General features: G+C 71.1%; 107 protein-coding genes and 2 tRNA genes (1 of these 109 cut by a window edge). 55 read left to right on the forward strand and 54 right to left on the reverse strand.

The annotated features are described in order from the left end of the window. The first annotated feature begins 116 nt into the window (after positions 1 to 116). The 3 genes from LWC35_RS10340 (at position 117) to LWC35_RS10350 (ending at position 3,913) form a co-directional block, all read left to right on the forward strand. Positions 117 to 995, forward strand: coding sequence for a fumarylacetoacetate hydrolase family protein (locus tag LWC35_RS10340; protein ID WP_232869835.1), 879 nt, complete (start codon positions 117 to 119; stop codon positions 993 to 995). A gap of 412 nt (positions 996 to 1,407) precedes the next feature. Continuing rightward, on the forward strand, positions 1,408 to 2,445 hold the full coding sequence (locus LWC35_RS10345; protein WP_232869836.1) for a zinc-dependent alcohol dehydrogenase family protein: 1,038 nt from the start codon (positions 1,408 to 1,410) through the stop codon (positions 2,443 to 2,445). Between the two features lie 280 nt (positions 2,446 to 2,725). Next, the gene (locus LWC35_RS10350) at positions 2,726 to 3,913 is read left to right on the forward strand and encodes a cytochrome P450 (protein ID WP_232869837.1); all 1,188 of its coding nucleotides are present in this window, start codon (positions 2,726 to 2,728) and stop codon (positions 3,911 to 3,913) included. A gap of 494 nt (positions 3,914 to 4,407) precedes the next feature. Here LWC35_RS10350 and LWC35_RS10355 read toward each other — a convergent pair whose 3' ends face one another. Then, the gene (locus tag LWC35_RS10355) at positions 4,408 to 4,881 is read right to left on the reverse strand and encodes a MarR family winged helix-turn-helix transcriptional regulator (protein WP_232869838.1); all 474 of its coding nucleotides are present in this window, start codon (positions 4,879 to 4,881) and stop codon (positions 4,408 to 4,410) included. Between the two features lie 85 nt (positions 4,882 to 4,966). Between LWC35_RS10355 and LWC35_RS10360 the strand changes: the two genes are divergently transcribed. The 4 genes from LWC35_RS10360 (at position 4,967) to LWC35_RS10375 (ending at position 8,090) form a co-directional block, all read left to right on the forward strand. After that, positions 4,967 to 5,656 carry an FMN-dependent NADH-azoreductase gene (locus tag LWC35_RS10360; protein ID WP_232869839.1) on the forward strand — a complete coding sequence of 230 codons (690 nt, stop codon included), beginning with the start codon at positions 4,967 to 4,969 and terminating at the stop codon, positions 5,654 to 5,656. Continuing rightward, positions 5,653 to 6,714: an LLM class flavin-dependent oxidoreductase gene (locus LWC35_RS10365; RefSeq protein WP_232869840.1), complete on the forward strand. Its 1,062-nt coding sequence runs from the start codon at positions 5,653 to 5,655 to the stop codon at positions 6,712 to 6,714. Before LWC35_RS10360 ends, LWC35_RS10365 begins: the two co-directional genes overlap by 4 nt. Beyond that, positions 6,711 to 7,319 (forward strand): NAD(P)H-dependent oxidoreductase, encoded by a 609-nt coding sequence (locus LWC35_RS10370; protein WP_232869841.1) that lies wholly within the window; start codon positions 6,711 to 6,713, stop codon positions 7,317 to 7,319. Before LWC35_RS10365 ends, LWC35_RS10370 begins: the two co-directional genes overlap by 4 nt. A gap of 363 nt (positions 7,320 to 7,682) precedes the next feature. Then, positions 7,683 to 8,090, forward strand: coding sequence for a nuclear transport factor 2 family protein (locus tag LWC35_RS10375; RefSeq protein ID WP_232869842.1), 408 nt, complete (start codon positions 7,683 to 7,685; stop codon positions 8,088 to 8,090). A 117-nt stretch (positions 8,091 to 8,207) separates the two neighbouring features. Here LWC35_RS10375 and LWC35_RS10380 read toward each other — a convergent pair whose 3' ends face one another. Next, positions 8,208 to 9,167, reverse strand: a complete 960-nt coding sequence (locus LWC35_RS10380; protein ID WP_232869843.1) for an alcohol dehydrogenase catalytic domain-containing protein — start codon at positions 9,165 to 9,167, stop codon at positions 8,208 to 8,210. A gap of 103 nt (positions 9,168 to 9,270) precedes the next feature. On the opposite strand from LWC35_RS10380, the gene LWC35_RS10385 reads away from it, so the two are divergent. Continuing rightward, complete coding sequence (locus LWC35_RS10385; protein ID WP_232869844.1) at positions 9,271 to 9,825, forward strand: TetR/AcrR family transcriptional regulator; 555 nt, start codon at positions 9,271 to 9,273, stop codon at positions 9,823 to 9,825. 48 nt (positions 9,826 to 9,873) lie between these two features. Here LWC35_RS10385 and LWC35_RS10390 read toward each other — a convergent pair whose 3' ends face one another. Then, positions 9,874 to 10,326 carry a MarR family winged helix-turn-helix transcriptional regulator gene (locus tag LWC35_RS10390; RefSeq protein WP_232869845.1) on the reverse strand — a complete coding sequence of 151 codons (453 nt, stop codon included), beginning with the start codon at positions 10,324 to 10,326 and terminating at the stop codon, positions 9,874 to 9,876. 83 nt (positions 10,327 to 10,409) lie between these two features. Here LWC35_RS10390 and LWC35_RS10395 point away from each other — a divergent pair, with 83 nt between their 5' ends. After that, entirely contained in the window at positions 10,410 to 11,288 is an 879-nt protein-coding gene (locus tag LWC35_RS10395) for an alpha/beta fold hydrolase (RefSeq protein WP_232869846.1), read from the forward strand. 92 nt (positions 11,289 to 11,380) lie between these two features. Here LWC35_RS10395 and LWC35_RS10400 read toward each other — a convergent pair whose 3' ends face one another. The 10 genes from LWC35_RS10400 to LWC35_RS10445 all read right to left on the reverse strand — a co-directional run bounded on the left by LWC35_RS10400 (position 11,381) and on the right by LWC35_RS10445 (position 21,731). After that, a complete protein-coding gene (locus tag LWC35_RS10400) occupies positions 11,381 to 12,103 on the reverse strand; it encodes an alpha/beta fold hydrolase (RefSeq protein WP_232869847.1) in 723 nt (240 codons plus the stop codon). Positions 12,104 to 12,236: 133 nt separating this feature from the next. Beyond that, positions 12,237 to 13,109 (reverse strand): alpha/beta hydrolase family protein, encoded by an 873-nt coding sequence (locus tag LWC35_RS10405; protein WP_232869848.1) that lies wholly within the window; start codon positions 13,107 to 13,109, stop codon positions 12,237 to 12,239. Between the two features lie 115 nt (positions 13,110 to 13,224). Next, positions 13,225 to 14,427 carry a flavin reductase gene (locus LWC35_RS10410; protein WP_232869849.1) on the reverse strand — a complete coding sequence of 401 codons (1,203 nt, stop codon included), beginning with the start codon at positions 14,425 to 14,427 and terminating at the stop codon, positions 13,225 to 13,227. Beyond that, positions 14,427 to 15,722 (reverse strand): acyl-CoA dehydrogenase family protein, encoded by a 1,296-nt coding sequence (locus tag LWC35_RS10415; RefSeq protein ID WP_232869850.1) that lies wholly within the window; start codon positions 15,720 to 15,722, stop codon positions 14,427 to 14,429. Before LWC35_RS10415 ends, LWC35_RS10410 begins: the two co-directional genes overlap by 1 nt. Before the next feature lie 60 nt (positions 15,723 to 15,782). After that, positions 15,783 to 16,706, reverse strand: coding sequence for a VOC family protein (locus tag LWC35_RS10420; RefSeq protein ID WP_232869851.1), 924 nt, complete (start codon positions 16,704 to 16,706; stop codon positions 15,783 to 15,785). 1 nt (position 16,707) lies between these two features. Next, positions 16,708 to 17,568 carry a fumarylacetoacetate hydrolase family protein gene (locus LWC35_RS10425; RefSeq protein ID WP_232869852.1) on the reverse strand — a complete coding sequence of 287 codons (861 nt, stop codon included), beginning with the start codon at positions 17,566 to 17,568 and terminating at the stop codon, positions 16,708 to 16,710. Next, positions 17,565 to 18,458, reverse strand: coding sequence for a fumarylacetoacetate hydrolase family protein (locus LWC35_RS10430; protein WP_232869853.1), 894 nt, complete (start codon positions 18,456 to 18,458; stop codon positions 17,565 to 17,567). The genes LWC35_RS10425 and LWC35_RS10430 overlap by 4 nt, the downstream gene beginning before the upstream one ends. Then, positions 18,455 to 19,564 (reverse strand): cupin domain-containing protein, encoded by a 1,110-nt coding sequence (locus tag LWC35_RS10435; protein ID WP_232869854.1) that lies wholly within the window; start codon positions 19,562 to 19,564, stop codon positions 18,455 to 18,457. Before LWC35_RS10435 ends, LWC35_RS10430 begins: the two co-directional genes overlap by 4 nt. Continuing rightward, positions 19,561 to 20,955, reverse strand: coding sequence for an MFS transporter (locus tag LWC35_RS10440; protein ID WP_232869855.1), 1,395 nt, complete (start codon positions 20,953 to 20,955; stop codon positions 19,561 to 19,563). The genes LWC35_RS10435 and LWC35_RS10440 overlap by 4 nt, the downstream gene beginning before the upstream one ends. Before the next feature lie 212 nt (positions 20,956 to 21,167). Continuing rightward, positions 21,168 to 21,731, reverse strand: coding sequence for a TetR/AcrR family transcriptional regulator (locus tag LWC35_RS10445; RefSeq protein ID WP_232869856.1), 564 nt, complete (start codon positions 21,729 to 21,731; stop codon positions 21,168 to 21,170). 143 nt (positions 21,732 to 21,874) lie between these two features. Between LWC35_RS10445 and LWC35_RS10450 the strand changes: the two genes are divergently transcribed. Then, complete coding sequence (locus LWC35_RS10450) at positions 21,875 to 22,729, forward strand: alpha/beta fold hydrolase (protein WP_232869857.1); 855 nt, start codon at positions 21,875 to 21,877, stop codon at positions 22,727 to 22,729. Next, positions 22,726 to 23,787 carry an amidohydrolase family protein gene (locus LWC35_RS10455; protein WP_232869858.1) on the forward strand — a complete coding sequence of 354 codons (1,062 nt, stop codon included), beginning with the start codon at positions 22,726 to 22,728 and terminating at the stop codon, positions 23,785 to 23,787. The genes LWC35_RS10450 and LWC35_RS10455 overlap by 4 nt, the downstream gene beginning before the upstream one ends. Here LWC35_RS10455 and LWC35_RS10460 read toward each other — a convergent pair. The 4 genes from LWC35_RS10460 to LWC35_RS10475 are packed head-to-tail and all read right to left on the reverse strand — an operon-like array spanning position 23,768 to position 27,092. Next, positions 23,768 to 24,949, reverse strand: a complete 1,182-nt coding sequence (locus LWC35_RS10460; protein ID WP_232869859.1) for a cytochrome P450 — start codon at positions 24,947 to 24,949, stop codon at positions 23,768 to 23,770. The genes LWC35_RS10455 and LWC35_RS10460 overlap by 20 nt on opposite strands. Before the next feature lie 15 nt (positions 24,950 to 24,964). Then, positions 24,965 to 26,140, reverse strand: coding sequence for an NAD(P)/FAD-dependent oxidoreductase (locus tag LWC35_RS10465; RefSeq protein WP_232869860.1), 1,176 nt, complete (start codon positions 26,138 to 26,140; stop codon positions 24,965 to 24,967). Then, positions 26,140 to 26,328, reverse strand: a complete 189-nt coding sequence (locus tag LWC35_RS10470) for a ferredoxin (protein ID WP_232869861.1) — start codon at positions 26,326 to 26,328, stop codon at positions 26,140 to 26,142. Before LWC35_RS10470 ends, LWC35_RS10465 begins: the two co-directional genes overlap by 1 nt. A 59-nt stretch (positions 26,329 to 26,387) precedes the next feature. After that, entirely contained in the window at positions 26,388 to 27,092 is a 705-nt protein-coding gene (locus LWC35_RS10475) for a GntR family transcriptional regulator (protein WP_232869862.1), read from the reverse strand. A gap of 146 nt (positions 27,093 to 27,238) precedes the next feature. Here LWC35_RS10475 and LWC35_RS10480 point away from each other — a divergent pair, with 146 nt between their 5' ends. The 6 genes from LWC35_RS10480 to LWC35_RS10505 are packed head-to-tail and all read left to right on the forward strand — an operon-like array spanning position 27,239 to position 33,814. Continuing rightward, positions 27,239 to 28,084, forward strand: a complete 846-nt coding sequence (locus tag LWC35_RS10480; protein WP_232869863.1) for an SMP-30/gluconolactonase/LRE family protein — start codon at positions 27,239 to 27,241, stop codon at positions 28,082 to 28,084. Between the two features lie 31 nt (positions 28,085 to 28,115). Continuing rightward, on the forward strand, positions 28,116 to 29,648 hold the full coding sequence (locus LWC35_RS10485) for a bifunctional 3-(3-hydroxy-phenyl)propionate/3-hydroxycinnamic acid hydroxylase (protein ID WP_232869864.1): 1,533 nt from the start codon (positions 28,116 to 28,118) through the stop codon (positions 29,646 to 29,648). 50 nt (positions 29,649 to 29,698) lie between these two features. Next, positions 29,699 to 30,580, forward strand: coding sequence for a fumarylacetoacetate hydrolase family protein (locus LWC35_RS10490; protein WP_232869865.1), 882 nt, complete (start codon positions 29,699 to 29,701; stop codon positions 30,578 to 30,580). Beyond that, a complete protein-coding gene (locus tag LWC35_RS10495) occupies positions 30,580 to 32,082 on the forward strand; it encodes a class I adenylate-forming enzyme family protein (RefSeq protein WP_232869866.1) in 1,503 nt (500 codons plus the stop codon). Before LWC35_RS10490 ends, LWC35_RS10495 begins: the two co-directional genes overlap by 1 nt. Next, entirely contained in the window at positions 32,082 to 32,933 is an 852-nt protein-coding gene (locus tag LWC35_RS10500) for a fumarylacetoacetate hydrolase family protein (RefSeq protein ID WP_232869867.1), read from the forward strand. Before LWC35_RS10495 ends, LWC35_RS10500 begins: the two co-directional genes overlap by 1 nt. Next, positions 32,933 to 33,814 (forward strand): VOC family protein, encoded by an 882-nt coding sequence (locus LWC35_RS10505; protein ID WP_232869868.1) that lies wholly within the window; start codon positions 32,933 to 32,935, stop codon positions 33,812 to 33,814. The genes LWC35_RS10500 and LWC35_RS10505 overlap by 1 nt, the downstream gene beginning before the upstream one ends. A 237-nt stretch (positions 33,815 to 34,051) precedes the next feature. Here LWC35_RS10505 and LWC35_RS10510 read toward each other — a convergent pair whose 3' ends face one another. Continuing rightward, complete coding sequence (locus tag LWC35_RS10510; RefSeq protein ID WP_232869869.1) at positions 34,052 to 34,633, reverse strand: TetR/AcrR family transcriptional regulator; 582 nt, start codon at positions 34,631 to 34,633, stop codon at positions 34,052 to 34,054. 81 nt (positions 34,634 to 34,714) lie between these two features. Here LWC35_RS10510 and LWC35_RS10515 point away from each other — a divergent pair, with 81 nt between their 5' ends. From LWC35_RS10515 to LWC35_RS10530, 3 genes are all read left to right on the forward strand, one after another. Beyond that, positions 34,715 to 35,539, forward strand: coding sequence for an alpha/beta fold hydrolase (locus LWC35_RS10515; RefSeq protein ID WP_232869870.1), 825 nt, complete (start codon positions 34,715 to 34,717; stop codon positions 35,537 to 35,539). A gap of 888 nt (positions 35,540 to 36,427) precedes the next feature. Next, positions 36,428 to 36,739 carry a phenylacetate--CoA ligase family protein gene (locus LWC35_RS10525; protein WP_232869871.1) on the forward strand — a complete coding sequence of 104 codons (312 nt, stop codon included), beginning with the start codon at positions 36,428 to 36,430 and terminating at the stop codon, positions 36,737 to 36,739. Further along, positions 36,736 to 36,885 (forward strand): hypothetical protein, encoded by a 150-nt coding sequence (locus LWC35_RS10530; RefSeq protein ID WP_232869872.1) that lies wholly within the window; start codon positions 36,736 to 36,738, stop codon positions 36,883 to 36,885. Before LWC35_RS10525 ends, LWC35_RS10530 begins: the two co-directional genes overlap by 4 nt. 316 nt (positions 36,886 to 37,201) lie before the next feature. Here LWC35_RS10530 and LWC35_RS10535 read toward each other — a convergent pair whose 3' ends face one another. Genes LWC35_RS10535 through LWC35_RS10565 form a run of 7 tightly spaced genes read right to left on the reverse strand, consistent with a single transcriptional unit; the run spans position 37,202 to position 43,487 of the window. After that, positions 37,202 to 38,413 carry a CaiB/BaiF CoA transferase family protein gene (locus LWC35_RS10535; protein ID WP_232869873.1) on the reverse strand — a complete coding sequence of 404 codons (1,212 nt, stop codon included), beginning with the start codon at positions 38,411 to 38,413 and terminating at the stop codon, positions 37,202 to 37,204. Further along, on the reverse strand, positions 38,406 to 39,527 hold the full coding sequence (locus tag LWC35_RS10540; RefSeq protein WP_232869874.1) for a DUF3500 domain-containing protein: 1,122 nt from the start codon (positions 39,525 to 39,527) through the stop codon (positions 38,406 to 38,408). The genes LWC35_RS10535 and LWC35_RS10540 overlap by 8 nt, the downstream gene beginning before the upstream one ends. Beyond that, the gene (locus tag LWC35_RS10545) at positions 39,524 to 39,859 is read right to left on the reverse strand and encodes a cupin domain-containing protein (RefSeq protein ID WP_232869875.1); all 336 of its coding nucleotides are present in this window, start codon (positions 39,857 to 39,859) and stop codon (positions 39,524 to 39,526) included. The genes LWC35_RS10540 and LWC35_RS10545 overlap by 4 nt, the downstream gene beginning before the upstream one ends. 16 nt (positions 39,860 to 39,875) lie before the next feature. Further along, positions 39,876 to 40,700 carry a fumarylacetoacetate hydrolase family protein gene (locus LWC35_RS10550; protein WP_232869876.1) on the reverse strand — a complete coding sequence of 275 codons (825 nt, stop codon included), beginning with the start codon at positions 40,698 to 40,700 and terminating at the stop codon, positions 39,876 to 39,878. 2 nt (positions 40,701 to 40,702) lie between these two features. Next, positions 40,703 to 41,143, reverse strand: coding sequence for a nuclear transport factor 2 family protein (locus LWC35_RS10555; RefSeq protein ID WP_232869877.1), 441 nt, complete (start codon positions 41,141 to 41,143; stop codon positions 40,703 to 40,705). Positions 41,144 to 41,154: 11 nt separating this feature from the next. Further along, on the reverse strand, positions 41,155 to 41,928 hold the full coding sequence (locus LWC35_RS10560) for an alpha/beta hydrolase (RefSeq protein WP_232869878.1): 774 nt from the start codon (positions 41,926 to 41,928) through the stop codon (positions 41,155 to 41,157). Next, positions 41,925 to 43,487, reverse strand: a complete 1,563-nt coding sequence (locus LWC35_RS10565) for an FAD-dependent monooxygenase (RefSeq protein WP_232869879.1) — start codon at positions 43,485 to 43,487, stop codon at positions 41,925 to 41,927. The genes LWC35_RS10560 and LWC35_RS10565 overlap by 4 nt, the downstream gene beginning before the upstream one ends. Positions 43,488 to 43,606: 119 nt before the next feature. Here LWC35_RS10565 and LWC35_RS10570 point away from each other — a divergent pair, with 119 nt between their 5' ends. Next, positions 43,607 to 44,308 carry a FadR/GntR family transcriptional regulator gene (locus LWC35_RS10570; RefSeq protein WP_232869880.1) on the forward strand — a complete coding sequence of 234 codons (702 nt, stop codon included), beginning with the start codon at positions 43,607 to 43,609 and terminating at the stop codon, positions 44,306 to 44,308. A 140-nt stretch (positions 44,309 to 44,448) separates the two neighbouring features. On the opposite strand, the gene LWC35_RS10575 is transcribed toward LWC35_RS10570, so the two are convergent. Genes LWC35_RS10575 through LWC35_RS40205 form a run of 3 tightly spaced genes read right to left on the reverse strand, consistent with a single transcriptional unit; the run spans position 44,449 to position 47,209 of the window. Continuing rightward, positions 44,449 to 45,681, reverse strand: coding sequence for an NAD(P)/FAD-dependent oxidoreductase (locus LWC35_RS10575; RefSeq protein ID WP_232869881.1), 1,233 nt, complete (start codon positions 45,679 to 45,681; stop codon positions 44,449 to 44,451). Further along, positions 45,678 to 46,001: a 2Fe-2S iron-sulfur cluster-binding protein gene (locus tag LWC35_RS10580; RefSeq protein WP_232869882.1), complete on the reverse strand. Its 324-nt coding sequence runs from the start codon at positions 45,999 to 46,001 to the stop codon at positions 45,678 to 45,680. The genes LWC35_RS10575 and LWC35_RS10580 overlap by 4 nt, the downstream gene beginning before the upstream one ends. 5 nt (positions 46,002 to 46,006) lie before the next feature. Beyond that, entirely contained in the window at positions 46,007 to 47,209 is a 1,203-nt protein-coding gene (locus LWC35_RS40205; protein WP_232869883.1) for a cytochrome P450, read from the reverse strand. 347 nt (positions 47,210 to 47,556) lie between these two features. Between LWC35_RS40205 and LWC35_RS40880 the strand changes: the two genes are divergently transcribed. After that, entirely contained in the window at positions 47,557 to 48,333 is a 777-nt protein-coding gene (locus LWC35_RS40880; RefSeq protein ID WP_372463030.1) for an LLM class flavin-dependent oxidoreductase, read from the forward strand. 54 nt (positions 48,334 to 48,387) lie between these two features. Further along, the gene (locus tag LWC35_RS10590; protein ID WP_232869884.1) at positions 48,388 to 49,470 is read left to right on the forward strand and encodes an IS110 family RNA-guided transposase; all 1,083 of its coding nucleotides are present in this window, start codon (positions 48,388 to 48,390) and stop codon (positions 49,468 to 49,470) included. 160 nt (positions 49,471 to 49,630) lie between these two features. Here the strand turns inward: LWC35_RS10590 and LWC35_RS10595 are convergent, their stop codons facing one another. The 3 genes from LWC35_RS10595 to LWC35_RS10605 are packed head-to-tail and all read right to left on the reverse strand — an operon-like array spanning position 49,631 to position 52,834. Then, on the reverse strand, positions 49,631 to 50,956 hold the full coding sequence (locus LWC35_RS10595; RefSeq protein ID WP_232869885.1) for an MFS transporter: 1,326 nt from the start codon (positions 50,954 to 50,956) through the stop codon (positions 49,631 to 49,633). Positions 50,957 to 50,975: 19 nt separating this feature from the next. Next, on the reverse strand, positions 50,976 to 51,698 hold the full coding sequence (locus tag LWC35_RS10600) for an SDR family oxidoreductase (RefSeq protein WP_232869886.1): 723 nt from the start codon (positions 51,696 to 51,698) through the stop codon (positions 50,976 to 50,978). Next, positions 51,695 to 52,834: an acyl-CoA dehydrogenase family protein gene (locus tag LWC35_RS10605; RefSeq protein ID WP_232869887.1), complete on the reverse strand. Its 1,140-nt coding sequence runs from the start codon at positions 52,832 to 52,834 to the stop codon at positions 51,695 to 51,697. The genes LWC35_RS10600 and LWC35_RS10605 overlap by 4 nt, the downstream gene beginning before the upstream one ends. Before the next feature lie 816 nt (positions 52,835 to 53,650). On the opposite strand from LWC35_RS10605, the gene LWC35_RS10610 reads away from it, so the two are divergent. The 10 genes from LWC35_RS10610 to LWC35_RS10655 all read left to right on the forward strand — a co-directional run bounded on the left by LWC35_RS10610 (position 53,651) and on the right by LWC35_RS10655 (position 65,892). After that, positions 53,651 to 54,859, forward strand: a complete 1,209-nt coding sequence (locus LWC35_RS10610; protein ID WP_232869888.1) for an acetyl-CoA C-acetyltransferase — start codon at positions 53,651 to 53,653, stop codon at positions 54,857 to 54,859. Between the two features lie 43 nt (positions 54,860 to 54,902). Continuing rightward, positions 54,903 to 56,573 carry a sigma-54-dependent Fis family transcriptional regulator gene (locus LWC35_RS10615; RefSeq protein WP_232869889.1) on the forward strand — a complete coding sequence of 557 codons (1,671 nt, stop codon included), beginning with the start codon at positions 54,903 to 54,905 and terminating at the stop codon, positions 56,571 to 56,573. Between the two features lie 124 nt (positions 56,574 to 56,697). Continuing rightward, positions 56,698 to 58,263, forward strand: a complete 1,566-nt coding sequence (locus LWC35_RS10620) for an aldehyde dehydrogenase family protein (protein ID WP_232869890.1) — start codon at positions 56,698 to 56,700, stop codon at positions 58,261 to 58,263. A gap of 84 nt (positions 58,264 to 58,347) precedes the next feature. After that, complete coding sequence (locus LWC35_RS10625) at positions 58,348 to 59,460, forward strand: NDMA-dependent alcohol dehydrogenase (protein ID WP_232869891.1); 1,113 nt, start codon at positions 58,348 to 58,350, stop codon at positions 59,458 to 59,460. A 62-nt stretch (positions 59,461 to 59,522) separates the two neighbouring features. Further along, positions 59,523 to 60,884 (forward strand): phenylacetate--CoA ligase family protein, encoded by a 1,362-nt coding sequence (locus LWC35_RS10630; protein WP_232869892.1) that lies wholly within the window; start codon positions 59,523 to 59,525, stop codon positions 60,882 to 60,884. Then, positions 60,881 to 61,672, forward strand: coding sequence for an enoyl-CoA hydratase/isomerase family protein (locus LWC35_RS10635; RefSeq protein WP_232869893.1), 792 nt, complete (start codon positions 60,881 to 60,883; stop codon positions 61,670 to 61,672). Before LWC35_RS10630 ends, LWC35_RS10635 begins: the two co-directional genes overlap by 4 nt. Beyond that, complete coding sequence (locus tag LWC35_RS10640) at positions 61,669 to 62,832, forward strand: CaiB/BaiF CoA transferase family protein (protein WP_232869894.1); 1,164 nt, start codon at positions 61,669 to 61,671, stop codon at positions 62,830 to 62,832. Before LWC35_RS10635 ends, LWC35_RS10640 begins: the two co-directional genes overlap by 4 nt. After that, positions 62,822 to 63,064 carry a GntR family transcriptional regulator gene (locus tag LWC35_RS39100; RefSeq protein WP_308194513.1) on the forward strand — a complete coding sequence of 81 codons (243 nt, stop codon included), beginning with the start codon at positions 62,822 to 62,824 and terminating at the stop codon, positions 63,062 to 63,064. The genes LWC35_RS10640 and LWC35_RS39100 overlap by 11 nt, the downstream gene beginning before the upstream one ends. After that, positions 63,057 to 64,142, forward strand: a complete 1,086-nt coding sequence (locus tag LWC35_RS10650) for a CaiB/BaiF CoA transferase family protein (protein WP_232869895.1) — start codon at positions 63,057 to 63,059, stop codon at positions 64,140 to 64,142. Before LWC35_RS39100 ends, LWC35_RS10650 begins: the two co-directional genes overlap by 8 nt. A gap of 1,249 nt (positions 64,143 to 65,391) precedes the next feature. Next, positions 65,392 to 65,892, forward strand: a complete 501-nt coding sequence (locus tag LWC35_RS10655) for an Rv3235 family protein (protein WP_232869896.1) — start codon at positions 65,392 to 65,394, stop codon at positions 65,890 to 65,892. A 53-nt stretch (positions 65,893 to 65,945) separates the two neighbouring features. Here the strand turns inward: LWC35_RS10655 and LWC35_RS10660 are convergent, their stop codons facing one another. Then, positions 65,946 to 66,320, reverse strand: a complete 375-nt coding sequence (locus tag LWC35_RS10660; protein WP_308194514.1) for an NUDIX hydrolase — start codon at positions 66,318 to 66,320, stop codon at positions 65,946 to 65,948. A gap of 161 nt (positions 66,321 to 66,481) precedes the next feature. Between LWC35_RS10660 and LWC35_RS10665 the strand changes: the two genes are divergently transcribed. Together LWC35_RS10665 and LWC35_RS10670 are read left to right on the forward strand one after the other, a co-directional pair. Beyond that, positions 66,482 to 67,918: a helix-turn-helix domain-containing protein gene (locus LWC35_RS10665; RefSeq protein ID WP_232869897.1), complete on the forward strand. Its 1,437-nt coding sequence runs from the start codon at positions 66,482 to 66,484 to the stop codon at positions 67,916 to 67,918. A gap of 113 nt (positions 67,919 to 68,031) precedes the next feature. Then, positions 68,032 to 68,973 (forward strand): NAD-dependent epimerase/dehydratase family protein, encoded by a 942-nt coding sequence (locus tag LWC35_RS10670; protein ID WP_232869898.1) that lies wholly within the window; start codon positions 68,032 to 68,034, stop codon positions 68,971 to 68,973. 162 nt (positions 68,974 to 69,135) lie between these two features. Here the strand turns inward: LWC35_RS10670 and LWC35_RS10675 are convergent, their stop codons facing one another. Beyond that, positions 69,136 to 69,594: an XRE family transcriptional regulator gene (locus LWC35_RS10675; protein ID WP_232869899.1), complete on the reverse strand. Its 459-nt coding sequence runs from the start codon at positions 69,592 to 69,594 to the stop codon at positions 69,136 to 69,138. Between the two features lie 38 nt (positions 69,595 to 69,632). On the opposite strand from LWC35_RS10675, the gene LWC35_RS10680 reads away from it, so the two are divergent. The 9 genes from LWC35_RS10680 (at position 69,633) to mobF (ending at position 79,193) form a co-directional block, all read left to right on the forward strand. After that, entirely contained in the window at positions 69,633 to 69,911 is a 279-nt protein-coding gene (locus tag LWC35_RS10680) for a hypothetical protein (protein WP_232869900.1), read from the forward strand. Further along, entirely contained in the window at positions 69,911 to 70,144 is a 234-nt protein-coding gene (locus LWC35_RS10685) for a hypothetical protein (RefSeq protein WP_232869901.1), read from the forward strand. The genes LWC35_RS10680 and LWC35_RS10685 overlap by 1 nt, the downstream gene beginning before the upstream one ends. Before the next feature lie 116 nt (positions 70,145 to 70,260). Beyond that, on the forward strand, positions 70,261 to 70,683 hold the full coding sequence (locus LWC35_RS40885) for a WhiB family transcriptional regulator (protein WP_372463031.1): 423 nt from the start codon (positions 70,261 to 70,263) through the stop codon (positions 70,681 to 70,683). After that, a complete protein-coding gene (locus LWC35_RS10700; RefSeq protein WP_232869902.1) occupies positions 70,680 to 71,192 on the forward strand; it encodes a hypothetical protein in 513 nt (170 codons plus the stop codon). Before LWC35_RS40885 ends, LWC35_RS10700 begins: the two co-directional genes overlap by 4 nt. Next, a complete protein-coding gene (locus tag LWC35_RS10705; RefSeq protein WP_232869903.1) occupies positions 71,192 to 73,036 on the forward strand; it encodes a type IV secretory system conjugative DNA transfer family protein in 1,845 nt (614 codons plus the stop codon). Before LWC35_RS10700 ends, LWC35_RS10705 begins: the two co-directional genes overlap by 1 nt. A gap of 2 nt (positions 73,037 to 73,038) precedes the next feature. Further along, on the forward strand, positions 73,039 to 73,527 hold the full coding sequence (locus LWC35_RS10710) for a hypothetical protein (protein WP_232869904.1): 489 nt from the start codon (positions 73,039 to 73,041) through the stop codon (positions 73,525 to 73,527). Beyond that, complete coding sequence (locus LWC35_RS10715) at positions 73,524 to 74,168, forward strand: hypothetical protein (RefSeq protein ID WP_232869905.1); 645 nt, start codon at positions 73,524 to 73,526, stop codon at positions 74,166 to 74,168. Before LWC35_RS10710 ends, LWC35_RS10715 begins: the two co-directional genes overlap by 4 nt. Continuing rightward, positions 74,165 to 74,884 carry a hypothetical protein gene (locus LWC35_RS10720; protein WP_232869906.1) on the forward strand — a complete coding sequence of 240 codons (720 nt, stop codon included), beginning with the start codon at positions 74,165 to 74,167 and terminating at the stop codon, positions 74,882 to 74,884. The genes LWC35_RS10715 and LWC35_RS10720 overlap by 4 nt, the downstream gene beginning before the upstream one ends. Before the next feature lie 76 nt (positions 74,885 to 74,960). Continuing rightward, positions 74,961 to 79,193 (forward strand): MobF family relaxase, encoded by a 4,233-nt coding sequence (gene mobF / locus LWC35_RS10725; protein WP_232869907.1) that lies wholly within the window; start codon positions 74,961 to 74,963, stop codon positions 79,191 to 79,193. A gap of 2 nt (positions 79,194 to 79,195) precedes the next feature. On the opposite strand, the gene LWC35_RS10730 is transcribed toward mobF, so the two are convergent. Beyond that, positions 79,196 to 79,615, reverse strand: coding sequence for a hypothetical protein (locus LWC35_RS10730; RefSeq protein WP_232869908.1), 420 nt, complete (start codon positions 79,613 to 79,615; stop codon positions 79,196 to 79,198). 52 nt (positions 79,616 to 79,667) lie between these two features. Here LWC35_RS10730 and LWC35_RS10735 point away from each other — a divergent pair, with 52 nt between their 5' ends. Further along, positions 79,668 to 80,552 (forward strand): bifunctional DNA primase/polymerase, encoded by an 885-nt coding sequence (locus tag LWC35_RS10735; RefSeq protein WP_232869909.1) that lies wholly within the window; start codon positions 79,668 to 79,670, stop codon positions 80,550 to 80,552. Further along, positions 80,549 to 82,141, forward strand: a complete 1,593-nt coding sequence (locus LWC35_RS10740; protein ID WP_232869910.1) for a YfjI family protein — start codon at positions 80,549 to 80,551, stop codon at positions 82,139 to 82,141. Before LWC35_RS10735 ends, LWC35_RS10740 begins: the two co-directional genes overlap by 4 nt. Positions 82,142 to 82,317: 176 nt before the next feature. Here the strand turns inward: LWC35_RS10740 and LWC35_RS10745 are convergent, their stop codons facing one another. From LWC35_RS10745 to orn, 7 genes are all read right to left on the reverse strand, one after another. Next, positions 82,318 to 84,258: a hypothetical protein gene (locus tag LWC35_RS10745; protein WP_232869911.1), complete on the reverse strand. Its 1,941-nt coding sequence runs from the start codon at positions 84,256 to 84,258 to the stop codon at positions 82,318 to 82,320. Continuing rightward, positions 84,255 to 84,683, reverse strand: coding sequence for a hypothetical protein (locus LWC35_RS10750; protein WP_232869912.1), 429 nt, complete (start codon positions 84,681 to 84,683; stop codon positions 84,255 to 84,257). Before LWC35_RS10750 ends, LWC35_RS10745 begins: the two co-directional genes overlap by 4 nt. A gap of 176 nt (positions 84,684 to 84,859) precedes the next feature. Continuing rightward, positions 84,860 to 86,074, reverse strand: coding sequence for a dsDNA nuclease domain-containing protein (locus tag LWC35_RS10755; RefSeq protein ID WP_232869913.1), 1,215 nt, complete (start codon positions 86,072 to 86,074; stop codon positions 84,860 to 84,862). A gap of 350 nt (positions 86,075 to 86,424) precedes the next feature. Beyond that, a complete protein-coding gene (locus tag LWC35_RS10760) occupies positions 86,425 to 87,753 on the reverse strand; it encodes a tyrosine-type recombinase/integrase (RefSeq protein WP_232869914.1) in 1,329 nt (442 codons plus the stop codon). Positions 87,754 to 87,756: 3 nt separating this feature from the next. After that, positions 87,757 to 87,832, reverse strand: a tRNA-Lys gene (locus tag LWC35_RS10765). Positions 87,833 to 87,934: 102 nt separating this feature from the next. Continuing rightward, positions 87,935 to 88,007, reverse strand: a tRNA-His gene (locus LWC35_RS10770). A gap of 63 nt (positions 88,008 to 88,070) precedes the next feature. Next, positions 88,071 to 88,673, reverse strand: coding sequence for an oligoribonuclease (orn, locus tag LWC35_RS10775; protein WP_232869915.1), 603 nt, complete (start codon positions 88,671 to 88,673; stop codon positions 88,071 to 88,073). Positions 88,674 to 88,732: 59 nt separating this feature from the next. Between orn and LWC35_RS10780 the strand changes: the two genes are divergently transcribed. From LWC35_RS10780 to LWC35_RS10795, 4 genes are read left to right on the forward strand one after another with little or no spacing between them, the layout of a single operon-like run. Further along, complete coding sequence (locus LWC35_RS10780) at positions 88,733 to 90,268, forward strand: helicase HerA-like domain-containing protein (protein ID WP_232869916.1); 1,536 nt, start codon at positions 88,733 to 88,735, stop codon at positions 90,266 to 90,268. A 41-nt stretch (positions 90,269 to 90,309) separates the two neighbouring features. Next, positions 90,310 to 90,789 (forward strand): DUF2975 domain-containing protein, encoded by a 480-nt coding sequence (locus LWC35_RS10785; RefSeq protein ID WP_232869960.1) that lies wholly within the window; start codon positions 90,310 to 90,312, stop codon positions 90,787 to 90,789. Beyond that, positions 90,789 to 91,037: a helix-turn-helix domain-containing protein gene (locus LWC35_RS10790; RefSeq protein WP_232869917.1), complete on the forward strand. Its 249-nt coding sequence runs from the start codon at positions 90,789 to 90,791 to the stop codon at positions 91,035 to 91,037. The genes LWC35_RS10785 and LWC35_RS10790 overlap by 1 nt, the downstream gene beginning before the upstream one ends. 9 nt (positions 91,038 to 91,046) lie before the next feature. Then, a complete protein-coding gene (locus LWC35_RS10795) occupies positions 91,047 to 91,418 on the forward strand; it encodes a winged helix-turn-helix transcriptional regulator (RefSeq protein ID WP_232869918.1) in 372 nt (123 codons plus the stop codon). Here the strand turns inward: LWC35_RS10795 and LWC35_RS10800 are convergent. Both LWC35_RS10800 and LWC35_RS10805 read right to left on the reverse strand, forming a co-directional pair. Further along, positions 91,372 to 92,961 (reverse strand): PH domain-containing protein, encoded by a 1,590-nt coding sequence (locus LWC35_RS10800; protein WP_232869919.1) that lies wholly within the window; start codon positions 92,959 to 92,961, stop codon positions 91,372 to 91,374. The genes LWC35_RS10795 and LWC35_RS10800 overlap by 47 nt on opposite strands. Next, the gene (locus LWC35_RS10805) at positions 92,958 to 93,467 is read right to left on the reverse strand and encodes a PH domain-containing protein (RefSeq protein WP_232869920.1); all 510 of its coding nucleotides are present in this window, start codon (positions 93,465 to 93,467) and stop codon (positions 92,958 to 92,960) included. Before LWC35_RS10805 ends, LWC35_RS10800 begins: the two co-directional genes overlap by 4 nt. 94 nt (positions 93,468 to 93,561) lie before the next feature. Between LWC35_RS10805 and LWC35_RS10810 the strand changes: the two genes are divergently transcribed. Further along, positions 93,562 to 94,398, forward strand: coding sequence for an HAD family hydrolase (locus LWC35_RS10810; protein ID WP_232869921.1), 837 nt, complete (start codon positions 93,562 to 93,564; stop codon positions 94,396 to 94,398). A gap of 104 nt (positions 94,399 to 94,502) precedes the next feature. Here the strand turns inward: LWC35_RS10810 and LWC35_RS10815 are convergent, their stop codons facing one another. From LWC35_RS10815 to LWC35_RS10855, 9 genes are all read right to left on the reverse strand, one after another. Further along, positions 94,503 to 95,618, reverse strand: coding sequence for an acyl-CoA dehydrogenase family protein (locus LWC35_RS10815; protein ID WP_232869922.1), 1,116 nt, complete (start codon positions 95,616 to 95,618; stop codon positions 94,503 to 94,505). A 131-nt stretch (positions 95,619 to 95,749) separates the two neighbouring features. Then, positions 95,750 to 96,628, reverse strand: coding sequence for a sucrase ferredoxin (locus tag LWC35_RS10820; RefSeq protein ID WP_232869923.1), 879 nt, complete (start codon positions 96,626 to 96,628; stop codon positions 95,750 to 95,752). 56 nt (positions 96,629 to 96,684) lie between these two features. Next, a complete protein-coding gene (locus LWC35_RS10825; RefSeq protein WP_232869924.1) occupies positions 96,685 to 98,313 on the reverse strand; it encodes an AMP-binding protein in 1,629 nt (542 codons plus the stop codon). Between the two features lie 93 nt (positions 98,314 to 98,406). After that, entirely contained in the window at positions 98,407 to 100,599 is a 2,193-nt protein-coding gene (locus tag LWC35_RS10830; RefSeq protein ID WP_232869925.1) for an ArnT family glycosyltransferase, read from the reverse strand. 29 nt (positions 100,600 to 100,628) lie between these two features. Further along, a complete protein-coding gene (locus LWC35_RS10835; protein WP_232869926.1) occupies positions 100,629 to 101,924 on the reverse strand; it encodes a bifunctional glycosyltransferase family 2/GtrA family protein in 1,296 nt (431 codons plus the stop codon). A 203-nt stretch (positions 101,925 to 102,127) separates the two neighbouring features. Beyond that, on the reverse strand, positions 102,128 to 102,289 hold the full coding sequence (locus tag LWC35_RS10840; protein WP_232869927.1) for a hypothetical protein: 162 nt from the start codon (positions 102,287 to 102,289) through the stop codon (positions 102,128 to 102,130). Between the two features lie 75 nt (positions 102,290 to 102,364). Continuing rightward, the gene (locus LWC35_RS10845; protein ID WP_232869961.1) at positions 102,365 to 104,452 is read right to left on the reverse strand and encodes a glycosyltransferase family 39 protein; all 2,088 of its coding nucleotides are present in this window, start codon (positions 104,450 to 104,452) and stop codon (positions 102,365 to 102,367) included. 502 nt (positions 104,453 to 104,954) lie between these two features. Beyond that, complete coding sequence (locus tag LWC35_RS10850) at positions 104,955 to 106,448, reverse strand: sensor histidine kinase (protein WP_232869928.1); 1,494 nt, start codon at positions 106,446 to 106,448, stop codon at positions 104,955 to 104,957. 9 nt (positions 106,449 to 106,457) lie between these two features. Continuing rightward, positions 106,458 to 107,195: a response regulator transcription factor gene (locus LWC35_RS10855; RefSeq protein ID WP_232869929.1), complete on the reverse strand. Its 738-nt coding sequence runs from the start codon at positions 107,193 to 107,195 to the stop codon at positions 106,458 to 106,460. A gap of 192 nt (positions 107,196 to 107,387) precedes the next feature. Here LWC35_RS10855 and LWC35_RS39105 point away from each other — a divergent pair, with 192 nt between their 5' ends. Next, positions 107,388 to 107,519 (forward strand): hypothetical protein, encoded by a 132-nt coding sequence (locus tag LWC35_RS39105; protein WP_269803911.1) that lies wholly within the window; start codon positions 107,388 to 107,390, stop codon positions 107,517 to 107,519. A gap of 80 nt (positions 107,520 to 107,599) precedes the next feature. Then, the gene (locus LWC35_RS40210) at positions 107,600 to 109,138 is read left to right on the forward strand and encodes a TLP1 C-terminal extension domain-containing protein (protein ID WP_232869930.1); all 1,539 of its coding nucleotides are present in this window, start codon (positions 107,600 to 107,602) and stop codon (positions 109,136 to 109,138) included. Between the two features lie 65 nt (positions 109,139 to 109,203). On the opposite strand, the gene LWC35_RS10865 is transcribed toward LWC35_RS40210, so the two are convergent. Together LWC35_RS10865 and LWC35_RS10870 are read right to left on the reverse strand one after the other, a co-directional pair. Beyond that, positions 109,204 to 109,947 carry a siderophore-interacting protein gene (locus tag LWC35_RS10865; protein WP_232869931.1) on the reverse strand — a complete coding sequence of 248 codons (744 nt, stop codon included), beginning with the start codon at positions 109,945 to 109,947 and terminating at the stop codon, positions 109,204 to 109,206. 170 nt (positions 109,948 to 110,117) lie between these two features. Then, complete coding sequence (locus LWC35_RS10870; protein WP_232869932.1) at positions 110,118 to 110,759, reverse strand: TetR/AcrR family transcriptional regulator; 642 nt, start codon at positions 110,757 to 110,759, stop codon at positions 110,118 to 110,120. Positions 110,760 to 110,833: 74 nt separating this feature from the next. On the opposite strand from LWC35_RS10870, the gene LWC35_RS10875 reads away from it, so the two are divergent. Next, positions 110,834 to 112,291, forward strand: a complete 1,458-nt coding sequence (locus LWC35_RS10875) for a flavin-containing monooxygenase (RefSeq protein WP_232869933.1) — start codon at positions 110,834 to 110,836, stop codon at positions 112,289 to 112,291. A gap of 43 nt (positions 112,292 to 112,334) precedes the next feature. Then, a protein-coding gene (locus LWC35_RS10880; RefSeq protein ID WP_232869934.1) for an o-succinylbenzoate synthase crosses the window boundary here: on the forward strand, positions 112,335 to 112,690 show its beginning. Its footprint extends 592 nt past the window's final position; only the first 356 of its 948 coding nucleotides appear in the window; the start codon lies at positions 112,335 to 112,337; its stop codon lies beyond the right edge, outside the window.

Here is a 112,690-nt window from a genome sequence, read left to right on the forward strand (position 1 = left end):
GGCGTTCGCCTGCCCGGCAGGCTCCGCCGGGCCGACGCCGACATGACCATCGGGGGCCGCGTCGTCCTCGACTTCGCTCCCGACCCAGCCGCGGCTTTGCCCGTGTGGCGGCGCGCGTGAAGGTTCTCTCCGTCGACGGCCGGGTTTGTGTGGATTGCGGGGACGGGCCGGTCGACGTCGCTACCGCGAGCAACGGGCGTTTCGGCTCGGACCCGCAGGCGGTCTACGAGCGATGGTCCGAGTTCCGAGGGTGGGCGGAGGAGCTCGACCCGATCTGGGCGGAACAGCTGGACCCGACAGCTGCCCGGCTTCGGTCGGGTGCTGCGCTCGGCAGCCCCGTCCCGCGTCCGCGGCAGGTCCTCGCCGTCGGCTTCAACTATGTCGATCACTCCGCGGAGCTGGATGCCGAGCCGCCCGAGAAACCTCTGGTCTTCCCGAAGCTGTCCAGTTGCGTGGGCGGTCCGGCAGACGTGGTCGAGCTGCCGGGCGAGCACATCGACTGGGAAGTCGAGCTGGTCGCGGTCATCGGTCGGCACGCCCGCAACGTCGCCGCCGACGCGGGCTGGCGATACGTGGCCGGCGTCACGGTCGGTCAGGACCTCACCGACCGCGCCGCCCAGTTCGACGGCCCGACCCCGCAGTTCAGCCTGAGCAAGTCACGGCCGGGGTTCGGCCTGATCGGGCCTTGGCTGACCACTGTCGACGAGCTCGACGACCCGGACGATCTCGCCATCAGTTGTCTGCTCAACGGCGAGGTCGTCCAGCAGGCCCGTACAAGCAGTCTCGTCTTCGGGGTCGGGGAGCTGGTCGCCCGGATCTCGGCGCAGGTGCCGCTACTGCCGGGTGACCTGATCTTCACGGGAACCCCCGGTGGCGTCGGGTACGGCAGGACCCCGCCGCGCTACCTGACCGAGGACGACGTCCTCGTGAGTCGGATCGAGGGCGTCGGCGAGCTCACAACGAGGTTCGAACGGCCCATGGGGGGTCATGTATGAGGCGTACCACTTCTTGCCGTTCCGCCCGAGCCTGCGGACCTCGTCAGCGGCGGTGCTATGTGGCGAGATGGAGCGTTTCGAGGCTTCCGCAACTACCTGTCCCACGGTTGATTCCTGGGCCAGACGGCCTGCCATCGAACTCGAGGTAGAGAAGCTGTGGTCGCACGGATGCGCGACCCGACGTGCGCCGTCCGGGAGGGCATCGCACCCGTGCCTTTCGCCCATGACGTGTCGACGTGCGGATTTCGTAGTCCTCTCGTCGCCGGACTCGAGGTGCCCGAAACGGCGACGTTCCGCGGAGCATCGTCGCCTTTCGTGACAACGTGGCGGATCGGGCGCGGTGACACAGGTCGCGCGCCGGTCGCAACCGGTGAGCCGACGGCGGACCGGGTACTGCACGATGAGAGGGCGAATGAAGGACAAGATGCGACGCTGGGAGATGGACGGCATTGGGCGCGAGCGACTCCGTCTGAGCGACGTGCCGATCCCGACGCCGGAGCAGGGCGAGGTGGTCGTCGAAGTCAGGGCGGTTTCGCTGAACCATCGCGACAGGTTGGTCGTCGATGACGGTCGCGGTCTCCCGCTCCGCTTCCCGTTCACACCCGGATCGGACCTGAGCGGGGAGGTCGTCGCGCTCGGGAACGACGCAAGCCGGTTCCAGGTCGGGGACCGGGTCATCTCGGCCTTCACCCCGGACTGGATCGACGGTGGCCGAGCGGGTACCGCCCGCACGCCGGCCTACCGGACGCTCGGGGGCTACTACCAGGGCGTGCTCGCCGACTACGTGGCATTCCCTGAGGAGTGGTTGGCGCCTGCGCCGATGACGTTGACCCACGCGCAGGCGAGCACACTCCCGTGTGCCGGATTGACCGCGTGGTTCGCGCTCGTCGAGCGGGGCGGCCTACGGGCAGGGCAGACAGTCCTCATCGAGGGGACAGGGGGGGTGGCCCTATTCGGCATACAGATTGCCTGCGCGCACGGGGCAGAGGTGATCGTGTCCGCTAGTGCGGACAAGCTGGAGCGGGCTCGCTCACTGGGGGCCACGCATGTCGTAGACCGGCGGGTCGATTGGGTCGAGGTGGTCCTCGAGCTCACCGGTGACCGCGGAGCGGATCACGTCCTTGAGATTGTCGGGGGCGCCAACCTCGGGCTGGCAGTGCAGGCCACTGCCGTGGGCGGGCACATCTCCCAGATCGGGGCGCTCGAGGGCTTCGAGGTCAGCGCCCCCGTCATGCCGCTCATGCTCAAGGACATCACGATCCAGGGCATCGGTACTGGTCACCGGCGAGCGCTGGAGGACTTCGTGCGGGCTGTCGACCGGACGGGGATCACGCCTGTGATCGACAGCCGCTTCCCGATGGAAGCGCTCCCGGCAGCGCTCGAGCGGATGGACCGCGGGCCGTTCGGCAAGGTCGTCGTGGAGGTCCAAGACCCAAGCGACCGACATTGAGCCGTGCGCGGCCGGATGGCGTCGCGGCGTTCGTTGCGCGTGCGGAACCGTTCGCGTGCGCGTGATGGGTCTGGTGTTCATGTGAGGGCTGTGGCAAACTGCCTGCGCAGGCAGCTATGCACTGTCTCTGGAGCGGCGAGCGAGGAGGCGGCCATGCGCATCGTCAACGCGAGGTCGGTCGCGGTGCCACGGCGATGCTGGAGAACAACCCCGTTCCTCGCGCTCGAGGACCTTGCAGCCCGCATGGTCGGGGCCCACACATCCTGAACGGGAGAGAGCAATGTCGACGACGCCGTCGGACGCACCTACCTCGGACATCGAGCTGTTCTCGGACGAAGCTCTCGCCGAACCCTACGAACTCTACCGCCAGCTGCGGGACCTCGGGCCGGTCGTCCACCTACCCGCCTACGACATCTACGCCATTCCTCGCTACGCCGCGCTGCGGACAGTCAGCAAGAACTGGGAGACCTTCACCTCCACGGCCGGGGTGACTCTGAACGACCAGATGAACCGCGCCACCGAGGGCATCCTCATCTGCAGCGACCCACCTGAGCACCGGCTGATGCGCAAGGTCCTCGCGCGCCCCCTGCGCGGACAGAGGCTCCACTCCGTACGCCCTTTGCTCGAGCAGGAGGCCAGGGCGGTGGTGGGCAGGCTCGTTCGTCGGGGCTCGTTCGAGGCGGTCACCGAGCTCGCACAACATCTGCCCGTCACCGTCGTCTCCAAGCTGGTCGGCCTGGGCTCGTTCGGTCGCGAGCACATGCTCGAGTGGGCCGCTGCGGCGTTCGACGCGCACGGCCCGGACAACGCGCGGACCCGGGCCGCAATGCCGAAGGTTGCCGAACTCGTGGACTTCGCGATGCACGAGGCCACACCGGAGAACCTCGACCCCGACGGCTGGGCGGCCGCGCTCTACACGGCGGAAGCGCACGGTGAGCTTCAGGCTGGTCGGTGCCCCTTCATGATGGTCGACTACATTGGTCCGTCCCTCGACACCACCATCCACGGCACCAGCAGCGCGATCTGGCTGTTCGCGAGACACCCCGAGCAGTGGGAGCTCATGAGGCAGGACCCGTCCCTGGTGCGGCACGCCATCGACGAAGTTCTCCGATTCGAGTCTCCCATTCCTAGGTTCACCCGCGTCGCGACAAGGGATTACCAGATCGACGGAGTGACTATCCCTGCGGGCTCCCGGGTGATGTTGCTCTACGGTTCGGCCAACCGCGACGAGCGCAGGTACGAGTGTGCGGACCGCTTCGACGTCACTCGCCGTCCCAGTGATCACGTCGCTTTCGGACACGGCGAACATACGTGTGTCGGACTGAACCTGGCCCGGCTGGAGATGCAACTCGTGCTCGATGAGCTGGTAAGAACCGTCGAACGATTCGAGCTCATCAGCTACGAGCGCGCCCTCAACAGCAACCTCCGTGGTCTGGCACGTCTCGAGGTCCGTGTGCACGCAGCGTGAGAGGACGACGGACGACATGCCTCGATCGCGCCGGTCTGGTCCCCGGGGAGATCTCGTGCACCAGTACTCCCTTTGCGGCGATCCCCGTGGATGGCCACCATCGGCGAATCCGATCTCGCGAGGACGACGGTGTGCGCGATCGATGCTCGTGAACCGAGCTCTGCAAACGCGAGGCGGGCGCTGACGTCGGCCTGCGCAATGGCGGTCGAGCCGGCGGTCGCTGGTCCCGGGCCGAGTTCACTTGTCGCGGCGGAGGGCGTCTGGCCGCACATGTGGGATACGTGTACTCGCGGCCGGGTCCGTCAGCGTGACAGCATGCTGCCGGTCGGGAACGGGCCGCTCACGACACGATGCTCATCTTCGTCTCCCGAGCAGTCGGCTCCGGTCTGGTCCTCGACCGTTGAGCAGGTCGCCCCAGCGACCGGGAAGTGCCGCGCCGAGTCCCGGCACCGGGACCGGTAGCCGCAGGATGCGTGAGCGCTGCATGCGCACGATCAACAGGTTCTGTCGTCGCCTTTCAGCGGGTCGCTCGCGGGGTCGAGGGCTGCCCAGATCTCGACGAGGCTGCGTAGCTGACCCTCATCGAGCCTGTCGGAGAACAGGGCGCGGATATCAGCGCCGTGCTGGCGTCGGGCGCGGCGCAGCAGTGTACGACCGGCCGTGGTCATCACTGCCGTTGTACTGCGTCCGTCCGCGGTCGAGCGGCGACGCGCGATGAGGCCACGCTTCTCGAGGCGGTCCGCGAGACGGGTGAAGCCTCCCGTGGTCATCAGACGACGCTGAGCAAGATCTGACATACGTGCCCCGTCCTCACCGGCCGCGTCGACGGCGACCAGGACGTCGTACTCGGCCAGGCTGACCTGCAGGGGTGCGAGACCGGCCTCGAGAGATCGCCACACACGCTCATGGGTGCGCAGGAAGCCCTGCCACGCGTCCTCTTGCAGGTCCGTCAACCGTCGTGTCGCCATGGACGTAAGCCTATGCCCGTGACGAAGCGGCCCCAACGTGCTATTATTGCCTGCGCAGGCAGCTAAATCTACGGAAGGACTCCGCGTGCGTCGCCTCCTGCACATCGACTCCTCGATCCGCGACAATGACTCGGTGAGCCGCGCGCTGAGCGCTCGTGCCCGGGACCGCTGGCGTGTCGCCCATCCCGACGGCGAAGTCATCTACCGCGATCTGGGTAGCGCGCCGGTCCCACACCTCACCTCGGCCTCCGGGTTGGCTCGGCTCATCCCGCCCGAACAGCACACGGCGGACCAGGCCGAGTCCTTCGCCTTGACCTGCGAGTTGGTCGATGAGGTGCGTACCGCCGACGCGGTTGTTCTCGGCCTGCCCCTCTACAACTACGGGGCCCCGAGCGCGGTCAAGGCGTGGGTCGATCACGTTGTCGCCCCCGGGGTGTCGGCGGACCCCGAGACCAACGAGGGGCTACTCGGGGGCACCGAGCTGATCGTGTTGGCCTCCCGCGGTGGCGGGTACGGCCCCGGCGCCCCGAAGGAAGGCTGGGACCACGCCCTGCCCTGGCTCACGCACGCCCTCGCGCCGACCGGCCTCAAGCCTCACGTCATCGTCGCCGAGCTCACCCTCGCCGCCACGAATCCAGCGATGCACGTCCTCATCCCCGACGCCGAACGCAGTCGTGCCGCCGCCGAGCAGCAGATCGACGAGCTGTGGCCGGTGGATCGGCCCGAGCGGTCTGACCATCGAGTCCTCGAGCAGGAAGAAGAGTTGTCGAAATGACCTTCGAGATCGGCGTTCTGACCTTCGCTGAAGTCACCCGGGACATCGTCACCGGCACACTCCCATCGCCTCATCAACGCGTCCGCGACACCATCGAACTCGCCCGGGTGGCCGACCAGGCTGGGCTGGACCTGTTCGGCGTGGGCGAGCACCACCGAAGCGACTTTGTCGGCTCTGCGCCGAGCATCCTGCTCGCCGCCGCAGCCGAGGCGACCGAGCAGATCCGACTTACCAGCGCGGTGACGGTGCTCAGCTCCGAGGATCCGGTGCGGGTCTGGGAGCAGTACGCGACGATCGACCTGATCTCGGGCGGTCGAGCCGAGATCATCGCTGGACGCGGCTCATACACCGAATCGTTCCCCCTGTTCGGCTATGACCTGCGGGACTACGCCGACCTGTTTCGCGAGAAGCTGGACCTCCTGCTGCGTATCCGGGAAAGCAACCCGGTGACCTGGGAGGGCCGTTTCAGGGCTCCCCTCGTCGAGGCCGACGTCGCGCCCCGTGCAAACGGTGACCAGATCCCGATCTGGGTGGCCGTTGGGGGCACGCCCGCTTCGGCCGTCAACGCCGGCAGGCTCGGACTCCCGATGGCCCTCGCGCTATTGCTCGGGCCGCTGACGACGCACACCGAGACCGTCGAGCTCTACCGGCAGGCCGCTACGGCGGCCGGACACGACCCCGGCGCGCTGCCCATCGGCATTAACACCCACGGCTACGTCGGCCGCACGAGTCAGCACGCTCGGGAGACCATGTACCCCTACTTCGCCCAGGGGATGGTGGAGAACCACCATCAACGCGGTCAGGGCGTCATCATGTCCCGCGCCGCGTTCGAGGCCCAGGCCCGACCTGCGTCCTCGCTGCTCGTCGGAAGCTCGCAAGAGGTCATCGACAAGCTGATCGCCTACCACCAGCACTACGGCATCGGCCGCGCCATGATTCAGACCGGCTTCGGCGGCCTGCCACAGAAGGAGCATCTCGAGACGATCGAACGACTCGGCACCGAGGTTGCACCTGTCGTGCGTCGCGAGGTTGCCGCCTTGGCCGCGAGCGCAGCGTGACCACCGTCCCGGATTTCCCCGGCGGCGGAGGTGCGCTGCGGGTCGTCGTGGTGAACGGCAGCCCGCATCGGCCGTCCACGACGATGGGCTTGGTGGACGTCATTCTCGACACCCTGGCCGGGTTGCAGCCGATCGACACGGCCCGGGTGGATGTCTACGGCCTCGGCGCCGCGTTCACCGGGGCGCTCGCGCGGGAGGACATCGTCGCGCATGCACGCGGGATTGAAGAAGTGTTGCGTCAGGTCGAGAACGCGGACCTTCTGATCGCTGCCGCGCCGGTGTACCGCGGCTCCTACCCAGGGATGTTCAAGCACTTCTTCGATCTCATCGACCAGTACGCCCTCGCGAACAAACCGGTCCTGCTCGCCGCCACTGGCGGCGGGGAACATCACGCCCTGGTCCTCGAGCACGCAATGCGCCCGCTGTTCGCCTTCTTCCAGGCCCTCACCGTTCCCGTCGCGATCTTCGCTTCCGCCGGGGCGTTCGACGGCACCGTGCTGCTTGACCCACGTGTCCACGCTCGCATCGAGACCGCGCTGAATGATGTCGTCGATCTCCTGCGACTGCGCTACGCCCCGCGTGACATCTCGTCCGAGGCACGATGAGGCTCTCACTACAGGCCGACCTTGCGGGCCCGCGGGGGATCGCGCTCCTCTGAGCGGGCGTCGGAATCTCCTCCCGGCAACCTGCCGAGTCGCCAGCTCCTGCCCGATCGCACTCGAGCCCGCCGAGGCTCGGCCGGCGAGCATTGACCCGGAGGACCTTGAGTCAGGCAATCGTGCGCGCGGCAGGAGAACGCTCCGGGTCCGCCTTCGGATGGGTACCGAGGTAGACCCTCGACGGTGAATCGTCCTGGGTGGTGGAGAGGCCGGGCGAGGCGATCTGTGCGCCATGCGGCGAGAAGTGCGTCGACGGGCTACGCCAGCTGGAGGGTGACGGCGCTCACTGCACTATTGGAGACTGGGATCATGGCAACGACAGAAGAGAACAGGGAAATCGCCTTCACCTTCTTCGAGCATCTCAATGCCGGCGACCTCGACAAGGCCCTCACCTTTCTGCATGACGATATCGTATGGTGGGTGGTCGGCAAGCCGGAGCAGTTCCCGCTTGCGGGCGACCACAACAAGAAGCAGTTCGTGGAGATGCTCGAGAGCGTCCACACCGCCATGCCCAGTGGTGTGCTCTTGACCCTCACCAGCAGCACAGCCGAGAACGAGCGAGTGATTATTGAGGCCGAGTCTCGCGGCACGTCACCGGCGGGGGAGGCTTACGACAACTCGCTGGTGTACGTACTCGAGTTCCGGGACGGCAAGATCGCCGCCACACGTGCGTACCTCGACACCATGCACGCGAACGACTATCTCGTGAAAAGGTAGTACTGTCCCGCCGGACACCGGAGCCGTCCCGCAAGTCCGGAGGGCTTCGGTGCCCGACCTCGTGGTGCCACCAAGCCACCGCGCTGCACCATCTCGCCGAGTCGGCGGGTCTCGGGGTCAGGCATCCTCACCCGGTAGCAGCACGACCTTGCCGTGCGGTGCCCGGGACAGGCTGAGCTTCGCTGCCTCACGCCAGGCGCCGAGCGGGAATGTGCGGGCGACAGGGAGGCGGAACGTCCCCTTCGAGGCGTGCACCACAAAGTCGGGCACGGGGTCGACGAGCGGGGTCGCCGCTTCCGTCAGCAGGTCGAGGTTGACTCGCGCACCAAGCCGACGGGCCTCGTCGTGGTTGCTGATCGTGACGACGTCCTGTGGCGCACGGACGACCCCGAGCAGCACCGGAACCGTGCCCGGTGTGGGGGGTGCGGCGTCGAGCACGAGGTCCACGGGGCCACTCGCGAGCTCGCGGACACGCTCTGCCATCCCCTCGCCGTAGGACGTGACGACGGCACCGAACTCCTCGAGGTCGGAGGCGTAGGTCGGCCCCGCCGTGGCGATGACGCGTGCACCGAGCCCGATGGCGACCTGCACTGCCCCGTAGCCGACCATCGCGCCCGCCCCGTGCACGAGGAGCGTCGTCCCCGACCCGACGCCCATTCCGGACAGCGTCCACACGGCGGTCTGCACCACCATCGGCAACACCGCCGCCGCGATCGGGTCGAGGCCCTCGGGCACTGGTGTCCAGGAGGACAGGATCGCCACGTCGGCGGCCCCGGCGCTCGGCTGTCCGACGAAATCGGCGGCGCCGACGACCAGGTCGCCGACGACGACGTCCTCGACGCCCGGGCCGAGGGCGTCCACCCTCCCGGCGACGTCGTAGCCGATGCCACGCGGGAGGTTGCCCGGCATGAAGCCGCGGCAGAGCTCCCAGTCCGCGGGGTTCAGCCCTGCCGCGACGACCCGGACCCGGACGCGACCCGCGGTCGGATCGGGGATCTCGGTGCGCTCCTCGACCAGGACGTCGAGCGGCTCGCCGTACTCGCGGAAGCGGATGACCCGGGACGGGGCGGTGCTCATGTGGTTCTCCTCGACTCCCGGAACCCTCGCGCCCGGGTTCCGTCAGTGACTGACACTACCACGGATCTGACAGTCACTGACGTATCCGGGTTAGGATCGGATCATGCCGAGAAGCGGGGCCGAGGCGCGGAGGCGGCTGCGCGAGGCCGCGCTCGAGCTCTATCGCGAGCAGGGGTACGAGGCGACGACGACCGCGCAGATCGCGGCGCGCGCAGGCGTGACGGAGCGGACGTACTTCCGCCACTTCGCCGACAAGCGCGAAGTGCTCTTCGACGGAGAGGACGAGCTGCGCAGGGTGCTGGTGGACGCGGTCGCCACCGCGCCCTCCGAGCTGTCACCCCTGGGGATGCTGGCCAGGGCGTTCACCGCGGCAGTGCCCCTGTTCGTCGCCGGCCGCTCCGTGGCCGAGCGTCGCGAGGAGGTCATCGTCGTCACCGCTGCGCTTCAGGAGCGCGCGCACGCGAAGTCGGCGGCGCTCATCGAGGACATGGCCACGGCATTGGTCGACCGCGGTCTCGCCCGGCCGAGCGCGCTACTGGCCGCACAGATCGGCATGGCGACATTCCGCCGTGCGATCGGCGCCTGGGACGGGAGGTCGGCATCTGAACTGGAGAGCCTCATCGCCGCTGCCGCGGCCGAGGTGCGTGCGCTCAGCTGAATGGGGCTCGCCGCCACCCCGTCGGAGCACACCGCGCGGAACCGGAATTCAGCTGGTCGCGTCGGCCGGAAACGGGTAGTCGGCGGTCAGTCGGCGCAGGTGCTGCTCGATCCGCTCGAGCTCCCGCCGTCCGATGTTCGCGGCCCAACGGTCCCGGATGTCGTCGAGCAGGGCGCCACCCAACGCCATCATCTCGCGGCCACGCGATGTGGTCAGCAGCCGCCTGCGCCGTGCGTCGGCCGGGTCGGGCTCGCGCTCGACGTAGCCGAGCTGTTCGAGGGTTGCGATGCGCTGGGCGGCGGCCTGTTTCGTGATCGACAGTCTGCGCCCGAGCTCGGACGCGGTCTCGGCTCCCTCGGCGATAGCCCGCAAGGCGAACTCGTCCGCCGCCCGCACGCCGGGATGGCCTGCTCGCTCCAGGCCGTTGCTCACGTCGTCCACCAACCCGCGGAAGGCCCGCAACAACATGAGAGCGAGGTCGGCTCCGGGTGATCGATCCACGGCGACGATGCTAGAGGGTAGACAAGGTGCTTGCCTATCCGTAGGGTATAGACAAGCACCTTGTCCATCTAGGAGGAATCGACATGTCTCACGTAGTCACGACCGCCACCATCCCGAATGCCGACCACCACCGGATCGAGGTAAACGGGGGCGAGCTGCACTACGTGTCCGCCGGAACCTCCGGATCGCCGGTACTCCTCGTGCACGGCTTCCCGGAGTCCTGGTGGGTCTTCCACAAGGTGATCCCGCTGCTGAGCGGTCACCACCGGGTCATCGCGGTTGATCTCCGTGGGTTCGGTGACTCGACGGTCGCTCCGACCGGGTTCACTAGCGCGGCGGCCGCCGACGACCTGGCCGAGCTGATCATCCGCCTGGGCCTGGGCCCGGTGCACCTGTCCGGTCAGGACGTCAGCGGTCCCACGACCTATCGGCTGGCCGCCACTCGACCCGAGCTCGTGCGCAGTTACACCGCCATCGAGACCGGGCTGCCGGGATTCGGGGCGGAGATGCTGGGCGACGTCACCCATGGTGGCGCGTGGCACATCGGCGTGCTGGCCGCACCCGGGATCCCGGAGCTGCTCCTGACCGGGCGCGAGCGCGCCTTCCTGACCGACTATGCGATCCCCTCACTCAACGCGACGGCCGGTGCCTTCGTCGACGCCGACGTCGACGAGCTCACCCGGGTCTTCGCCAGGCCGGGTGCGTTCCGCGGAGCGGCAGGGCTGTACCGGTCCCTGCTGACCGAGGGTGAGGAGATCCGGGCGCTCGCCAAGAACGGGATGGCCGTTCCCGTGCTGGCGATCGGTGGGGGATCCGGTGACTTCACCCCGGCGACGCTGCGCCAGGTCGCCGCCGACGTGACCGAGGTCCACATCGACGGCATCGGCCACTACGTCGCGATGGAGGCCCCGGATCGCCTGGTGACGACCATGGAAGCGTTCTACTCCCGAATCGACCAGTGATCGGGGTGACCAGCGCGCATGGCCGTCTACCGTGCCCTCGGCCGTAGAGGTGGCGCCGCAGGTTTCGTTGCTCGCCCCGCAGGACCACAGGGTCAGCTGAGCTCGATCAGGATCGCTGCCAGCTCGCGGGGCATGGTGATCATGCAGTCGTGGCCGGTGGGGAGCTCGCGGACGTCCGCGGGGGAGCCGTTGGGCTGCACGGCAGGGACGGGGCGGCGCTCGAATCCCTCCGGCGCCACGGTGCAGTGGATGTGTGTGCGCGGAATCGTGTCCGCGGCAGGGTTGGTGAGCTTCACCCGCTGCCGCAGGCAGTCGACAGGTTGATCGGTGAGTGTCTTCCTGAGCCACGCGATGTCCGTGGGGTCGGTGACGCCGAAGAGTCCGAAGGGCGCAGGCAACTCCGGGAGTGGGGGAATGCGCCAGCCGTTGGCGGAGGCGAGCGCCGCGTCCACCAGCAGCTGTAGGGCGGGCATGATGTCGATCGCGTTCTCACCGTCCTGCGGGACCATCGCGTCCAGGTAGACGATCCTGCCGATCCGCTCCGGGACACGGTCGGCCACCGCAGTGACGACAAGCCCCGCGTAGCTGTGCCCCACGAGAACGACGTCCCGAAGGTCGTCGGCAACGATCAGGTCGGCGATGTCGGCGATGTGCGTGTCGAGCCCGACATCGGGGCCTGCCAGGTCGATCTTGTCTCCGTAGCCGGTGAGCGACGGGGCGAGCACCCGGTGCCCGGCTTCGGCGAGCAGAGGTGCCACCCGCTTCCAGCTCTCGCCGCTGTGCCACGAGCCGTGCACGAGTAGGTAGGTAGTCATGGTGCAACTCCCTCAGCTGACAGGGATGGGGATGGACAACGGCGCGCCTGGCGCGGCGATGGAGTGGGACACGGCCCGACCGGAGATCACCTGACTCAGATTGCGCCGTGAGGCCGGGAGTTCGACTGCCGGATCACTTGGACTCGACGCGACCGAGTGGGGCGGGATCAGCCCGGAGAGCCGCGACGGCGGCAGGCCACGCCTGGTCGTCCAGGCCGAGAGAGGTCCGCAGGTAGGCCCATGTGAGCTGTTGGACGGCGCCGAGGCGGGCGGGGTTCTCGTCGGTGGTCTCGGCGGCCTCGTAGCCGGGGACGCCGCCGAGCGAGTGCTCGCCGCCGAACACGGTGAGCAGGTGGTCGGGGCCGGGGCCGAGTCGGAACGGGTCCTCGGACCAGTCCGGCCCGCGCACCGTCAGCACCGACCGGTCCTCGTCGCCCGCCACGACGAGGGCCGGTCGCGACAGCGTGCTGAAGTCCGCGTTGAGGTAGGGCAGGTTCTCCCGGGCGAAGTCGGTCAGGTCCGGCCCGCCGGTTCCGGCGGTGGCCAGCAGGACGCCGACCCGCACGCGGGGATCGGACAGGTCCTCGTGGGCTCCGGCGGGCGGTCCGACCCGCTGGCCGAGCAGGATGCCGGTGGTCTGGCCGCCGAAGGAGTGGCCGGCGGCGGCGATCCGGTCGCGGTCGACCCGCTCGGTCAGACCGGGCACGGCGCCCAGCAGGGTGTCCACGTCGTCGAGGACGCGGGTGGCGTCCGCGACCCGGAACCGCCAGAACCCCGCCACCCGCGGGTCCCCGTGCGGGACGCCGATGGTGCGCGAGTCGAGGTAGGTCGGCTGCAGGACGACGAAGCCGTGCGCAGCCCAGTAGTCGACCAGCGGTCCGTAACCGTCCATGGAGGAGCCGTACCCGTGGCTGAACAGAACGATCGGGAGCCGGTCGCCGAGCGCGGGTGCGGAGACGCGCACCTGTAGGTCCGCACCGCGCTGCGCGGTGGCGGGGAGGATCACGGGCTTGGCGGATAGGACCACGTCACCGCGACCCGCGTCGGCGTAGACGGGGGGCGGGCCGGAGGCAGGCAGGTGCTGGCTGAGTGTCATGATCGGGGTTGGCCTCTCTTGGGGATCAGGCTGGTCGTGCGGTGAGTCTCGGTCCTCGACCGGAGATGATTTCCGTCAGCTCCCGTCCGGCCTCGAGGAGCGCCTCGCGGCACTCGTCCAGCCGGTCGGCGTTCAGTTCGGGAAGCCGATGGGCGGTCAGTGTCAGCGCGACCCGGCCGGTGCCGTCGAAGACCGGCGCGGAGATGCCGCGGGGCTGCTCGCCGTGAAGGGAGACGTGGCGTCGGGCGAAGTCCGCGATCTGGAGGTCGAGCTCGCGGACCGAGGCGGGGAGGTGGCCGTCGGTCGCGATCCGGGCGATGCGAGCCTCGATCTCCCGGAGCGAGTTGTGGTCCGGGAGGAGGGCGCATCCCTGTTCACGGGCGCGGGCGAGGTCCTCGAGCAGCGTCCGCCGGACGAGATCGTCGTCCTGGTGGTCCCTCAGCCACTCCTCGCGAACCTCGTCGGTCTCCCAGGCCGCGAAGAGCGTCCCGAACGGGGCGACGAACGGCAGGCGCACACCGCCCAGGTGCGTGCCCGCGTCCGGGCCGACCCAGGCGAGCTGGATCACCTCCCGTCCGACCAGCGCCGCCGCCGCAACGTTCACCCCGAAGCGAGCCGACACCTCCTCCAGTCGCGGTCGGGCCAGATCGGCCAACCTCAGGTGAGTGGCCAGGCCCGCTGCTCGTTCTGTGCCGCTCCCGCCGTTCCCGCCCTCGGCGACCAGGGACAAGCTCGAAAAGCTCCCATAGCCACCCTGGAAGAACATCAGCGGCGCGGTCGGGCGCTCGACGTCCAGGTCCGTGACGGCACCGACCACGAGTGCGTGGTCGCCGATCTCGAGCACCGAGTGGAGCGTGCAGTCGATCCAGGCTGGCGCGTCGATCAGGAGGGGCGAGCCCAGCGGCGACGGGCGCCAGGGAGTCGCGTCGAACCTGTCCCGGTCCCGGGAGGCGAAGCGACGGCACAGCTCGACCTGGTCGCCGCCCAGGAGGTTCACCGCGAACCGGCCGGCCTCGACGATCGTCTCGAGGACCCGGGAGCCCTTCGAGGGCAGGAAGGCGACGAGAGGTGGGTCCAGCGAGACCGAGGTGAAGGAGCCGACGGTCACCCCCACCGGCCGCCCGTCTCGGCCGACTGCGGTGACGACGCACACGCCGGTCGGATGGTGCCCCAGGACGCGACGGAAGTGGCTGCCGTCGAACGTCGGGATCGTGGTCGGCTCGGGCATCACAGCAGCTTCGTGATGTTCTCGTCGAGGGAGAAGCCCAGCAACGACTTCCCGTAGATCTCCCGTGTCGCGGGTGGCACGAGGGTGCCGTGCCGCAGGGCGATGTTCGAGTCCCGCCACATCCGCTGGATGGGACTGGATTCGGCGAAGCTGCCCGCCCCGTGCGCGGTGATCAGCAGATCCAGGGCGTCCTTGACGCAGGTCGCCGCCCGTGCGGCGTCCGACCGCAGGCGGGCGCGCAGCCGGTAGCTCGGGTTCTCCCCGCGGCGGGCGGCCTCGTCGATGTCCCGGGCGGCCCGGTAGACGTGCAGGTGGGCGGCGTCGATCAGGGCCGCCGCGTCCGCGACCTGCAGCTGGAAGCCGACCGAGTCACGCTGGCGGGTGTACACGGTGTTGGCGATGGTGCGGCGGTCGGCGACGTCTATCACGTGCCGGAGCGCCGCGCGACCCATGCCGAGCTGGGCACCGGTGAGCACCAGGGTGAAGGCGGGATGGAAGGCGGACCGGTACAGGGCCTCGTCGGTGAACTCCGTCGGGAAGCGGCCGTCGATCGCCGCGCCGACCGAGAGGATGCGGTGGTCGGGGATGAAGACGTCCTCGGCGACGATGGCGTTGCTGCCCGAGCCGCGCATCCCGACGACGAACCAGGTGTCCCGAACCGTGTAGTCCGTCTTCGGGATCAGCCCGAGCCCGAAGTCCGTCGTCTCGCCGTGCTCGTCGACGATGGGAAAGCCGACCATCACCCAGTCGGCATGGAGCGAGCCGGAGCCGTAGAACCACTCGCCGCTCACCCGGAAGCCGCCCGGCTCGCGGCGGGTGCGCCCGCGCGGGGAGAAGACCCCCGCGACCCGGGCCTTCGGGTCGGCGCCGAACACCTCGTCCTGGGCCCGCTCCGGCAGCATGCCCACCGCGATCCCCACGGTGTTGATCAAGGTGACGACCCAGGCGGTGGACCCGCAGCCCTCAGCCAGCGTCGCCGCGACGTCGATGATCGTGCGGACGTCCGCCTGGTGGCCGCCGTAGCGCTTGGGCACGGTCAGCCGGAAGAGCCCGGCGTCGGCCAGCGCGTCGATCACGTGGTCGGGTACGCGGCGGTCCCGCTCGGCCGCCTCGGCGTTCTCGGCGAGCAGCCCCCGAAGCGAGGCGGCCGTTGCCACCAGCCGGGACCGCTCCTCAGTGTCCCCCTGCGGATCCGGGTAGGCCGACAGGCCGAAGGCGAGGGGATCGGGGTCGAGGGTGGACGGGACGTCGCTCCCGATGGCCATGGACTGGTAGACGTCGCTGACCGTGCTCATCTGTGGTGCTCCTGGGGTCGCGGTGCGGAACGCACCCGGTGGTCTGTCGGTGAGCCGAACTCAACGGCCGGAGGCATGCAGGCCCGTCATCAATGCGGCGAGATCGTCCGGCTCGAGGAACGAGGGCGGCGGTGGCGGTCCCCAGTCGAAGAGGCCCTGCGCCCCTTCGAAGACCTCCGGGGTCCACGTCTCGTCCTCGCCGATGACGTCCATGTCGGCGTAGTACTCGGAGAAGTTGCCTGCCGGGTCCTTCAGGTACCAGAAGAAGTTCGAGCCGGCGTGGTGGCGCCCGAGGCCCCAGACGTGGCGCGCGGGATCGGCCTCCAGCATCGCCTTCGCCCCGCGCCCGACGTCGTCGACGTCGTCGACCTGCCAGCTCGTGTGGTGCAGGAAGTTCACCGGGGCGGCCAGGGCCAGGACGTTGTGGTGGTCGGTCGAGCAGCGCAGGAACGCTCCTCGGGTCCCGATGTGGTCGCTCACCCGGAAGCCGAGCACGTCCACGAAGAAGGCGACCGTCGTCGCGAGGTCCACGGTGCCGACCACCGCGTGCCCGAGCCTCCTCGGCCGGACCGCTGCGGTCCGGAGCACTCCGGGCGCCCGGCCTCGCCGCTCGACGCGGCCGGGTCCGTTGTACGGGGGCGTCGGCGCCGGGGACTGCGCCAGGCGCGGGGCGACCGCCACCGTCACCTCGAACCCGACGACCGGCTCGACGGCGGTGAGGGTGTCATCCCGAACCGTTCGCGGGAGGCCGCGTCGCTCGAGTCGCGCCGCGATCCGCGCGACGTCGTCCCGGTCGTCGCACCCGACGCCCAACTCGACCAGGCGTCGGGTGCGTGCGGGCACGATCCTGAGCTGCTCGCCCCCGTCTCGGCTGGCGAAGGCCCCGCCGCCGAGGTGCTCCAGCCCGAACTCGGTGTAGTAGCCGACGGTCTCCGCCACGGCGGGGACGCCGATTGTGACCCGGGTCAGCCGGTGCAACGCCACCTCACACCTCCGGCTGCTCGGCGACGAAGGTCTGGTGCAGCTCGCCGATGCCCTCGACCCAGCTGACGAGCCGCTCGCCCGGGGCGAGGAACCGCTGCGGGGTCCGCCCGATCCCGACCCCGGATGGGGTGCCGGTGAACACGAGGTCGCCGGGGTACAGGGTCAGGACACGGGACAGCCTCGCGATCAGTGCGGGCACCGGGAAGATCAGGTCACGGGTCCGTCCGTCCTGGACGATCGTGCCGTCGATCCGGCAGCCGAGCGCGAGATCGTCGGGGTCCGGGAACTCGTCCGGGGTGACCAGCCAGGGCCCGACCGGCGCGAAGCCGGTGAAGGACTTCCCCAGGCCGAACTGGGGTGCGGGGCCCGCAGACTGGGTGATCCGCTCGGAGAGGTCCTGACCTACGGTCAGGCCGGCCACGGCGGACCAGGCGTCCGCCTCGGCGACGCGGTGGGTGGTCCGACCCATGACGACGACGAGCTCGACCTCCCAGTCCGTGGTCCCGCCGTCCGGGAGGGCCACGGTCGTGTCGGGGCCGCTCAGGGCGCTGGCGAACTTGGTGAACGTGGGCGGCAGTGTCTCCGGCGCGGCGAAGCCGGACTCCGCGGCGTGCTCGGCGTAGTTCAGCCCGATCGCGAGGATCTGCCGCGGTTCGGGCGAGGGGCTGTCCAGGTCCGCACGGGAGACCGGCACGGTCCGCCGGCGCGGAGCGGTGTCCGCCCACTTGCGGAAGGCCTCCCAGTCCCGGTACACCGCGGCCGGGTCGGGACCGAACGCCCCGTCACTCGCCTCCGCGACGTCGACACCCTCGGTCTCGGACAGCAGCAGGGTGGCCCGACCGGCCACGTTCGCCAGCCTCATCGGACGACCTCCTCGGTGACGGTCACCGTCAGGTTCCCGATCCGGCTGACGGTCATGTCGAGCTTCTCGCCTGCCGCGATCGGCCCGACCCCGGGTGGGGCGCCGGTGAAGATCAGGTCGCCCGGCAGCAGCGTCATGACGGAGGACGCGTAGGCGACGATCCGGGGCACCGAGACGATCAGCTCGTCCGTGGAGACCGCTTGCCGGACCTCCCCGCCGCAGGTCAACCGGATGTCCAGGCCGGAGCCGTCGCCCACCTCGTCCCGGGTGACGATCCACGGCCCGACGGGGCTGAACGAGTCGTAGCTCTTGCGTCGGGAACGGTCTGCGGGGCTGCGCACGGTGATGTCCAGGCCGGCGGTGAACCCGAGGACGTGGTCCAGCGCGGAGTCGGGCGGGATGTCCCGCCCGCCCGCGCCGATCACGACGACGAGCTCCGACTCGTGGTGGACCTCGTGTCCGGCGGCCACGACCGCGGCGGGCAGCACGACTTCGGCACCGGGCCCGACCAGCGAGGACGGCGCCTTGAGGAACACGTCGAACTCCATCATCCACGACTCGACGCGGCCCAGGGTCCGCTCCTGCACGCCGTGCATCTCGGTGACGTGCTCGCGGTAGTTGGACGCGGCCGCGACGATCTTCGACGGGCCGAGCGCGGGAGTGCGGAGGACGACGTCCGCCGCGGGGCGCCGCGGCCCCTGCGCGGCCGCCCGTTCGAGCGCGGGTCGGGCGTGCGCGAAGTCCCGGCACAGGGCCCGCCACCAGCCTGCGGTCAGCGGGTCGGGATCGTGCGCCCACGGGAGCGCCTCGGTGACATCCACGATCTCGTCTCCCGACCCGCCCGAGACGACGATCCCGAGGCGGTTCGCGTCGAACACTGCGAGTCTCACCTCGCTCCTCTCCTTCCAATGGTGTGCGAGAAGTCCTCGACGACCGGCTGCGGCCGGGCCAGGACCTCCCGGCGAGCAAGCCCCAAGGCCCGCAGGACGGGTTCGTCCGACAGCACGAACAGGTCGGCCGCCTCGGCGACGTGCTCCACGGCGGTCCAGGACGGGACCGCGAGCATGTCGCCCGGGCCCCAGGAGAAGCGGCGCCCGTCGATCACGCTCTCGCCGCGGCCGCGGAAGACGACGTGCACCGCGTTCCCTGCCCGCCGCACGGCCGGGCCGTGCCCGCGCACCCGGTGCACCGCGCACGACAGGGTCGGCAGCACGCTCGCCCCCGTGCCGGGGTCGGTGTACTCGACCGTCAGGACCGGGGCGTCGGACGCCAGCCCGAGCCGGGTCAGCTCGGCGTCGGTGTCCGCCCACCGGTAGGTCAGCAGCTCCGCCGGGCGCGGGCTGAGGACCTCGGTGACCCCTCCCGGGGTGTACCGGCGCCCGGCCGGTGCCCGTGACTCGGACACGTTGTGAGCCGGGGGAGCGGGCTGGGACTCACCGGGGCCGGGCCAGTGCTCGAAGAAGACCCCGTCCAGGGCCTCGACGATCGGCAGGTCCAGCCCGTCGAACCAGAACATCTCCGCGTCGCCGGCGTTCGTGTGGTCGTGCCACTGCCCGGACGGGGTGAGGACGAGGTCGCCGGGGCCCATGTCGCAGGCGTCGCCGTCGACGGTGGTCCACACACCCTCGCCCTCCAGCACGAAGCGGACCGCGCCCGGGGTGTGCCGGTGGGCGGGCGCCACCTCGCGTGGGCCCAGGCACTGCAGGGCCCCCCACAGGGTGCCGACCGCGTACGGCCGCCCCCCGAGACCCGGGTTGGCGAGCGCCAGGACCCGCCGCTCGCCACCGCGCTCGACGGGAACGAGGCGGATCGCCTCCCGTGCCAGCGGTTTCATCGTCGCGGCGGGCCAGAGCCACGGCACGGCGCGCGGGCGGGGGGTCGGGGTGAGCAGGTCCTCGGTGATCGTCCAGAGCGGCTGCAGGTCGGCTGCCGCGAGGCCGGCGTAGAGGGCGGTGAGATCCGGCGTCGGGTGCGGGTCGATGTCCTGCGCGGTCATCGCTCGCCCTTCGCGACCGGGGCGATCGGGCCGTCGTTCGGCGCGGTCGCAGCCGCAGACCCCGTGGGGCGCGCCGAACCGCGCAGACCCAACCCGACCGTGGGCACGTGCGCGGTCTCCGGGGCGGTGGCGAGGGCAAGGCCCGCCGCGGTCATGATGCCCACGAAGAGCCAGGCGATCGCGGGCCAGCCGTCGGGGTCGCCCTGGACCATCGACTGCGCGATCGCCGGGATGAACCCGGTCACCACGATCCCGGTGGTGAAGCTGACCGCCATGCCGCTGAACCGGACGTCGGCGGGGAACATCTCCAGGAACGCCACCAACAGCACACCCGAGGTCATCGACACGAAGACCCCCATGAGCACGAGACCGTAGAGATAGATCTGCAGCCAGTCCCCGGCATGGAGGGCGTGCAGCCACAGGGGCACCGTCGCGGCCGACCCGATCGCCCCGACGACGAAGACGGGCCTGCGCCCGATCCGATCGGACACCAGGCCGAACAGCGGCTGGGTCGCGATCATGACCAGGCTCGCGATCGCGACGAGGCCGAGCAGGCCGGACCGCTCCAGGCCGATCGCCGTGGTGCCGTAGGCCAGGCCGAAGATGTAGACCAGACCCGCGGGGGCGATGCAGATCGACGCCACCACGATCCGCAGCACGGCCCCGAGGTGGTGGCGCAGCACCGCCGCGATCGGGACCTTCCGGGCCAGCCCCTCGCGCGCCAGCCGCTGCAGCACCTCGGGTTCGCTGAGCCTGCGGCGCAGGACGAACGTCAGCAGCACGACCAGGGCACTGGCCCAGAACGGGATCCGCCACCCCCAGGCCGCCATCGTGTCGGCGGGCAACAGGGCGGCCAGCGGCACGAACACCACGAAGGCCAGGAAGTTGCCCAGCTGCGAGCCTGCCTGCGTCCAGCTGGTGTAGAACCCGCGGCGGTCGTCGGGGGCGTGTTCGAGGGCGAGCAGCGCGGAGCCCGCCTGCTCCCCACCGGCGGAGATCCCCTGGACCAGGCGCAGCAGGATGAGGAGCACGGGGGCGGCCGGGCCGATCGTCGCGGCACTCGGAATGCAGCCCACCAGGAACGTCGCGACGCCCATCGTCAGCAGGACCGCCAGCAACACGCCCTTGCGGCCGATCCGGTCGCCCAGGTGGCCCCAGACCACCGCCCCGAGGGGGCGGGCGACGTAGGCGACGCCGATGCTCGCGAGGGCGAGCAGCGTGTCGTAGGAGTTCTGCGGGAAGAAGACCGGCCCGAAGTACAGCGCGGCGGCCGTCCCGTAGATCAGGAAGTCGTAGTACTCCAGCGTCGTCCCGAAGAAGCCGGAGACGGCGGCGATGCGCGCTCGGCGGCGCTGTCGTGGCGCCGGAGGTGGTGTGGTCGTGTCGGACATCCGTGTCGGACCCTTCCCAGCCGGTGAGCGGGCGCCCTACGGCCCGCTCCCTCTTAAACACGAGTTAAGTTAGGTCGGCATCCCACCGCTGTCAACCGGTGCGCCGGGTTCGAGCTCGCCGCCACGACGGAGCCGTGCCCCGTGGTCGGGACGCCACGAGCGGGCGGAGGCGCGCGTCGCCGCGCCCACCGGACGGCGGGCAGCGGGGGGCACTAGGACGGGCGACGCGTCGCGGGTTCGTGCAGCAGGTCGAGGATGTAGCGGATCATCTCGCCCGGCGGTCGGCGGTGCTCCATGGGCAGGTGCACCGCCTCGAACACCGCCTCGATCAGGTGCGCCGCCAGCTCGCGGTCGGTGTCGATGCCGCGGTCGTCCAGGACCTGTCCGACCATGTCGCGCAGCCACTCGAGCCACATGTCGTGGGCCTCGCGCACGCCGCTGTGGTGCATCAACCGGTCGTGCATCGCCTGGTGGAGGGACCGATAGGACCGCATGCTCACCAGGCCCCGGGTCAACCTGGCCGCCGGGTCCAGCTCCGAGTGCTCGGCGGCGAGGGCGCGGAAGTCCCGCCCGAGCAGCTGGCGCATGACCGCCGCGAACACCTCGTCCTTGGACTTGAAGTACCAGTAGATGTTCGCCCGGGTGACACCGGCGGCCTTGCTGATGTCCTCCATCGTGGCGCCCTCGTAGCCCCGGGTCAGGAACACCTCGGTCGCCGCGGCGACGAGGTCGGCGCGGCGTTCCTCGAGCGGGATCTGAGCGCGGTTCCTCGGCACCGGATCCCATCCTTCGCTCTCGCGGACGACCCTCGGACCGGAGCGGGCGGGTCGCGGGTGAGTCTACCCAGGCGGCGACCCCGCCGTTGACCCCGACCCGACGCGCGCCTATCTTAAACGTCATTCGAGAACGGAGCTGGATCGTGACACAGCAGTCATCGCCCGCCGGCGTGATGGCCACGACCTCGGGGGCCGTCGAGTCGTCGGACGGCACGCCGATCGAGTACCTGCGGGTCGGCAGCGGGCCGCCGGTCGTCGTCTGCCATGGCTCGTTCGCCGTGGCGGAGGACTGGCTGCCCTTCGCTCGGGAGCTCGGTGCGACCCACACCGTGTGGCTCTACGACCGGCGTGGCCGCGGCCCCGGCCCCCGTACCGAGCCCGCCCCGGCGGTCGACGCCGAGGTCGACGACCTCGCGGCCGTGGTGGCTCGGGCGGGCACCGCGGCCGCGCTGCTCGGCCACAGCTTCGGGGGCGGGTGCGCCCTCGCCTACGCCGGCCGCGACGGCTTCCCGGGTCCGGTCGTCCTCTACGAACCTCGACACTCGATCACCGGTCCGGTCAGTGCGGGGCGGATCCCCGAGATCCGTCGCCTGCTCGCCACGCACGGTCCGGAGGCCGCTGTGCGCGCGATCCTGGCCACGGTCGTCGGCCTCCCCGAGGAGGACATCGCCGCGTTCGCGGGCTCGCCCCTGTGGGGGCGGATGCTGCAGACCGTCCACGCGTTCCCCGACGAGCTGAGACTGCTGGACAGCCTCGCCTGGCGACCCGGGGACCTCGCGGGCGCCCGCGGACCGACCTGGCTGCTCGTCGGGGAGACCAGCCCGGTGCTGCCCGCCGATCGCGAGGGTGCCCTCGGCGGCGTCCTCCCCGGGCTCCGTCGGGTGGTGCTCCCCGGGCAGGGACACTTCGCCTACCTGTCCGCGCCGGCGGCGCTGGCCCAAACGGTCCGCGAGTGTCTCGCCGCGTCCGACGCCCCCCTGCCGAGGGCGGGATCATGACGACGGCCGATGCCGGGTCGATCAGGGTGATCGGCGTGGAGGAGCACGCGTGGACCGCCGAGCTCCGCGACGCGCTGCTGCGCTTCGGCGGGGACGACACGGTGAACCTGCTCAGCAGCCGCCCCCAGACCGACCACCGCCTGCAGGAGGTCGGCGCGGAGCGGATCGCGCGGATGGACGCCGCCGGCGTGGCCGTCGAGGTGCTCTCGATCACCAGTCCGGGCACCCAGCCGCTGCCCGCGGCCGAGGCGGTCCCCCTGGCCCGGGACGCGAACGACTTCCTGGCGGCCGCCGTCCGGGCGCATCCGGACCGGTTCGCCGCCTGGGCCACGCTCCCCACGCCGGACCCGCCGGCCGCGGCTCGCGAGCTGGAGCGCTGCGTGCAGGAGCTCGGCATGGTCGGCGCACAGCTGGTCCCGCTGACCGGGGACCGCTACCTGGACCACGCGTCGTTCCGGCCGGTGTTCGAGGCGGCCGCCGCGCTCGGGGTCCCGCTCTACCTGCATCCCGGTCAGCCCCTCGCCGCGGTGCGCGACGCGCTCTACGGCGGCTTCGACGACTGGACCAGCCTCAACCTGGGCACCGGTGGCTGGGGGTGGCACGTGGACGCCGGCCTGGCCGCCTTGCGCCTGATCCTGGCAGGCACCTTCGACCGGCACCCCGACCTGCAGATCGTCCTCGGTCGATGGGGCGAGCTGCTCGTGCCGTTCGCCGACCGCGTCGACCTGCTCAGCGAGGACAACCGCACGCTCGAGCGGCGGGTCGTCGAGTACCTCACCGGCAACTTCCACGTCACGGCGGGCGGTGTGCTCAGCCACCGGATGCTCGCGTCGGCGATCGCCGTTCTCGGGCCCGACCGCGTGATGTTCGGGGACGACGATCCGTACCGCGGCATGAAGGGTCGGTTCGGCGGCCCGGGCGGGGCACGCGAGTTCGTCGAGACCGCTCCGCTCGGTGCCGAGCAGCGTCAGAGGTTGGGCCACCTCAACGCGGAACGACTACTCGGGCTCTGGCCGCGCACCGCTTACGCCGACCATCTCAGACCTCGAATCCGATGACGGGGAGGGTGGCGAGGCCGCGGACGGTGTTGTTCAGGTGTCGTGTCGGCCTACCGATGTGGATCCGCCGAGCGCGTTTCGCAAGGGCCCTGATGATTGACTGGGCCTCGATGCGGGCCAAGGCTTGCCCGGCGCAGGCGTGCGTGCCATAGCCGAAGCTCAGGTGATCCGAGGGGTTGCGGGTCACGTCGAAACGATCGGGTTCTGGATAGTGCCGCTCGTCGCGGTTGCCGGAGCCGTACAGCACCAGCACCTGGGCGCCGGCCTCGATGGTAATCCCGTCCTCGGTCTCGGCGGCGCGGGTGGTCCTCCGCCCGAACACCTGGACAGGTGACTCGTAGCGGAGGACCTCGTTGAGTGCGCTGGGAACCAGGCCGGGATCGGCGCGGACGAGGTCCCACTGGTCGGGGTGGGTGGCGAACAGGTGAACGGCGTTGGCGATGGTGTTGATCGTGGTGTCGAGGCCCGCGGCGGCGTAGGCGGACAGCAGGGGAATGCACGACTCGTGCCGAATCCGGCCGTCGTCGGCCGCCTGGAAGATGGCACGCCCCATGCTGCCCTCCTTCAGATCCTCGGGGCCGAGGGTGGCGAGCCACTCGAACATCTCGCCGAGCGAGGCCAACCCCTGTGCGGCGCGGGTGTTCATCGGGCCGAGGACGGTGAAGGTCGCGTCGGCCCAACGCAGCATGTGGGGCCGGGCCTCGTCGGGAAGCCCGATGAGGTCGAAGACGACGGAGAAGGGGAACTCCGTGGCGAGGTCGGTGACCGCGTCGAAGCTTCCCTTCTCCAGCAGCCCGTCGACCAGGGCGTCGGCGCGAGTGGCGATGTCCTGCTCCAGGGGGCGCACCGCGCGGGGGCCGAGGCGGTCGGACAGCACCGAGCGCAGCGCGCCGTGCGCGGGCGGATCCGTGGCCAACACCGTGCCCACCAGCATCGGTGCGACGGTGTCGTTGAGGGCGACCCCACTCGCGGAGAAGGTCTCCCAGTCACCGAGCGCGTGGCGCACCGAGTGGTAGCGCGGGAGGGCCCACGCACCGAGCGTGTCGAGAACGACCGCCCCGCCCTGGTCCCGGAGCCTGCGGTAGGTCGGGTAGGGATCGTGGAGGGTCTCGTCGCTGAAGAGGTCGACGTCCGAATGAGGGGTGCGGGCGGTGAGTGTCATCGGTGGTTCCTTCGTCTAGGTGATGGGCGCCGGCTGGGTGAGCGCGCGCAGTCTGGTGATCGGTACCCGTCGGTTGACAGCGGCGGCGGTGCCCGGGTGGCCGGGCCAGCGGAGCAGGAGCCCTTCGTCGCCGACCTCGCCGTCGGACGAGGTTCCCGCGACGACGGTGGGTTCGCCGGGCATCGGCAGTGGTCCGCACACTCGGACCGTCATGCCGAACTGCTCGGTCCAGAAGGTCCGTGACGGGACGAGCGCGGGAGCGGACTCTCCCTCCAGGAGTGCCGCGGCGGCCGTGCGAGCTTGTTCGAACGCATTGGTCCAGAGCGGGGTGCGCCGCGGTCCGAGCGGTGTGGGGAACGCTGCGACGTCGCCTGCGGCCACGATGTCGGAGGTGAACCTGCATCGGGTGTCCACCGCGATGCCGCCGTCGACGGCGAGGCCCGCTGATCGCAGCCACTCCACCTCGGGTACGCACCCGACGGCGCTCAGCACGATGTCGCCCTCGAACCGCCGCCCGTCGGCGAGCTCGACGACCGGGGTGCCGGAGTCGGACGCCCTGAGCCGCACCCCGCCGGGGGAATGGGCGAACCGGACGCCGTGGCGCGCGGCGGCCGCCCAGAGCAGATCGGCGAGCAAGGGGCCGAGCTGAGCACGAAGCGGCGGCTGTCGGTCGACCAGCGTCACGCTCGCTCCGAGCCGGACACAGCCCGAGGCCAGCTCCATGCCCAGGATCCCGGCGCCGACGATCACGACCTCCGATCCCGGTCCGAGTCGCCGGGCCAGGTCTCGGGCGTCGTCGACGTCGCGGAACGTCGTCTCCCGTACGCCGGGATCGGCCGCGCCGAGGTCGCTCAGCCGTCGGGCTCGGGCACCGGTCGTGACCGCGAGCTTGTCGTAGCCGATCCGGTCCCCGTCGGCGAGGACGATCTCGCGCCGGACGGGATCGAGTGCGGTGGCGGCGACGCCGACGATCTCGTCGACCTCGCACGACAACGATGGCAGCGCGATGTCAGAGAGGGCGTCTGTCCCGGCGAGGACGCCCTTGGACAACGCGGGCCGGTTGTACGCCGCCCGCGGCTCGGCTCCGATCAACGTCAGCCGACCGGTGAAACCGTGCCTGCGGACCGTGTCCACGAGGGTGACACCGGCCAGCGAGGCGCCGACGACGACGAGCCGTTCAGCGGGCGGCATCACCGCGCCTTGAGCGCCGCGACCGGACAGACCCGGACCGCCTCCTCGGCGTTCACCGCCGACGAGTCGGGGACCTCCACCTGATCGAGGACGAGCTCGCCCTGGTCGTCGAGGTGCATGAGGTGCGGTGCCGCCTCGGCACAGAGGCCGTAGCCCTCACAACGGTCTCGGTCGATGGTCAACTTCACGGCAACTCCTCGATGAGCTGGGGAAGGAAGATGTGGCGAGGCCGGGGGGACCGGCTCGATCAGGCGGGGGTGGGCGGGACTGCCGGCGGCTCGGTGCCGAGCGGAAAGCCGCACAGCAGCATCTGCGTCGTGAAGGCGATGTGGTCGCGCAGGAGCTCGGCTCCCCGATCCGCGTCTCGGCTGACCGCGGCGTCCGCCAGGGCCTTGTGCTCGGCGGCCGGGTCGCGGTCGTTCTCGGCGATGAGTGGAGCGGCCCACCGGCGGTAGAGCTCGGCCTCGGCCCGCAGACCCTGACTGATCTCGATCAGCCTGCGGTTACCGCAGCCGGCGAGCAGGGCCGCGTGGAAGTCCTCGTGCGCGAGGTACCAGGCGTCGCCGCGCACGCCGTCCTCGACCTCACGCTCCCGGATCACCAGCAAGTGGTGGGCCGCCACCACCTGCGATTCCCAGCGCTCGTCACCGAAGACGATCGCCCGCCGGAACGCCAGGGCCTCGACATCGACCCTGGCCGTCGTCAGGTCGGTCAGCTCGTCCGCGGACAGCGAGGCCACCGCGTAGCCGAGGTGCGGCTGCAGCGTCACGAGCCGCTCCGCGGTGAGCTTGGTGAGCGCTTCTCGCACCGGCCCGACACTCGTGCCGTACCTCGCGCACAGATCCGGGAACTTCAAGCGGGAGCCCGGCTCGAGGCGCGCCATGAAGATGTCCGCACGCAGCTTCTCGTAGAGCTCGTCGCCCCGTGTTCCGGATCCGCCCCGCTTGGCCATGCGCAGACTGTACCCATGAGAAGCAGATCCTGCCAACTTTTCAAAGTTGCCTTGACACGAGAATCTGAGTCGGGCCAGAGTGCAGTTCGCGGCCAGTGCCAACGCTCGAGGAGGAGCGCGATGACGCCACGGTGGGCAGCCACTTCATGAGCACGACGATCAGGACGATCACAACACTGTGCGAGGACACGATCTGGGGAGAGGCACCCCGCCGCCACGGCGGTGCGCTGTGGAGCTCGGACACGCAGGCCGGTCAGCTCCTCACCGTCTCCGAGACCGGCGTGACGCGCACGGCGCTCGCCGAGCCCACCAACGGGATCTGGTTCCTGCCGGACGGTCGCCTCGCCGCTGCCCGCTGGCACGGCAGGCGCATCGACGTCCTGGAGGACGGCGAACCCGCTCCCTACGCCGACCTCGCCGACCTGGTCCGAGGCGCGGTCGGCGACATGTCCGGCACCGCCGACGGGCGGCTGTACCTCGACGACATGGGCGAGAATCCCCACAGTGGTGAGCCGGTCGGCCGAGTCCTCGTGATCGACCCGGACGGGTCGGCTCGGGTCGCGGCCGAGGGCCTGCGTTTCCCCAACGGGATCGCCGTGCTCGGCGACACACTCGTGGTGGCGGAGACCCACGCCACTCGGCTGACGGCGTTCGACATCGAGTCCGACGGGACCCTGACCCACCCCCGCACCTGGGTCGATCTCGCGGGCCTGCTCGGCGAGAACCACCGGCCGGACGGGATCTGGCCCGTCCCCGACGGATCGATCTGGGTCGCCACGACAGCGGGCGAGGAGTTCGTCCGGGTCGACGGCTCGCGGGTCCTCGACCGGATCCGGACGCCAGGGGAGTTCGCCATCGCCTGTTGCCTCGACGGCTCTTCCTTGTACCTCTCGGTGTCGCGGAGCACCGACCCCGCCCTGGACCTGCTGTCCGAGGCCCTGCCGCAGAAGAAGGTCCGCGGGCGGATCGCCCGCGTCGACGTCTCCACGTGAGCGCGTGCTCACCCCAGGAAGGAGGACAGCGATGTCCGAGTCCGTCGGTGTGATCGTCATCGGAGCGGGTCCATCGGGCCTGGCCACCGCAGCACTGCTCGTGGGTAGGGGGGCGCGGGTCGCGCTCGTCGATCCCTATCGCCTCGCGGTCCACCATCCGCGTGCCACCCACGTCGACGACGAGACCGTGCGCATCATGCAGACGCTCGGCGCGGCGCATCTGGAGCCACAGTTCCTTCGGCACGCCGACGGCGGCTACGAGATATACGATGCCCACCATCGACTCGTCCGCTACATGCCCTGGCGGCCGGAGCCCACCGACCAGGGCTGGTACGGGGACTATCAGTTCTTCCAGCCGGATCTCGAGAACGTGCTGCGCGGGCGGCTGCACGCGTCGCCGCACTTCGCCTCCTACCTCGGGTGGCGGGCCACGGCGATCGAGCAGACCGACACACAGGTGACGGTGACGGTGCGCCACGACCGGACCGGCGAGCAGCGCACGCTGACTGCGCGCTACCTGGTGGGCTGCGACGGGGCCCGGTCCACGGTGCGGGGGCTGATCAGCCCGGACGTCGAGGATCTGCGCGGTACCCACCGCTCGCTGATCCTCGACATCGCCCCGTTCACCACGAGTCCGGCTGTCCCGGTCAACGACGCCTTTACCAAGGCGATCCCACCCAACCCGATCACCTGCCTGCCGATCTCGCACGGCATGGTCCGCTTTGAGTGGCTGCTCAACCCGCGCGACGTGACCGAGGACTTCGAGCAACCCGCCCGGTGGTACGAGCTCCTCGCCCCCTTCTACGCCCCCGGGGACTACCGCATCGCCCGAGCGGACGTGTACCGCTGGGAGTCCCTCCTGCCGACCAGATGGCGGCGGGGCAACCTGTTCATCGCCGGCGACGCGGCCCATCAGATGCCCCCACACCTAGGGCAGGGGATGGGCTCCGGGCTGCGGGACGCCATGAACCTGGCCTGGAAGCTCGACGCCTGCCTCGCGGGCGCCGACGAGTCGCTGCTCGACACCTACCAGTCCGAGCGCGAGCCCCACGTGCGCGTCTACGTCCAGGCGGCGGTCGCTGCCGCTAACGGCGTCGAGTGGATGTCGGAGAACCCGGGGGAGCCCGGTGACGCGCCGGCGGTCGCCGAGGCGGCGATGCCCAGTCCGCAGCTCGGCCCGGGTGTGCACGGCACCACTGCAGGGGGGAGCGGAGCCCTGAGCCCGCAGCCACGACTGCTCGGTGGGGAGCGGATGGACGACGTCGTCGGCTACCGGTTCGCCGTGATCGGCGATCCGACCCTGCTCGGTGCTGTCGACCCCGCCACTGCGGCGGCGTGGGAGCGGATCGGTGCGTCGGTGATCGCCGAGACCCCACCGGAACTGCGGCGATGGCTCGACGAGCACGGGGCGGACGCCGCGGTCATCCGTCCAGACCGCTACGTGCTCGGGCTCGCGAGCTGCGCCGATGAGCTCGACACGCTCACTGCTCGCCTCGTCACGGTGCTCGACGCACCGCAGCGGACGCCGGTGAACGGGCGTGTCTCGGTGACAGAGGGCGTCTGACCATGCGGTTCGTCACTTACGCGTCCCCGCACGGCGGAGACCGAGTCGGTGTGGTGCAGGACGGCGAGATCGCGGGCGCCGAGCTGGGCATCACGCTGCTGGACCTTCTCGACTCGGGCGAGCTGATGGCCCGGGGTGCGGAGATCTCTTCGATGCCGGACGAAGTGATCCCCCTGGCGGGAGCCACACTGCGAGCGCCGCTGCAGCCCCGGTCGATCCGGGACTGCGCAGGGTTCCTGCAGCACCTGCGCAATGTCTCGATCGCGGCGGACATGCCCGTCGACGAGCGGCACACCCACTTCCCGCCGTTCTACTTCACCAACCCCGCTGCGGTCATCGGCCCGTACGACGACGTCCCGATCTCCCCGGACAGCGTCATGTTCGACTACGAGCTGGAGGTGGCCGCGGTGATCGGAAAGCCAGGCTCGACCATCCCGCTCGCGGCAGCCGAGGAGCACATCGCTGGCTACATGCTCTTCTGCGACTGGAGTGCCCGAGACCTGCAGATGCACGAGATGCCGCTGCGGCTCGGCCCCGCGAAGGGCAAGGACACCGCGAACACCCTCGGCCCGATGCTCGTCACGCCTGACGAACTCGAACCCTTTCGCGCCGCGCGCGGATTCGACCTCGCCATGAGCGGCCGGGTGAACGGCGACCTCGTCTCGCGGGGGAACTGGAACACCATCGACTGGGGCTTTCCCGACATGGTCACCTATACATCGCGGGGCACGACGCTGCGCAGCGGTGACGTCATCGGGTCGGGCACCGTCGAAACCGGCTGCCTGTTCGAGCACTACTGCACCGACCCGGATGGCTTCCGCGGCTGGCTGAAGCCCGGCGACGAGGTCGTCCTCACGGTCGAGCGACTGGGCGAGATCCGTCACCGGATCGTCGAGGGTGTGCCCGCCGAGCGCCTGAGCAGCGGATTCTGATGGACACGACGCTGCGGTCCCTGCTGGTGCCCGCGCTCGACCGTTTCGGCGGCCGGACGGCCGTTCACGTCGGGCACACTCGGACGAGCTTCGGCGAGCTCGTCGCGAGTGCGAACCGGCTCGCGCACGTCCTCGTCGAGCTGGGCGTCCGGCCGGGCGATCCCGTGGCGCTGATGATGACCAACCGTGTCGAGTGGCTCGTCGCCGACCAGGCCATCCTCCGCGTCGGCGCGGCGAAGGTGCCGGTCAACGCGATGCTTGCGGAACCGGAGATCGTCTTCATCCTGAACGACTGCGGCGCCCGTGTCGCCCTGGCCGATGAGCCCATGGCGACGATCGCCCGGGAGGCCGGGCTCGGCACGGTCCTCGTCCCGGGACCGAGCTGGGACGAGGCGCTGGCCGCCGCTGACCCTTCCCGGCCACCGGACGTGACGGTCGCGGGCACGGACACCGCCCTCATCCTCTACACCGGCGGGACGACCGGCCGGCAGAAGGGCGTGGTCCACACCCAGGCCGGGCTCGCGCTCAATCTGTTGGCCCACGTCGTCGAGATCGGCCTCCAGGACGACGAATGCCTGCTGCTCAGCTCGCCTCTCCCGCACTCGGCCGGGTTCCTCGCCCAGGCCGGTCTGCTCAAAGGCGGATCGCTCGTCGTCGAAGCGCGGTTCGACCCCGGCCGGGTACTCGAGTTGGTCGAGCGTCATCAGGTGACGCTGTTGTTCGGAGTGCCCACGATGATCTACCGGCTGCTCGACGAGGCAGCGGGCAGGGATGCGGACGTCTCGTCGCTGCGCACCATCCTCTACGGCGCGGCTCCGATCACCCCGGAGCGGCTCACGGAGGGACTGCGCCGGTTCGGCCCGGTGTTCATGCAGCTCTACGGACAGTCCGAGGCGCCCAACTTCCTGACCCGGCTGACTCGCGAGGACCACGACCCGGCCCACCCCGAACGACTGCACAGCTGCGGCCGGGCCGCCACGACGGTGACCCTCGCGGTGCTCGACGACTCCGGTGAGCCGGTGCCTGCAGGGGAGGTGGGCGAGGTCTGTGCGCGGGCGCCCTACGTCATGACCGGCTACCACGGCCTGCCCGAGAAGACGGCGGCCACCGTGCGAGACGGGTGGCTGCACACCGGGGACATCGGTGCCCTGGATCACCAGGGTTATCTCCACCTGCTCGACCGGCGCAACGACATGATCATCAGCGGTGGGATGAACGTGTACTCGACCGAGGTGGAGAACGTCGTCGGCGCCTGCCCAGGGGTCGTGCAGGTCGCCGTCGTGGGTGTGCCGCACCCCGACTGGGGGGAGGCCGTGGTCGCCTTCGTCGTCGCGACCGACGACCTGGACATCGCCACTGTCGACCGACGGTGCCGCGCTGAGCTGGCCGCCTACAAGCGGCCCAAGGAGTACCGACGCGTGACGGCCCTGCCGACCACCCCCCTGGGGAAGGTCGACAAGAAGGCGTTGCGAGCAAGCACGACCGAGAGAGTGGAGATCTGATGCAGGTTGCGACAATCAGGACCGAGGCCGGGCTTCGTGCGGTGCGGCGCGACGGGAACGAGCTCGTGGTGCTGCCCTTCGACCACGTCGGCGGGCTCATCGCCTCGGGCGAGGACTGGGCGGCGCGGGCCGCCCATGCCGACGGCGCGCGGGTCCCGCTCGCCGACGCGGACTTCGCGCCACCGATCCCGATGCCGGAGAAGGTGTTCTGCGTCGGCCTCAACTACCGCGACCATGCCGCCGAGGGCGGCCTGCCCGTCCCCGAGTACCCCACACTCTTCGCCAAGTACGGCCGCAGCCTCATCGGCGCCAACGACGACCTTCGCATCCCTGGCGCGTCGAAGCAGGTCGACTGGGAGGTCGAGCTCGGGGTCGTGATCGGCCGGGCCGCCAGGCACGTGAGCGAGGAGGAGGCCGAGGACCACATTGCCGGCTACACGATCGTCAACGACGTCTCCATGCGGGACTGGCAGCTGCGGACCTCGCAGTTCCTCGCGGGCAAGACGTTCGAGGCGTCCACCCCGGTTGGGCCCTACCTGGTCACCCCGGACGAGGTCGACCACGCCCATTCCCTGGCGATGGAACTGTCCGTCGACGGCCAGGTCAAGCAGCGAACCACTACCGACCAGATGATCTTCTCGGTGCGGCAGGTGATCTCCTATATCAGCACGATCATCACTCTCGTGCCTGGCGACCTGATCGCCACCGGCACCCCGGCGGGCGTCGGGCACGTGGCCTCTCCGCCGACCTACCTGACCCCGGGGTCGACGATGACCTGCAGCATCGAGGGCTTGGGCAGCCAGCACACGCGCTGCGTCCCCGCCAGCGAGGGCGCGACGGTGGCCGCCTGATGCCCGGCCACGTCATCAGCGAGGTTGGCCACGTGTCGCTGCGGGTCCGCGACCTGGCTGCCGCGGAGGAGTTCGCCACCAACGTTCTGGGCCTGCTGGTCAGCGAGCGCAGCACGGACACGCTGTGGCTCACCCATGGCGGCCCCCATCACACGCTGAGCTACACGCGCGCCGACGAGGATGCCCTCGACCACGTCGGGCTCGTCGCCCCGGACGCCGAGGCGCTGGCCGAGGTCTACAAGCGCGTCGACTCGGCGGGCTTGCGGATCGTCTCGGACAAGCCGCTGGACCCGGCCGTCTCCGACGGGTTCGCCTTCGCCGACCCCGACGGGTTCGTCTACGCCGTCTACAGCCGGATGGCCCGGTCGAAGGTGGCCTCACCGACGTCAGGCCTGCGGCCGCGGCGTCTCGGGCACTTCAACTTCTTCGTCTCCGACCCGCGGCGCACCGAACGCATGCTGGCCGAGATCGGAGACTTCCGAATCTCCGACCGCATGCTCGACGGCGTGTTCCTCCGTTGCAACGTTGACCATCATGGCATCGGGGTGTTCCCCGGTGCGGGGCGGATCCACCACGTGGCATGGGAGTACCCCAGCATGATCGAGGTCGCCGCGGTCGCCGACCTCGTCGACGCGCGCGGCGAATCCGTCCTCTGGGGACCGCTGCGGCACGGCATGGGCCGCAACATCGCCACCTACGTGCTCGAACCCAGCGGCCTCGTGCAGGAGTTCTACTGCGACATGGAAAGGATCTACGACGACGCCGGACATGTACCCGGCGAGTGGAGCCCGGAAGGCCACAAGTGGGTAAGTCTCTGGGGTCCCCACCTGACCCCCGACGGATTCACCGAGCTGGGCTTGCCCCCCGCGTCTCGCGGCTGAGCGGCGCGGACCGAGCGGTGGCCGTGCCCCGGGGTCGCGGCGGGTTGCCGGGATCCCCACCTCGTCGAGAGTTGCGCCGGCGAGCGTGTGGATCTCCTACCCTCGGCGCTCCGGCGGAATCACGACACCTCCGCCAGCTCGCGGTGGAACGCACGCTCGGTCGGCTGGCGCCTCGGCCCTCGAAGGACGAGCACTGCTCAACTCGCGGCGCCGGGCACGCCCTGCATGGCGCCGCTGTCACAGGGCGCGACAGACCAAGATCTCGGCCGCGGACCGTGCGGTCGAAGCGCTGCTGGTCTGCCCGAGGATCGCGTGGCTCACGATGGCGCCCTCGTGCAGGCAGAGCAGCTGCTCTCCAAGAGTGCCGGGGTCGATGGCGCCGACCTCGACGACAAGGGCGTGGAAGAGGTCGCGCAGCCAAGACTTCTCGGCGACCACGAGCTGGTGTGCGGGGTGGTCCGGATCGGGGAACTCGGCGTAGGCGTTGATGAAGGCGCAGCCACGACCGCCGGCGTCGAGCCACTCCGGCAGCGCGTCGAAAGGAGCCAGCACCCTGGCGACCCGGTCGGCGCCCGCGTCGTCGAGGCGGGACAGGACGACGTCGCGCCACTGTCGGTCCCGGGCAGAGAGGTAGGCCGCCACCAATGCGTCCTTCGACCGGAAGCGATCGTAGAGAGTGCGTTTGGTGACGCCGGACTCTGCGGCGATGGTGTCCACGCCGACGGCGTGGAAGCCGCGCCGGTAGAACAGCTCGGAGGCTACTTCGAGGATCCGCCGAGCCCCCGGCGTCAGACCCTCATCTTCGGGTTCGGTGCTCATCTGATCACCCCTGGACTTCACAGATCAGTAAAGTTACTCTGCGCGTGATTCACAGATCAGTGTAGTGAGGGAGTAGGGCCGATGGCGTGGATGCTCGACCAGGAGTTCGAGACCGACCAGGGTGTGATCCGGTGGGCGACGACGGGCGTTGGAGAGCCGGTCGTCCTCCTGCATGGAACGCCATACTCTTCGTTCCTCTGGCGCGACGTTGTTCCGGCCCTGTCTCGCCACCGACAGGTCTACGTCTTCGACCATCTCGGGTTCGGCCAGTCCGAGCAGCGGGAAGGGCAGGACCTGAGTCTGGTGGCCCACGCCCGACGGTTCGCAGCTCTGCTCTCGCAGTGGGGACTCGAACGACCGAGCGTGGTCGGCCACGACATCGGGGGGGCGATAGCCCTCCGCACGACCCTGCTTGAGACGGTACCCTTCGGCGACCTCGTCCTGGTCGACGCCGTCAGCGGCGGCGCGTGGGAGCGCGGGCTCTTCGCGCTGCTGCTGGAGCACCCCGACGTGTTCAGTCGACTCCCGAGCTACGCCCACGAGGCCCTCGTGTCCAGCCACCTGAGGCAGGGCACGAGCGTGGGGTACCGCCCGGGGGTAATGGAGACGTTTCTGGAGCCGTGGCGTGGCGTGAAAGGTCAAGCGGCCTTCTATCGACAGTACCGCCAGCTTCGGCAGACTGACACCGCTGCATACGAGTCCCTGCTCCCGGGACTATCGATCCCCGTGCGCCTGCTCTGGGGTACTGAGGACCGCATTCTGCCCCCGCCTTATGCGGACTGGATCCACGAGCGGATCCCCCACTCGGAATTGCACTGGATCGGCGGTGCGGGTCACTTGGTCCAGGAGGACGCGCCGGCCCAGCTGGTCAGTCATCTGGTCGAGGCGCTGGTCGCGGCGGATTAGTTTAGAGGTCATTTCAGAATTACTTCGCCAGCCGGTGGTGGCAGGTCAGGGCGCTGGCGAGGTGGAGTAGGCCGAAATGAATGTTGGCAAGGCATTCGTCGCGGTCGAGCCGTCTGAATGGGTGCAGCCAGGCCGAGCCACGCTCGACGCCCCAACGGATCGTGCCCAACCCGGAGCCGTGCGCGACACCGCAGCGCGTGATCCGTCGAGCGATGCCACACTCGCGCCGTAGCCACCGCTACTTGTCGAAGTCCAGCCGCGGTCGGCGTAGAGCTTCCGGGGCCCCATCTGAGCAGCGCATACACGTGCCAGCGTCGCCCATCAACCGGTTGAGATCGAGGTCTGGATCCAGCTTCCCGGCGGGCGAGGCTCGGCGAGCAGCAGCTCGTTCAGCCACACCCGGCATTGATCGAGCCCCGCAACCGCCGCCAGCAGCTCACCCCGAGCAGCCGATGGAGGCAGCGGGCAGCTGGTTTCACGCGATCCGTCCGGAGCACGTAGACGACTCCGGCCAGCGCCCCGTGCACGCGTTCAGGATGGGCAAGAGGTCCGTCGGCGGCCTGCCGATCGTGCAGATCCTGCAGTACATGGAATCGTCGACATCCCCATAGGCGTCGATACGGGCGCCGAACGCCTCCTGCGCGTCGAGGCGGACCACCAGCCTGAGCTCGTCATTCGCACTTCCTCGCGCACCTCGCCGAGCAGGCGCCGCCGATCGCGTGACGCTTTGCCCGCGAGCCGGGGGTGCAGGCGATCAGCGTGGGCGGCGAGCCGGGCCTGCCGAGCGCGCGGAGAACCTCGAGCACTTCCGGGGTGCCACGGTTCGGGAGAACCTGGGCGGCACCGACATCGCCTGCACCTGCTGGGGAGTGCGAGGCGAACGCCGGGATGCGTGTTCTGTCGCCCGACCTCGTGGTCGCCGAGCTGATCGACCCGGAGACCGGCGAGCGCGTGGACCCGGCCGCGGGTGCTGAGGGGGACCTCGTTTACACCGCGCTGCGTCTGCGTCCCGAGGCGTCGCCGCTGCTGCGCCTTCGTACCCGCGACCACGTTGTTGTGACGGGCACCGACGGCGCCTGTGGGCGGACCGGATACGAGAGTGCGGTGCGTCCGGGGACGGACGGCATGCTGATCGTCCGCGGGACCAACGTCTTCCAGTCCGCGATCAAGGACCTCGTCCTGAGACTCGCGCCCGCATGACGGGCGAGATGCGGATCCGGGTCGATCTCGCCGGCCACTCCGCCCAGCAACCGCTGCCGCTGGTCGTCGAGCACGTGACGGACCTGGAGGGCTACCGCCAGGACGAGCTGCGGCACCCGATGAGGACCGGGTCCGCTCGGCGCTGAACGTGAAGAGCCGGGCGCAGCTGGTCCCGGGAGGCGCCCGAATCACATCAAGGTTGCGCTGGTGAGGAGAGCCGGGACGTGATGCGGCGGATCGGGCACCCGGGCGGTCGTCGACGGGGGCGCTGATGCCCGGTTGGGACTTCGTCGAGCTGGACCTCAAGTTCCCATGGAGGCTTGGCTCGCGCCCATTACGCGCCGTGGTCGCGGGCCGGCGGCCAGCACGCGTGACCGAACCTCCGGGAGCTCGATCGTCGGGCCGGGCGCCGTCCGGACCGCTATCAGCGCTTCGACGGGTGTAACGCCTCACCTACTTGAGCTAGGGGTCGTTGTCGGGTCCTAAGTTTGCGAGCCAACTCTTGATGGTGTCGCCCGCATTGTTGAGTTCGGGCGGCGCGTGATGTTGTGCGCGCGTCCGCTCCGCTCCGGCGGCGTCGAAGAACCTGAGTGCGGGTCCGGGAAGGCGAATCGCCCCCCTCGCAGGATGGTCGACTTCGATCAGGAGCCCCTGACTCTCCAGCTGGTCCCAGGCGTACACCTCGTCCAGCGTGCGAACGGAGCCGGACGGCACCCCGAGGCGGTCGAGGCGCCCGAGGAGCTCCGCCTTCGTCTGCGTCCGGAACCTGTCCTCGATCAGCCGGATGAGCTCGTCGCGGTTCGCCACCCGGTCGGCGTTGTCGCGGAAACGTCGGTCGTCCCGGGGCAACTCGAACCCGGCCGCGAATCGGGACCAGAGCGGTTCGCTGCCGACCGCGATCTGGACGAACCCGTCCTTGCACGCGAACAGTCCGTACGGCGCGATGGTCGGGTGGTGGTTGCCGGCCGCGCGGCCGAGCTCGCCGCCCACTGTCCAGCGCGTGCCCTGGAAGGCGTGCATGCCGACGCCGGCGGCGAGGAGCGAGGTGCGGACGATCTGGCCGCGTCCGGTCCGTTCCCGCTCGAGGAGCGCGGCCAGGACGCCGATGGTCCCATTCACACCCGTGGTGAGGTCACAGATCGGCACCCCGAAGCGCTGTGGGTCGTCGGGGCTCGAACCGGTGAGCGACATCAGGCCGGTCTCGCCCTGCGCGATCTGGTCGTAGCCCGGGCGGTGTGCTTCTGGCCCGTCATGGCCGAAGCCCGAGATGGACAGCACCACCAGTCGGGGGTTGAGGCCGAGCAACGACTCCGGCGCCAGCCCGAGCCGCTCGAGCGTTCCCGGACGGAAGTTCTCGATCAGCACGTCGGCCGCGGTGACGAGCCTTCTCAGGACCGCACGGTCGGCGTCGTCCTTGAGATCGAGCGCGATCGACTCCTTGTTGCGGTTCGCGCTGAGGAAGTAGGTGGAGACCCGTTCGCCCGTGGCGTGGTCGTCCAGGAACGGGGGGCCCCAGGCTCGGCTGTCGTCGCCCCGCCCGGGGGCCTCGACCTTGATCACGCGCGCGCCGAGGTCCCCCATCATCATCGCGGCGTGCGGGCCCGCCAGCGCGCGCGAGAGATCGATCACGAGGAGCTCGCTCAGTGGGCCGGTGTGCCCGGGTGCCTCACTCATCGTCGGACGTGGCGGTCGTCGGGGGGTGTTGAGTGGCACGGTGCTCGGCAAGCACGTCACGTCCGAAGTCGTTGGCCGGGTCTCGCCACACCGCGTGGACGTGGTTGGCGTGGTCCTCGGTGTTGTCGAACTCGACGAGGGTGACCGGCCCCTCGATGCGGAAGTAGTGGGGGGTGTCGATCGTGTGTCCCCCCGCCCAGACGAAGTGCAGGCCGTCGAGCCCGGCCGCGCGGATCCGGTCCATCTCCCGGCCCACCTGTGCTAGCCGCACGTTGCCCAGGAACGAGGCGAGGAGCTCGTCGAACGCGGCAGTCTGGGCCGGGGACATCGCGGAGCGGGGCAGGCCGCGGGGTCTGCCCCGGACGTACCTAAGCGCGGCGCGGTCCTCGTCGGTGATCATCGCGTCGCGGCGTCCGACGCCGTGGATGTCGGGCCATTCCTCGGCTCCGATCACCGGCACGCAGCGGGTGGCGAAGTCAGGCGGGGGAACAGGATGGATCGTCGCCCTCGCGCGCTGGTCCGGGGTGAGGGAGTCGAGCAGGCGGAACGCACGGTCCTCCTCCTCACCGAGGATCCGGAAGGGGCCGATGCGCGCGGGCTCGGCCCCGAGCAGCAGGGGCGTCACCGCCATCCGGTCCTGACCCACGACGGTGACGTTCAGCGACAGGTGGTGTCCGACAAGCCGCCAGCCCCAACTGCTGTCCGGCTGGGGCTGGTCGAAGAAGGTGAGGTAGTAGCCGTTCGGGTCCCGGAAGTGGGCCGCGACGTGGCCGAAGACGTCGACGTTGAGCTCGCGCAACACGTTCTCCAGGCTCATCACCTGGACAGCCTTGGCATAGCCCTCGACCGACATGCTCTGCGCGACGAGCCGGTGGGTGAGGTAGCGCTGGGTGTCGTTCATGTCCCGCAGCGGGAGGCCGGCGCGCCCCGACTCCGGCAGGAAGTTCCAGTGGGTGCGGCTTTCGTGGGCCATCGGGATCACGATCCGTGACCTCTGCGCGGCGTCGAGATGGTCGAACAGCGCCATCGCGGCGAAGGTGACCGCGGTCGGGTCGAAGTCGCCCTCGATGGGCCGGTTGCGGGGCGCGTGCAGCAGGTGCTCCTCCGAGCTCACGAGATCGCCCTGATCACGAGCATGCTCGCCGGGACGTCGCCCTCGTTCGTCACGGTACGGGACTCTCCCCGGGCGAAGTGCACGGTGTCGTTCGGCTCGAGCACGACCCGGTTCCCCTCGCTCTCGAAGGTCAGCGTGCCGGAGAGCAGCACGTACACCGTCTCCGCAGGTTGGACGGTCGGTTCGGCCCGGCCACCGGGCTCGTACCGGGAGAGGACGACCGTGAAGCGTTCGACGGGTGTGGTCGGCCCGCCGTGCACCCACAGTGGGACGACCCCCTCGTGGCCCGGCGACTCGAACGCCTCGGCCTCGTGCAGCTTGGTGACTCGCATCGTGCTCGGTCCTCACCTATTTGTTGGCGTTGTCCTCGACCGGCGTGCTGACGACGCCGATGCCCTCGACCTCGACCTCGACCACGTCGCCGGGCTGCAGCAGCCTCGGGGGGGTGCGCGCGTACCCGACTCCCGACGGCGTGCCGGTGGCGATCATGTCCCCCGGGGTGAGGGCGAAGGTGCGGCTGATGAAGGCGAGGACGTCGGCGACCCCGAAGATCATCTCGTCGGTTGTGGCCTCCTGCATGACCTGGCCGTTGACGCGGCTGATCACCTTGCGCCGCCCCAGCTCTCCGACCTCGTCCCTGGTGACCAGGTCCGACATGGGTCCGCTGCGGTCGGCGTTCTTGCCCAGCGTCCACTGCGTGGTGAGCTTCTGGGCGCGCCGGGCGGTGATGTCGTTGAACGCGGCGTAGCCGAAGATGGCGTCCTCGACCTCGTGCGGCTCGGCGCAGCTCAGCGGCCGCCCCACCACGACGAGGAGCTCCGCCTCCCAGTCGAGCCCGTCCTCGTCCACGGGGATGCGGACCGGGGTGTCGCCGACGGCCAGCGACGGCGTCCAGCGTCCGAAGATCGTCGGGTGGTCGGGGACGTCGAAGGGCCCCTCCGCCGCGTGCTCCCGGTAGTTCAGCCCGACGCAGAGGATGCGGGCGGACGGCTTGACCGGGGGCGCGAGCCGCACGCTCGACGCCGGGATTCGGACACTCGCCCGCAGGCCCGTCTCGATCGCCCCGTCGGGGTCGTGCCAGAAGTCCGTGACCGGGCCCAGCGGGATGAGATCGTGATCGCGGCGCGCCGCCACGTGCACCTCCCCGGCCAGCTCGTAGCCGATGATGCGCATGCTCAGTTCCCGTACTGACGGGCGAGCCACCCGTTCGGGGCCGCACCGACGACGACGATCGAGCGGTCGCTGATCAGCCAGCGCCCGTCGGGCTGTCGCACGAAGTGGTCCTCCCACCGGCCCCAGTGGTCGGGCGCGGCCTCGTCGGTGATCGCGATGTACATGGTCCGGACGTCGGCCTCGGTCTCGCCTGCGAACTCGATGTCGATGGTGGTTGCGTGGTGCTGGATCACCGTCGGCTCGGCGCCCTTGACGACCTTCGCCATCTCGTGTGCCCCGACCTGGACGCCGTCGGGGAAGCGGATCGTCGCGTCCGGGGTGTAGAGAACCGACATCCCGGCGAAGTCCGCCTTCTCCTTCGCCATCGTGCAGTAGCGGTGCATCACCGCGGCGATCAGCGCGCGGTCCTCGATGCGGGCATCGCCCAGGCTGGTGTCGCTCATGTCCTGTCTCCTCACGTCGTCGCGGGGTGGAGGTGGCTGCGCAGGAACGCCGCGGTGACGGCGATGGTCGACGGCTCGTCGAATGCGGGATCCTCGTGGCCCGCGCCGCCGAGCACCAGCAACGTGCTGCGGGCGCCCGCCCGGGTCAGCGCCTCGTGCAGCCGCCTGCTCTCGCCGATGTCGACCAGGTGGTCCCGGTCCCCATGCGCGATGAGGAACGGCGGGGCCTCGGCGTGCACATGGTCGACCGGGCTCGCGTCGCGGACCAGGTCGGGCACCGCGACCAGGTCGTCGACGCCGAGCAGCGCGTGCGCGGGGCCGCGGGGCGGAAGCAGGGCCCGCTCCAGCGGGCTGCGCGAGAAGCAGGTGGCGATGTCGCTGAAGCCGAACCACGACACGACGGCCGCAGCCGCCACCCGACCGGACAGGGCTGCCAGCGCCGCGAGCACCGCGCCCGCCGAGGCACCCCAGAGTCCCACCCGGTCACCGGGGACACCGAGCTCGTCGAGGTGTCGGCGGACCCAGTCGACGGCGTCGCACACGTCGTCGACCTGGTCCGGGAACCGCGCCGCGGGGGCGAGGCGGTAGTCCGGCACCACCACGGTCACGCCGTGCGCCGCCAGCGCCCGGACCCGCTGACGGTCCATGCTCCGTTCCCCCGACACGAACCCTCCGCCGTGCAGGTAGACGACGGCGCCCTGAGTCTCGCCGGGGGCGGGGTGGACGTCCAGCTGCAGGCCACGCGCGAACTCGTGGGTGCGCACCGCGCCGACCGAGACGCTCATGCCGGCACCGGAGCCGGCTCCGGGATCTGGGCGAGGAGGTCGTCGACCAGGGCCACCGCGTCGTCCGCGCCGTCCGCCAGGCCGAAGAGGTAGACGTCAGGCCGCGACAGCAGCGTCGTGGCGTGGTGCTCGGCGAGGTAGTCGGCGTAGGTGCCCTCGACGTCGACGACTCCGCCGACCCCGCCGACCCCTTCGTCGCCGAGGTGGATCACCCGCACCCCGAGGTCGGCGAGGCGGGCCAGGCGCGCGGCGCCGAGGATCTCCTCGAGCGGCAGCGTGGAGATCAGCTGGAACCCGTACCCGACGAGGTCGTCGAGCAGTCCCTCCCGCTCCCCGATGCGGACCACGCCCTGGGGCGCGACCTCCCCGGCCTGCTCGCCGTACTCGCCGTCGGCCGAGCGGTGCTGGATGCCGTGGCGCAGCGGCGGGATCGGGGGGGTCACGTCGCCACCGGTCGCCTCCAGGTAGGCGTCCCGACCGGCGGCGTCCTCGGGGGTGAACGGGTTGATCATCTTGTAGGCGGCCAACGAGCCCTCGACGAAGAAGCGGGCGTGCGCCAGACGCTCGGCCTCGTAGGTGTCGAGCAGAGCCTCCTGCGCGAGGCCGCGGAGAACGAGATCCAGCTTCCACGCCAGGTTGGCCGCGTCGCGCATCGCGGTGCACGCCCCTTGACCCATGTACGGGGTCATCCCGTGCGCGGAGTCGCCGCCGATGAAGACGCCGCCCCTCCGCATCGAGACGGCGATCTGGCTGCGGAAGGTGTAGAGCTTGCGGCGGGTCTGGCGGACGTGGTCCCGGGGGATGCCCACCCGCCTCTCCAGGAACTCGAGCCCGCGCTCCTCGGCGGCCACGACCTCCTCGTCGTCACCGGGGAGCAGCCGCACGTCCGACCGCACCCGACCGACGCCGTTCGGCCCCCAGAAGTACGGCTGGTCGAAGTCGAGGTCGAAGTAGCACCGGTGCTCCAGGTCGTGCGGCAGCGGCTTGACGACGTCGTAGTCCGTGAGGATCCAGCGGTCGTGGTGGCGATGGACCACCTCGACGTCGATCCCCACGGCGTCGCGCACGAAGCCGCTCACGCCGTCCATGCCCACGACGTAGCGCGCACTCACCGAGTCCCCACCCGAGGTGGTCACGACATACCCGCCGCCCTCGGCCCGCAGACCCACCACACTGGTGCCCCAGTGGACCTCGACGGCCGGCAGCGTGGCGATGCGCTGCTCCATGGCCGCCTCGATGTGCGGCTGATGCAGCGCCATGTGCCCCCAATGGCCGGCGCGCTTGTAGTCCCAGTCGAAACGACCCTTCTGCCTGCCGTCCGAACCCCAGAGCTCGACCGAGCGCACCGGCAGCGACTCGGCGAGCGCCTCCGCGGGGTCGGCGGCGTGCTGGAGCAGCCGGGCGACCTCACCGTCGAGCGTGCTCATCCGCGGTAGCCCGTACGGCTCGGGAAACTTCTCGAAGACGACGATCCGATGCCCGCGCTGGCCCAGCAGTGAGGCGAGCATCGCACCGGCAGGGCCGAACCCGGCGATGACCACGTCAGCGGTGTCATTCATCTCTGATGCTCCTCGGCGCACCGTCGCGCAAAAGCACGAATCATTCGGGTTTTTAGATCCTTGAGGCGCCGGACCGCGATGTCAAGGCCTGCGCGTCGTAAAGTGGTCGGGTGTTTTCCGTGCCGCAGACGCGTGCCCAGTCGCTGGCCACCGAGATCGAGCGCTGGATCGTCGAGCGTGAGCTGGTTCCGGGCAGCCGCATCGCCACGATGGACGAGCTGCGGGAGCAGACCGGCCTCGGTCGGGCGACCATCAGTGAGGCGGCGCGGCTGCTGGCCGAGCGCGGAGCCGTCGACGTGCGGCTCGGTCGTAGTGGTGGGCTCTTCGTCGCCCAACCCGCGGCGGTGGTCCGCCTGCGCCACACCTTGCTGTCGGTGTCCCGGGATCCGGCGCGGATCACGGACGCGTTGGCGGTCCGGGACGCTCTGGAGGAACTGATCGACGTCGACGCCGCCCTGCACGCGACCCGTCGCGATGTCCGCGACCTTGAGGCGATCGTGACGACGATGCGGGAGCATGCCACCACGCGGGCCGACTTCCTGCAGGCCAACTGGGCACTGCACCGACGGATCGCCGAGATCACCCCGAACGAGATCGCCCGCAGCGTCTACCTGAGCACCATGGCGCAGATCGAAGGCCTGCCGAGCCGGCCCGACGCCGACACCGCCGATGACCAGGCCTACTTGAGCAGGCGGGTCGACGTCCACGCCGAGCTCGTCGCGGCGATCGCCGCGGGGGACGCGGTCCGGACCTCGCGCGCCGTCGTCGAGCACCGGGCGCTGACCTCGCCGAAGACCTCGGATCCCGCCTCGTCCAAGTGAGCTGACCGTCTCCTGGGGAGCCGGAGGCGGGCGCCCGGTCGAGGGCGGGGCGAGGACGCTCGTCGATCGGGGTCCGGTTTCCGGGGACGTGCCGCGGGGGCGAGGTGCTGCGCGACCCACCGGCCGACCGGGATGTCCCCTCATGCTGCCCCTCGGGTCGAGAGCTCGTGGCTCTTCAGGTCGAACCCGGCGGACCCGACCTCGGGGAGGTCGGGCGGCAGCCGACGGGACAGCAGTCGCCGCGCCGCGATGTGGTCCTGCGGGCGGTTGACGGACTCGACGGCCACGAGCCGGTCGTGGTGGAAGCGGCAGACGGAGAAGCTCGCCTCGTCCGGCTCGCCGAGCACGACGCACACGTCGTCGGCGAACCCGAGCCCGACGGTCTGCACGCGGAGATCGAACTGGTGGGTCCAGAACCACGGGACCTTGTCGTAGGGCTCGCCGATACCGCGAGTGATCGTGCTCGCGACGTGGCGGGCCTGGTCGAGCGCGTTCTGCACGCACTCGACCCGCCGCGCGACGGCGCGCTCGCGGTCCGGGTGCGACGCGCAGTCACCCACGGCGAAGATCGCGGGGTCGGAGGTTCGCAGCCAGGGGTCGACCAGGACGCCGTTGTCGACGGCCAGGCCAGCTCGCTCGGCGAGGCCGCTGTTCGCGAGCGCGCCGACGGCGACCACGACGAGGTCCGCAGGGATCTCGGAGCCGTCGGCGAGGATGACTGCCTGGATCCGCCCGTTCCGCCCCACGAACCGCTCCACTCCGGTCCCGAGGCGAAGGACTGTGCCGGCCTGGGTGTGGGCGCGCTGGACGGCGTCGGAGACCGCGGGGGCCACGGCCCGCGTCAGAACCCGGTCCTGCGGCTCGACGAGGGTGACCGCGCGTCCCGCGCCGACGCAAGCGGCGGCGATCTCGAGACCGAGGAAGCCGCCCCCGACCAGGACCACGTGGCGGGCCGTGGCCAGGCGCTTCCGCACCCGCGCGGCGTCGGTCAGGGTCGCCAGTCGGGCGACGCCGTCCAGCCCGACGCCAGGCACCTGCAGGTTCCTGACCGTCGAGCCGAGTGCCAGCACGAGGTGCGTGTAGCCGATCGTCCGGCCGTCCGAGAATTCCAGGCAGCGCTCGGCCGGATGAAGCGCGACCGCCGCCGTGCCCAGCCGGAGGTCGATCTCCTGGTCGGTGAAGAACGACCGGCTGCGCAGCGGCTGTGCTGCCCCGGCACCCGGTCCGAGGAACTCCTTCGACAGCTGCGGGCGGTGGTACGGGAAGTCCTCCTGACCGTCCACGAGGACCACGGGGCCAAGATGGCCCTCGGCCCGCAGCGAGGCGGCGACCTGCACACCGCCATGACCTGCGCCGACGATGACGGTAGTCACAGCTGAGTGTCCGGTACGACAAAGGTCGTGTCGCCCCAGTCCTCCTCGACGTCGACCTGGCACGAAAGCCGGCTCGAGGACGTGCGCGGCGAGGCCGTCGAGTCGAGCATCTCGTCCTCGACGTCGGTGACCGGCGGCAGCCGGTCCGCGGTGGCGGCGTCCGCGTACACATGGCAGGTGGCACACATGGCGTTGCCGCCGCACTCGGCCACGATTCCAGGCACGTCCTCGGCCATCGCCACCTGCATGACGGACAGTCCGGCCTTCCCCTCGACGGTGCGGCGGGTCCCGTCGGGCAGGACGAAGGTCAGGGAGGGCATGGGTGTCAGGCCTCCGTCGCGGTGGTGAGGTGGAGCTGCTGGGGGGATCGGAACAGCCAACCCCTCATCGACCAGCCCGCCTCGGCCAGACGCAGGGTCGGCACCACGGCGGTGAGCTCCTCGAGGGCGATCCGCGCCAGCTCCCGACCGAAGACGTTGCCCGCACAGAAGTGCCTGCCCCCGCCGAACGAGAGGTGGGTCGGGCCGGTGCGCCGGAGCTCATAGCGCTCGCCGTCGGTGAACCGTCGCTCGTCGCGGTTGGCCGAGGCGACCATGCACCAGACGACGGATCCCTTCGGCAGCTCCTCGCCGTGCAGAGTGACGTCGCGGGTCGTCTCGCGGAAGACACCGCCGATCGGGGCGATCCAGCGCAGCCCCTCGGCGATCGCGTCCGGGATCAGGGCAGGGTCGTCGACGATCTCGCCGTAGGTGCCTTCCTGCAGCAGTCCCAGCACGGTGGTGGCCGCGGCATGGCCCGGCTCCTGCATCCCGCCGGTGAGCTCGATCAGGAACGAGGAGTAGATGTCGTCGCGTGAACGCACTGTGCCCGTCGGCATGCCGGCGTGCAGCAGGTGGGACAGACCCGTGCCGTCCGGCGTGGTCTCGAGGCGCCTGAGCCTCGGTTCGAGGACGTCCTTGATCTCCGCGATGACCTCGTCGCTCCTGGTGAAGGGTTCGTCGAGGAAGGCGTAGTTGCCTGCCGCGCCGATGACGGTGTGGAACCAGCGGCGCAGCGTCTCCGACGGCACGTCACCGATGCCCAGCATGGACGCGAGGCCCCGGGTGCTGACCGGCTCCAGGTACTCCGCGACGATGTCGAAGGTGTCCGACCGGCGAAGCTTCGCCGCTTCCTCCGCGGCGATTGGGCGGACCAGGTCGTCGATGTAGCTCGAGACCGCCCGCCGCCGAAGCGGTGGGTCCACGGATGCGCGCCGGTCTCGGTGCACCTCGCCGTTGGCGATCAAGATGTTGCCGGGCCCGAAGGTCCGTTCGAGTACCGGCTGAGTGCTCGGTGCTTGGGTGAGCTCGGTGTCGGCGAGGAAGGCTCGGACGTCGTCGTAGGTCGTCAGCAGGTGGGCGTTCAGCGCGGGGACGAACACACACGGCGCCTCGGCCCGCATGCGCGCGTACATCGGATAGGGATCGGCTTCAAGTGCGGAGATGTCGATCTCGTCGATCCAGCGGATCCCCGATGCGGTGACGGCCACTCGTCCTCCTCGACGGTCGGGTCGGAGCATCCGAGACTAAACAACCCGAATGCTTTGAGTATTAAGCGGGATCGTGCTCGTGGTGACGCCGACTGTCAAGCTCGCCGCACGCGACAGGGCCCGTTGACACGGCGAGGCCGAGCCGGAGAGCATCACCGTCAACGGCACGAGGATGAGATCGTTTCGGATGTGCCTGTCAATGAGCTTTTGCCAACCTGCTGGGCGGGCAGGTCAGGGCCGGTTCGGCATGGCGTGACCTCGAACGGGTGAAGCTCCTGGTAGTCGAGCGGTTGCTGGGATCAGACCGTCCAGCCAGGAGCTTCTGCGTGTTGTCAGACCCGTCCGGGATGAGGCCCGAACAGCAGCGCCCCAACGGCAGCAGGCTGGACGGAACATACCCGGTTCCGCCTGGGCTTCCTCACCCACGTTCAGGTCCACGGCGACGCGGTGTAGGCCCACCGCGACCCCCAGGAACTGCTCGTCGTCGCCGACGAGCAGGGCATCGATGTCGGCTGGGTCGCCCAGCACCACGCCTCCGCCGGAGGCGGCCTGTCCTTCGCGTGGCCCTTCCTGGCCCACGCCGCCGCCCGCAGCACTCGGATCAGGCTGGCCCCGCCGTCACGCTCCCTCCGCTGGAGGACCCGATCCGGCTCGCCGAGGACGTCTCGGCCGTCGACACCCTCAGCGGAGGCCGGTTCGAGATCGGGGCCAGCAGCGGGTCCAGCGAGACCGATTACACGGCGTTCGGGCGCGACATCGGCCGCAAGCGGGGAACTGACCACCGAGGACCTTGCCGTCCTCCGCAGAGCAGGCGAACGGGGAGGTCCTCCTGGTCCGCGCGGACGAGCTCGCCGAGTCCGCCGCTGCCCAAGTCGGCGACCTACGTGACCGCATTGCCGCGCTGGACGCCACCCAGCACGCCAACCAGACCACGCTCGAGGAGGAACACCCCCGGCTGCGACCTAGCCGAGGCGCACCGAGCCGAGCTGGCCACCCGGGACGAGGCCCTGGCCGCCGCCCGCACGGAGCACGCCGAAGGGCTCGATCGGGTGCGCCGCGAGGCCCGGCCCGGCCGCCGTGGTCGCCTGGGCCGGGAGTGGCTCAAGAGAGGCCTGCAGCGCTGAAAGTTGGTCTGCCCTCCTGGACTCGCCCCATCGTCGGGATCGCGAGGAGCAGGTATGACTGGCGGTGCAGAGCAGCGTGTGGTGATCGCAGTGGATCCGCATAAAGCGTCGTGGACCGCGGCCGTGGTTTCCGCCGGGTCGCTGCAACCACTGGCCACGCTGCGGGTGGCGGTCTCTCGAGCCGGCTACCGGGAGCTACGTCGGTTCGCGCAGCGCTGGCCCCGCGCCCGCTGGGCGATCGAGGGGGCCACCGGGCTGGGCGCGCCGTTGCTGGCGAGGCTGACCGCCGACGACATCGCCGTGGTCGACGTGCCGGCCAAGCTGGCCGCCCGGGTTCGGCTGCTCTCCACCGGCCACGGCCGCAAGAACGACGACGCCGACGCGCTCTCCGTCGGCACCGCCGCGCACACCGCACCACACCTACGGACGGCAGAGATCGACCAGGCGCTGGGCGCGCTGCGAGTGCTCGTCGAACATCGAGACGACCTGATCAAGGCGCGCACCCAACTGGTGAATCGGCTGCACGTCCTGCTCACCCAGCTCGTCCCCGCCGGCGCCAGTCACCGTCGGCTGACCGTCGAGATCGCCGCCGGGCTGCTTCGCCGCACCCGCGCACAAGGGCCTGCGGGCCAGGCCGCGCGCCGGGTCGCGGTCGACCTCGTGGCTAAGCTACGGCGCCTCGAACGCCGCATCGCCACCGCCGACGCCGACGTTGCCGGCGCGGTCAAAGCCACCGGAAGCACGCTGACCGAGCTCTACGGGGTCGGCCCCGTACTGGCGGGAAAGATTCTGGCTGCCGCCGGGCCGACGAGCCGGTTTCGCTCCGCCGCGGCGTTCGCCTCGTTCACCGGTACCGCGCCGATCGAGGTCTCCTCGGGAGACGCTGTCCGCTATCGACTCTCCCGTGCTGGCCACCGCGGGCTGAACCACGCCCTGCACATGATGGCCCTGACCCAGATCGGGAGACGCACCCCGGGGCAGGCCTACTACCAGCGCAAACGAGCGGAAGGGAAGAGCCACAAGGAGGCCATGCGCTGTCTGAAGCGCCGACTGCCCGACGTCGTGTACCGCCGGCTCCTCGCCGACAGCCAGCGTTCCGGGGCGGACCCGGGAGGACACACGAGGGCGGCTGCATAGTCCAGCGCGGCCGGCTCACACCTCGAACGCCGGCTCTTCGGACAAGTCACTTCCCGGGCCCGCGCCCCGAAACTACAACCCCCGCCACAAGATCCACTTGACAAAGAGAGGTGCCGAAGAAGATCAGACACTCCCCGCGAGCAAGTAGGACGCCGTTGGTTCACGACAGTGGACGGGGCCGTGGGGAAGACGCCACCGGGCGGAGTGTCAGAGCACTCGCTGCGCTGATGAGGCATCCGACCAGCATGTAGGTCGCGATCGCCGTCGAGCTCCCGAACCCGGTGATCAAGGCGGTAGCGGCCAAGGGCGCGAACGCCCCGCCAAGCACAGAGCCCAGCTGGATTCCCAGGGAGAGGGCCGAGTACCGGACCTCGGTGGAGAAGGCGTCCGAGAACAGCGCGCCCTGCGGCCCGTAGAGGAGGCTGTGAATCAGCGACAGTCCGACGACGAGCGCGAGCGTTAGTAGGCCGGGCGAGCCGGAGTCGACCATGGGCCAGAAGGCGAACGACCAGAGTCCGAGGAGAACGGCGCCGCCCACGAAGACGGTCCGGCGGCCGAGCCGGTCCGACAGCAGTCCCGCCACAGGCAGGGCCACGAGCTCGACCGCGGAAGCGACCAGTACCGCGGCGAGCACCGTGTCCCGCGACATCCCGAGGATCGTCGGGTTGGTGGCGTAGGCAACGACGAAGGTGATGAAGACGTAGTACGTCAGGTTGATGGCGAGGTAGGCACCGGCGGCCAGCAGGATCTGGCGGGGGTGTCGGCGCAGGGCCTCGATGACCGGTGAGCGACCGCGGGTTCTCGTGTTGGCGGATTGGAAGTCGTTGGTCTCCTCGAGCTTGAGCTGGATGACCACGGCGAGGGCGATGAGGATGATGCTGGCGAGGAACGGGATCCGCCAGCCCCAGGCTAGGAAGTCCTGCGGTGAGGTCGTTCCGCTGACCAGGAGGAACGCGCCGTTGGCCAGCAGGACTCCGCCGGGCGCGCCCGCGGCGGCGAAGCTGCCGTAGAAGCCGCGTCTGTTCGCGGGCGAGTTCTCCGTGGCCAGGAGGATCACTCCGCCCTGCTGCCCGCCGACGGTGATCCCCTGGAGGAAGCGCAGCGCGACGAGCAGGATCGGGGCGGCGACCCCGATCGTGGCGTAGGAGGGCAGCAGCCCGATCACCGTGGTGACGGCCCCCATCGCGACCAGGGCTGTGACCAGGGTCTTCTTGCGGCCGATCGTGTCGCCGATGTGGCCGAACAGCGCGCCGCCGAAGGGGCGGGCCACGAACGCGACGCCGAACGTCGCGAAGGACAGCAGTGTGCCGGTCAGCGGGTCCTGGGAGGGGAAGAACAGGGTCGGGAAGACGAGGGCTGCGGCGGTGCCGTAGATGAAGAAGTCGTACCATTCGATGCTCGCGCCCGCCCATGAGGCGAAGGCGACGGCGGCGGTCCGGCGTCGGCTCGGGGCGGTGGGCAGGGTGGGGGATGGCAGCTCTGACATCGCAGGAGGACCTTCCGGGTCAGACGAGCGTGTGACCGCCGTCGATGGTGAGGACGTGGCCGTTCATGTACGGGTTGCCCATGAGGAACAGGGCGGCGTCGGCGACCTCGCCCGGTGACCCGATCCGCTTGCCGGGCAGCTGCTCGGCGATCGCGGCCACCTTCGCCGCTCGGGTGTCGCCGAAGAAGCCGTCGAGCAGGGGGGTGTCGACGTAGCCGGGGGACAGGACGTTGCAGCGGATCGGGGCGAGCTCGGTGACCAGCGAGCGCATGAGTGCCTCGACGGCCGCGCAGGAGGCGCCGGCCACGGCCTCGCGAGCCATGGGGCGGGTCCCGGCGATGCCGGACATCAGGGTGATGGACCCGGCCGGGGCGAGCAGTGGTGCGGCATGCCTGCTCGCATGGAAGGCCGACCAGAAGCGCAGGTCCATGGCCGGTCGCACCGCGTCGGCGCGGGCGTCGACGACCGGGGTCGGCACGAGTTTCGACGGGGTCACGAGCAGGTGGTCGAGCCGGCCTGCCGACTGCAGGAAGTTCTTGATCGCGTCCTCGTCGGAGACGTCGACCACCCGCCCCTCGGCGACGGAACCCAGCCGGGTCAGCGCCTTGGCGAGCCGATCGGGGTCCCGTCCGCCCACGACCACTCGCGCAGCTCCGCGGGCCACTGCCAGTTCGGCAGTGGCCAGGCCGAGCCCGGACGTCCCGCCGAGCACGACGACGGTCGTGCCCTCGACGCCCTTCATCGCATGCCCGCCTCGCGGAGTAGGGACCGGGCGATCAGTACTTTCTGGACCTCGCTGGTGCCCTCGTAGATCCGGTAGAGCCGGGCGTCACGGAAGAGCCGCTCGACCGGCGTCGTGCTCAGGTAGCCCAGCCCGCCGTGCACCTGTACTCCCCGGTCGGTGATGCGCCCCGCCATCTCGCTGCAGTACAGCTTGGCGGCGGAGGGGCCGGTGGAGGTGTCCGCTCCGCTGTCGTAGCGGGCAGCGGCGTCGAGGACCAGGGCGCGGCCCGCGGCGAGCTCCGCGTGGGACTCGGCGAGCATGGCCTGGACCAGCTGGAACTCCCCGATCGGACGACCACCCTGTCGGCTCGCCGCGGCGTGAGCGACGGACTCGTCGAGCACCCGCTGGGAGAGCCCGACGCACAGCGCGGCGATGTGCAGCCGCCCGCGGGAGAGCACGGTCATCGCGCTGCGGAAGGCCCGACCCTCCTCGCCGACCAATCGCTCGGCCGGTACCCGGACGCCGTCGAGGTGGACCTCGGCGGTCCACGCCCCGTGCTGGCCCATCTTGGCGTCCCGGGGGCCGACGCCGAGACCGGGGGTTCCGGCGTCCACCAGGAACGCCGAGATCTCCCGCGCCTCGGTGCCCGTCCGGGCGAAGACCACGAAGAGGTCGGCCAGCGGGGCGTTGGTGATGTAGCGCTTGGTGCCGTCGAGCACCCAGTCCGTGCCGTCACGGCGGGCGGTGGTCCGCATTCCGGACGGGTCGGAGCCGGCCTCGGACTCGGTGAGGGCGAAGGACGCGACGGCCTTGCCCGCCGCGAGGCTCGGCAGGAACTCCGCGCGCTGGGCCTCGGAGCCGAACCGGGCGATCACCTGGCCCGCGATGCCGTTGTTGGTGCCGAACAGCGAGCGGAAGGCGGGCGCGGTGTACCCGAACTCGAAGGCGAGCCGCACGTCCTCGCTCATGGTGACGCCGAGCCCGCCGTACTCCTCGGGCAGGGCGTACCCGAACAGCCCCATCTCGGCGGCGGCGGCGCGGATGTCCTCGGGGACGGCGTCGGTCTCCTCGATCTCCTGCTCTCGGGGGACGACGAGGTCGCGCACCAGCCTGCGTACGGCGGTGACGACCTGTGCGAAGGATTCTGCGTCCACGGTTCCTCATCGATCGGTGGCCGGGCGGTACGGACGCAGTGAACGGACTCCGGGCACGGGGGCGGTGTTCAAACTTTGGGCACGAAGCCTCAGAAGGCCCGCTCGGGCCGGATGTGCTCGTGTACGAGGTCCAGGAACGCGGCAAGGGACCGGGACGGCGGGTGCTCGGCGTAGGTAACCACCGCGAGGGTCCATGACAGGTCGGCGGCGACCGGGATCGTCTGCAGCGGGTGTTCGCAGGCGAGCGCCCCCTCTGGGGGATCAGCGCGACGCCGAGACCGGGCTCGGCGTAGTCGGGTATGGCCGTCAGCTCGGTGGCCTCCTGACCACGGCGCACGAGTGCGCGATGGGCGAAGGCGGCGGCGAGGCCGTCCGATGGCCGCAGCCGTCGGGCATGTCCAGGGTCGCCCAGCTCTGGCTCTGCACGTCGGCGCGTTGTCCCCGGGACATGCAGCCGGGCGCTGCGCTGCCGGTCGCGCCGTCGGCGCAACCCCGAGGACCGGTGGTTCACCCACCGCGGCCACGCCCCGGCGGTCGAGCCGAGGGCACTGCATACTGAGCACCCCTCACCGTCCCGGTGCGGGAGACCTTCTACAGCGGTGGCCGCAAGTGCTACACCGACTACCCGTCCGTCGGGCAGGAGGACGGCTTCACCACCGTCCCCGGGGACGACGCTGTCGGGTCCCGGTACGCGGAAGCCCGGGCTCGGAAGCGCACGACGTGGTCGACCTGGCGGGTGTGCAAACTTTGGGCACTCGCACTGACGTCGGGGGTCGGAGAGTGGACCTGTCGGATAAGTCTCGGTGAGGAGAACCTGTGCGGCGAGCGGCCATCGTCCAGCCCTTGAGGACCCCGGTAGGAACGTTCGGCGGCGCTTTGCGGGACGTTCCGGTGGAGGACCTCGGGGCCGTCGCGGTGCGGGCGGTGGTCGAGCGGTCCGGGGTGGACCCCGAGCGGATCGACGACGTCGTGTTCGCCCAGTCCTACGCGAACTCCGAGGTCCCCTGCGTCGGCCGTTGGGTCGCGTTGCACGCGGGTCTGCCTGAGCACGTGCCTGGGATGCAGCTGGACCGCCGCTGCGGCGGCGGGCTCCAATCGCTGGTCACGGCCGCGATGATGGTCCAGACCGGCGCTGCGAACGTCGTGCTGGCGGGCGGCGTTGAGTCCATGAGCCGAATCGAGTACTACTCCGCGGCGGTCCGGTGGGGCGCCCGGGCGGGCACGGTGTCGCTCTACGACCGCCTCGACCGCGGCCGGGAGCGTTCTCAGCCCGAGGCCCGCTTCGGCCCGATCTCCGGCATGGTCGAGACGGCCGAGAACCTCGCGTCGGACTTCGGCCTGACCCGTGAGGCAGCCGACGCCTACGCCGCGCGCAGCCATCAGCGCGCCGCGGCCGCCTGGAAGCAGGGCCGCTTCGACGCGGAGCTGGTCCCAGTCGAGGTCCCGCAGCGCCGCGGTGAGCCGGTCCTGGTCAGCCGGGACGAGGGGGTCCGCCCGGACTCGACGGCCGCGAGCCTCGCCCGGCTGCGGACCGTGATGCCGGGCGGCACGGTCACCGCGGGGAACGCCAGCCAGCAGAACGACGCTGCGGCCGCCTGCCTCGTCGTCGCCGAGGATGCGGTGGAGGCGCTCGGGCTCGAGCCTCTTGGCTACCTCGACTCCTGGGCGGCGGCCGGGTGCGCGCCGTCTCGCATGGGCTTCGGTCCGGTTCCGGCGGTGGAGCGGCTCGCGGCGCGGGTCGGGACCGACACCCGGACCCTGCTCGACGACATGACGCTCGTCGAGCTGAACGAGGCTTTCGCCGTGCAGGTGCTCGCGGTGCTGGAGGGGTGGGGCTGGCACGACCACGACCGGCTCAACGTGCTCGGTTCCGGCATCTCCCTGGGACACCCGATCGGTGCGACGGGGGTCCGGATGGTCACCACCCTGTTGCACGAGCTGCGCCGCCGAGGCGGCGGTCGGGGGCTGGCCACGATGTGCATCGGCGGCGGCCAGGGCATGGCCGCGGTGCTGGAGAGCGCCTGATCGGCGGGTTACCGTCAAGCGGGAACTGATAGGAGGAGTCGGCATGGACGTCGCGCCCGCCACGGCTGAGCTGCCCGCCACGGCGGCGGCCGACATCAGGACCTCCTGGGAGCGGTCCTGGTCCGCCGGCGTGCGTCCGGACCTCTCCCTGGAGCGGCTCGACACCGTCGAGGTCGACACCGGGAGCAGGCTGCTCCGGGCCGCACTCCCGGTGCTCGACCGCGTCGCCGACGCCCTCTCAGAGACGTCGTACTTCACCGTCCTCGCCGACAACGCCGCGCGGATCGTGCACCGCGGCCGGATCAGCCACCGCATCTCCGACGTCCTCGACCACACCGGCGTCGTCCTCGGCAGGCAGTTCACCGAGGACTCCACGGGTACGAATGCGATCGCCGCCCCCTTCGAGCTGCGCCGCGGGGTCGCAGTGCGCGGTGGCGAACATTTCGCGCAGTCGCTGCGGGTCTACAGCTGCTACGGCTACCCGATCATCAACCCGGTCACCCGCAGGCTGGAGGGGGTGCTCGACCTGGCGGGACGGGCCGGCGAGGAGAACCCGCTGTTCGGGCCCTTCCTACGCCAGGCCGTCGAGGACATCGAACGGGCCCTGCTCGCCGACTCGCGAGCCGCCGGGCGACGGCTGCTCTCCGCCTTCGACGCGGCTGCGAGCAGGCGCGAGGACCGGGCCCTGCTCGCCCTCGGCGCGGACGGCGAGGTGGTCGTGGCCAACCGGACGGCGATGGACCACCTCGACGCCGACGACCACTCCCGGCTGCGTGAGCTCACCGACCGGGCCCGCACCGGCTTCGGTCGCACGGACGTGCGGTTCGGCACCGCCCGCGGGCTCGACCTCCAGGTGACCATCGACATCGCGGACGGCCAGGGCAACGCGCTGATCTCGTTCGCGCCCGTCTACACCCGGCGGCGCGGGACTGCCGTCGCCCCGATCGCGGCCGGCGAGGTGGAACGGGAGCTGGACCGGTGCCGCGCCCACCGGCTCGCCACGGTGGTGGTGGGCGAACCCGGCACCGGACGCAGCCACACCGCCCGGCAGCTCGCCGGGCCGGACACCACCGTAGTCGGGGTGAGCTGCGCGGACGTCGACCAGGTCGGACGAGTCGCCTGGCTGGACCGGGTTCGCACCGCAGCGGCCGGGGAGGCCCTCGTCGTGGTGGAGGACTTCGACCTCCTCGACGACCACCTGCTGCGCGCCGTGGGGGAGCGGATCGCAGGCGGCGCCTGGATCGTGCTCACCGGCCCACCGATGGCACAGCTCGGGCCCGAGCACCGCTACCTGGCCTTCCGCTGTCTCGGGCGGGTCGAGCTCAGCCCGTTGCGGGACCGGCGTTCGGAGATCCCCGCGCTGGCCCGGCGGATGCTCGCCGAAGCAACCGGAGGGTCCGCCCGCTTCACCCCGCCCACGCTGGCCCGGCTGGCCGAGCTGGACTGGCCCGGGAACCTGCGGGAGCTGGCCCACGTCGTGCGGACCGTCGCGGGCAGACGCAGCGCCGGCGACATCCTGGTCTCCGACCTTCCGCCGGACTACCGGTCCGCGCCGGAGGCCGCGCGGATGAGCCCGTGGGAGCGGTCCGAGCACGACGCGATCCTCGCGGCACTGGAGCGCAACCACGGCAACAAGGTGGCTGCGGCCCGAGACCTCGGCATCAGCCGCGGCACCCTCTACAACCGGCTTCGCACGCTGCGGATCAAGGCCTGACGTGCAGTCGGTCCTGTCCAAGGATTGAACAGGACCGCGACCCGCACCCGGGCAGCCTTCGAAGGTGATCAGCGACGGGGCCGGATCGACGCGGCCTCGTCCTCACCCCGACGAAGGGACGGACGTGACCGCCACCGGATCGGCTCAGACATCGTCGGAGCTGCAGACCGCCCTCGGTGCGATGTGGGGGTCCCGCGACCCCGACGTACGCCTGCAGGAGCTGGTGAACCAGGCCCCGTCCGGCAGCCCGCTCCTGTTGATCGACGGCGAACGTCGGGAGGCGCACTCCGGTGCTCGTTTCGACAACGTTGACCCCACCACCGAGCGGGTCATGGGCTCGACCGCCGACGCCGGGCCCGAGGACGTCGAGGAGGCCATCGCCGCGGCCAGGCGGGCCTTCGACGAGACGACCTGGGCGACCGACCACGCCTTCCGTCGCCGCTGCCTCGAGCAGCTCCACGCGGGCCTCGTCCGGGTGGCCGACGACCTGCGGGCCACCGCGGTGTGGGAGGTGGGAGCCGCGGTACGGACGACGCACGCCTTCCACAGCGACTTCGCCCTCGACCTGCTGCCGTGGTTCGCCGAGCTCGCGGAGTCCTACGACTACGACCTCACGCTGCCGGACCAGCCCTGGGCGGCCGGGACCCGCAGGCTGATCGCCCGGGAACCGGTCGGCGTGGTCGCGGCGATCACCCCGTGGAACTTCCCACTCTACACGGCGATGACGAAGATCGCCCCGGCGCTCGCCTCCGGAAACACCGTGATCCTCAAGCCCGCGCCGCAGACCCCGTGGCACGCCACGCTGCTGGCCCGGGTCGTGGCGGAGGAGACCGACATCCCGGCAGGGGTGCTGAACATCGTGCCGACCTCGGACAACGCGGTCGCCGAGATCCTGACCACCGACCGTCGGGTGGACATGGTCCACTTCACCGGTTCCACCGCCGTCGGCAGGAAGATCATCACCAATAGCGCCGAGCGCATCGGCCGGGTCGCGCTCGAGCTCGGCGGCAAGTCCGCCAACATCCTGCTCGACGACGCCCCGATCGCCGACATCGTCCCGGTCGCGGCCGGGATGGTCTGCTGGTCGGCCGGCCAGGGCTGCGTGTTGCCCACGAGGCTCCTGGTCCCACAGGACCGGTACGACGAGGCCGTGCAACTGGCGACCGCGGCCTACCACGGCATCGCCTACGGCGACCCCCGCGACCCCCTGGTGATCCAGGGCCCGCAGGTCAGCGCGGTCCAGCGGGAACGCGTCCTGTCCTTCATCGAGAAAGGCGAGGCCGAGGGCGCGACCCTGCTCGCAGGTGGCGGCATCCCGGCCCATCTCGACACCGGGTACTTCGTCGAGCCCACCCTGTTCGGCGACGTCGACCGGAACGCCACCATCGCCCAGCAGGAGATCTTCGGCCCCGTGCTGTGCCTGATGCCCTACCGGGACGAGGCGGACGCGATCGCGCTCGCCAACGGCACGGCCTACGGCCTGGCCGGGTCGGTGTTCAGTGCCGACCAGGATCGTGCGGTGTCGGTCGCGCGCCGGGTGCGCTCCGGGATGATGTCGGTCAACGGCGGCTTCTTCTACGCCCGCGACCTGCCGGTCGGCGGCTACAAACAGAGCGGGCTCGGCCACGAGTGCGGCGTCCAGGGATTCGAGGAGTTCCTGGAGACCAAGGCAATCGCCATCGGGGTCTGACGGTGTGCAAAGCCTGAACAGAGTGCTCCCGGTCATCGCCGCGAGCATCGATCCGGACACCGCAACGACGCGAGAGGACCAGTCATGAAGACCAAGGCCGCTGTGAGCCTGGGGGTGCACCGCCCCTTCGAGATCATGGAGCTCGCCCTCGACGGACCCGGCGAGGGCGAGGTGCTGCTCAAGAACGTCGCCGCCGGTCTGTGCCACTCCGACCTGCACCTGACCGACGGCGACATGCCGCCGCGCTACCCGATCGTCGGCGGCCACGAAGGCGCGGGGATCGTCGAGGAGGTCGGTCCGGGTGTGACGAAGGTGAAGCCCGGTGACCACGTGGTGTGCAGCTACATCCCCAACTGCGGGACCTGCCGGTACTGCGCCTCCGGTCGCTCGAACCTGTGCGACATGGGCGCCACGATCCTCGAGGGTCGGTTCCCCGACGGCTCGTTCAAGTTCCATAAGGACGGCGTCGACTTCGGCAGCCTGTGTCTGCTGGGAAGCTTCTCCGAACGCACCACGGTCTCGCAGCACTCGGTCGTCAAGGTCGACGACTGGCTGCCGCTGGAGACCGCCGTGCTCGTGGGCTGCGGTGTGCCGGCGGGCTGGGGCGGACCGGTCTACAACAACGGGATCCGGGCCGGGGACACCGCCGTGATCTTCGGGATCGGCGGGCTCGGGATCAACGCGGTTCAGGGCGCGGTGATGGCCGGTGCCCGGCACGTCGTCGCGATCGACCCGATCCCGTTCAAGCGCGACACCGCTCTCAAGTTCGGGGCCACGCACGCCTTCGCCACCGCCGAGGAGGCGCACGAGGCGGTCAAAGAGATGACCTGGGGCCAGATGGCCGACGGCGCGCTGATCTTCGTCGGCACCCCGGACGAGAAGATCGTCAGCGACGCCTTCCACATCATCGGCAAGGGCGGCACCGTCAGCCTCGCGAGCCTCGCCGACCCGGCCAAGCTCACGGTCCACATCTCGGGCATGGAGCTGACCCTGATGGAGAAGACCATCAAGGGGTGCCTGTTCGGCTCGTCGAACCCGCAGTACGACATCGTGCGGCTGCTGCGGCTCTACGACGAGGGCAAGCTCAAGCTCGACGAGCTCATCACCCAGCGGTACCGGCTGGAGGACGTCAACCAGGGCTACGACGACCTGCGCGCGGGCAAGAACATCCGCGGCGTGATCGTCCTCGACTCCTGACCCCGGCCCGGGCGGGCACACCCCGCCCGCCCGGGCCGCCCGCCACCTCTCGAGAGGCACCGATGCACGTCCAGCCCGCCGTCCCGTTCTCCGCCTCGCATTGGAGCGAGATCGAGACGCTGCCCGCCACCGTGACCCGCGCCGTCCAGGACGCGAACCTCCGCGACCAGATCGCCCACCTCGCCGCGCACAGCGACTTCTACCGGGCCAAGTTCGCCGAGCACGGCGTCGACCCCAACCGGATCCGCACGGTCGACGACCTCGCCGACCTGCCGTTCACCGAGAAGCAGGAGCTCCGCGACAGCCTGGCCGCCGCACCGCCGCTGGGCCGCCACGTCGCCGCCGACCGCTCAGAGATCGTGCAGGTCCAAGCCTCCTCTGGAACCACCGGCAGCCCGTCCTACGTCGGGCTGACCTCCTCCGACGTGACCACCTGGTGCGAGCTCGGCGCTCGCGCCCTGTACGCCAACGGGTTCCGGCCGGGCGACCGCGCGCTGCACGCGTTCGGCATGAGCAAAGGTTTCGTCGGCGGCCTCCCGATCGTGCAGATCCTGCAGTACATGGGGATCGTCGACATCCCGATCGGAGCCGAAGCCGGCGCCGAGCGGCTGCTTCGGGTCCAGGCCGACCAGCGCCCGGAGCTGGTCATCGGCACACCGTACTTCCTCGCCTACCTCGGCGAACAGGCCCCGGCGATCGTCGGGCAGCGTTCGCAGGATCTCGGCGTCCGGGCGATCAGCGTCGGCGGCGAGCCGGGCGCCGGCCTGCCCAGCGTCCGGGAGAACCTCGAGCACCTCTGGGGCGCGACGGTGCGGGAGATGTTGGGCGGCACCGACATCGCCTGCACCTACTGGGGAGAGTGCGAGGCGAACGACGGGATGCACTTCCTCTCGCCCGACCTCATGGTCACCGAGCTCATCGACCCCGAGACCGGCGAGCGCGTCGAACCGGTGGAGGGCGCCGAGGGCGAGCTCGTCTACACCGCGCTGCGGCGGCGTGCGTCGCCACTGCTGCGCTTCCGGACCCGCGACCACGTCGTCGTCACGGGCACGGACTGTGCCTGCGGGCGTACCGGCTACAAGGTGCGGTGTGTCGGACGCACCGACGACATGCTGATCGTTCGGGGGATCAACGTCTTCCCGTCGGCGATCAAGGACCTCGTCCTCAGCCTGGCTCCTGCCACGACGGGGGAGATGCGGATCCGCGTCGACTTCGCCGGTCACTCGACCCAGCAGCCGTTGCCGCTGGTCGTCGAGCACGCCGCCGACCTGGAGGACTACCGGCACGAGGAGCTGCGGAATGCCATCGAGGACCGGGTCCGCTCGGCGTTGAACGTGAAGAGCCGGGTGCAGCTCGTGCCGGAGGGCACGCTCAAGCGTCCCGACCACGTGAAGGTTGCGCTGGTGGAGAGGGTGGGGGCATGAGGACCTACGAGGAATTCGCCACGCTCCTGGTCGACCGGCCCGCCGCCGCCGTGCTCCGCATCGTGCTCGACGGCCCGGACCTGCACGCGGTCGGCGCGGACATGCACCGCGACCTCGCCGACGTGTGGACGGCGGTTGCCCGGGACGAGTCCGTGCGCGCCGTCCTGATCCGCGGCGCGGGGGACCGGGCGTTCTCCGCGGGCGGCAGCTTCGACCTCGTCGAGTCGATGGTGGACGACTGGCGGACCCGGACGAGAGTGCTGCGGGAGGCCCGCGACCTGGTGCGCAACATCATCGACTGCGACGTCCCGATCGTCTCGGCGGTCAACGGCCCCGCGGCGGGGGCCGGGCTCGTCGCGGCGCTGCTCGCGGACGTCTCGGTGGTCGGGAGGCGGGCAAAGATCGTCGACGGTCACGTCCGCCTCGGCGTGGCGGCGGGCGACCACGCCGCGATCTGCTGGCCGCTGCTGTGCGGGATGGCCAAGGCGAAGTACCACCTGCTGACCAACGAGGTGCTCACCGGCGAGGAGGCCGAGCGGATCGGGCTCGTCTCCCTCTGTGTGGACGACGCCGAGGTCCAGGACCGCGCCCTGGAGATCGCGGTGCGGCTGGCAGCGGGCTCCCCGAGCGCGCTTCAGTGGACGAAGCACGCCCTGAACAACTGGTACCGCCAGGCCTGGCCCGCCTTCGAGGCGTCGCTCGGCCTGGAGTTCCATGGGTTCGGCGGCCCGGACGTCGTCGAAGGTGTTGCGGCGCACCGGGAGAAGCGCCCACCGAGGTTCACGTGAGCCCGCTCGGGGGGGTGCTGGTCGTCGCCCTGGAACAAGCGATCTCGGCGCCGCTGTGCACCCGCCACCTGGCCGATCTTGGAGCGCGGGTGATCAAGGTGGAGAACCCGGTCGGCGGGGACTCCACGCGCCACTACGACGACGTCGTCCACGGGATGTCCGGGCACTTCGTCTGGCTCAACCACGGCAAGGAGTCCGTGGCGCTCGACCTCACCCAGGCGGCGGACCGGGAGTTGTTCGAGTGCCTGCTGGACGCCGCGGACGTCTTCGTGAGCAATCTCGCCCCCGGCGCACTGGGCCGGCTCGGGCTCGGCCCCACCGACCTCGTCCGGCGGAGGCCGCGTCTCGTCGTCGTGGACATCTCCGGCTACGGCGAGGGCGGACCGCTGGAGCACAAGCGGGCCTACGACCTGCTGGTGCAGGCCGAGGGCGGCGTGTGCGCGATCACCGGGGAGCCGGGGGTCCCGGCCAAGCCCGGGGTGCCGGTCGCGGACGTCGGCACCGCCCTCTACGCCTTCGGCAGCATCGTCACGGCCCTGTACGACCGCGAGCGGACGGGCCGCGGGACGGTCGTGTCCCTGGCGATGCTCGACGTCGTCGCCGAGATGATGGGCTTCGCGCTGAACCAGGTCGTCCACGGCGCGCCGGCACCGCGCGCCGCCGGGATGGGCTCCCCGCTGATCGCTCCGTACGGGGCCTACCCGACGCGGGACGGGCACACGGTGGTGCTCGGCACCACGAGCGACCGCGAGTTCCGCCGCCTCGCCGATCTGCTCGGGCGACCCGACCTGGCCGAGGACGAGCGCTACCGGCACAACGCCGACCGGATCCGGCACCGGTCGGAGCTCGACGCGGTCCTCGACGACTGGTGCCGCACGCGCGACCTCGCCGAGATCCAGACCATGGCCGACGCCGCCGGCATTGGGAACGCCCGGCTCAACGACGTCACCGACCTGGCGGCGCACCCGCAGCTGCACGAGCGCGGCCGGTGGCACGAGGTCACGACCCCCGGCGGCACCGCCCCCGCCCTCCGCCCACCCCCCACGAGCGCGGACTGGGTGGTCCGCAGCGCGCGGGTCCCCGACCTGGGCGAGCACACCCGCGCCGTGCAGAAGGAGTTCGGGGCCCGGATGGAGGAGACGAGCCACCGTGCACGGTGACGATCTGCGTACCGACGCGCCGGGGCGCCCGCCTGCGCTCGTGCTCGCCATGCTCGCCGAGATCTCCGACCAGAGCCGTCTCCCGGGTGAGCGGCGGCTGGCCGAGCTGTGGGGCGTCAGCCGCAACGAGGTCCGAGGTCTGCTCGCCCGCCTGCGGCACGCCGGTCTGGTGGAGACCCGTCGTCAGTCGGGAAGTTATCTGCTGGTCTGCCGTGGAGGGGCACGTGGGTGACGGGCAGGGTCCGTTGACGGGCCTGCAGGTCGTCGAGTTCGCCGGTCTCGGTCCCGGACCGTTCGCCGCCATGATGCTGGCCGACGCCGGGGCGGACGTCCTGCGGATCGAGCGTCCGGGCGGCTCGCCGGACGGTGGTGCGCTGCTGCGTGGACGGGACACCGTAGAGGTGGATCTGAAGTCGGCGGAGGGCCGCTCGCGGGCCTACCGCGCGGCCGAGGCCGCCGACGTCCTGATCGAGGGGTACCGACCGGGTGTGATGGAGCGGCTCGGTCTGGGGCCGGAGGACCTGTGCACCGCGAACCCGCGGCTGGTCTACGGGCGCATGACCGGGTGGGGCCAGGACGGCCCGCGCAGCGCGCAGGCCGGGCACGACATCAACTACCTCTCGCTCACCGGCGCCCTGCGCTCGATCGCCCGTCGGGGCGAGGCCCCGGTCCCTCCGCTCAACATCGTCGCCGACTACGGCGCTGGCGGGATGCTGCTGTTGGCCGGCGTGCTGATGGCCCTGATGGAGCGGCACACCTCGGGCCGCGGCCAGGTCGTCGACGCCGCCATGGTCGACGGGGTCGGCCTGCTCATGACCGGGATCTGGAGTCGGCTCGCCCAGGGCCGGTGGCCGGGCCCTCCCGGAGAGAACGAACTGGACTCGGGCGCTCCCTTCTACGACGTCTACCGCACCGCCGACGACGAGTACATGGCGGTCGGGAGCATCGAGCCGCAGTTCTGGTCGCGGTTGCTGGAGGTCCTCGAACTCGACGCCGCGGTCGTGCCGGACCAATGGGACCGGCAGCGGTGGCCGGAGGCGAAGGCACTCCTGGCCACGGCGTTCGCCACCGCCACCCGCGCCGAATGGACCCGACGGTTCGCCTCCGTCGACGCGTGCGTCACCCCGGTCCTCTCGCTGGAGGAGGCGCCTGCCGACGCGCATCTCGCAGCTCGCCGGACCCTCGTGACCGACGCTCACGGAGCCATCGAGCCGGCTCCGGCGCCCCGCTTCTCTCGGACCCCTCTCGGTAAGGCCTCCATATCACTTGAGTCGTCAGACGGAGATCGACCCGCACCTGGGGGTTTGTAGGTTGCGGGCCCTGCCCCGGCCAAGCGCCTTTGCGTGGATGCTGGTCCTGGACGGTGACGACGCCTACGTCGGTGCAAGGCGGTGCTCGCGACGCGGGCCAGCGGCCTCTGTAACAAGGACGAGTCCACAACGGTCGGGCTCGTCGAGGCCGTGGCGGTGGATGAGGGCGACCACCTCAAGCACCGCGGCGTCCTGGCCAACAGTGAGGATCGGTGAGTAGCTGACTCCTACTCACTGGGCCGTGACGCAGCCACCGGCCCCCGAAGGACAATCTGGGCTGTGACCTGCGGCGCTACTCAGCGAGTCACCCAGCCACGATGAACAGCTGACTCCCTTTCAGGAGTTCGCGCCGGGTAACGGTGACTAGCTCCAGGAAACGGGAGAACATCAGAGCGGTAACGCTGACCGGCGACGCTTGTGCACCGCCACGGACTTGAACCGTGAGCCCGCCGGAGGGGAGCCGAGTGTTCCACCACGGGCTCCGATGAGCGTCCTGCTGGGGAGAAGGCCCCTAGCACGCTGACGATCGTGGCTGATGTTCAGCCGCAGATGTCGGTCATGATAGCGCTGGACACTGCAACTTCAGGTGTCCGGACGAACGTCCGAGTGCCTACCCGGTTGACGCCAGAGCGGCATACATCCTGTCTCTCGGTCATGGCCTCGAATCCGACGCAGGAACCGGAGAGCCGAGCGGTCATCAAGCCGTCAGAGTCAGCGGCGTCCGCAGCGTGGAGGATCTCGTCGAGGGACCGCTCTTCCTGGTGTCTCGTGCGCGCTCATGGCGGACGGACGGCCGCAACGAGCCCTTGCCGCGCACGATCTGCGACTCGGTGCGCAGCGCGCCGCAAGATCGACTGCTTGCCACGGGCGCCGTGCCGCGCGCGGAGTTCCGCCTCGCTGCCCGGGCGGATTGGGGTCCGCCTCCGCCAGAGCATGCGTGTCTGGGGTCCGGCGACGGCGTCGCTGTGTGAACCCTGGGCAACGGACCGTGGGATCTGGCGTGCCTCGGACCGGCCTCAGCCGGGCTGTTCTCCCAGGTAGGCCGCTTACTCCGCCCGGTCTCACGGTCAATGGTGCTTCGCATCGGCTGGCGCCGACGGCCTCCGGCCGCCATTGACCGCGAGCCTCGCCGGGCGGAGTCGGGCGCGGACGGCAGGGGCGGGCGCTTCGCACCGCGCCCCGCTACCGGCCCACCGGCTACTGCCAAGGCCTCGGGTCGGTTCCGTTCCGGACCAGAGGAGCCGCCGCCATGTCGTCCCCGACCCGCAACCACGAGGAGAACCGCAACGCGACTACTCATGACGGACCGACGTTCGGGCGGGTCGACATGGAGTCGCCGGTCCCGCGGCCGTGCCCGACCTGCGGACACGTCGCAGCGGAGGCGGCCCCGGCGCCCGTCGTCGCGCCCGCTCCACCGATTCAGGACCTGGTCCCGAGCGCCGACGCGGTCCGGACGGCCTTCTGGACGCTGGTCCTGCTGATGGAGGTGCTCGACGGCCGCCGCGCGTGGCGGCAGGTTGCGCACCTCGCGGTGCCAGGTGTCGGGCGCTACCTGCGGGCGGCACCCGTGGATCCATGTCTGGGAACGGGAGCGGCGAAGGTCGTCAGCTTCCACCCGTCGCAGCCGCACCGGTGCCGGATCGAGACGGCGAGCTCGCTTCAGGTGCGGGGTCGACGTCGGGCGCTCGCGGCGACGTTCCAGATCACCGGCAGGGAAGAGTGGATCTGCACGATGGTCCGGATCCTGTGAGCGGCGGCCCCGGCGAGGACACGACACCTCGCCGGGCCACTCCGGCGGGCGACTCAGCCCGCGAGGTGCCGGTGGACGGGCGGGAAGATCTGCTCGACAGGGATCAGAGCGGAGAGAGCATCGACTCGAACCCATCGCACCTCGGCCATCGCCGGATCGCTCGCTGTGGGCGTCGAAGCTGTAGCGATCGCAGCGAAGTAGATCATCGAGGCGCCAGTCATCGGATGGACGCGCCGGCCCAGCTCATTCCCGACGGTGACCTCGACGCCGGTCTCCTCCAGGACCTCGCGACGTGCGGCTTCCGACGGCGTCTCGCCGGCTTCGACCTTGCCTCCAGGGAAGACCCAGGGCGGCACCCCGTCACGTCGTCGCACGACCAGCACGCCGCGAGGACCGGTGACGACAGCGACCACGGCGAAGTCAGGCACGCTCTCAGCTTCCGGTAGCTCGGTCGCGGTTGGGGCATCTTTGGTCGAAGCGCCGCGAAGTCGCCGCCCTCAGTGCGATCATGATCGCCAGGACGCCGAGATCACGAGCGTGCGGGGGCCGGATGCAAGCAGGGGCGGATCGTGGAGAAGCATGGCTCCACGTGGCCGAGACCGTGGCAGCTGCGCCTCCCGACGGCTCCGACGTCGGGGAGATCATCCGCTGGTACCGGCAGCGCGAGGGGCTGACCCAGCAGGACGCGGCGAAGCTCTTGAACACGACGCAGTCGAGGCTGTCGAAGCTGGAGAAGGGGTCGCAGGCGCTTCGCGATGTCGTCGAGCTCCGCCACATCGCGTCGAAGCTTGGCATCCCCCCGGAGCGGCTCGGGGTGCTGCCGGACAACTCCCGCGATGCGATGCCTAGGGTGGGCGCGGTCAGCGAGGAACCCGGGCCTGTGCGGACGAGCCAGGAGCGGTGGTGCGAGGTCCGTCATGAGCTCAACGGCAACCGTGCGCTGCTGGGTGATCTCGCATCTGAGCTGTACCCACAGGAGCAACGCGTCGCTGGGACGACGGTGCTTGCGGGGCCCGGCTGGGTGCCGGATCAGCCGGTGGATCTCGCCGACGTCGCGATGACCTGGCTGGCTGAGTCTCCGACCCCGATCATCACGGGCAAGGTCGACGAGGCGGCAGCCGTGCGGTCGCTGCGCGCCACGGGCGAGCCCTACGACCGGTACTCGCGCGCGCTGCGCGATCTCGCGCGGCCGAAACTGCTCGACAACAGAGCGAGCTATCGGCTGCTCTCCGCTGACTGGTCTGGCGGGCGCGGACGGTTCGGCTTCAACTACACCAGCTACTTCGACGTCCTGGACGTCTGCGAGGCCGTCGGACACGAGTTCGCCGACGCGTGGCAGCAGCGCGGGCGCAAGCGGCCGAGCCCGGCAGATCTTCCGCTGCGGCGCCTGATCGAGGATCCCTTCGACCTGGTGGCGCGGCCGATGCTGCCGAGCATCAACACGCTGACGATCCGGCGGGACCCGATCGACGGGCACCGAATGTACCTGCATCAGCGCAACGCGGGCGCGGTCGCGGCGGCTGGTGGGATGTTCCACGTCGTCCCGGCGGGCGCGTTCCAGCCTGCTGCGCTCGCGCCGGCCCACCAGGCCAACGACTTCTCGTTCTGGCGCAACATCCAGCGCGAGTACTCGGAAGAGTTTCTCGGCAACGCCGAGCACGACGGAAACAGCGTCGACCCCATCGACTACCTGGGCGAGGAGCCCTTCGCGTCTTTCGAGCGGGCTCGCCTGGCCGGCGACTTCCGGGTGTCAGCCTTGGCGCTGGTGCTGGAGCCGCTGACGTTGTGGGTCGAGTTGCTCACCGTCGCGGTGATCGAGGCGCCGGTGTTCGACGAGCTGTTCCGCGACATGGTCTCGGTGAACGAGGAGGGAGCCGCGGTCAGTACGGACGCGGACAAGCCCGCAGTCGGGATCCCTTTCACCTCCGAGGCTCGCGAGCGGCTGCGGGACGAGCCCCTTTCGCCGATCGCGCGCGCGTGTATCGAGCTGGCATGGCAGCACCGGCAGGAACTCCTCGGTCGGTGAGGTCAGCCTCCCAGGTGTCTGAGGCCTGGCCGTCTGCCTCCAGGACCAGCGGGGAGGGTTGGCGAAGGGGCAGGGCGAAGAAGGCGGCTGGCCGGGCATAGCCTGATCAGCTGATGAAGGTCATAGTCACCGGTGCGACCGGTTTCGTCGGCTACGCGCTCGCCGCCGCTCTCGTGGGGGCAGGCCATGAGGTGGCGGCGCTGACGAGGTCAAAGCGCGAGCTGCCGACCAACGTTCGCCGGGTCGAAGCCGAGCTCCTCGACGCTCCGACGGTTGCTGCGGCCATGAAGGCTGAGCGGCCTGACGCCGTGTGTCACCTCGCGGCGCTAGTGCGGGTTCGTGACTCGCGCGCGGATCCCGTCGGCTACTGGCAGACGAACGTCGGTGGGACCCTCGCGCTGCTCGGAGCCCTTGCCGCTCAGGACGGGCCCGCTCGACTGGTGGCGGCGTCTACCTGCGCCGTGTACGGGGAGGACGTGCCGCAGCCGATCAGCGAGGCGCAGATCCCGCAGCCGACAAATCCGTATGGCAGCACGAAGCTCGCTGCGGACCGGGCGATCGCCGATGTTGCTGCGACGGGCGCCATCGGGGCCGTGAGCCTCCGGGCCTTCAACATCGCTGGTGGTATTGGCAATCACGCAGACCCCGACACGAGCCGGCTTATTCCGAAGATCATCGCTGTGGCGCGCGGTGAGGCGCCCGAGCTGACGGTGAACGGCGATGGGTCGGCTGTCCGGGACTACCTTCACGTCGCCGACATGGTGGATGCCTTCGTTCGCGCCCTGGACGCGTGCGAGCCCGGCACGTGGAAGGCCTACAACGTCGGCAGCGGGAACCGCTCGACTATCGCCGACGTGATCGCGGCGGTGGAGGAGGTCATCGGGCGGCCGCTGCCCGTCCGGCACAACCCACCCGCAGACGAGCCGAAGGTGCTGCTCGCAGATCCTTCACGGATCGAGAAGGATCTCGGCTGGCGGCCCGAGAGGTCGGATCTTCGTCAGATCGTCCGAGACGCCTACAACGCTGTGACCAGCAGAGATTCCGTCAGCGAATAGTCGCGAGTGGAATACGCGGCTTCCGACTCGCGACTCCCTCTTGCGGCGCCCTGATCTGCGGTTCTCTGTGGTGCATGACAGAGATCGCAGAGTTTCAGCAGCGGGTGGCGGTGCTGCGGAGCCAGCTCGACGAGATCGCCGAGTCGATCGCGGAGCTGCGGGCTATTCGCCTTCGTCGGCTTGCTGCTGCTCGAGCCGGTCGAGCCGGGCGCGAAGCGAGGCAACCTCCTCCTCGAGCCCCTTGAGGGCCTTCAGGACCGGATCCGATGCTTCGTCCGCGTGAACGGATGCCGTCTCGCCGCGGAGGACCTGCTCCAGGTAGGCCGCGGGCCAGCCGAGCGCCTCGGAGATCGCCGCGAGCGTCTGAGGGCGGCGACGACGGGGGTTCAGGTTGTGCTGGAGCTCCCTCAGCGTGGTGAGCGAGACCTTGGCGCTCGACGCGACCTCCATCTGCGTCATGCGCGTCTCGGCGAGGCGTGAGCCGATCGCGGTCGCCACCGCGGACCAGTCCTCACGTTCGCTTTCCACCACGCGCGAAGGGTAGGGCACGCCGATCTCGCTGGTACCGATCGGTGCCGGTGTTGCCCACAAGTCTGTCCAGTAGGCGTCAATATTGACCACAACTGATGCTAGTGTCGAGCAGTCGAGGGGAGCTGATCATGAGGGAATGCATCGAGGTGCCGGAGCGGTCCGGCTTGCTGATGACCGTCGAGGAGGTCGCCGTCCTGTGGTTCGGCGCAGTGGGGGAGCACGGCTCCGCCAGTGCGAACTGCCAGAAGATCCGCCGGCTGATCCCGGAGCATCTGCCGGCTCGGCGGATTGGGAACCGCTGGTACGTCAGCCGGGCCGCTGCCGAGGCGTGGGCCGCCGGGGGCGACGACGCGCTCGTGATGGCGCACCCGGACACCCGGGCCGCCCGGAGTGGGGAGCTCGCGTGATGGGCGCCGTTGGAGTGCTGATCTTCGTGGCCATCGTCGGGGCCTTCATCTGCTCCAAGGCTCGGTCAGCTGGCGGAGCGATCGCGTTCTCGCTGCTAGCCCTGGTCCTGTTCATCGCCACGCCGGTGGGGAAGGGCCTGCCCGCAGCGATCGGCACGTTCATGGATGCCGTCGACGGGGCCGCGACGCCGGCTCTTACGGGCGGCCAGCAGGAGGCGGGTGCGGGTCGATGACCGACGAGTGGACGCGATGGCGAGACCAGGTAGGACGGCCCGGCGACGGGTTCTTGGCGGGACACAGCCGCCGGGCCGCTCTCACCGCACATCAGCCGACGGCAGGTGAGTTCACCATGGTAGGGCCGCAGTGGATGGCGCAAGCGGCGTGCCGGGACCTCGACCCGGAGGTGTTCTTCCCGATCGCGGAGTCGGGTCCGCTCCGCGAGCAGGAGGTCACCCGGGCCAAGGAGGTCTGCGCCGGCTGCCCGGTGCGTGCGCAGTGCTTGGCCTGGGCGCTCGACGCGCTGCCGTACGGCGTGGCGGGCGGGCTGGATGCCGACGAGCGCAGCGAGCTGCGGCGTGGCGGGGAGAAGATCGCGGCGGAGGACCTCACCGCGCTGCAGCGGTGGTCGCTCCAGCGCGGCGAGGTGATCGCGGCGGGCCGTCGGGCGTTGGCGGCTGGCACCTCGCGTGCGCGGGTAGCGCAGCAGTTCGGCGTCTCCCGACGGACCGTGGACCGCTGGGCGGCCGCGCTGACCGTAGGAAGTGTGCGATGACCGGGGCGCGAGCGCAGCTCCATCGTCTCGCCGAGCGCATCGCCGTCGAGCAGTTCGGCGGCGAGATCGTCGAGGAGTCGATCCCCGGCTACCAGGTGTTGACCCGCCGACGTCTGGCGGATCCGCTGCCCGGGGTACGCGCCGCGCAGGCACTCACGAGCGCTGCGCGTGGCCTGCTGGTCGAGCACGCCAGGGAGGCGCGCGCCGTCGGTCGCTCGTGGGACGAGATCGGGGAGGCACTGGGGCTCTCGGACGGCGCTGCGGACGAGGAGCGGGCCGAGGCGGCGTTCGCCGAGATCGTGGAAGGCCGCCGTGCCGAGTCGTATTGGCCCTCGGTCCGGAGCCCGTCGACGTCCTGGCGATGCAGGCCCTGCGGCGAGCTGGTCATCGACTACGGCCTCAGCGGCAGCTCGCACCCGGACGACCAGGAGTCCGGGCACGCCGACACGTGCACGCGGCATCGTGCGGCGCTCGCGCAGTGGCGGATCGACACGAGGTGGGACGAGTGATGGCCGGCATGGATGTCCTGCTCAGTTCAACTCCTCTGATCCTGCTGGGTCTGGTGGTCGCCGCGGTGGTCGCGTGGACCCGCCGGGCTCACGGGATCGCGCTCGGGCTACTGGTCATGGCCGCGTTTCCGCTGATGACGACCGTGCAGGCGCTGTCGTGGCCGTCCCTGGCAGCAATTGCCGTGCTCGGCCTGCTGGTCGTGCGGCACCGGTGGTCGCGCTCGTCGTCAATCGTGTCGCGGTGGGGCGCCCGGTCGCGACGGAAGTCCGGTGTGGCCTCGACCGTCGATGTGTTCCGGTTCGCCGGATCAGGCGCGATGCTCCGCAGAGCGGGAACGATGCGGCCCTCGCTGGAGGGTGCGACGCGGCGCGAGCTGCTGGTGCTGCCTGTGCCCGAGGTGGCGGTGCGGCTGTGCCGGTCGGGGTCGCAGTGGGTCTGGTCGTCCGTCGAGGACGTCGTGGTGACCGTCGGCGGGCCGCGGTCGGGGAAGTCGGGTTGGCTCGCCGGTCAGATCATCGATGCGCCCGGCGCCGTCCTGGCCACGAGCACTCGGCTGGACCTGCGCGAGCTGTGCACCCCGTACCGCGAGCGGAAGGGGCCCGTCGTCACGTTCAACCCGTCAGGGCTGGGTGGGGTGCCGTCGTCGATCACGTTCGACCCGCTGACGGGGTGCGAGGACCCGGTTGCGGCCGCTGAGCGGGCGACGGACCTGCTGTCCGCGGTGACCTCGCGCGGCAATGGGGGAGAGCGCGAGTACTGGGAGCTGCAGGGCCGGCGGGTGCTGGAGGCCCTGCTGCACGGCGCGGCGCTCGGGCACCGCTCTATGCGCGAGGTCCTGGACTGGACTGCGAGCCCGGAGGCGGCGCACAAGGAGGTCACGGGACTGCTGCGGCGCTCGCCCGAGCCGGCATTCCGGGTGTCTTTCGAGCAGTTCGTCGGCACCAATGACCGCACCCGGACGTCAATCACCTCGACGATCATGCCTGCGCTCGGCTGGCTGACCTCCGCAGGCGCGCGCGGGGCGGCCGGGCTCGGGCCCGAGGGTGCGCGGCCGTTCGACGTCGCGGAGCTCCTGACGACCCGCGGCACTGTGTTCCTGCTCGGCGGCGAGGAGTCGCACGCCGCCCCGCTGGTCGCCGCCCTGACCGGCTACATCGCGCGAGAGGCGCGTCGGATCGCGGCGACGAAGCCCGGCGGCCGACTGGACCCGGGCCTGCGCCTGGCTCTCGACGAGGCGGCGCTGATCTGCCCGGTTCCGCTCGAGGCGTGGACCGCGGACATGGGCGGGCGCGGGGTGACGATCCTGATCGTCGTCCAGTCCCGGGCGCAGTTGCTTGCTCGCTACGGCGAGCACGGCGCGGCGACGATCCTGAACAACGCGGGCGCCGTCATGGTGTTCGGCGGCACACGGGACCGCGAGGACCTGCAGTTCTGGTCGACCCTCACCGGGGAGCGCGACGAGCCCGCGGACACCCTCGACCCTCGCGGTCGGACCGTGGCGCGGACGACGCGCAAGACGCCCGTGCTCGCGCCGGCGCAGATTGCGAACCTGCCCACGGGCAAAGTGCTCGTGATCCGGCGCGGCATCGCCCCGGTCGTCGGGCGGGCACAGATGGCGTGGCGGCGACGGGACGTGCGCTGGTCCCGGTTCTGCGACCGCCGCCCCCGCACGACCGCCTGGCTCGTCGGGCTGGCCGGACGTCTGCCTGGCGCGAAGACGGCGATGGGTCGGCTTGTGCCGGGCTGGCCCGGTCCGGCATTCACCCGCCCCGCCGCCGCCCAGCTGGCGGGGGACGCACTCGTCGTCGACGGCCAGGTCGTCGACGTCCGTGAGGAGGCCTGACCATGACGACCGACTGGCAGGAGCCGCTGACCGCGGCCGAGGTCGTCGACCGGCTCACCATCGCGACCGGGCGGGATCCCGAGGTCGCGTCGGCGATGATCCGCGACTACCTCGACGATACCAGCGAGCGGCTCGGCTCCTCCGTCAACCGCTGGGGGCTCCACACCGGTGACGTCGACGAGATCCGCCGCGGCTACGAGTGGGTCGACCCCGAGCGCGGCGAGACCGCAGCTCAGGCGCATGCGCGAGCGGCCGAGTACGCCGAGGGTTGGGCAGAGATCGCCGGGATGGCCGAGGACAGCCCTGGCTACTCCGCTCAGGTCGACCGGCAGGCCTCCCTCTGGGCCGAGCGAGCGCGGGACTTTGAGCCGCGAGCCGAGGACGAGACAGCCCGCGAGGCGGTGTCGGCTGCGACGGTCCGGGATCGACGGGCTGCGTACGTCGTCGGCGACGGGCAACAGGACGGCGACGAGGACGGGGGGTCGCGGTGATCCCGCCGGCGCCACCTTCGGACGTCGCCGGCCTGGCACGGGAGGTCGACGGTCTGCGCCGTGAACTCATCCTGCTGCGCGTGCTGCCCGGCCGAGTCGACGAGCTGTCCCGCCTGCTGGCGGACCTGGCCGAGACCGTGACTGCGCTCCGCGCGCGCTCGACGACCCCGGCGCCGTCCTGGCTCATGGCACCCACCGACGCGACGACGACCGGAACCCTCCTCGACGAGCTCGCCGCCTGGCTCCGCGCGATCTACCTCCGCTACCCGGACGCCGCCGAGTCCTTCCCGGACTGCTGGTGCTGGCACCCGCACGTCATCGAGGAGCTGCTCTGGCTCATGTACGCATGGGCAGCGGCGTACCAGGGGCCGTCGGCATCGGTCGCACTGGCGGGGGAGTGGCACGACCGCTGGCGGCCCGGGGTCGTGCGCCGGATCAAGGCGACGGCCGGCATCTGCTCGCAGGAGAACCACCAGGACCGCCGCGGCTGGCCCGAGGTGCCCACGGGTGCGCCGGTGGTGCCCGGCGAGGACCAGTTGGGTGCACTCGCCGAGTGGTGGGCTGGTCGTCGCGATGAGCGGGCACCCGAGCCGCCGCCGCGGAGCAGCGTCATCAATGACGCGCTGGGAGGCACCCGATGAGCCGGATGGTCGTGTGGCTGCCCGGCCTCGCCGTCGCCGTGGGCGCGGCGGCGGCGACCGCCCACGGGCTCTACGAGGTCGCCCTCGCGTCGCGGGTACCGGCCGGGATCGCGTGGCTCTACCCGTTGATCACCGACGGCCTGGCCCTCGTCGCGTATGCGGCGACGGCCCGGCTCTCGGGATCGGCGGCGCGGTACGCGTGGGCGGTCGTGGTCATCGCGGCTGGGCTGTCAGGGCTCGCGCAGGCGATCTTCCTTGCGTCCGACAAGACCCTGGAGGCGACACCGGCGGTGCGGTTCGGGATCGGTGCCTGGCCCGCGGTCGCGGCGGCTGTGGTGGCACACCTGCTGTACCTGCTCGCTGAACCCCAGCCCGTTCAACACTGGGCTGAACGCCCTGGTGTACAGCCGGATGAACAACCCGCCGTACAGCCCGAGCCCGCGCAATCAGCGGCCGCCGAACTTGTGGCGGCTGAACCCGCCAAGCCGGCGGAGTCCCCCCAGCGCGACCGCGCCGAGAGGGAGGCGCGTGCTCACCGCGCCGAGCACGGTCGGCTCCCGACCGTCTCCGAGCTCCAGGACCGCGCCGACGTCTCCCGCGGCACCGCCGCCAAGGCCCTCAAAGCCCTTAGAGACCAGTTGACGACTCCACATCCTCTCCAGCTCGTCCCCGCTCCCCAGAGCCACGAGAACACGGACTCCAGGACCACCTCATGATCAAGAATCAGACCAGAAGAAATGCTTCACACCTAGGCATCGTGATCAACAGGGCCGGTTCCCGGCGGTGGGCCGGATGCTGAGCATCGCGGTCGGCTACAGCCCCGAGTACCTCCTGAAGGCGGTCGCGACGGGCCGCGAGAACTACTACACCGGCGCCGTCACCGAGGGCGAGCCGCCGGGCCGCTGGTGGGGTGCCGGGGCGGAGAAGCTCGGCCTACGCGGCCTGGTCGACGCCCAGGACATGACCGGCGTCTACGAGCGCTTCCTCGATCCGCGCGAGGAGGGTTTTCGCGACAAGGACCGCTGGGACGAGGTGTTCACCCTCGGCCACACCGGGCGGCGGTTCCAGTCCGAGGACGAGTTGTATGCCGCGGCGTTGGCACGCGAGCCGAAGGCGAGCCCTGAACGCCGCGCTGAACTCCGGGTCGAGGCGGGCAAGTCCGCGCGGCGGAATGTCGCCTTCCTGGACGTCACGTTCAGCGTTCAGAAGTCGGTCACCCTGCTGCACACCGCGTTCAACGCCGAGGAGGTCAAGGCCCGTACAGCGGGCGACGAGATCACAGCCGAGGCCTGGAGCCGCTACCGGCAGGCGGTCGAGGACGCGATCTGGGCGGGCAACAACGCCGGCCTGGCGTACCTCTCGGACAAGGCGGGTTACACCCGGCTCGGACACCACGGTGGCGCTGCGGGCCGGTACGTCGACGCGCACGACTGGGTCGTCGCTTCGTTCTTCCAACACGACTCCCGCGAGCACGATCCGCAGCTTCACATCCACAACGCCGTCCTCAACCGGGTCGAGACCCCCGAGGGCGACTGGCGCACCCTCGACTCCCGCGCGATGCACAGGTGGCGGGCCGCTGCGGCGGCCGTCGCGGAGCGGACGGCGGAGGAGCGGCTGACCCACGCGCTCGGTACGAGGTTCGCCACCCGCCCCGACGGCAAGGCCCGCGAGCTCCAGGGTGTCTCGCCGGACGCGATGAACTTGATCTCCTCCCGACGACGTGATGTCAGCGCCAAGGCCGCCGAGCTGATCGACGCGTTCGAGGAGCGCTTCGGCCGCACGCCGAACGGGCTCGAGCGAGACCGGCTCTCCCGGCAGGCGACGTTCGCGACCCGCAAAGCCAAGTCGAACAGCGGCGAGACCCGTGAGGCACTGCTGGACCGCATCGACAGCCGGCTGCGTACGGAGGTCGCCGACGGGCTGGCGGGCGTTGCCCGCTCCGCGCTGGACGCTCGGCCATCTGCACCCGCCGCGCAGACCTGGTCACCGCAGGCCGTGATCGAGACCGCGCTCGCCGACGTCCAGACTCGAAAGGCCGGCTGGACGCGCTCGGACCTCACCCGAGCTATCAACGCCGCGCTGCCGGACTACCTCGATCTGCCGGCGGGGTCCGACGTGGCCAGGCTGCTCGACGACCTCGCCGATGAGGCGCTGAAGTACGCGGTCCCGCTCGACGTCGCCCGGCCCGGTGAGCCGGAATTGCCCGCCGAGCTCCGCCTGGCGAACGGCCAATCCGCGTACCAAGCACCCGGCGCGCAGCTCTACGCCACTCCGGACCAGGTTCGCACCGAGCGCATCCTGCTCGCGGCCACCGCCGACCGCGACGCGACCGCGCTGTCCGAGGCTGCGGCCCAGCGGTTCCTCGACGAGCTGCGCACCACCGGGATCGAGCTCGGCGCAGACCAAGCCGCAGCCGTCCGCGGCGTGCTGACGTCCGGGGCGCGTATCGAGTCGCTGGTCGGGCCGGCGGGGACCGGGAAGTCGTTCGTGGTCGGCGCGATAGCTCGTGGCTGGACGGACCCCGTGCTGCACGACGGTTCGAGCGAGCGTCGGGTGTTCGGGCTCGCCACGTCGCAGGTCGCGACCGAGGTCTTGGCGGGGGAGGGGCTCTGGGCGCGCAACGTCGCGCAATGGCTGGGCGCCCAGGAACGCGACGAGCCGGGGTGGCGACTGCGAGCGGGCGACCTGGTGGTCGTCGACGAGTCCGCGATGACCGACACCCCGGCGCTCGCCGCGATCCACGAGCGGGTCGACGCAGCTGGCGCGAAGCTGCTGCTGGTCGGCGACCACAAGCAGCTCGCCGCGGTCGGCGCCGGCGGTGGCATGGACCTGCTGGCCGGGGCCGGTGCCCGCTACGAGCTCAGCGACGCCCGCCGGTTCACTGCGGACTGGGAACGGGCGGCGTCACTTCGGCTCCGAGCCGGGGACGAGTCGGTGCTGCGCGAGTACCACCGGCGGGGCCGGTTGCTCGACGCCGGATCCGCGGAGCAGGCCGAGGCGTCGGCGTCGCGCGCGTGGCTGGCCGACACCCTCGCCGGACGTCGCTCGATGCTGTTGGTCGACACGAACGAGCAAGCGGCACAGCTGTCGGCGTCCCTGCGCGCCGAGCTCGTCCGACTCGGGCGGGTCCAGGAAGCCGGGGTGCCGCTCGGGCTGCAGGGGACCTACGCCGGCGTCGGGGATCTCGTCGAGGCGCGTGCGAACGGCTGGGACCTGGCCGGACAGCTCGGAAACCGGCGCGGCCCGATCAACCGGGAGACCTATCGGGTCACCGGGCTGCGCGAGGACGGTGGCCTGGACGTCGAGACGCTCGACGGCGAGCCGATCGCACTGCCCGCGTCGTACGTCGCCGATCGCCTGGCCTTGGCCTACGCGTCCACGGTGCACTCGGCGCAAGGGTCGACGGTCGACACCAGCCACGTCGTCGTGACGACGCGGACTGGGCCCGCGGCGCTCTACGTCGGAATGTCGCGTGGACGGACGACGAACACGGCTCACGTGACCACGGAGTTCGCCGTGGCGGATCCGGCCGACGGGCGGCCGGACCAGACTCTGCGACGCGATCCCGTCTCCGCGCTCGCCGTCGTCCTCGATCCGGATGGGCTGACCACGCCGCGCTCCGCGCTGGCGACAGCGACGGAGTCCGCGGAGGAGCGCGGGTCGATCCGCACCGCGGCCGAGCTGCTCACCGACGCCGCCCACCTCGCCGCAACCCAGCGCACCGCGACGTGGCTCGACGATCTCGCCGCCGAGGGCGTCCTCAGCATCCGGGACCGCGCGCGGATCGCCGCCGAGGACGGCGCGGCGTCGCTGACGCGCGTCCTGCGCAGCGCGGAGCTGGCAGGCAACGACGCACGGCAGGTGCTGACCGAGGCGGTCGCGGGCCGTTCGCTCGACGACGCCCGCAACGCCACCAACGTCCTCTACTCGCGCATCACCGATCGCCACCGCTTCGACCCGACCGGCACGACCTGGGCCGACTGGACCCCGCGCGTCGACGACCCGGAGTGGCAGCGCTACCTCGACCGGCTCGCGTCCGCCGCCGACGGCCGGGCCGTCGAGCTCGGCGAGGAGGTGGCACGTGAGGCACCGCGCTGGGCGGTCGACGCGTTCGGCGAGCCACCCGCGGAGGCGATCGAACGAGAGGCGTGGGTGTCCCGGGCCGGACCGGTGGCCGCCTACCGAGAGCTGCGCGAGCACACCGGCGAGGACGCGCTCGGGCCCGCGCCGAGCTCGGGCCAGGTCGAGGCGTTCGCCGCCTACCGCGCGGCCTGGCGAGCCCTCGGACGCCCGGAGATCGACCGCGAGGAGATCGAGATGTCCGACGGCCAGCTCCGGCTGCGGGTCCGCGCGGCCGAGCGTGAGGCGGCGTGGGGACCGCGGTACGTCGCCAACGAGCTGGCTGGCACCCGTCAGGCTGCTGAGGCGCAGCGACAGAAGGCGGTGCTGCTGGCAACCGAGGCAGGGCAGAGCGACGACCCGGACCGGCTGCTCCGCGAGAGCCGGGACGCCGAGGCACTCGCCGCGACGCTCGACGAACGCCAGGTGCAGCTTCAGGAGCTGGATGACATCCGCTCGCGCTGGCTCGCCCACACCGCCGCCACCCGCGCGGCGGGAGACCGCGCCCAGGCCGAGCTCGCCCTCCGGCACGCCGACGACGTCGAACCGGAACCGCAGGTCACCGCCGAGGAGTGGCTGGCGGCGCACCGGGCCGCCGACGCCGACGACGACCGGCACCGCGAGATCACCGAGGAGTACGAGCTCGACGCCGGCCTGACCGACGATCACGAGGCGCCGCAGGACATCCGGGAGATCGCTGCCGCCGAGGAGCCCGTGCGCGGTGAGGACGCCGTCCGGGTGCCGTCGGCGGACGAGACCTCCGCAGCCATCGACCGCGCCCACCGGGCGCTCGCGGAGATCCAGGCGCGCGAGGTCTACGACGCCGCGCGCGAGGCGGAGGAGCAGCAGTACGTGCAGGCCGACGAAGCCGAACTCACCGAGGAGAACGCGTGGGAGCGAGCATGAGGTCAGCTGACCGGCGTCAGGTCCGGTACCGGACCACTCGACCGCCACGCCCAGCGCAGCGTCGCGGCGACCGCCTCCACGAAGCCCGGCCGCGTCGCGACGAGCGGCGGCGGAGGGGTGCGCGCCGCCATCGTCTCCGCGGCCAAGAACTCCGACTCGATGAGCTCCTCGGACGCGAGGGCCGCCGCCTTAGTGATCGGCGCGGGTGTCGGCGTGCGGTGGCCGTTCGAGGCCTCGGTGACCGCGCGAGCCATCCAGCGGCACGTCAGCGCGACGCCGCCAGCGGTCCAGTCGGTGATCCCGCGCTCGCCCTGCACTCGCGACTGCTCCTCCGCGGCGCTCCAGAGCGCGGCGAACTCCCCGAGGGGCACACGGAGGTTGCCCGGCGGGATGCGGTCGAGGTGGCGCTCGGTCACGCGCACACACCGAGGATCCCATCCACGGCCGACGAGGTCACGGCTCGAGGTGAGCACGATGTCTGAACTGCTCCGGGCTGCGCTCGGGCACGCTGCGCGAGGTTGGCGGGTCTTCCCACTGCGGGCGGGGGACAAGCGGCCCGCCATCAAGGACTGGGAGGCGCGGGCCACCACGGATCCGGCGCGCATTCGGAGGGCGTGGCTGCGGGACCCGCGGCTGAACGTGGGAATCGCCTGTGGCCCGTCAGGTCTCGTCGTGATCGACCTGGACACGTCGGACCACGGCTCAGTCCGACCGGCGGAGTGGGACCGACCCGGCATCCGAGACGGCGTCGACGTGCTGGCGGCTCTCGCCGCCGACCACGACGAGCCGTTGCCCTGGGACACGCTGTCCACGCAGACCCCCTCCGGCGGGGAGCACCTCTACTTCACTGCACCTGCCGGGTGCCGGATCCGGAACAGCGCTGGCCGGCTTGGCTGGCTGATCGACGTCCGCGCGGCGGGCGGGTACGTCGTCGCGGCCGGCTCGGTGGTGCGCGGGCGGCGATATCGCAGCAGCGAGCACGACGAGGTCGCTCCGCTGCCGCCGTGGATCGCCGATCTCCTGCACGACCCTCCGACCCCGCGACCGGACCTCGGGCCGGTCCTCGAGATCGTCGGCCGCCGCTCGCAGTACGCCGCGGCGGCGCTGCGCGGCGAGGTCGACCACGTCCTGGCCTCCGGTCGAGGCAGCCGCAACGCGACGCTGAACAAGGCGGCCTTCGCCCTCGGGCAGCTCGTTGCCGCTGGGCTGCTCCCGGACGGCCTCGCCCGATCAGCGCTGGCGGAAGCGTCCGCCGCCGTGGGGCTACCGGCGAGCGAAGCGGACCGCACGATCCGCTCTGGGCTCACCGCCGGCGCCCGGCACCCCCGCACCGCACCGATCGGGAGTGATCGACCGTGACGCAGCGCCGCAGCGCGCGCGACATCCTTGCCAGCCTCGACGCCGACCGCCGTCTTGCTGTCCTGCACGGCGAAGATGCGGCACAGCCGCAGGGGTGGGAGGCCGACCCGACCCCGCTGACTCCGCGCCGCCTGGCCCCGCCGTTCCCGGTCGACGCGCTGCCGCCATGGGTGGCCGACATGGTGTTGGCTGTCGCGGAGTTCACGCAGACCCCGCTCGACCTGCCTGGTTGCCTGGCCCTTGCCGCGCTGTCCACGGCGGCTGGCGGCCGGGCGGATCTGGAGGTCCGGCCGGGCTGGCGGGAGCCGCTGAATCTGTACACGGTGGTCGCGATGCCGCCAGGCTCCCGGAAGAGCGCAGTTTTCGCGGCGATGACTGCCCCGCTGTTGGAGGCAGAGCGGCAGCTCGTCGAGCAGGCCCGCCCACGGATCGCCGAGGCGGAGCTCGCGCGGAAAGTCGCCGTCGCCGAGGCGGAGCGGCGTGCGAAACAGGCCACGGCCGCGCGCGACCGGCTGACCCGGGAGGAAGCGCTCGCATCGGCGGCCGAGGCTTCCGTCGAGGCCGAACAGCTGGTCGTGCCACCGCTCCCACGCCTGATCGCCGACGACGTCACCACCGAAGCCGCAGCCTCGCTGCTCGCCGAGCAGGGCGGTCGCCTCGCGGTACTTTCGGCCGAAGGCGGGATCTTCTCGACGCTGGCGGGTCGCTACTCCGGAGGTGTCCCGAGCCTCGAGGTCTTCCTGAAGGGGCACGCCGGTGACCTGCTCCGCGTCGACCGGAAGGGCCGCCCGGCCGAGCACGTCGCTGCACCAGCGCTCACTCTCGGCCTGGCCCTGCAGCCCGAGGTCCTCACCGACATCGCCCGCATGCCCGGCTTCCGCGGCCGCGGCCTGCTCGCACGAATCCTCTACTCCCTCCCCGAGAACACAGTCGGACGACGCCGGGTGGGCGCTCCGGCGGTCTCGGCGTCGGTGGATCGCGCATACAGCGCCCGCCTCGCCCGCCTGGTCGTCACCCTGGCCGAAGAGCAGGAACCGCTCCGGCTCCGCCTCGGCGACGACGCCAACCAACGGGTCCTCGACCTGGAGCGGGCCCTCGAACCCCGCCTCGCCCCGCACGCCGACCTGGCCCACGTGACCGACTGGGCCTCCAAGCTGACCGGCGCCACCGCGCGCACTGCGGGCCTACTCCACCTCGCCGAGCTCCTTCCGACTGCATGGTCCCAACCCGTCGAGGTCCGCCACGTCGAAGCCGCGGCGAGGCTGGGCCAGTACTTCCTCGCCCACGCCCTGGCCGTCTTCGACCGCATGGGCGCCGACCCGACCATCGACGACGCCCGCGCCGTGCTGGACTGGATCGCCCGCACCGGCGCCGAGCACTTCAGTCGCCGCGACGCCTTCACCGGCCTCTCCCGAGCCCGCTTCCGCAAGGTCACCGACCTGAGCCCGGCCTTGGAGCTGTTGGAAGCCCACGGCTTCATCCGCCTCGCAGCACCCCCAGCACCAACGGGCGGCCGCCCAAGCTCTCCGCGATGGGAGGTCCATCCCCGCGCCGCGAAAGCCGCGAAAGCCGCAGAAGGTGGGCCGTAGCACCTTATGCGGCTTTCGCGGCTTCTGCGACGCAGACCCCCGAGGCTAACCAGCGCGCCGACGCCCGCCTAAGTGCAGCAAAATACTGAGGCGTTTGCCAACCTGATCATGCGTTGGCGATCATGAGAGTCTGAACTGCGTAAGAGTGATCGAACCTAGAGGCGGTCGACTTCCTGTCAAGGGGTCGAAGTATTGGGCATACGAATAAGGCGATCTTCCTGGGATAGCGTCAGGACTACTCGGTCAGCAAATTCAAGCAGGATGCTGCGGTCAAGCTCATTGTCTACGGCCACGACCTGTAGTCTCCCCTCGTACTGCTCGGACACGCGACGCAGCAGTCTGTAGACATCCCGCACTCTGGCTTGATCGAATCCTTCGTGACCCGCATTCGACGATAGGCCGTCTAGGATCAGTAGCCCTGGCATAGGTAGATTGCGATCGATAGCGACGGTATGGTGAGCGGTGGCATGGGCGACATTCACGAGCGTCTTCAAGCCCTGACTCGACAGCTCGTCAAAGGTCCGGCCAGATACTTCCGGCATAAACGTGGTCGGATTGATTCTGACTGAGAGCTCGTCGCTCAAGTTCGGGATATGCAGTTCGGTTAGATATTGAAGCATCCTCGACTCAAGTGCGCGGACATTTGCGTCAGCCTCAGAATGCTGAAGCCGGTGCGCGTGGATCTGTCGCTCTCGGTCGGCCCGATCAGCCTCAAGTTGATCACGGCTGCGCATCGTGTTCTCGTAGCGCTGGAGGAGCTCAAGGTACTCATTGAGTCTAAGTATCTCTGACTCTGCTTGCGCCTGAGCGGCCGCCACTTCCTGAAGTCGGTTCGCTCGATCGGACACAAAAGTTCTAGTCAGTTCATCTAAATATGTAGATATACGCTCGATCTCACTTCCGAGTTCTTCTGCTCTAGTCTCAAGCTCTATAATCGTTGACGACCGCATGGCGACAATTTCCTGCGTCTCCGCAATCTGGGAAGCGATCCGTGCCTGCTCGTTCAGCATTTGTTCGCGGGAGGTCGTCGGTGACGGCTCTTGGAGACAAAGATAGCAATGACTGGAGTCGACCCGGCCGGCGTCGACGTTGCTTCCGCAGCGTGGACAAACAACGAAATCGAAGTCAACTAGCCACTCGTCCGCTACGATCGCACGAGTTAACCTTGAGGACTGCGTTGCGAGCTGCTTTTCAAGGTCTCGTAAGTCAGAGATCTGACTCCGGTTTCTCGCGAGGCTTTCATTTGTCAAAGCTTGATCGCGTCGAAGCTCAAGCAGTCTCTGCTGTGCATCGGCGGTGCCAGCGATCCGTGAGGACTCTGCCTGAACCTCTCGACGGATGCTCTGAATGTTCTCTGCCGCCTGCACCGCGATTACGAGCTGTTGCTCAAGGTCTTCCTTGTCGGCGAACGGAGTATTAGCAAGAAAGGACGAAGCCGCATTCACTGATTGTTCGATGGCGGCAAGCTGTAGTTCAATCGAGCGAAGATCGGCGTTGAGTTTTGCGAGGTCAGGATCGTAGTAGCCATACGCAATTTCGAACACCCAGCGACGCTTAGCGTTTCTCCAGTCATTTTGATGCCCGAAGATTTGAGTATCCAGTTCATCGCCGGTTATGATGCAGTAGGATAGCCAGTCCGACATGGTAACCGGAGTTAGAGCCCCGGCTGGTTCCGTCCGAGCACGTGGAACGCTAACTGCAGGTATGCTGAGCTGGTCAAGGAGGAAAAGACTATACGTTCGGCTTGCCGCTGCGACCGGCAGGCGAAGCGCGACCGGTTCCCTCTGTTCAGAGACCACCTCGCCCACCTCGACCAGCGCGTCGCGACTGGTTGTGCGCGGGCGATAGATTTGCCACTCGCGATTACCGACAGTGACATTTCCGCGTATAGCAAGCAGTTCGTCTACCTCAGGGGGCATGCCGCTTGGCATTGTCCCAAGAAGTGCGCGAACTAGGCGAACGAGTGTGGTCTTACCGGTTGTGATATCTCCCTGAATCACGTTCAGGCCCGGCCGGAACTGAACGGTTCTCCGGCCGCCGACTAGTTCAATGTCTCCGAGCTCGAGGCGATGATTGTTGCTGGTAGGCGGGCTCTTCGACGAATCGTCTGGGCTCATTCGATGTCCTCGCGCCAGTTAGTGTCGGACACTTCCGGCAGCTCGTAGAGATAGTTCTTGAGGGTTGTACCCGACTTGTCGAGGTGTCGTCGCAACAGAGCCAATCGGTTCTGCATCGTATCAAAGCTTGCATCCGCTTTAAGGTCAGCTGCTAGATCGGCGCCTATAGGAGTGGTCCGATATCCAAATCCGCTTGCGCTGCCGAGGGGGGTTACCTCGACCAATCCTCGGCCAATCAGGGATCCGAGCACGGCAAAGTACGAGGGGTCCCACGGCCCATACCTATACCGCATCATCCTGGAGTCCAGTGGCGCATCGTCTGCCAATAGACCCTGCAGGTCCTTATCCGGTACGCCATGGTTCTGGAGTATTCGTCGCAAGTGTTGAGGATATCGAACCAAGAAGTCGAGCTTGGCCAGCTTCACGCGGCCCTCAATGTGCCGCGCAGTTCCGTTACGTTTGCGGCTGAACGCATCTATCAGGAGCAGAAGACGGGCTTCAGACTCGCGACTCGCCCGGAATCTTTGCTGTGCTAACGATTGTCGTCTGGCCGTATCATCGGACTGTCTCTGGCTATACGAGATGCTTTCGGTTGGAGAAGTCATCCTCGCCATCCAAAGCGGCACTCGTCTGACAGGTGGGCCAGGAACCCGAGGACCAAGCGATCGTCCTTGTCAAACAGAGATTTTCGGTCGACATGGGCGAGCTCAGTAGGACGACTTTGTAGCTCTGCGACAATGGCTTCGGCAGGGCGTGATGAGATGCTCGGATTAGCATGCGATGCTATTGAGAGGCGACGAGCCGTCGACTCGGCTAGGACAAGTAATCGTTTCGCGAGAAGGTCGAGTTCATGCGCCTCGTTGTCACCACTAGCGAGAAGTAGTTGCCGCTCTATCTCCATGTCGGCACGCAGGGCCTTCATTGACTCGATTGTTTCCGGAGTTGCGCCTGAGGCTTGAAGTTTTAGTTCGAGAAGTGACGCGCCCAAGCCTGCAGAGATTCGTGCGATAAGGTCATCCGTCGTTACATGCGCGAGTGGAGGTGTCACTGCGGCGAGCATTTCTCGGCTCAGGGTGCGACGCTCAATTTCTTCGCATGAGTTGCCGGGTTGGGTGCTAGATGTTCGCTGACCGTCACGAATTGCATGCGCAAGAGGGATGGACATATCCGCGGATTGCGCATAGGTAGCGATGTTAAGTAGTCTTGCGTACAAATTTGATAGCTCAGGCTGCGACATCGCCGGCCAGATCGCGCCGAGCTCGTATATTATCTTCGCGTCAATGTGGGCTCGAGGTGGTTGGTCTGGGTGAATGGTGAGTCGTTTTAGGAAGTCATCCAGGTGGCTTTTTTTGACGCCAAGTTTCGTCAACTTTTTTCTGGTTTCGAGGCTGGCCTCAGAGCAGCTCCTCACGAATTTGACGGTCTCGGCGTTGCTGGCGATCGGGCCCTCAAGCCATAGCTCGTATGTTGATATGTCAGCTAGTCCGGCCTCGCAAATTGTGTTGTACGACCGGACCAGCGAGTCTAATCCACTTGAGCACATGGCGCTTGCGCTCCATGAGCCCTTATCGCGAGTCTTCAGCTGGAGAAATCTGACACGGTTCGAATAGACTACTGCGATGTCCTCGACGTGTTCACACATCACGTGCTCTGCCGCTTCGGCATCAGAGATGCATGAAAGCCACTGTCTTACGGCTTGCTTCGCCTGCCAGAGGTAGCGTTCGAACGTCAGCGCGCCTGTCTGATCGCTCTCGATCTTGACTAGGGCCTCGAGCGGTCCCGCGGAGCCAAGACTCGAACTCTCGTGCGCTTGCACATAGCCTCCGTGACTCCGGACGTCAACTCGGTGGGTCGAGCCTAGCCGGTCTCGATCAACTTTGTGAACCGGAGGCGAGTTCCACCTATCGGTGGACTGGATTCAGGAACGCGATCGGCGGATTGACGCGAGGACCTCCGTTTGCTTCAGCTCGTAGTGTCATTAGCGGACCACGGCTGTTCCTTGGCCCCGCAGTTGGTGGTCGACCCGCCCGACGTGGGCAGGCTGTTAGGACGTGGCGAACGGAGGAGTGCAACGCCAGGTACGTCAGGCCGAGTCGGCACACGTTGAGGCGTTTGTTGGCACAAGCGAACCGACTTATGCGCTGGATGCCTAATCAGGTCTAGACATCATCCCAATGCGGCGTCGAGGAAGACGGCGGCGTCGGGGTGGAGTTCGCCGCGGCTGACGTAGGTGTCCTTGAGGAACTTGGCCTGGCCCATCAGGTCCGCCTTGGCGCGGTCGGTGAGGGTGATCTCGTCGTCGAGGATGGTGGCGTAGGTGCGGCGCCAGGTGTGGGGGGTCATCCAGTCGAGGTCGACCTTCTCGCGGATCCTGCGGACGCTGCGGCGGACGTTGGCGGGCCAGCGGTAGGTCGGGGCGCCGTCGCGGCCGGCGGAGGCGAAGAGGGGCCAGGTTGGATCGAAGAGAGGGTCCTGGCGGGCGCGCAGGCGGCTCACCACGAACTCGGGGAGGGGGACGACTCGGAGGGCCATGGCGCTCTTGCCGTCATGGACGACGAGGCCCTTGCCCTTGATGGGGTAGACGTTCTGGCGGACGGCGACGACGGGGACGCGGCGGGCCTCTCCGGGGCCGACGATGCGGAGGCCGTCGAGGTCAAGGTCCATCCAGCGGACGGCGCAGATCTCGCCTACGCGAAGTCCGGAGCCGAGGGCGAAGCGGATGAGGTCGGGCATGTCCGCCCGGACTGCGACCTGGTCGGTGTCGGTGAACTCGAGGAGCCGGCGGCGTTCCTCCACCGTCAGTCCGCGCGGGGGAGTGGTCTTGTGGCCGCGGGGTGTCTCGATGCGTTCGAGTTCGCGGACGGGGTTGGTCGGGATGACCTGATTGAGGACGGCTTGCTGCATGACGCCGGAGACGATGGCGCGGATCATGCGGCGGGTGTTCGCGGCATGGGCGGGACGCTCCTCGTACGAGCCGTCCCGGAGCTTCACCATCTTGCGGGCCGATTCGAGGCCGGCGAAGTAGACGTCGAGGCGGGCGACCGTGCACTCGATGAGTCGGAGCTCGCCGAGCTTCGGCAGCACCTGCTTCTTGAGGCAGTTGGCGTAGGTGTCGGCTGTGGAGTCGGCTCGCCGCTCCTGGATCTTCGCGAACCAAACCTCGGAGGCTTCGCGGAAGCGGGAGTGCGAGCCGAGCGCCATCGCCTGCGGTCCGCCACTGCGCTCACGAAGGGCGTCCTGGATCGCCTTCTGCGCGGTGGCCTTCGTGGGCGCCCAGCGGGACAGCTGGCGGGTACGGCCATCGAGGTCTCGGTATCGGCATCGGGCGAGCCAGCGGCTGCCGTCGCGGGTGACCTGGATGTCGCCGTGCGAGCCCAACGCAAGTGGAGGACGAGCCATCGCGTACCCCTCCCGGATGGGGTTTTCGTTGAGTTTCCGTTGAGTGGATCTCCGGGAAAAGTAACAGGCCAGACCGACATACGGTCTGACCTGCAACGATGGTGCGCCGCGAGGGAATCGAACCCCCAACCCGCTGATTAAGAGTCAGCTGCTCTGCCGATTGAGCTAGCGGCGCATGTGTTCAGTTGTCCTGCCGGGTCGTGCGTGTCCCTTGCGCGACAGGAGAAACGCTATCAGGTGCGTCTTCCGGGCCGTGCAAGGGGGTCCGAGACCCCCGGGTGAGTGACGGGACTTGAACCCGCGACTTCCTGGACCACAACCAGGTGCTCTACCAGCTGAGCTACACCCACCATCGAACCTCCGGGCCGCCCCGGCGTTCTGGAGAGAACTCTACAAGGTCGTGTCGACCGCGTTCACCGCGGGGGTGCCAGGGCGGCCGCGGCGGCCCTGGCCTCGTCGGACGTCGGCCCCGGGGGCTGCACGAACAGGGTCCGCCGGTAGTACTCGAGCTCGCGGATCGACTCCTTGATGTCCGCGAGCGCGCGGTGGGCGAGGCCCTTCTCGGGCTTGGCGTAGAAGACCCGCGGGAACCAGCGGCGGGCGAGCTCCTTGACGGAGCTGACGTCGATCATGCGGTAGTGCAGGTGGGCGTCGAGCTCGGGCATGTCCCGGGCGAGGTAGCCGCGGTCGGTGGCGATGGAGTTGCCTGCCAGCGGCGCCGTGCCGGCCTCGGGCACGTGCTCGCGGATGTAGGCGAGCACCGCCTCCTCGGCCTCCCGCACGGTGGTCCGCGACGCCCGGACCTCCTCGGTCAGGCCGGAGCGCGCGTGCATCTCCCGGACGACCTCGGGCATCCCCGCCAGCGCGTCGTCGTCGGCGTGGATCACGACGTCGACGCCCTCGCCGAGCACCTTCAGATCCCCGTCCGTGACGAGTACGGCGATCTCGATGAGCGCGTCGCGGCGCAGGTCGAGGCCGGTCATCTCACAGTCGATCCACACCAACCGGTCGTTCATGGCCCGCAGCGTATGCGCTGGCCCGCCGGTTGTCGTACGGCTGGTCTACGCTCCGCGACGTGGGGGAGAACACGCAGAGCGCAGCCCAGGAGATCGCCGCCGGCTACGCCACCGAGGGGGCGGCCCTCGAGCTGGGCTCGGTCGTGGTCGACGGACAGGTCGACCCGTCGGCGCGCGTCCGGATCCCGTTCGCCACGCTGAACCGGCACGGGCTGGTCGCGGGCGCGACGGGTACCGGCAAGACCAAGACCCTGCAGGGGCTCGCCGAACAGCTCTCCGCCGCCGGAGTCCCGGTCCTGCTCGCGGACGTCAAGGGCGACCTCTCCGGCCTCGCGCGCCCGGGGGAGGACGGCGCGAAGATCCGGTCCCGGGCGAAGGACACCGGGGACGAGTGGGTCGCCACCGGCTTCCCGGTGGAGTTCCTCTCCCTGGGCGGGAAGTCCTCCGCGATCCCGATCCGTGCCACGCTGACCCAGTTCGGGCCGATCCTGCTGTCGAAGGTCCTCGACCTGAACGACACCCAGGAGTCCACGCTCGGGCTGATCTTCCACTGGGCCGACCAGCGGAACCTCCCCCTGCTCGACACCAAGGACCTGCGCGCGGTGATCCAGCACCTCACCAGCGACGAGGGCAAGGCCGACCTCAAGGGGATCGGCGGCGTATCGGCCGCCACCGCCGGCGTCATCCTCCGCGCGCTGGTGAACCTCGAGGCCCAGGGCGGCGAGGACTTCTTCGGCGAGCCCGAGTTCGAGCCGGCCGACCTGCTCCGCCAGGTCGACGGCAAGGGCGTCGTCACCCTCGTCGAGCTCGCCGACCAGGCCGCGAACCCCAAGCTCTTCTCCACGTTCCTCATGTGGCTGCTCGCCGAGCTCTACGAGGACCTGCCCGAGGCAGGCGACCTCGACAAGCCGAAGCTGGTGTTCTTCTTCGACGAGGCCCACCTGCTGTTCACCGACGCCTCGAAGGCCTTCCTCGAGCGCATCGAGCAGACCGTGAAGCTGATCCGGTCGAAGGGCGTCGGCGTGTTCTTCTGCACGCAGCTGCCCACGGACGTGCCCAACGCCGTGCTCTCCCAGCTCGGCGCGCGGGTCCAGCACGCGCTGCGCGCCTTCACCCCCGAGGACCAGAAGGCGCTGGCGAAGACGGTCAAGACCTACCCGACCTCGAAGGTCTACGACCTGGAGGAGGCGTTGACCACGCTCGGGACCGGCGAGGCGGTCGTCACGGTGCTGTCCGAGCGGGGCGCGCCCACACCGGTGGCCTGGGCGCGGATGCGGGCGCCCCGGTCGTTGATGGCCGCGATCGGCGGGCCGGCCGTGACCGAGGCGGCCAAGGCCTCGCCGCTCTACGGCAAGTACGGCGAGACGGTCGACCGCGAGTCGGCGTACGAGAAGCTCACGGCGAAGATCGCCGAGGCCGCCCCGCCGCCCCCGCAGGCCGCTCCCGAGCCCGAGCGTCGCCGCGAGGAGCGGGAGGAGCCGGGGATGGTCACGCAGATCCTCAACTCGCCGGCCGCCAAGTCGTTCATGCGCTCGATGGCCACGCAGCTCGGACGCGAGATCACGCGGGGGCTGTTCGGCACTCGTCGCCGCTGATGTCGATTGACTTTCGATAGATGTCGCTCGATACTCGGTACATGATGACCGAGCATCGAGCGGTGGCGCCGCTCCGGGTGTTCCTCGTGGTCCTGTTCGCGGTGCTGGTCGTGTTCCAGACCCTGTCGTTGCCGGGGCAGTGGGCCCACATGGCGGAGGAGTCGCCCGATCTCGCGTACCTCCGCTGGCCGCTGACCGCGCTGTCGGTGTTCTGGGTGCTGTGCGTCCAGGTCGTGATCGTGGCGACCTGGATGCTCCTCGGCCGGGTGCGCAAGGACCGGATCTTCAGCCCGGCCTCCCTGGTGTGGGTCGACGCGATCGTGTGGGCTGTCGTGGCGGCGTGGGTGGTGCTCGTGGGGGTGTTCCTCTGGGTCGGGTTCCGGGCCGACGACCCCGGGATGCCGATGCTGCTGTTCCTCATGGTCGTCGGGGTCGCCGTGGTGGGGCTGCTGGTGGTGGTGATGCGGGCGCTGTTGCGGCAGGCCACGACGCTGCGCACCGACCTGGAGGCGGTCGTCTGATGCCGATCGTGGTGCGGATCGACGTCGAGCTGGCCCGGCGCAAGATGAGCGTCGGGGAGTTCGCCGACCGGGTCGGGCTCACGCCCGCCAACGTGGCGGTGCTGAAGAACGGTCGGGCCAAGGCGGTCCGGTTCAGCACCCTGGACGCGATGTGCCGGGTGCTCGGGTGCCAGCCCGGCGACCTGCTGGAGTGGGTCCCGGCGCAGGAGACCGCGGACGAGGCGGCGGAGGCCGCCGAGCGGTCCTGAGCTGCGGCCGTGCCGTGGTCCGGCCCGCACGTCTGCGGCGTCGATGCGGCCCTGGACGTGGTGAGCGGCAAGTGGAAGGGCCTGATCCTCTGCGAGCCGGACGAGCACGGTGTCCGGCGCTTCGCCGAGCTGCGCCGCGGGCTGCCGGGGGTCAGCGAGAAGACACCGACCCCGCACCTGCGCGAGCTGGAGCAGGACGGGCTCGTCCACCGCGAGGTCTACGCGGAGGTGCCGCCGCGCGCGGAGTACTCCCTGACCGACGACGGCCGGGCCCTCAACGAGGCGCCGGCGCCCCTGGGGACGTGGGGGCAGGAACGGATCCGGCGCGCCGGGCTCATGCTCGTCGAGCACGCCGACGCGGGGCGGATGCCGCGTCCGTGAGGTCTTCCGTGCACCCGGCGGACGAGCGCGGGAGCAGGCCTGGTGTGGTCGCCTCGGCCAGCGCGACGGCGTCGGCCGCGCCGACGTCGAGGATCCGGTAGCCGCCCTCGCCCGCGGCGGTCACCGCCTGCAGCGTGACCAGCCCGGCGCGGCGTTGGAACGGGCTCTGCCGGACGGTCCAGCCGATCACCCCGGAGCGCTGCAGCGCCACGGTCCGGCGCGACAGCCCGCCGAGCCGGGTGACCAGGTGGCGCGGGGTGAGCGCGTGCCCGAGCGCCCGGTACCGGTCGGCGGCGAGCAGGGCGGCGAGCGGCACGAGCACGACCGTGCCCGGCCAGATCCACCCGAGCCCCGGCCACACCCGCCCGACGCCGGCCGCCGCCGCGACCAACACGAGCACCGGCAGGAGGGCGCGGGTGTACCGGCGTCGCCGCGCGGCCGGCGGGTGCGGGAGCAACGGGGTGCGCGTGGGGTCGGCCTCGTCGGGCACCCGGCGCAGCGCCGCGCCCGCGACCCGGTGCGCCTCGGCCCGCGGTGCCGGCGGCTGCAGCACCCCACCCTGCGCCTCCCGCCCGAGCCCGGTGGACAGGGCGCGCGTCTGGGCGCCGCCCCCGGCGCGCAGCAGCAGCGGCTCGTGCACCCCGACCCCGCGCAGCCGCTCCTCCGCGACCGACAGCGAACGGGTGGTGAGCAGCCCGCGCCGGACCCGTAGCGTGCCGTCGGCCTCGCGGGTCAGCCGGTACCCCCACCAGCGCTCGGTGAACAACACCAGCGACCCGACGACGGCCACCACCAGCAGCGCCAGCCCCACCGACCCCACGGCCAGCCACAACGGGGCCGCCGCGAGCCGCTCGGCCGCGGCGTCGACGCCGTCGACGTCGGTGGGGCTCACGCCCAGCTCGTTGAGCACGTTGAAGCCGGCGGCCGCGATCGCGCCGACACCTGCCAAGGAGGAGAAGGTCAGCGGGGCGAACCGCAGCCAGGACCAGTGCAGCCGGGCCAGCACCTCCGCCTCCGGCTCGACCGGCCGTGCGAGGGGCGTGCTCCGCGGCTCGGCCGGCCGCCGGTCCAGCAGCTCGCGCCGCAGCGTCTCGGCCTCGGCCGTACTGACGGCGTCGAGCGTGAGGCCGCCGTTTCGGTGCTCCCCACCCGACTCGGCCGCCCGTACCGCCACCACGCTGAGCCGGAAGGCGCGGTGCAGCGGCGACGCCGTGAGGTCGACGGTGCGGATCCGGTCCCGCGGCACCGAACGCCGTTGCCGGCGCAGCCAGCCGCTGTGCAGCTCCACCCGCTCGGCGGTGATCCGGTACCGGGTGGTGCGCCAGCGCACCACGCCGGCGACGACCACCAGCACGCCGATCCCCAGGGTGATCCACGGCCGGACCGGGTCGTTGGTGCTGCCGATGATCAGGACGACGAGCAGCACCGGCACGAACTTGACCAGTGTCCGGACCGGCTCGACGACCACCATCCGCAGGTCGAGCCGGCGCCACGGGACCTCGGCGTCCACCGAGGGGTCGACGGGATCCGCCGAGACCGTCATGTGGCGTCGCCGGGTGTCGCCTGGGTGGTCTCGGTGAGCTGGCGGGCGAGCTCCTGGGCGTGCGCCGTGGCCAGGCCGCGGATGGTGACGGGACCGCGTGCACTCGCCGTCGTCACCGTGACACTGGCCAGCCCGAGCAGCTGCTGCAGCGGCCCGTGCTCGGTGTCGACGGTCTGCACCCTCGAGATCGGCGCGATCCGCCACTCGCGCACGAGCCAGCCGGACAGCGTGTAGACCGCCTCGTCCGTGACCTCCCAGCGGTGGATCCGGAACAGGATCCCGGGGACGACGGCCGCGTAGCAGAGCCCGGCGACCACCGTCGCCACGAACGTGCCCCACAACCAGCCCGGCCCGCCCAGGACCAGCGCCACCACGAGCTGGGGGAGCGCGACGACGCCGGCGCCACCCAGGCCGCGCAGCCGCCACCAGCTCCGCGCACGCGGGTCGACCCGGTGCGCGGGTGGGCGGAGCGGGAGCGCGGTCGGCACGGTGGACCCGGTCTGCATGGGTTCATGCTGCCGAAACACCCCGGTCGGTGTCGCGGGACCCTCCGGAAGCCGCGGTGCGCCCGTCGGCCGGGCGCGCCGTAGGGTCGGGCGTGTGCGACCCCCGGGATGGCAGCCGCGACTGATCGCTCTCGACATCGACGGCACCACGGTTCACGAGAAGAACCCGCCCAGTCCGCGGGTCCTCGCGGCCATCCGGGAGATCGGGCGGCACGCCGTGGTCACCCTGTGCACCGGGCGGACCGTGCTCGGCGTCGGGCACGTGCTGGACCAGCTGCAGCTCGGCGGGCGTCCGGCGGGCGACCGGTACACCGACCGCTTCGTCGACACCGAGCACACGACCGTCTGCTCGAACGGCGCCGTCGTGCTCGACACCGGCTCGCGCGAGGTGCGATACGCGATCCGGTTCGAGCCGGGGCCGGTCGTCGCGGCGGTGCGCGAGGCCCTGCCGGGGGCGGTGTTCGGGTGCGAGGAGGTCGGCGTCGGGCAGCGGGTCGGCGCGCCCTTCCCCGACGGCATCCTCGCCGGCCGGGTCCGGGTGGTCGACGAGGCCGAGCTCCTCGGCGAGCCGACGCCGAAGGTGGTCGCGTACTGGCCGCACGGCACGCCCGCGGACGTCGCCGAGCGGATGGCCGAGGTCGAGGTCCCGGGGGCCGAGGTCAGCCTCGACCACGAGCTGCCGTGGGTGTCGATGGTGCCCGAGGGCGTGTCCAAGGCGTCGGCGCTGGCCGAGGTCGCGCGGGTCCTCGGCGTGGCGCAGGCGGACGTCCTCGCGGTCGGCGACGGCGACAACGACCGCGCGATGCTCCGGTGGGCCGGCCTCGGGGTGGCGATGGGACAGGCACCGCCGGAGGTGAAGGCCGACGCCGACGAGGTCACCGGGACGGTGCAGGAGGACGGCCTCGCCGCGGTGCTGGAGCGGTACGTCTAACAGGTCCTGACGAGTGCTCGACGGCCGTCCCTCAACGAGCGCTTCCCGAGCGGCGCTCGACTGCCGTCCGCGAGCGTCGCGGGACGCTGTCGTCGAACGTCTGCTCATCGCCGGGCGTCGCGGCCGAGGGCAGCGAGCTGTGCGGCGCGGACCGGCGCGGTCTGGGCCTGGACGAGGTGGAAGCTCGCCTCGCGGGCCCACCGCTGCTCGGGGCTGGTGCGCAGCATCGCGCCGCCCGAACGGGCGGCGACCAGGGCGTTCGCGGCGCGGACCGTCAACGCGCCGAGCTCGCCGCGCAGGGCCAGCCGCTGCGGGATCCGCTCGCGCGGCGGGACCTCGAGCAGCAGGGCGAGGGCTTCGGCGCGGAGGCGCTGTGCTCGCTCGGACAGGCTCGCGGCAAGCTCCTCGGCCCCGGGCCGGTCCAGTTCCGACAGCGCACGCAGGATCCGGCGGAGCAGACCGGTCGTCGCTGCCGTCGGGTTGGCGGTGCGGGCGGCGTCGAGCTCGCGGTACTCCGGGCCGTCGACGAGGCCGAGGACACCTTCGGGACCGACGGCGAGCCCGTCGATCTCCAGCGCGACGGTCCGGGTCCCGCCCATCACGGCGAGCGGCAGCGGCTCGCCGCCGCGGAGATCGGCCGTGTCGCGTGCCGGGACCAGCGTGAACAGGTACCGGTCGCCGGGCGCGCCGGCGGCGATCATCACGTGGTCGACCAGGCCCCAGCCGGTGCACCAGTCGGCGCGTCCGTACAGCCGCCAGCCCGCTCCCTCGGGCTCCGCGCGGACGGCGGGCGGGCCCGGCCGGCGCAGGTGCGCGATCGCGAGCCCCGCCTGTTCGTCCGCCGAGGACAGGGCCGCGCGGTGCTTCGCGCCGGCGTCCCCGGCCGTGAAGTGGGCCGGGTCGAGGCCGGTCACGCCGCCCCGGGCGAGCATCTGCGGTGTGCGGTGCTGGTTGACCACGAACCAGGTCGCCGCGCACGCGCCGGCCAGCACCTCGGTGACCTCGACGTCCGTGAGCGCGCCGGCGCCGAGCCCGCCCTCGGCCTCGGGGATCCGCACGCTCAGCAGCCCCGCCGCCGCGAGCGCCCGGGTGTGCTCCCGCTCCACCCCGCGCGCCGGGTCGTCGGCCTGCGCGGCATGCGGTTCGAGCAGTTCGACGGCGAGCCGCCGAGCCCGGTCGACGGGCCCCTCGGCAGCGGACCCGGGGACGGGAGCGATCACGGCAACGACGGTAGGCGCTGCGGCCGCACCGGTGGAGGGGCGGTGGGGAGAAGGCCGACTGCGGCGTCGGGAAAGAGGCGCCGGCCGGGATCGCGATCGTGCGCCCGAGCAGACGGACGGGGCGGCGCCCCTCAGCGGGTCCGGGCCAGCTCCCGGATCTCGGCGGCCACGAGGGGGGCCATGCGTTCGAGGGTGCCGCCGCAGGACGTCGGGCGTCCCGGACCGGGGACCGGTTCGACCCGCACGGCCCAGGCGGCGCCGTCGGGCCCGGCGACCAGCACGTCGGGGCCGTCGATCCGGGCGACGAGGAGGGCGTCGACGTCCCGCAGCCCTGTCCGGGCGCGCACGGCCAGCTCCGCGACCTGCCCGGCCGGCTCCCATGCGGCGCGGCCGCGGCAGTGCCCGTGCTCCACCTCGCCCTGCCCGGCGGCCTTGCGCGCCTCGATCGCGGAGGCGAGGTCGAGGCGGCCGTAGAGGTAGCCGGTCGGCAGCACGAGCGCGGTCGGGGCGAAGCGGTGCCCGCCGAGGTGGGAGCACTCCCAGATCTCGTCCGTCTCCGTCTCGGCGAGCCCGCGGGCGAGCGCGAGCCCGTCGACCGCGCAACACAGGTCGCGGGTGCCGTGCGTGCAGACCATCATCAACGGCCGGGTGACGGGGTCGCCTGCGCGGGCGTCGTCGAGGGGGACGGACGCGAGGTCCGCGGGCCCGTCGACGACGAACCTCCCGACCCGCCGGGCCCCGGGACCGGTGTCGGCGAGGAGCACGGTGCGCGGCGAGTCCGGCGGCGGACGACGCCCGGGCCGCCGGATCAGCAGCAGTCGTCGGCCGGCCGCGCGGGCCCGCTCGGCGAGCCCCGCGACGGCGGGATCCGGGTGCCGGTCGACGGTCCGCGGCCATGCGCCGAGGTGCTCGACGCACACGAGCCGGTCGCCCACGGGGGCGGTGCCCGGGAGCGGCTCGGCGAGCGCACGCGCGAGTGCGGAGCAGCGCGTGTCCGTCCTGCCGGCCATTCCGGGACCCTACCTTAGGCGACCCTAAATCGCGCGGGTGACCTCGCACGATGCGGTCAGTCGGCACCCGGTAACTCTCTGGTGACCACCTTGCCGGTCTGGTTGCGCGGGAGCTCGTCGAGGAACACCACGTCGCGCGGGACGGCGAACCGGGCGGCCTTCTCCTTGACCAGGGCGCGCACGCCGTCCTCGTCGAGGGACGCGCCCTCGCGCAGCACGACGTAGGCGGCGAGCCGCTGGCCGAACTTCTCGTCCGGCACCCCGACCACGGCGACCTCGCGCACCGCGTCGTCGGCGGCGATGAGGTCCTCGACCGGTCCGGGATGGACGTTCTCGCCACCCGAGACGATCATGTCGTCCCCCCGGCCGGTGAGGAAGAGCCGCCCGGCGTCGTCGAGGTGTCCGACGTCGCCGGTGCCGATCAGCCCGTCCTGCCGCTCGATGTCCTGGCCCTCGCGGGTGTAGCCCTCGAACGGCAGGTCGTTGCCGACGAAGACGCGGCCGTCGGTGTTCGGCGGGACACCGCGGCCGTCGTCGTCGAGGATGCGCAGGACCGTGCCGACGGGCGCACGCCCCGCGGTGCCCGGCGCCTCGCGCAGGTCGCGCGGCGAGGCGATGCTCACCCACGAGACCTCGGTGGAGCCGTAGAGGTTGTAGAGGCAGTCGCCGTAGCGGTCCATGAAGTCCTGGGCCAGCCCGGTCGGCAGCGCCGAGCCGGAGACCGCGACGATCCGCGGGCGGTGCCGGTCGCGCCACGGCTGCCCGGTCTCGAAGACCCGCTGGACCATCACCGGCACCGCGATCACCACCTCGATCCGCTCGGCCGCGACGGTGTCGAGGAAGTCCTCGGGGTCGAACTTCCGGCGCAGCACCACCGTGCCGCCGTGCAGCAGGGTGAGCAGCAGGCCGGCGTTGCCCCAGGTGTGGAAGAGCGGGGCGGCCAGCAGCGTCGGCTCGCCCGCCCGCAGCGGGATCACCGAGAGGATCGACGCCGCGGGGGCGATGTTCGAGATCGGGGGCCGCTGCGCGCCCTTCGGCGTGCCGGTGGTGCCGGAGGTCAGCACGATCACCCGGCCCTCCTCGACCGGACGCCCGGGAGGCGGGCCCGGCGTCGCGGCGAGCGCGTCGAGCTCGCCCTCGCCGATCACGGTGAGGCCCTCGGGGATCCGGTCGCGGAACTCGTCGTCGGCCACGACGATCCGCAGCCGCAGCTCCTCGGCGATCTCCGCGAGCTGGCCGGTGGGCAGACCGGTGTTGAGCAGTACGACGTCCGCGCCCAGCTTCGCGCACGCCACCATCGCCTCGATCGCGCCGTGGTGGTTGCGGCACAGCACGCCGACCCGGGTCCGCACGGCGGCGCCGCGGTCCTTGAACGCTCGCGCGAGGCCGTCCGTGCGGGCGTGGACCTCGGCGTAGGTGAGCGTGCCGGACTCGTCGACGATCGCGGGCCGGTCGGGGTGGCGGGCCGCGGCGACGGCATAGCCGCCGGCGAGCGTGAGCCGGTAGCGGAGCAGGCCCGCGAGCGTGCCGGCCAGCCGATCGGGCCGCATCGGCCGGACGACGCCGGAACGCGTCAGCGCGACCAGGGCACGGCCCGTGCCGAGGGTCGTGGTGGCCGCCTGGCGCAGGCCTGCGGCGGCCGGGCCGAGGGTGTCGGCGAGGGAGGGGGTCCGGCGGTCGCTCACGGGCGCCATTCAACCGTGCCCGCACCCGCACCGCTGTGCGCGGTCGACGGTGCCGGGGCACCACCGACCGCGCACGGGCGGCGACGCCGCAGGTCAGGCCTTCGGGACCGTGAGGTCGTAGACCGTGTGACCCCCGACGGTCGTCGCGGTGTAGTGCTGCTCGACCCAGCTGGTGATCTCCGAGGACACGCCGCCCCGGCCGCCGGGGCCGCCGCTCATGCCGCCGTCGGCGACGAAGTAGTGGATCTCGCCGTTCGCGACGTACTGCTGGAACTGCGGCAGCGTGGGGTAGGGGTCGGCGCCGATGAAGCCGCCCATCGCCATCACCGACGCGCCGGAGGCGAGCTCCATCGACGCCGCACCCTGGGAGCCCGTGGTCGCCGCCGCCCAGCGGGTGCCGGCGTTCTGCAGCAGCCTGACGAGCTCGGTGTCGACCGACTCCTCACCGGGGCCGCCGGGTCCGCCGAAGCCACCGCCCGGCTGCGTCGTGGCGTCCGGAGCGGTTCCGCCCGGGAAGGTGCCACCGGGGAAGCCCTGGGCGGTCGCGTCGGGCAGGACGCCGCCGTGGGTGCCGTCGGGAACGGCGCCCTGGGTGCCCTCCGCCGCCCGCCCGTCCGTGCGGTCGCCGAACCGGGCGCCGGCGCCGCGCATCCCGCCGAAGCCGCCCTCGGCGCCCTCCACCGCCGGACCCGCGGACGGGATGGACCCGGTGTGCGCGGTGCCCGCGGTGACCGCGGCCGACGCCGTCGGGGCGGCGATGCCGGCGAGCACGGCGGCACCCGCCACAGCGGCCCCCCAACGCCGGCGCCCGGCCGGGATCAGGACCGCCGCCGCCGCGACCAGCCCGACGACGAGGATCACCCACCGCAGCCACGGCAGGAAGGTCGGCGACCAGCCGAGCATCACGAACGCCCACACGGCGGTGACCGCCGACGTCACGGCCAGCGCCCCCCGGCCGGTCCAGGTGTCGCGGGCCCGCCAGACCTCGCGCCCGCCGAGCGCGACCAGCGCCGCGATGCCCGGCGCCAGCGCCACCGAGTAGTAGGGGTGGATGGTGCCGCTCATGAAGCTGAACACCAGGACGGTCACGACCGTCCAGCCACCCCACAGCAGCAACGAGCCGCGCATGCGGTCGGTCCGTGGCGCCCGGCGGGTGAACCACAGGGCCGCGACCAGCAGGATCAGCGCCGCGGGGAGCAGCCAGGAGATCTGCGTGCCGAAGGAGGTGCTGAAGAGCCGCCCGAGGCCGGTTCCGCCGCCGAACATGGCGCCGCCGGGGCCGCCCCCGGGCATGTCGCCGCCGGGTGCCCCGGGGAAACCGCCTGCCGCCTCGGCGCCCCCGGGGAACCCGCCTGCACCCCGGTCGAACGCACGCTCCGCACCGCGGAAGCCGCCGCCCCCGCGGTTGCCCTCGCCGCCGAAGATCCGGCCGAGGCCGTTGTAGCCGAAGGCCAGCTCGAGCGGGGTGTTGTTCGTGGAACCGCCGATGTACGGCCGCGCGTCCACCGGCCAGAGCGCCACCGCGAGCAGCCACCAGCCCGCGCCGACGACGATCCCGACCCCGGCCACCAGGACGTCGCGGATCCGTTTCCCGATCGTCGTCGGGGCCGCCCACAGGTACGCGAACGCGAAGCCGGGCACCACCAGGAAGGCCTGCAGCATCTTCGCCAGGAACGCGAACCCGAGGACCAGCCCGGTGAGCAGCAGCCAGCGCCACGACGCCTTCTCCAGCGCCCGCACGGTGCAGTAGCCGGCGAGGACCAGGAGCAGGACGAGGAACGCGTCGGGGTTGTTGAAGCGGAACATCAGCACCGCGACGGGCGTGAGCGCCAGGACCAGCCCGGCGAGCAGTCCGGCACCCGGACCCGCGACCCGCCTCACCGCCGCGGAGAGCAGGGCGACCGACGCGACCGCCATCAGCGCCTGCGGCGCCAGCATGCTCCACGAGCTGAACCCGAAGAGCCGCCCGGAGAGCGCCATGATCCACAGCGACGCCGGCGGCTTGTCCACCGTGATCGCGTTGCCGCTGTCGAGCGAGCCGAAGAAGAGCGCGGTCCAGTTCTGCGTCCCGGCCTGCACGGCGGCGGCGTAGAAGGAGTTCCCCCAGCCCGAGATCGCGATGTTCTGCAGGTACAGAACCGCGGTGCCGACGAGCAGGAGCGCGTACGCCGGGCGGTGCCACCGACGCCGGGGAGCAGCGGCGGTGTGTCGGGGGCCGGAGCCGTCCGCGGGGGGGCGGGCGGCCCCGGTGTCGGTGTCGGTGTCGGTGTGGAGCGTGGTGGTCACGGTTGCCTTTCGGTGCTGGTGCGCAGTGGTCAGGCGGCGATCTCGGAGGGCATCTCGGCCGGCTCGCCCGCCGCGGTGCGGGTCCGGCCGCGGAACACCCACGCGCGGAAGAGGACGAACCGCAGCACGGTCGCGACCAGGTTGGCGCCGATGATCGTCACCACCTCGAGGCTCTGGTGGGCGCCCGGCACGAGCGCCCCGAGCAGGGCCAGCGCCCCCGTGGTGAGGCCCAGCCCGAGACCGAACACGATCAGACCCTGGAACTGGTGCTTGGCGACGCCCTCCCGCCCGCGGACGCCGAAGGTCAGCCGCCGGTTCGCGGCGGTGTTGGCGATCGTGGTGAGCAGCAGCGCGACGACGTTCGCCCAGATCGGGCCCATGAACGTGCGGAACAGCAGGAACAGCACCAGGTTCGCGAGCGTGCTCGCCACGCCGATCGCGGCGAACCGCACCAGCTGGGTCGGCAGCCCGCGCGGCACGCCCTCCACGGACGGCTGGAGCGGTGCACGACCCAGCTGGGCCCGCAACTCGACGATGGGGAGGGCGCCGGTGGCCAGCGCGCGGCCGACGCGCCAGACGCCCTTGAGGTCGGCCGTCGCCGTCGCGACGATGTCCACGGTGGAGTTCGGGTCGTCGACCCAGTCCACGGGGACCTCGTGGATCCGCAGCCCCGCGCGCTCGGCCAGGACCAGCAGCTCGGTGTCGAAGAACCAGCCGGTGTCCTCGACGAGCGGGAGCAGCCGCCGCGCGACGTCGCCGCGGATGGCCTTGAACCCGCACTGCGCGTCGGAGAACCCGGCCTGCAGCGTGCTGCGGAGGATCAGGTTGTAGCAGCGGGAGATGAACTCGCGCTTGGCGCCGCGCACCACCCGGGAGCCGCGGCCGAGCCGGGTGCCGATGGCGAGGTCGGAGTGCCCGGAGATCAGCGGGGCGACGAGCGGGAGGACGGCGTTGAGGTCCGTGGACAGGTCGACGTCGCAGTAGGCGAGCACGGCGGCGTCGGACGCCGACCACACGGTGTGCAGGGCCCGGCCGCGGCCCTTCTGCTCGAGCCGGACCAGCCGGACCTCGGGGAGCTCGGCCTCCAACCGGGCGCCGATCAGCGGGGTCGTGTCGACGCTGGCGTTGTCGGCGATCGTGATGCGGAAGGAGTAGGGGAGGCTGCGCAGGAGGTGGTCGCGCAGCCGCCGGACCGAGGGCTCGAGGTCGTTCTCCTCGTTGTGGACGGGGACGACGATGTCCAGCACGGTGCGGTCGCGCCGGCCGCCGCGTGCGGCGTTCCCGGGCGCGTTCTCGGTCCTGTTGTCGGCGACGGCGGGGCTCATGCCGACGACGATCGGGTCCGGGCCTGTCGCGGGTTTGTGGTCGGCCTGTGCCTCCGCTGTGGAGCGGACCCGATCCGGTGTCGCGCCCGTCACACGGTCGCGGTCGGGGCAGGGAGCAGGCCTCATGGGCGCGACGATCCCGCCGTCGCCTGTCCCGATCGTGTGCCGGACCTGTGCGCGAGCTGTGTGCGGCCTCGCCGCGCCTACCGGACCGCCTCGCGCCGCACCCGGATCCCGGCCGCCTCACGGTCCCAGGCGGCCGCCGACCCCTCGACCCGCACCAGGGCCTTCTGCACCTTCGTCGTGGGCGTGCGCGGCACTGCGTCGGCCACCCGGACGTACCGCGGCACCATGGAGTGCAGCATCCGGTCGACGAGGAACGCGAGCAGCTCGCGCAGGGCGGGTCCCGCAGGGGATCCCGCCCTCCGAGTGCGGCCGGATCAGGGCGTGGGGGAGGTGGTGGCGTTCGTCAGGTCGTAGAGCGTGACGCCGTCGACCGTGCGCGCGGTGAAGTTCCGCTGCACCCACTGCGCGATCTGCGCGGCCGCGTCGCTGCCCCCGGTGTTCGAGCCCCGGGCGTCGGAGCCGGCGCCGCCGACGAACCAGTGGATCCGCCCCTCGGTCACGTCCTGCCGGAACTGCGTGAGGGTGGGGGCGGGGTCGGTGCCGTTGAAGCCGCCGACCGCCATGACCGGGGCGTCGGCCGCCAGCTGGTAGCCCGCCGCGGCGTTCGAGCCGACGGCCGCGGCGACCCACGTGTACTCGGACGCGTCCTCCTGCAGCAGCGTCGTCACCGCTGCGGGCGGGGTGGTGGTGCCGAGGAGGGAGCCGAAGCCACCGCCCATGCCGCCGAAGCCGGTGCCGGCGGTCCGTGGGGTCCTTGCGCCGCCGGCCGTGCCGCCGGGAATGCCGGAGGCGCCGGGCTGTCCGTGCTGTGCCTGCCCGCTAGGTGCCTGTCCGCTCTGTGCCTGTCCGTTGGGTGCCTGTCCGTTGGTCGCCTGCCCGGTGCCGAACCCGCCGCGCAGGCCACCGCCGGGACCGCCGAAGCCGCCGGTGCCCCGGAACCCGCCGCCGGGTCCGGCCATCCCGCCCGGACCCCGCATCCCGCCGCCCGACGGCCCTGAGCTGGGGATCGCGCCGCTGTGCGGCTGGGCGGCGGTCGCCCCCGACCATGCGGCGGTCCCTCCGAGGGAGGCGAGCACCGCGGCCGACACGACGCCGGCGGAGAGCAGCCGCGGGAGCTTGTGCACGCCGAGCAGCGCCCCGGCCGTGAGCACGCCGAGCGCGAGGACCGTCCAGCGCAGCCACGGCAACCACGAGCCCAGGAGCGCGAAGGCCCAGGCCGCGCTCACCGCGACCGCGAGGGCCAGGTGGACCCGCGCCGTCGTCGTGGTGCGGATCCGCCACAGCTCCGCCGCGCCCGTGCCGGCGAGCGCGCCGATCGCCGGGGCCAGCGCCACCGTGTAGTACGGGTGGATGATCCCGGCCATGAAGCTGAACACCAGCCCGGTGATCAGCAGCCAGCCGCCCCAGGCGATCGTTGCGGCGCGGACGCGGTCGGTGCGTGGCCGGCGGGCGGTCAGCCACAACAGCCCCACCAGGAGGATCAGCGCCGCCGGGATCAGCCACGCCGCCTCGGAGCCCATCTCGGACCCGAACAGCCGGCCGATGCCCGTCCGGCCCCAGCCGCCGCCCGCCCCGCCGCCGACGCTCCCGGTCTCGTCGCCGGTGAGCCGGCCGAAGCCGTTGTAGCCCAGCACCAGCTCCATCACGGAGTTGTTCTGCGAGCCGCCGATGTAGGGCCGCGACGCAGCCGGCCACACCTCCACCACCAGCACCCACCACCCCGCGGCGGCGACGAGCGCGACGCCCGCGAGCAGCAGGTCCCGGATCCGTCGTCCGAGCCCCGTCGGCGCGGCGAGCAGCCACACCGCGGCGAGCGCCGGGACGATCAGGAAGGCCTGCAGCATCTTGGTGAGGAAGCCGAGGCCGAGGAACACGCCGGCCAGAGCGAGCCACCGCCCGTGCCCGCGCTCGAGCCCGCGCAGCGTCGCCCACACCGCGGCGACCAGCAGCAGCACCAGCAGCGCGTCGGGGTTGTTGAACCGGAACATGAGCGTGGCGACGGGAGTCAGCGCCAGCACCGCGCCCGCCAGCAGGCCGGCGGCGTGCCCGGAGGTCCGCCGCACGGTCGCGTACAGCACCCCGACGGCGGCGATCCCCATCAGCGCCTGCGGGACGAGGATGCTCCAGCTGCTCAGCCCGAAGATCCGCACCGACAGCCCGGCGACCCACAGCGCCGCGGGCGTCTTGTCCACGGTGATCGCGTTGGCGGCGTCGGACGACCCGAAGAACCAGGCCTTCCAGCTCGCCCCGCCGGCCTGCGCCGCGGCCGCGTAGAAGGCGTTGGCCCAGCCGGAGGCCGAGAGGTTCCACAGGTAGAGGAACCCGGTCCCGACCAGCAGCACCGCGACCGACGCCCGCTCCGGCAGCGTCCGCCTCCGACGCGGGGGTGGCTCCGGGGCCATGGGCGAATCGACGGGGCGCGTCAGGGAGCTCGTCACGCTGCCCGACGCTGGTCGGCGTCGCTGTGGTGCTCCGGTGCCGCACCTGTGCGCCGGCTGTGAGCGCCACCTCCGCCGTGATCAAGGAAGGTCCGCGCAGGAATCGCCCGTGGCGCCTGGCCTTGATCACGGCGACCGTCACGCGGTCGCAGTGTCGGCGGCAGTCCCGTGCCACCCGGAACGACCTTGGCTGATCTGGCCGCGCGAGCGTCACACCACGGTTGTGCGGGCAGCGCTCTGGTAACTCGCGGAACGATCTTCTCGGCGCCCTCGTGGGAGGGGGGCGAGTGCCTCGGTGAAGATCGGTGCCGCTTGCCCTTGATCACGGTCACCGTCACGCGGTCGCAGTGTGGGCGGCAGTCCCGTGCCACTCGGATCGATCTTGGCTGATCCGGCCGCGCGAGCGTCACAACACGGTTGTGCGGGCAGCCCTCCCGCGATCCTCGGAACGATCTCCCGTGGCGCCTTACACCCGCGCCGGCGCCTCGGCGACCGCGGGAGCAGGAGCGAGCGGGAGGGTCACCCGGAACTCGGTGCGGCCCGGGCGGCTCTCCAACCCGACCCGCCCGCCGTGGGCGGCGACGACGGCGTCGACGATCGCCAGGCCGAGGCCGGTGCTGGCGGTGTTGTTGACCGCCCGGGCGCGACCGGCGGAACCGCGGGCGAAGCGCTCGAACACGTGCGGCTGCAGCTCGGCCGGGATGCCGGGACCGGTGTCGACCACGCTGAGCACGGCGACCCCGTCGGCCGCCCGGAGGCCCACGGTCACCTCGGTCCCCTCGGGGGTGTGGGTGCGCGCGTTGGCCAGCAGGTTGGTGAGGACCTGGGTGAGTCGCGAGGCGTCGCCGGGCACCGTGACCGGCTCCTCGGGCAGGTCCAGCTGCCAGCGGTGGCCGGGGCCGGCGGCGTGGGCGTCGGAGACGGCGTCGAGCACCAGCCGGGTGAGGTCGACGGGCGCGCGTTCGAGCGGGCGGCCGGCGTCGAGACGGGCGAGCAGCAGCAGGTCCTCGACGAGCGTGCTCATCCGCTCGGCCTGCGACGAGATGCGGGTCAACGCGTGCGTGGTGCCCTCCGGCAGCGCGGCGCCGTCGCGGCGGGTCAGCTCGGCGTAGCCGCGGATGGCGGCAAGCGGGGTGCGCAGCTCGTGGCTGGCGTCGGCCACGAACTGGCGCAGCCGGGTCTCGCTGTCCTGGCGGGCCTCGAGGGCGCCCTCGACGTTGTCCAGCATGCGGTTCAGCGCCGCCCCGACCTGACCGACCTCGGTGCGCCCGTCGATCTCGGGGACCCGGGCGGCCAGCTCGACCTCGCCCCGGTCGAGCGGCATCGCGGAGACCTTCGCCGCGATGCCCGCGACCTCCTCGAGCGGCCGCAGCTCGCGCCGGACCAGTACCGTCGCCGCGATCGCGGCACCGCCGAGCGCCACCCCGATCACGACGAGCTCGATCACGACCAGCCCGTTGACGACGTCCGCGACCTCCTGCGCGGGCTGCCCGAGCACCAGGACGGAGCCGTCGGGCGCAGGCACGGCCACGGCGCGGTACTCGCCGAGCGAGAGCGCCACGGTCTGCGGGTGGTCACCGGGACGCAGCGCCGCGAGCTGGGCGACGTCGGCCTCGGGCACCGCTCGCGAGGAGCCCCGCCGGTCGGTGACCGCCGCCTGGTCGACGACGCCCCCGCGCACCACCGCGCCGAGCGTGCCGGGTTTCTGCGCGGGGCCGAGGAAGGCGTCGGCCCGGGTCACACCGGGCGGGGCGGGCTCGTAGCGGGAGAACTGGAAGCGGGCCGCGCCGCCGAGCACGTCCTCGTCGAGGCGGTGGTAGAGGAAGCTGCGCAACGCGATCGCCGTCGCGACCCCGATGACGGCGCAGGCGAGGGCGATCAGCAGCAGCACGGTGACCACGAGCCGGGCCCGCAGCGTCCGGCTCCGCGCCACGACCCGGTCGGTCACCCGTGCGGCCATGGCTCGTCCTCACCCCGCGGCGGGCTTGAGCACGTACCCGGCCCCGCGCACGGTGTGGATCATCGGCGCCCGCCCGGCGTCGATCTTCTTGCGCAGGTAGGAGACGTACAGCTCCACCACGTTGGACTGGCCGCCGAAGTCGTAGTGCCACACCCGGTCGAGGATCTGCGCCTTGGACAGCACCCGCCTGGGGTTGCGCATGAGGAACCGCAGCAGCTCGAACTCGGTGGCGGTGAGCTCGACCTCGGTGTCGCCGCGGCGCACCTCGTGGCTGTCCTCGTCGAGCACCAGGTCGCCGACGACGAGCTCGGAGCCCTGCCGCGCGGCCGTCATCCCGGCCCGGCGCAGCAGCCCCCGCAGCCGCGCGACCAGCTCCTCGAGGCTGAACGGCTTGGTGACGTAGTCGTCGCCGCCCGCGGTCAGGCCGGCGACCCGGTCCTCCACCGCGTCCTTCGCCGTGAGGAACAGGACCGGCACCTCGGGGCTGTCCGCACGCAGCCGGCGCAGCACCTCGAGCCCGTCGAGATCCGGCAGCATGATGTCGAGGACGACCGCGTCGGGCTTGAAGTCCCGCGCGGTCCGGACCGCGGTGAGCCCGTCGCCCGCGCTGCGCACCTCCCAGCCCTCATAGCGCAGCGCCATCGACAGCAGGTCCGAGAGGGTGGCCTCGTCGTCGACCACCAGGACGCGGACGGGGCTGCCGTCGCCGCGGCGGAGTGGTGCGGACTGTTCGGTCACCTCGGTCATGGTAGGAGCCTCGCCCGCGCGGCTGTGGCGCCGGTGGGCGCTCCCTGTGCGCCGGCTGTGAGACGGGGAGCCCGCCCCGCACACGGCCCGCGGCATGGCGCCGCGCACACAGGGGCGGTCGACGCGGTGGGCGCCGGTCGCGGAAGCCGCTTCCCCCCAACCCTCACTCCGCCGCCGGATCAGGAGCACGCGATGTCCCTCCTCCCGGCGACGCGGGTGGCATGCAGCGCCCCGCCCGGCGTCGACCCGGCCACCTGGCAGGCGGCGATGGCGGCCTGCGTCGCCCTCGGCCCCGGCCCGGGCGACACGACGAGCGCCGGCTGACGGAGCCCCTCGGGCCCACGGTTCGATCACGGGGCGGTCCCGGCCCGGCCGGCCGGGCCGCCCTGTACTAGTTTTCGCCGGTGCACGCGGAGAGGTCGCCGGTCGTCGTCGGTGTCGGGCAGGTGCTGGCCAACCGGGACCGGACCGTCGCGGGGGCCCGCGAGCCGCTCCGGTTGATCGCCGACGCCGTGCACGCGGCCGCCGCCGACGCCTGCGGCAGCGGTACCCGGCTGCTCCGCGAGGTCGACGCGATCACCGTCCCGCACGTCGCCAGCTGGGCCTATGCAGACCTGCCCGCCCTGCTCGCCGAGCGGCTGGCGGCGAGCCCGGCGCGCACCTTCGCCGCGCCCGTCGGCGGGCAGTGGCCGGCCGCGCTCGTCGACGCCGCCGCCGCGCGGATCGCGGCGGGAGAGTCCCGGATCGAGCTGGTCGCGGGCGGGGAGGCCTCGGCGTCGCTGGGGGTGCTGCAACGCGCGGGCGTCGACCCGGGCCCCGACCTCGGCTGGACCACCGAACCCGGTGGCGTCGCCCCGATCGGGCCCGACGACCTCGGGAGCCCCGCCATGCAGGCCGCCGGCCTCGTGCTGCCGACCCGGGTCTACCCCATGGTCGACACGGCCTTCGGGCACGCCGTCGGCGAGACCCCGGCGGAGACGATGGCCTCCGGGGCCGCGGTCTTCGCGGCCTTGAGCGAGGTCGCCGCGAAGAACCCGATCGCCTGGAACCCGGCGGCCAAGGAACCGGCGGACATCCTGCGCGTCGGGCCGGAGAACCGGATGATCTGCGAGCCCTACCCCCTCGCGGTCAACGCGTTCCCGCTGGTCGACCAGGCCGCGGCGCTGCTGCTGACCTCGCAGGCCGTCGCCCTGGAGCACGGCGTGCCGGAGGAGCGGCTCGTGCACGTCTGGGGCGGGGCGGGGGCCGCCGACGCCGCCGACGTCCTCGCCCGGCCCGTGCTCACCGGCTCGCCGGCGCTGTGCTCGGCGCTCGACCGGGCCCTCGCCTCCGCGGGCCTCGCCGCCGACGCGGTCGACCTCGTCGACGTCTACTCCTGCTTCCCGGTGGTGCCCCGGCTCGCGAGCCGCTACCTCGGGCTGCCCACGAGCGCGCTCGCCGGCGCGACGGGCGGCCACTCGTCCTTCGGGGGGCCGCTCTCGACCTACACCCTGCACTCGCTCGCGGCCTGCGCCGAGCGCATCCGGGACGGGGCGGGCACCGCGCTCGTGCACGCCAACGGCGGGTACCTCACCCGCCAGCACGCCGTCGTCCTCGGCCGGGAGCGGCACGTCGACGGGTACATCGGCGACCCCGAGCCGCACGACACCGCCGTGCCCGGCCCGGCGCCCTGCCCGGTCGCCGAGGTCGCCGACGCGCCGGTGCGGATCGAGGCCGCGACGGTCGAGTACGACCGCGACGGCCATCCCGCGCAGGGGTTCCTGGTCGCCCGGACCGCCGACGGCCGCCGCCTCGCCGGCTGCACCGCCGAGGGCGACGCGGCCAGCGCGCAGGCGCTCACGGTGTTCCCGGCGGGGCCGTCGGAGCCGGCGGGCGAAGCCGTGGTCGGGCGCGAGGTGCGGGTGCGCCCGGTGGGGGACCGGATCCAGGTGGACCCGGTCTGACCGACACCGGCCGACGGGCGCAGCAGCCCGTGGACCTTCAGGCCCCCGGCTGCGGTGGGCCGGGCCTAACGGGCCCGCCAGTAGCCCGTGGCGTAGACGGCCCGGCGGTTCAGCTTCCGCTCGCCGAGCAGGTGCGCGCGGATCTCCTTCACCGCGGCGGACTCGCCGGCGAGCCAGGCCTGCCCCTCGCCCTCGGGGAAGGTCGCCGCCTGCACCGCCGCCACCAGCGGCTCCCCGGCCGGGGCGGTGCCGCGGTGCACCCAGGTGACGGTGGCACGGCCCGGCAGCTCCTGCTCCTCGCCGGCGTCGGCGACCTCGAGGATCGCCAGCGCCGGCACGTCGGCGGGCAGCGCCTCCAGCACCGTCGCCACGGCGGGCAGCGCCGACTCGTCGCCGATCACCACGTGGAAGGCCGACGCCGGGTCCGGCACCCAGCGCCCACCGGGCTCCGAGACCCCGACCCACGAGCCCGGCGCGGCGTCCTGAGCCCACGCCGCGGCCGGGCCGTACCCGTCGTGGAGCACGAAGTCGACGTCGAGCTCGCCGGCGGCCGGGTCGAAGCGGCGCACGGTGTAGGTCCGGATCGTGGGGCGCGGCTCACCCGCGGGCCAGACGGGGCCGCCGGTGCTCGCGCGCGGCACGGCCGGCCGGTCCTGCCCCTCGACCGGGAAGAACATCTTGATCCGCCGGTCCGGCCCCGCGCCCGGGAACCCGGCCAGCTCCTCGCCGGTCAGGGTCACGCGGATCATCTTCGGGGTCACCCGGGTGCTGCGCCTGACCTGCAGCAGCCGGGGGGCGGTCGTGGTCACGGCGCACCATGGAACCACAACGCGCCTGGACCCCCGCGCCCACCGCGCTATGGATCCGTACTGCGGTCGGGGGCTGCTGTCGGTCGCGTTGTGGATCCGTACTGCGCTCGGGAGCCGCTCCCGGTCGCGTTGTGGATCCGTACTGCGCTCGGGAGCCGCTCCTGGCCGCGTTATGGATCCGTACTGCGCACATCCCTACTGCGGTCGGTTCTCCCCGCCAACCCGCTCCACGCCAGCTCCATCAGGTACTCCGTGGCCTGCTCGGCCGTGACCCGCGGGTCCCGCTTGCGCCACACCGCGAGCCGTTCGCACGCCCCGACGATCACCTGGGCCCAGCCCTGCAGCTGCAGCGCGTCGGTGTCGGGCGCGGCGACGCCGAGCAGCCCGGCGATGAAGTCCGTCTGCTGCGCGCGGATCGCCTCGACCGCCTCCGCGGCGATGCTCGCCTCCGAGTAGAGCAACGTGAAGGCGGGGGCACGGTCGTCGAGGAACCGGAAGAAGGCGAGCGTGCCGCGGCGCAGCATGTCCTCGGGGCCCTCGGCGGTGAACGCGGCCTCGGAGGTGACCTCCAGCAGCTCGGTGCGCGCCCGTGAGACACACGCCAGCAGCAGGCCCTCCTTGGAGCCGAAGTGCGTGTACAGCACCGGTTTCGTGACGCCGACCCGCTCGGCGACGGCGTCCATCGAGGCGTTGGCGTAGCCCCGCTCGGCGAAGACCGCGACGGCGGCGTCGAGGATCTGGCGCTCCCGCTCGGCCCGCGAGACCCGCCTGCGGGGCGAGGCGGCAGGGGTGGACGCCGCGCTCGTCTCCATGCCGCAGACCCTACCCCCGGCTTAGTTACCCGTGGTAAGTTACCGGCGGTAACACCCACCGGAGGGGAGCGAAGATGCTGGACACCCTGATCGTCGGCAGCGGGTTCGCCGGCCTGGGCGCCGCGGTGAAGCTGGACGAGGCGGGTCGCCGGGACTTCCTGATCCTGGAGAAGGGCGAGACGCTCGGCGGTACCTGGCGGGACAACGTCTACCCGGGCTGCGCCTGCGACGTGGAGTCGCACCTCTACTCCTTCTCGTTCTTCCCGAACCCCGAGTGGACGCGCACCTTCGCGCGCCAGCCGGAGATCCGCGCCTACCTCGAGGCCACGGCCGACCGGTACCGGCTGCGCGACCGCATCCGGTTCGGTGTCCACGTCACCGGCGCGGAGTGGGACGGCAGCGCGTGGGACGTCCGCACCAGCGGCGGCGAGACGATCCGTGCCCGGTACGTGCTCTTCGGCACCGGCGCGTTGCACGACCCCGCGGTGCCCGAGATCGAGGGCCTGGACCGCTTCCGGGGCACCGCGTTCCACTCCGCGCAGTGGGACCACGCCCACGACCTCGCCGGCAAGCGGGTCGCGGTGATCGGCACCGGTGCCAGCGCCATCCAGTTCGTCCCGGCGATCGCGCCCGAGGTCGGGCACCTGACGCTGTTCCAGCGGACCGCGCCGTGGGTGCTGCCCAAGCCGGACCGCCCGATCCCGGAGCGCACGCGCCGGGCGTTCCGCCGGTTCCCGCTGCTGCAGCGGCTCCAGCGGCTCTCGCTGTACTGGCGGCACGAGGCGCTGGTGCTCGGCTTCCTGCACCCCACGGTCATGAAGGTGGTGCAGCACCTCGGCCTCGCCTACCTGCGCACGGTGTTCGCCGGCGACGTCGAGCTCCGCAAGAAGGTCACGCCGACGTTCACCATGGGCTGCAAGCGGATCCTGATGAGCAACGACTACTACCCGGCGCTGCGCCGGGACAACGTCGCCGTCGAGACCGACCGGATCGCCCGCGTGACCGAGACCGGCGTGGTCACGGTCGACGCCGCGGGCCGGGAGACCGAGCACGAGGTCGACACGATCATCTTCGGCACCGGCTTCAAGGTCGCCGACGGCCTGGCCCGGATGAACATCACGGGGCGGGACGGCGTCAAGCTGGCCGACGCCTGGGCGGAGGGTCCGGAGGCCCTGCTCGGCACGACCGTGGCGGGCTTCCCGAACCTGTTCACGATCGTCGGGCCCAACACCGGGCTGGGGCACAGCTCGATGGTGTTCATGGTCGAGTCCCAGCTGAACTACGTGCTCGACGCCATGCGGACCGTCGACCGGCACCGCGCCGTCGCGATCGACACCCGCAGCGAGTCGCAGGCCGAGTTCAACGTCGAGATCCAGCGCAGGCTCGGCAAGGCCGTGTGGGCCAAGGGTGGCTGCGCGAGCTGGTACCTCGACGAGCACGGCCGCAACCGCACGCTGTGGCCCGGGTACACCTTCGACTTCCGCCGCCGCACGCGGAAGCTCGACCCCGGGCACCACGAGCTCGTCGCGTAGGCCCGCGAAGCGCGTCGACCCGGCCTGAGTACCCTCCCCGGGTATGCAGCCCGTCGCGGTCTACGCGATCCCGATGACCACCCGGTTCCGCGGGATCACGGTGCGCGAGGGGATGCTCCTGCAGGGTCCCGCGGGCTGGGGCGAGTTCTGCGCCTTCCCCGAGTACGGCGACGCCGAGGCCGCGGCCTGGTTCGCGGCGGCGCGCGAGGCGGCGGAGGTGGGCTGGCCCGAACCGGTGCGCGACACCGTGCCCGTGAACTGCATCGTCCCCGCCGTGGGGCCGGAGCGGGCGGCGGAGATGGTGCGCGCCTCCGGCTGCGCCACCGCCAAGGTGAAGGTGGCCGACCACCCGGACTCCGCGCGCGAGGATCTCGAGCGGGTCGCCGCGGTGCGGGACGC

It is taken from the genome of Pseudonocardia kujensis, from assembly GCF_021283305.1.
GTDB lineage: Bacteria > Actinomycetota > Actinomycetes > Mycobacteriales > Pseudonocardiaceae > Pseudonocardia > Pseudonocardia kujensis.

Bases quoted from the DNA above. Each gene is read 5' to 3' on its own strand.
- LWC35_RS10345 (WP_232869836.1), top strand. From the start codon at position 1,408: ATGAAGGACAAGATGCGACGCTGGGAGATGGACGGCATTGGGCGCGAG.
- LWC35_RS10350 (WP_232869837.1), top strand. From the start codon at position 2,726: ATGTCGACGACGCCGTCGGACGCACCTACCTCGGACATCGAGCTGTTC.
- LWC35_RS10355 (WP_232869838.1), bottom strand. From the start codon at position 4,881: ATGGCGACACGACGGTTGACGGACCTGCAAGAGGACGCGTGGCAGGGC.
- LWC35_RS10365 (WP_232869840.1), top strand. From the start codon at position 5,653: ATGACCTTCGAGATCGGCGTTCTGACCTTCGCTGAAGTCACCCGGGAC.
- LWC35_RS10375 (WP_232869842.1), top strand. From the start codon at position 7,683: ATGGCAACGACAGAAGAGAACAGGGAAATCGCCTTCACCTTCTTCGAG.
- LWC35_RS10380 (WP_232869843.1), bottom strand. From the start codon at position 9,167: ATGAGCACCGCCCCGTCCCGGGTCATCCGCTTCCGCGAGTACGGCGAG.
- LWC35_RS10385 (WP_232869844.1), top strand. From the start codon at position 9,271: ATGCCGAGAAGCGGGGCCGAGGCGCGGAGGCGGCTGCGCGAGGCCGCG.
- LWC35_RS10395 (WP_232869846.1), top strand. From the start codon at position 10,410: ATGTCTCACGTAGTCACGACCGCCACCATCCCGAATGCCGACCACCAC.
- LWC35_RS10400 (WP_232869847.1), bottom strand. From the start codon at position 12,103: ATGACTACCTACCTACTCGTGCACGGCTCGTGGCACAGCGGCGAGAGC.
- LWC35_RS10410 (WP_232869849.1), bottom strand. From the start codon at position 14,427: ATGCCCGAGCCGACCACGATCCCGACGTTCGACGGCAGCCACTTCCGT.
- LWC35_RS10415 (WP_232869850.1), bottom strand. From the start codon at position 15,722: ATGAGCACGGTCAGCGACGTCTACCAGTCCATGGCCATCGGGAGCGAC.
- LWC35_RS10425 (WP_232869852.1), bottom strand. From the start codon at position 17,568: ATGAGGCTGGCGAACGTGGCCGGTCGGGCCACCCTGCTGCTGTCCGAG.
- LWC35_RS10435 (WP_232869854.1), bottom strand. From the start codon at position 19,564: ATGACCGCGCAGGACATCGACCCGCACCCGACGCCGGATCTCACCGCC.
- LWC35_RS10440 (WP_232869855.1), bottom strand. From the start codon at position 20,955: ATGTCCGACACGACCACACCACCTCCGGCGCCACGACAGCGCCGCCGA.
- LWC35_RS10455 (WP_232869858.1), top strand. From the start codon at position 22,726: ATGACGACGGCCGATGCCGGGTCGATCAGGGTGATCGGCGTGGAGGAG.
- LWC35_RS10460 (WP_232869859.1), bottom strand. From the start codon at position 24,949: ATGACACTCACCGCCCGCACCCCTCATTCGGACGTCGACCTCTTCAGC.
- LWC35_RS10465 (WP_232869860.1), bottom strand. From the start codon at position 26,140: ATGCCGCCCGCTGAACGGCTCGTCGTCGTCGGCGCCTCGCTGGCCGGT.
- LWC35_RS10475 (WP_232869862.1), bottom strand. From the start codon at position 27,092: ATGGCCAAGCGGGGCGGATCCGGAACACGGGGCGACGAGCTCTACGAG.
- LWC35_RS10480 (WP_232869863.1), top strand. From the start codon at position 27,239: ATGAGCACGACGATCAGGACGATCACAACACTGTGCGAGGACACGATC.
- LWC35_RS10485 (WP_232869864.1), top strand. From the start codon at position 28,116: ATGTCCGAGTCCGTCGGTGTGATCGTCATCGGAGCGGGTCCATCGGGC.
- LWC35_RS10495 (WP_232869866.1), top strand. From the start codon at position 30,580: ATGGACACGACGCTGCGGTCCCTGCTGGTGCCCGCGCTCGACCGTTTC.
- LWC35_RS10500 (WP_232869867.1), top strand. From the start codon at position 32,082: ATGCAGGTTGCGACAATCAGGACCGAGGCCGGGCTTCGTGCGGTGCGG.
- LWC35_RS10505 (WP_232869868.1), top strand. From the start codon at position 32,933: ATGCCCGGCCACGTCATCAGCGAGGTTGGCCACGTGTCGCTGCGGGTC.
- LWC35_RS10510 (WP_232869869.1), bottom strand. From the start codon at position 34,633: ATGAGCACCGAACCCGAAGATGAGGGTCTGACGCCGGGGGCTCGGCGG.
- LWC35_RS10515 (WP_232869870.1), top strand. From the start codon at position 34,715: ATGGCGTGGATGCTCGACCAGGAGTTCGAGACCGACCAGGGTGTGATC.
- LWC35_RS10525 (WP_232869871.1), top strand. From the start codon at position 36,428: ATGCGTGTTCTGTCGCCCGACCTCGTGGTCGCCGAGCTGATCGACCCG.
- LWC35_RS10530 (WP_232869872.1), top strand. From the start codon at position 36,736: ATGACGGGCGAGATGCGGATCCGGGTCGATCTCGCCGGCCACTCCGCC.
- LWC35_RS10535 (WP_232869873.1), bottom strand. From the start codon at position 38,413: ATGAGTGAGGCACCCGGGCACACCGGCCCACTGAGCGAGCTCCTCGTG.
- LWC35_RS10545 (WP_232869875.1), bottom strand. From the start codon at position 39,859: ATGCGAGTCACCAAGCTGCACGAGGCCGAGGCGTTCGAGTCGCCGGGC.
- LWC35_RS10550 (WP_232869876.1), bottom strand. From the start codon at position 40,700: ATGCGCATCATCGGCTACGAGCTGGCCGGGGAGGTGCACGTGGCGGCG.
- LWC35_RS10555 (WP_232869877.1), bottom strand. From the start codon at position 41,143: ATGAGCGACACCAGCCTGGGCGATGCCCGCATCGAGGACCGCGCGCTG.
- LWC35_RS10560 (WP_232869878.1), bottom strand. From the start codon at position 41,928: ATGAGCGTCTCGGTCGGCGCGGTGCGCACCCACGAGTTCGCGCGTGGC.
- LWC35_RS10565 (WP_232869879.1), bottom strand. From the start codon at position 43,487: ATGAATGACACCGCTGACGTGGTCATCGCCGGGTTCGGCCCTGCCGGT.
- LWC35_RS10580 (WP_232869882.1), bottom strand. From the start codon at position 46,001: ATGCCCTCCCTGACCTTCGTCCTGCCCGACGGGACCCGCCGCACCGTC.
- LWC35_RS40880 (WP_372463030.1), top strand. From the start codon at position 47,557: ATGAGGCCCGAACAGCAGCGCCCCAACGGCAGCAGGCTGGACGGAACA.
- LWC35_RS10590 (WP_232869884.1), top strand. From the start codon at position 48,388: ATGACTGGCGGTGCAGAGCAGCGTGTGGTGATCGCAGTGGATCCGCAT.
- LWC35_RS10595 (WP_232869885.1), bottom strand. From the start codon at position 50,956: ATGTCAGAGCTGCCATCCCCCACCCTGCCCACCGCCCCGAGCCGACGC.
- LWC35_RS10600 (WP_232869886.1), bottom strand. From the start codon at position 51,698: ATGAAGGGCGTCGAGGGCACGACCGTCGTCGTGCTCGGCGGGACGTCC.
- LWC35_RS10615 (WP_232869889.1), top strand. From the start codon at position 54,903: ATGGACGTCGCGCCCGCCACGGCTGAGCTGCCCGCCACGGCGGCGGCC.
- LWC35_RS10625 (WP_232869891.1), top strand. From the start codon at position 58,348: ATGAAGACCAAGGCCGCTGTGAGCCTGGGGGTGCACCGCCCCTTCGAG.
- LWC35_RS10630 (WP_232869892.1), top strand. From the start codon at position 59,523: ATGCACGTCCAGCCCGCCGTCCCGTTCTCCGCCTCGCATTGGAGCGAG.
- LWC35_RS10635 (WP_232869893.1), top strand. From the start codon at position 60,881: ATGAGGACCTACGAGGAATTCGCCACGCTCCTGGTCGACCGGCCCGCC.
- LWC35_RS10655 (WP_232869896.1), top strand. From the start codon at position 65,392: ATGTCGTCCCCGACCCGCAACCACGAGGAGAACCGCAACGCGACTACT.
- LWC35_RS10670 (WP_232869898.1), top strand. From the start codon at position 68,032: ATGAAGGTCATAGTCACCGGTGCGACCGGTTTCGTCGGCTACGCGCTC.
- LWC35_RS10680 (WP_232869900.1), top strand. From the start codon at position 69,633: ATGAGGGAATGCATCGAGGTGCCGGAGCGGTCCGGCTTGCTGATGACC.
- LWC35_RS10685 (WP_232869901.1), top strand. From the start codon at position 69,911: ATGGGCGCCGTTGGAGTGCTGATCTTCGTGGCCATCGTCGGGGCCTTC.
- LWC35_RS40885 (WP_372463031.1), top strand. From the start codon at position 70,261: ATGGTAGGGCCGCAGTGGATGGCGCAAGCGGCGTGCCGGGACCTCGAC.
- LWC35_RS10700 (WP_232869902.1), top strand. From the start codon at position 70,680: ATGACCGGGGCGCGAGCGCAGCTCCATCGTCTCGCCGAGCGCATCGCC.
- LWC35_RS10705 (WP_232869903.1), top strand. From the start codon at position 71,192: ATGGCCGGCATGGATGTCCTGCTCAGTTCAACTCCTCTGATCCTGCTG.
- LWC35_RS10710 (WP_232869904.1), top strand. From the start codon at position 73,039: ATGACGACCGACTGGCAGGAGCCGCTGACCGCGGCCGAGGTCGTCGAC.
- LWC35_RS10720 (WP_232869906.1), top strand. From the start codon at position 74,165: ATGAGCCGGATGGTCGTGTGGCTGCCCGGCCTCGCCGTCGCCGTGGGC.
- mobF (WP_232869907.1), top strand. From the start codon at position 74,961: ATGCTGAGCATCGCGGTCGGCTACAGCCCCGAGTACCTCCTGAAGGCG.
- LWC35_RS10735 (WP_232869909.1), top strand. From the start codon at position 79,668: ATGTCTGAACTGCTCCGGGCTGCGCTCGGGCACGCTGCGCGAGGTTGG.
- LWC35_RS10745 (WP_232869911.1), bottom strand. From the start codon at position 84,258: ATGAGCCCAGACGATTCGTCGAAGAGCCCGCCTACCAGCAACAATCAT.
- orn (WP_232869915.1), bottom strand. From the start codon at position 88,673: ATGAACGACCGGTTGGTGTGGATCGACTGTGAGATGACCGGCCTCGAC.
- LWC35_RS10785 (WP_232869960.1), top strand. From the start codon at position 90,310: ATGATGACCGAGCATCGAGCGGTGGCGCCGCTCCGGGTGTTCCTCGTG.
- LWC35_RS10790 (WP_232869917.1), top strand. From the start codon at position 90,789: ATGCCGATCGTGGTGCGGATCGACGTCGAGCTGGCCCGGCGCAAGATG.
- LWC35_RS10800 (WP_232869919.1), bottom strand. From the start codon at position 92,961: ATGACGGTCTCGGCGGATCCCGTCGACCCCTCGGTGGACGCCGAGGTC.
- LWC35_RS10805 (WP_232869920.1), bottom strand. From the start codon at position 93,467: ATGCAGACCGGGTCCACCGTGCCGACCGCGCTCCCGCTCCGCCCACCC.
- LWC35_RS10820 (WP_232869923.1), bottom strand. From the start codon at position 96,628: ATGGCCGGCAGGACGGACACGCGCTGCTCCGCACTCGCGCGTGCGCTC.
- LWC35_RS10835 (WP_232869926.1), bottom strand. From the start codon at position 101,924: ATGAGCCCCGCCGTCGCCGACAACAGGACCGAGAACGCGCCCGGGAAC.
- LWC35_RS10840 (WP_232869927.1), bottom strand. From the start codon at position 102,289: ATGCTGCACTCCATGGTGCCGCGGTACGTCCGGGTGGCCGACGCAGTG.
- LWC35_RS10845 (WP_232869961.1), bottom strand. From the start codon at position 104,452: ATGGCCCCGGAGCCACCCCCGCGTCGGAGGCGGACGCTGCCGGAGCGG.
- LWC35_RS10850 (WP_232869928.1), bottom strand. From the start codon at position 106,448: ATGGCCGCACGGGTGACCGACCGGGTCGTGGCGCGGAGCCGGACGCTG.
- LWC35_RS10855 (WP_232869929.1), bottom strand. From the start codon at position 107,195: ATGACCGAGGTGACCGAACAGTCCGCACCACTCCGCCGCGGCGACGGC.
- LWC35_RS39105 (WP_269803911.1), top strand. From the start codon at position 107,388: ATGTCCCTCCTCCCGGCGACGCGGGTGGCATGCAGCGCCCCGCCCGGC.
- LWC35_RS10870 (WP_232869932.1), bottom strand. From the start codon at position 110,759: ATGGAGACGAGCGCGGCGTCCACCCCTGCCGCCTCGCCCCGCAGGCGG.
- LWC35_RS10875 (WP_232869933.1), top strand. From the start codon at position 110,834: ATGCTGGACACCCTGATCGTCGGCAGCGGGTTCGCCGGCCTGGGCGCC.